This window comes from Aeromonas sp. R6-1, from assembly GCF_040908165.1.
Classification (GTDB): Bacteria; Pseudomonadota; Gammaproteobacteria; order Enterobacterales; family Aeromonadaceae; genus Aeromonas; species Aeromonas caviae.
The window spans coordinates 1-113383 of sequence record NZ_JBFODF010000021.1 but is presented as its reverse complement, the minus strand read 5'-3'; the positions used below and the strand labels follow the sequence as shown (position 1 = coordinate 113383).

Below are 113383 nucleotides of genomic sequence, written 5' to 3'. Positions count from 1 at the left end.
CCGTCAGCCTGATTTACAACAAGGATCTGTTGCCCAACCCGCCGAAGACCTTCGAAGAGATCGCCAAGATCGACGAAGACCTGAAGAAAAATGGCAAGCGCGCCATCATGTGGGCCTATGACACCCCCTACTTCAGCTACCCCCTGGTGGCTGCCAACGGTGGTTATGCCTTCAAGAAGACCGCCACCGGCTATGACGTCAAAGACACCGGCGTGAACAACGCAGGTGCCAAGGCCGGCGTCGGCTACATCTCCGAGATGATCAAATCCGGTCACCTGGAGAAGGGCATCGACTACGGTGTGATGGACGCCAAGTTCAACAAGGGCGAAGTGGCCATGATGATCAACGGTCCCTGGGCCTGGAGCAACCTGGACAAGAGCGGCATCAAGTATGGCGTAGCTCAGCTGCCGACCCTGAAAGGCAAGCCGGCCAAGGCCTTCGTTGGCGTACTGGGTGCCACCATCAACGCCGCCAGCCCGAACAAGGATCTGGCCATCGAGTTCCTCGAGAACTACCTGCTGACCGATGCCGGTCTGGCGCCGATGAACGCCGACAAGCCGCTGGGTGCCGTGGCCCTGAAGTCCTTCCAGAAGACCCTGGAAGCCGACCCCAACATCAAGGCCACCATGCTGAACGCCCAGAACGGCGAACCGATGCCGTCCGTGCCCGAGATGAGCCGTTTCTGGTCCTCCTTCGAAACCGCCCTCAAGAACGTCACCTCTGGCCGTCAGGGTGTTGACGAAGCCCTGGATACCGCTGCCAAGCGTATCGTCCAGTAAGCATGCACTACCCGGGAGGCCTTCGGGCCTCCCACTCTCTCAATCTCTCTTGGCGCAATAAAGGTTAATTGGCATGGAAGTAGTACCTTCTATCGAATCCTATGCCGGTCCGAAGAAAGACAAGTACGTCTGGCTGAAATGGACCATGGCGGCACTGATCGCAGTGCTTAATGGTTATGCGGCCGTGATGATGTATGCCAGCGGCGAGTGGGTATTTGCCCTGCTCGATCTGGTGGTCGTATCCGTCGGTCTCTATGTCTTCATGAACAAGAAGACCTATGCCCACCGTTATATTTTCCCCGGTGTGGCAGGCATGGTTGTTTTTATCATCTTCCCTCTTGCCTACACGATCGGCATCGCCTTCACCAACTATTCGGGATCCAACTTGCTCTCCCTTGAGCAGGCACGGGATTACCATCTGAAAAAAACCTACAAGGTGACCGGCGGTGAATTCGATTTCACCCTCCTGGGTGGTGAGAACAATCAGTTTCAGCTGCTGCTGAAACAGGACGACCAATCCTTTATCAGTCAACCCCTTACCTTGCTGAACAACAAGGCGCGTACCCTGGCCGTCCGTGAAGGACGGGTCCGTGACGAGCCCCAGGTTGTTCAGTTGCAGCCTCTGGACGGGGCCACGGTCGGCGAGGCGGCACCCATTCGTGCCATCGTCGATCACCGCACCCACCTGAGTGCCCTGGATGTGGTACTGCCGGAAGGCAATATCCATCTGACCCTGAGCAGCCTGCGCAAGTTCGCCGCCCAGAAACAGCTCTATACCCAGCTGGTCGACGGCGCCGTGCTCAAGTCCGGCGTCATGATCAAGGACAGCAACCTGCTGCGTGACAACCAGAGCGGCGAGCTGATGCTGCCCAACGGTGACACCGGCTTCTACCAGTACATCGATGCGGAAGGTCACTTCGTCGGCAAGGGCGTTGCCCCCGGTTTCGTGGTGAGCGTGGGTTGGAAAAACTTCATGCGCATCATGACGGACCCGGGTATCCAGAGTCCCTTCATGCAGATCTTCGTCTGGACCGTGATCTTCTCCGCCTGTTCGGTGGCGTTCACCCTGGCGATCGGCATGGTGCTGGCGTGTCTGGTGCAGTGGGAGCAGCTCAGGGGGCGTGGTTTCTACCGGGTCATGCTGATCCTGCCCTATGCGATACCGGCGTTCATCTCCATCCTGGTGTTCAAAGGCTTGTTCAACCAGAACTTCGGTGAAATCAACCTGTTCCTGGAAGCGGCCTTCGGCATCAAGCCGGACTGGTACACCAATCCCTTCCTGGCCAAGGTGATGATCCTCATCGTCAACACCTGGCTCGGTTACCCCTACATGATGATCCTCTGCATGGGCCTGCTCAAGGCCATTCCGGAAGATCTCTACGAGGCGTCTGCCATGGATGGGGCGGGGCCGGTACAGAACTTCTTCAAGATCACCGTACCGCTCTTGATGAAGCCGCTGACACCGCTGTTGATTGCATCCTTTGCCTTCAACTTCAACAACTTCGTGCTTATCCAGTTGTTGACGAACGGGGCGCCGGACATCATCGGGGCCACCACGCCGGCCGGGACCACCGACTTGCTGGTGAGCTACACCTACCGGATCGCGTTCCAGGGCTCGGGTGGTCAGGACTACGGTCTGGCCAGTGCCATCGCCACCGCCATCTTCCTCATCGTGGGTGCGCTGGCCTTGCTCAACCTGAAATTGTCCAAAGCCGACAAGCAACTGTAAGGAGGCTTCAACATGGCAATCGTACAACCCAAATCAGTCAAATATCGGGTGTGGGCAACCCACCTGGTGATGTGGGGCTTCCTGGCACTGATCATCTTCCCGCTGATCATGGTCATCGCCATCTCGTTCCGTAACGGCAACTTCTCGGTGGGGGAGATCATCCCCACCAATCCGACCCTGGATCACTGGAAGCTGGCGCTCGGCATGTCCATCACCAACGCCGACGGCAGCATCACGCCGCCGCCGTTCCCGGTGCTGACCTGGCTGTGGAACTCCATCAAGGTGGCGGGCATTACCGCCCTGATGATAGTGGTGCTCTCCACCACCTGTGCCTACGCCTTCGCCCGTCTGCGGTTCCGTGGCAAGTCCACCATCCTGCAGGGCATGCTGATCTTCCAGATGTTCCCGGCGGTGCTGGCACTGGTGGCCATCTACGCGCTCTTCAACAAGATCGGTGACTACATCCCCTGGCTGGGTCTCAACACCCACGGCGGCCTGATCCTGGCCTACATGGGGGGCATCGCCCTGCACGTCTGGACCATCAAGGGCTACTTCGAGACCATCGACTCTTCCCTGGAGGAGGCGGCGGCCATCGATGGCGCTACTCCGTGGCAGGCGTTCCGCCTGATCCTGCTGCCCCTGTCGGTGCCCATTCTGGCGGTGGTGTTCATCCTGGCCTTCATCGGCTCCATCACCGAGGTGCCCATGGCCTCCATCCTGTTGCAGGATGTGAACAATCTGACCCTGGCGGTCGGGGCCCAGCAGTACCTCTATCCGCAGAACTACCTGTGGGGTGACTTCGCCGCAGCCGCCGTGCTGTCAGGCTTCCCCATCACGGTCGTCTTCCTGCTCGCCCAGCGCTGGCTGGTGGGCGGTCTGACCGCAGGCGGCGTGAAAGGTTAACGGTTCATGGCCGGGGGAGCTGGCTCCCCCCGTCATCACGATTTGCAAAGATTCAAGAGCGGAGCTCGACATGGCTGAAGTAGTACTCAACAACGTTCGCAAAAATTACGACCCGGCTGTCCACAAGGACACCCTGCGCAGCATCAACCTCGACATCAAGGAAGGGGAGTTCATCGTCTTCGTCGGCCCGTCCGGCTGCGGCAAGTCCACCCTGCTTCGGATGATCGCGGGTCTGGAAGACATCACCAGCGGCGAGCTGACCATCGGCGGGCGCTACATGAACGACGTGCCACCGGTGGAGCGCAACGTCGGCATGGTGTTCCAGTCCTACGCCCTCTACCCGCACATGAACATCTACGAGAACATGGCTTTTGGCCTCAAGCTCAAGAAGATGGACAAGGAGAACATCCACAAGCGGGTGATGCGCGCCGCCGAGATCCTGGGTCTCGAGCCGCTGCTGGACCGCAAGCCCAAGGCCCTTTCTGGCGGTCAGCGTCAGCGGGTGGCCATCGGCCGCTCCATCGTGCAGCAGCCGCAGGTGTTCCTGTTTGACGAACCGCTGTCGAACCTCGACGCCGCTCTGCGGGTCAAGATGCGCATCGAGATCGCCAAGCTGCACAAGGAGCTCAACTCCACCATCATCTACGTGACCCACGACCAGGTGGAGGCCATGACGCTGGCCAACCGCATCGTGGTGCTGAGCCCGCTCAAGGGCGAGGCGGCCACCAACCTGGAGCAGTTCGGCACCCCCCTCGAGCTCTACCACAACCCGGACAACAAGTTCGTGGCAGGCTTCATCGGCTCCCCCAAGATGAACTTCCTGGCGGGCGAGCTGGTGGAGATCGGCGAGCAGGAGTGCTTGGTCAAGCTCACCTCCGGCGATACCGTGCGTGCCCGGGTGGATGCCCGTCGCGGCGCGGTGGGCGACAAGGTGGAGCTGGGCATTCGCCCCGAGCACCTGGTGCCGCTGGGTCATGCCCATGCCGACAGCCGCGTGAGCGGCGTGGTGCAGGTTGCCGAACACCTGGGGGCCGAGTCCTTCGTCTACATGGACGTGGATGGTCATGACTTCACCGTCAAGGCGAGCTCCGACATCGACGTGGCCACCGGCCAGGAGTACAGCGTCGGCATCCCGGCCGAAGCCTGCTACCTGTTCGATGCCAAAGAGCAGGCGTTCCCGCGCACGGCCAAATATATCCGCGCCTGAGAGGGCGAGAGTGCCAGGTTTTCCTTTCTATACGTTCAATGCCTTTTGCCGGTCGCAAGACCGGCTTTTTATTGCTCGTCATCCGAAGCCCGGGCCCGGCCAGCAGGGGCGGCTGGCCGGGGCCGTCACTGCCCGTGCTTGTCTGACTCGAGGGCGGCGGTGACGTCCGGCACGAAGTGCTGGCTGGTGAGCGGAGGGCGCTCATACCCTTCGGTCTTGATGGGAGGCAGGGTGATGGGCTCGTAGTGGATCGCCTCGTAGGGCACCTTGCCAAGGAGGTGGGAGATGCAGTTGAGGCGGGCGCGGCGCTTGTCGTCTGCGTCCACCACGAACCAGGGGCAATCCTCGGTATCCGTGTAGGTGAACATGTCATCCTTGGCGCGGGAATACTCGACCCAGCGGGAACGGGATTGCAGATCCATGGGGCTGAATTTCCAGCGCTTGATGGGGGTGTTGATGCGCTCCTTGAAGCGTTTCTCCTGCTCTTCGTCGCTGACCGAGAACCAGTATTTGATGAGGGTGATGCCGGAGCGGATCAGCATCCGCTCGAATTCGGGGCAGGCGCGCAGGAATTCGCGATACTCGTCGTCGCTGCAAAAGCCCATCACCCGTTCGACCCCGGCCCGGTTGTACCAGGAGCGATCAAACAGCACCATCTCGCCCGCCGAGGGCAGGTGCGCCACGTAGCGCTGGAAGTACCACTGGGTACGCTCCCGATCCGAGGGGGCGGGCAGGGCGGTGACCCGGCAGACCCGGGGGTTGAGGGGTTCGGTGATCGCCTTGATGACGCCCCCCTTGCCCGCGGCGTCGCGCCCCTCGAACAGCACCACCACTTTGAGCCCCTCCTGCTTGACCCACTCCTGCAACTTGACCAGCTCCTCCTGCAGGTGGGCCAGGTGATGTTCGTAGGTCTTCTTGTCCAGACGGGGGCGTTTCTTGCTCTTTTCCTTGGCCATCATCCTCTCCTTGGTGACTCCTCGATGTGAGTCTCTCCAGACTGCACCAGGCGGGCACCCCTGCCAAGGGTGGCGTGTTACACTGCCGCCTCATCAGCCGCTGGCAACAGAAAAACAGGAAAGCCAGTTTCATCGCCGCTGGCAACAGGAGAAAACATGAAGCAGTTTATGGAGATAGCGGGCCGCCGCATGGCCTATCTGGACGAGGGGCAGGGTCCGGCACTGCTCTTTGGCCACAGCTACCTGTGGGACAGTGCCATGTGGGCACCGCAAATCGAGGCCCTCAAGGAGCAGTATCGCTGCATCGTGCCCGAGCTTTGGGGGCACGGGGATTCCGATGTGCTGCCCGAGGGGCCCTGCACCCTGGCGACCCTGGCCCGGGATCACCTGGCGCTGCTCGATGCCCTCGGCATCGACGAGTGCGTGCTGGTGGGGCTCTCCATCGGTGGCATGTGGGGCGTGGAGCTGGCGCGCATGGCGCCTGCTCGCCTCAAGGGCCTGGTGCTGATGGACAGCTTCGTCGGCCTTGAACCCCAGATCACCTGCGAGCGCTATCTCGGCATGCTGGCGATGATCGAACAGGTCGGCGCTGTGCCTGCGCCCATCGTCGATCAGGTGGCGCCGCTCTTCTTCGCCCATCAACCGGACGCGGCCCTGATGGCCGGTTTCAAGGCCCGGCTGGCCCAATGGCCCGCCGACAAGGTGGCGAGCCTGGTGGCGGTGGGGCGCAGCTTCGTGACCCGGGAGGACCGCATCGACTGGCTCGAAGAGATGAGGCTGCCCGCACTGGTGATGACGGGGTGCGAGGACAAGGTTCGCCCTGTGCTGGAGGGGTATCTGATGGCCGAGGTGCTGGGGTGCCCGTTCAGGGAGATCCCGGGGGCCGGTCACATCTCGACCTTGGAGAACCCCGCGTTCATCAACCGGGCGCTCGCCGAATTTCTCGCCGAAGTGGCAGGGTGACGCTGCGCCGGATAGCCGTAAAAAAGGAGCCATGGGCTCCTTTTTTGTTGTCGAGCCCGGATGGGGCTACCAGATGTAGCCCACCCCGAAGCCTGCATAGAGTTCTCCCTGATGCTGGACGATGGGGCTGTCCGCGATGTCGTCGTCGTAGCGCTCGTAGTTGATGCCAAAGCCGCCAATCCAGTTGGCGCTGAAGCGATAGCTGCCGATGAGGGAGACCATGGGGGAGAGGGTGGTGCCCGTGTTCCACGCCGGCCTGTCCGCCCTCGCTTCGTCTTGCGAGACACCGCCGAAGTAGTAGTTGGCGAGGTTGTGGCTGCGCAGCATGACGCCGGCTCCCGGCATCAGCAGCAGGGGACCGCGGATGATGGGGAAGTTGGCCCACAGCATCAGCTCCTGACCGTTGCTGGTGCCGGTCACATCCGTGGTGGCCCGCACGCTCCAGAGGGCGTAGGGAGTGATGAGATCGGCCCCGAACCCCGCTTCGAACTGCCCCTTGCGCTTCTCCATGCCATGGAGGAAGGGATCGTCGTCCGGGTCCAGGTTGCCAAAGCGCATCCGGCCGAAGGCATAGGTCGAGAGGTTGCCATCCCGGCTCAGGTAGTAGCGGGCCCGATCCCCCAGATACATCAGGTTGTCACCAAAATAGAGGGCCCCCGGGATGGGCATCAGGGTGTCGTCCTGGTGCTGGTAACGGGCCTGACCGCCGATGACGGCCCCGCCCAGCACCAACCCCTTGGGAATGGGGCTGTCGGGGCTGTCGCTGGAGAAGGTGCTGAGGGCCCCGATGTCGAGGTCTGCCCGGACGGGTGAGCAGAGCAGCAGTGCCAGAAAGGCACCCAGAGAGGCATGGCGCAGGGCAGGGAGTGGGGACATGATAGATCCTTGTCGGTGGGTAGGCAGTGGTAACGAACCAGACCAGCGTAGCAAGTCAAACGGATGTCGGCTTTCAATTAAACCCGACAAGGCAAGCATGAGCCAGCGTCACGGAGGTGCTGCTGATGGCCGGTATCTGGAAGGGGCGAGACCCGGCCTCGCCCCTTGCCAGGGTCAGGGGGCGGGGCGGGGGAGATCTTCCCGCTTGGGCCAGGCGTTGAGCACCGCTTTGACCAGGGTGGCGAGGGGAATGGCGAAGAAGACACCCCAAAAGCCCCACAGACCGCCAAACACCAGCACGGCGATGATGATGGCCACCGGGTGCAGGTTGACCGCCTCGGAGAAGAGCAGGGGGACCAGCAGGTTGCCGTCGAGGGCCTGGATCACGAGATAGGCCACCATCAGCCAGGCGAAGTCGGGGGTCAGCCCCCACTGGAACAGGGCCACCATGGCCACCGGCACGGTCACGGCGGCGGCGCCGATATAGGGGATGAGCACGGAGAAGCCCACCGCGACCGCCAGCAGGGCGGAGTAGCGCAATCCCATCAGGGCGAAGGGCACATAGGTGGCGATGCCGACGATGACGATCTCGATCACTTTGCCGCGGATGTAGTTGATGATCTGGTCGTTCATCTCCACCCAGACCCGGTTCACCAGGGTGCGGTTGCGGGGCAGGAAGCGGCGCAGGCCCCCCATCAGCACCTGTTTGTCCTTGAGCATGAAGAAGACCATCAGGGGCACCAGGATGGCGTAGATGAGGATGGCCACCACGTTGATGAGGGAGCTCAAAGAGGCGCTCACCAGTTGTTCACCGCCGGTCAGGATGCGCTGGCGAATGTTGTCGATGATGGTCTCCACCAGGCTGACGTCGATGATCTCGGGGTATTTTTCCGGCAGGGTGCGGACATAGTCCTGGGCATGGGCCAGCATGGCGGGCGCCTCCTTGGCCAGGTTGACCCCCTGGCTCACCAGTGTCGGGATGAGGCCCAGCAGCATCAGGGTCGTTACCGTGATGAACAGCAGCAGGACCAGGCTGGTGGCGACGGTGCGAGAAAGGCCGCCTCGTTGCAGGCGACTCACCGGCCACTCCAGCAGATAGGCCATCACCAGGGCCACCAGCAGCGGTGCCAGCAGATCCCCAAACAGCCAGAGCACGGCAAAGCAGAAGACCAGCAGCAGGAAGAGGGTGACGGCATCGGGGTCGGAAAAACGGGTCTGATACCAGCGCTTCAATACATCTAACATCGAGGCTTCCTTGAATGGCGGCTCACGGGGTGGGTGGCATGGGCTCGGGGGCGAGCAGGGCGTCCCGGGGGGGACAGGCAACGACGAGCAGCAGGGAGAGGCGGGCAGCTGACTCTTCCCGGGTCTGGACATGGTGACCCTGACGGCGCAGATAGGCGGGAATGTCCTGCCGGGAGCCTGCATCACCGAGCTGGATGCACACGGATTGACCGGGCCGGGCCTGGCGCAACCAGAGCTTGAGCCGGATGAGGGGCTCGGGACAACGCCAGGGGGTCAGGTCGAGCTGTTCCATGAGAACTCCATCGCGTGCGTGGCGGTCATTATGGCCGTGATGAGAGGATGAAACAACGCTTGTGGGCCTTGAATGGCAAGGGTATTCTGCCGATGCCCGCTGGGGTCTGATTGGAGATAGAGATAACGTGGCACGTTTTTCCCCCCTGATAGCATCGCTTCCCCTGTTGGTCACCCTGATGGGGGCGACCTTCCACGCCCAGGGGAGCAACCAGTTGCCCGACATCGGTACCGCCGGGGTCGCCGCACTGCCCATCGAGCAGGAGGTGCGCTACGGCAACGCCTTCATGCGTTTTGCCCGGGCGGGCCTGCCCATCATCGATGACCCCGTGCTCAACGAATACATCGACGATCTGGGCCAGCGGCTGCTAACCAATGCCGACGGGGTGCGCTTCCCGTTCACCTTCTTCCTCATCAACGATCCCAGCATCAACGCGGCGGCCTTCCTCGGTGGCCGGGTCAAGGTGCACACCGGCCTCTTCCTCTACGCCGAGAGCGAGAGCGAGCTGGCCTCGGTACTGGCCCACGAAATCACCCACGTGACCCAGCGTCACATCGCCCGTTACATGGAGGCACAGGCGAGCAGCTCCGCCATGACCCTGGCCGGCCTGGTGGGCTCCATTGCACTCGCGGTGATCAACCCCACCGCCGGCATCGCGGCCTTGCAGACCACGCTTGGTTTGTCGATGCAGTCGGCCATCAACTACACCCGGGACAACGAATACGAGGCGGATCGCATCGGCATGAAGACGCTGTATGACGCCGGGTTCGATCCCATGGGCATGGCCAACTTCTTCCAGAAGCTGGCGGCGGAGTACCGCTATGCCAGCAAGCCGCCGGAGATGCTGCTGACTCACCCCCTGCCGGAGACCCGGATCAGCGAAGCCCGTGCCCGGGCCGGGAGCTATGGCGCGCGCGCCCTGCCGCCGAGCCTGGACTTCTGGCTGGCCAAGGTGCGCATCCAGGTGCGCTATGGCACCGAGACGCCCCAGGCGCTGCTCACCTACTTCGACAGCCGCCTGCAGAAGGGGGATTACCCCCTCAAGGATGCCGCCATCTATGGCAAGGCGCTGGCCCTGTTGCAGCTCAAGCGCACCGACGAGGCTGACACCCTGATGCAGGAGCTGGCGACCCGTCACCCGGAGGATCTCTTCGTGGTGGATGCCCTGACCGACATCGATCTCGCCAAGGGGCGCAGCGCCCAGGCCATCGCCAGACTGGAGCGCTTCCGCACCCGGATGCCGGACAACGAGGTGGTGGTGGTGAACCTCGGCAACGCCTATCTGGAGGGGGGCAACTACAAGAAGTCCATCGCCATCCTGGACCCTTATGCCCGGGAGCACGACGAGAACAGCCTGGCCTGGAGCCTGCTGTCGGACGCCTACCGCAAGGCGGGCAGAATGACGGACCTGCACATGGCGCGGGCGGAGACCCTTTCCCTGCGCGGGGACTATCAGGCGGCCATCGACGAACTGATCGTGGCGCGGGGCACCACCAGCGACAAGCTGACCCTGGCCCGCATCGAGGCGCGCATCACCCAGCTGGAGCGGGCCAAGAAGGATCTGGACAGCCTCAAGGGCTGAGTCCGGAGCGGGTTGATGGCAGGCGGGGTGCTCCTTTGGGGGCACCCCGCCTTGTTTTGCAGGCTAAAATAGGGCCTTTCATCGGTTTCAACGCATCTTGATGATGAAGAAATGAGAGTGATGGATGGCTCTGCTATGGGGCGCTCGCCACGCGGCGTTTTATCTCGCTTATCTTCTGCTCGTCCAGCTCCCCCACCAGGGTCTCCAGCAGCGTGCCCCTGGCATCGAGCAGATAACTGGTGGGCAGCGCCCCGGGCCTTGGGAACGGGAGGCGGGCGTCGTCATCCGGGATCATCAGGGGAACCCTGATGGCGTGGCGCCGTGCCAGCTCGGTCAGTTCGGCGGGGGAGGCGGGGTCATAGTTGATGGCGATCACCCGGATCCGGCCTTCCTGGTGCAATGTTGCCAGCAAGGGTATCTCCCGCAGGCAGGGGGCGCACCAGGGGGCGAAGTAGTTGACCAGCAGCGGCTTGCCACCGAGATCCGCGAGGCTGACCTTCTTTCCCGCGCCGTCGGTGAAGTCGGGTGCCGGGCTGCAGGCCCCCAGCAGGGTTGCCACAATCAGCCAACAGATCCGTTTCATTTCCATAGCCTTCCCGCTTACCCTGACCATCCGTTTCCCCTACAATAGCGCCATTTCTTGTCCCATCTTGCGATTAGTCAGGGAGTTATCATGAGCGAGACCCAAATCTACCACAATCCGCGCTGCTCCAAGAGCCGTGAAACCCTGGCCTTGCTGGAACAGCACGGGGTCGCCCCCGAGGTGGTGCTCTATCTGGAGCAGGCCCCGAGCGAGGCACAGATCCGCACCCTCCTGAGTCAGCTTGGCTTCACGGATCCCCGACAGCTGATGCGCACCAAGGAAGATCTCTACAAGGAGCTGGGGCTCGGCGAGGCGAGCGGCGATGACCTCATTCGTGCCATGCACGAGCACCCCAAGCTCATCGAGCGCCCCATCGTCATCAAGAACGGGCAGGCCCGCATCGGCCGTCCGCCCGAGCAGGTGCTGGAGATCCTCAAGTGAGCACCCGCTTCGCTCGCCTGCTGACCCTGGCCGGTTTTTTCGGCCTGCTGGGTTGGGTCATCCTCTGGCATCTGTGGCTCTCGCCTCACCCGGACCTCAATCCCTGGCTGTTGCCGGTGATCTGGACGGTGCCGCTGCTCTTCCCCCTCAAGGGCATAGTGCAGGGCAATCCCTACACCCACGCCTGGGGCAATTTCGTGCTGATGCCCTACTTCCTGCACGCCCTGACCCTGATCACCACGGATGAGGGGGAGCGGTGGCTGGCGGTGGTGGAGCTGGTGCTCACCACCCTGGCGTTTGTGGGCACCATCTATTATGCCCGCCTGCGCGGCCGCGAGCTGGGGCTGAGTATCCGCAAGAAGGAAGGCTGAGCCCCTCCCTGTCCGCCTGCTGGCGGGCAGGGTATGTGTCTGAAACCGACGCAAGCCAGCGAATGGCATCTTGCGGTATCGCCCCGAAGTGACTTGCTTATCTCTTTGATTAATTTATGAATATTGATCGCTGATTGGCAGGGAAGTACCTCTGTTGACAGATCTGCCACCTGGTTTGCCAGCCTCAGTCAGCCCCTGTTATGCAAAAAGGGGTATGCTTGTGTTTTCACCAGACTCGAGTGATCCATATGACAATCCTGCGTTCCCCCCTGTTGCACAAGACCCTGCTGGCCCTGACCGTCTCCCTCTCCGTCAGCTCCCTCGCCGATGCCTGTACCCGCGCCGTCTATCAGGGGGAGGGAGCGCTGGTGGTGACCGGTCGTACCATGGACTGGCGCAGCGCCATGCCGACCAATCTCTGGGCGCTGCCCCGTGGCATCGCGCGGGAAGGGGAGGCCGGTGCGCACTCCATGACGTGGACGTCGCGTTACGGCTCCGTGGTGGCGGCAGGCTTCGATGCGGGCACCGCCGACGGCATGAACGAGAAGGGGCTGGTGGCCAACCTCCTCTATCTGACCGAGTCCGAGTATGTGACCCCGAGCGACAAGGATCCGCGCAAGACTCTCTCCATCTCGCTCTGGGCCCAGTACGCGCTGGACAACTTCGCCACCGTGGCTGAGGCGGTCGCCGCCCTGTCGAAGGACGAGTTCTATGTGGTGACCACCCTGACCCCGGATGGCAAGCCGGGCCAGCTGCACCTCTCCCTCTCCGATGCGAGCGGCGATTCCGCCATCTTCCAGTACGTGGGAGGCAAGCTGCAGATCTACCACGACCGCAGCTATCAGGTGATGACCAACTCGCCGACCTTTGACAAGCAACTGGCCCTCAACGACTACTGGGAGGAGATTGGCGGTCTCACCATGCTGCCCGGCACCAACCGCTCGGCGGACCGTTTTGCCCGCGCCTCCTTCTACATCAAGACCCTGCCAAAGACCGACCAGGCCAACGAGGCGGTGGCCGGGGTGATGAGCGTGATGCGCAACGTCTCGGTGCCCATGGGGATCAGCACCCCGGATCAGCCCAACATCTCCACCACCCTGTGGCGCAGCGTGGCAGATCAGCAGCATCGCCGCTATTTCTTCGAGCTGACCCATCTGCCCAACACCTTCTGGGTGAGCATGGACAAGCTGGATCTCACCGCGGGGGCCCCGGTACGCAAGTTGCCCCTGACCGAGCAGCAGCTCTATGCGGGGGAGACGGCGGAGAAATTCGTCCCGGCCAAGGCGTTTCGCTTCCTGCCGGCCAGCCCCAAGGCCTGAGCGTTCCGTTGATGACAACGCCCCGCTCGGGGCGTTTTTTATGGTGGGGATGAGGTGGCAGTGCGGTGGGCGGCGATCTGCGCCTCGCAAAAGCGCATCAGCTCCGGGTAGAAGTGCAGGAAGGCGTGCTCGGCCTCGGTCCAGCGAGCCTGATCCAGGGCGTGGAGCGCCTCCCCGAGCGGCACGGGGCGGCGCAGCCGACGACCGATGCCGTTGAGGGCCGCCCCCACCCCTTCCCGGTACTGGTAGGAGGCCAGCCAGTCCTGCTCGGCCATGCGCCGCAGGGCCATCGGCAGGCCCTGTGGCAGGCTGTGATGATCCAGGAGAAGTTGACCATAGCTCTGCGCCAGAAAGCGGGGCAGGGGGGCTGCGTTGAACCTCTGCCAGTGCTGGCTGAGCCAGTGATCGTAGAGCATGTCCACCACAATGCCCCCGAAGCGGCGCCAGGGGGGGGCGAAGCTCGCCACGGCGGCCCGATGGGCCGGGTGGGCATCGGTGAAGGCGTCTATCTTGCGGTGCAGCCAGATCCCCTCGTCGAAGCGGTCAGCCAGACCCGTCGGCAGCGGGCCCTTGATGAAGTCCCCCAGCAGGTTGCCGGTGAGGGAGCTGCCGGTATGGGCCGCCAGATGGAGATGGGCGAGAAAATTCATGGAATGGGGCTCGCGTGCCTGGGCGTGAACGGGTGATCCGAGCCTAACGAATCGTGGCCGGATTGACCATGGGCAGAATGTTTCATCCCCAAGTCCCCTTGCCGGGCAAATTTGAGGCGTGGTAAGGTGCTTGCCATCTTTGTCACAGGACGCGACAAATCACCATGATGCGCAAAGCCAGAGGCTTCTTTCTGGCCTTCTATTTCAAGCCTTTCTATCTCTCCGAGTGGTTCGACGAATAGGTCGAGGCCCCGGAGCAGTTCATTGACGCCCATGGCGGCGTAATCCCGCTCATCTGCAATTTGCCGTTTGTTGGCCATCGCTTGCCTCTGCCTGCGATGCCTTGACCGCGCCTGTGCGCTTTTTATGTAATGGAGTACTCACGATGAAGACCACACTGACCCTGTCAGCCCTTGTTGCTGCCTGTCTGCTCGCCGCCCCCGTCACCGCCAAGGAGTGGAAGACGGTACGCTTTGGCGTGGAGGGGGCCTATCCCCCCTTCTCATGGACCGATGCGTCCGGAGAGATCAAGGGATTTGACATCGATCTTGCCAACGCCCTGTGCCAGCAGATGGCCGTCAGGTGCGAACTGGTGGCCCAGGATTGGGACGGCATGATCCCGGCCCTGCTGTCGCGCAAGTACGACGCCATCATCGCTGCCATGTCGATCACCGACGAGCGGCGCAAGAAGGTCGACTTCACCGAGAAATATGCCCACATTCCCAACCGCTTCGTGGCGGCCAGGGGCACCGAACTGACGCTGACGCCGGAAGGGATGGCGGGCAAGCGCATCGGCGTGCAGCGGGCCACCACCCACGACAAGTACCTGACCGACAACTTCGGCTCCAGCGTCACCATAGTGCGTTACGGCAGTGCCGATGAAGCCTACCTCGACCTGAAGGCGGGACGGGTGCAGGCCCTGCTGGCCGACGCCTCGGCCATCGAACAGGGGTTGCTTGGCAAGGAAGGGGGCGACAAGTACGACTATGTGGGGCCGGCCCTGACCGACCGTCAATGGTTTGGCGACGGCATGGGGATCGCGGTGCGCAAGGGGGATCAGGATCTCAGGGCCAGGCTGAACGACGCCATCAAAGCCCTGCGCGCCAACGGCAAGTATCAGGAGATCAACCGGAAGTACTTCAAGTACGATATCTATGGCGGTTGATGGGTAACAGTCGGAGGGAGCCTGCTCCCTCCTTTTTCATGCAGCAAGGAGAGATCCCATGTTGACCCTGATCGAGGGTGCGCAGATCCATAGTCCGGCCCCGCTCGGCCAGCAGGATCTGCTGGTGGCGGATGGCCGCATCGCCTGGATGGGCAAGGGACTGACGGTTCCGGCCGACTGGCCACTGACGCGGGTGGACGCTGGCGGCCGCTATCTGGTGCCCGGACTGGTGGACCCGCTCGCCCATATCACCGGAGGCGGCGGCGAGGGAGGCTTCGGCTTTCGCACGCCGGAGCTCTCGGCAAGGGAAGCTCTGGCTGCGGGGGTTACCACGCTCGTGGCGGCCCTCGGCACCGACAGCCTGACCCGCAGCCCGGCCCAGGTGCTGGGGAAGGTGCGCGAGTTTCGCGCCGCCGGGGTGAGCGCCTTCATGTACACCGGCTCCTACCACCTGCCGGTCAAGACCCTCACCGGCACGGTGGAGTCGGACATCATGCTGATCCCCGAGGTGCTGGGGGTGGGGGAGGTGGCGATCAGCGATCACAGGTCCAGCGCCCCCACCCACGACGAGCTGGCGCGGCTGGCGAGCGAGGCGCGGGTGGCCGGGCTGTTGTCGGGCAAAAGTGGCGTCAGCTTCTTTCACCTGGGGGATGGCCGGGGGGCGCTGGCGCCCCTGCGGGCGTTGCGAGACGGCACCGACATCCCGCTTCGCCAGCTCTACCCCACCCACTGCAACCGCAATCCCTGGCTCTTTGCCGAGGCCATCGAGTGGGGTCGGGCAGGTGGCTGGGTCGACCTCACCACGTCGAGCTTCCCGGATCTGCTGGATGATGGGGAGCGGCTCGCGGCCGACGCCCTGGTGGCGTTGCTGGCGGCCGGCGTGCCCGTGGATCGCATCAGCTTCAGCTCGGACGCCAACGCCAGTCTGCCGCGCTTTGACGGTGAGGGGCGTCTCATCGAGCTGCGCTGCGGCCTGATAGGGAGCCTGTGGCAGGAGGTGGTGGCGGCCTGCGGCAAGGGGGTGGCGCTGGAGACGGCACTGGCGGTAGTGACGGCCAATCCGGCCAGGGCGCTGGGGCTTGCGAGCAAGGGTACTCTGGGGGTAGGGCAGGATGCGGATCTGCTGCTGATCGATCCTGATACGTTCGCCATCGAGCGGGTGATGAGTGGGGGCCGGTGGCGCACCTGAATACCGGCGTCTGTCATCCAGCCCGCTCAGTTCATCAACAAAAAGCCCGGCAGCAGTGCCGGGCTTTGTCGTGCCATGGGGTTCAGATGGCCAGGAACCCCAGGATCAGAATGGGGCCGAGCAGACTCAGGATAAAGCCGGAGACGATGGCCACCGGCACCACCTGGATGCCGCCGGATTTCTGGATGACAGGCAGGGTGAAGTCCAGCGCCGTGGCGCCGCCGTAGCCGATGGCGGCGCTGGGGTGGCGGCGCATCAGCACCGGGATGATGAGGATGGCGATAAGCTCGCGCCCCAGATCGTTGATGAAGGCGGCGGAGCCCAGCACCGGGCCCAGCTTGTCCGCTACCAGGATGCCGGAGAGCGAATACCAGCCAAAACTGGAGCTCATCGCGAGGCCATGGGCAAAGGGCATGCCGAGCAGCTGGGCGGCCAGCAGGCTGCCGAGCCAGCTGCTGAGGATGACGGTGAGCGCGATCTTCATGCCCCAGGGATTGAGCAGGATCTGGCGCAGGTGCATGCCGGAGTTGCGCATCTGGATGCCGATGAGCAAGAGCAGCAGCATCAGGGCCCACTCGCTCAACTTGTCGATGGGCAGGGCGCGCAGGTCCACCACCAGCCCCAGCAAGACGCCCCCCAGCACCACGAAACAGAGCTGGAGGGATTCCCACAACAGGTGCAGCTTGCTCGGCATCTTGCCGTCACTGGCCTCGTGGGTGGGGGGGCTGCGCTTGTCCAGCCACCACAGGGCCAGCAGGTTGCAGAGGGTAATGGCTGCGAGCATCACCCCTGCCACCTTGAAGATCACTGCCAGGTTGCTGCCCAGGTTCTCCACATAGGCCAGCCCCAGACCCATCAGGAACAGGATGAGGTAGACCATCTTGCCCAGGGACTGGTTGACCAGTTTGATCAGACGGGCGGAAGAGAGGGGAACCAGATAGCCGATCACGAGCGGCAGCAGGATCAGCAACACATTGAGCAACATCGGGGCCTCGATCACAAAACGTGGAAAAACGGCACCTTATCACGACTTGTTGCACCTGTGTCACGGATCTGTGCGTCAGCATGGCCCATACGGGACTTTTTTATCATATTGTTGTGTTTTTTGATGACAGTCGGCTCTGTACGCAAACGGGGAAAGAGGGCCACATCACCTGAAAAATCAATTTCATCCCCATGAAATGACGAGAGAAGGGGAATCTGCCCGGGTGAATAAAGTCCTTTGGGGTGACATCTGGCGGATATGGTGAAATATGCTTGCTACCAGTGCGCTGCGGGTATAAAAGAGCGGTAGGGAAGGTGCGACAAAAAATGGATTTTATGCAGACAAAGTGCTGAAAAATACTCAATAGGCCAATAAAAATACAGATAAAACACCAAATACCTCGGTTCTGTATTGTTTTTTCACTACCTCAATGATATTTTCGCTGAAGGTTGCCATCGGTTAACGTTTTGTTAAATGGACGATGGTGGAGTCACGCCGAAGCGGCGTCTAGGGACAGACAAGGTTGTAATGGATGAGCGACGTTGCCGCACTGGAAGTTCGTGATCTGCACAAGTATTTTGGCACCCACGAAGTGCTCAAGGGCATCGATATGACGGCCCACAAGGGGGATGTGATCTCCCTCATCGGCTCCTCGGGTTCGGGGAAGTCGACCTTTCTACGCTGTATCAATCTGCTTGAAACCCCCTCATCGGGTAGCGTCTCTCTCCACGGGGAGCTGATCCGGATGAAAACCAGCCGTTCCGGCGAACGCCTGCCGGAAGACATGCGCCAGGTGGAGCGTATCCGCAGCCGGTTGGCCATGGTGTTTCAAAGCTTCAATCTCTGGTCCCACATGACCATCATGCAGAACATCATCGAAGTGCCCATCCAGGTGCTCAAGGTGCCCCGTGCCGAGGCCATCGCCAAGGCGGAGCATCTGCTCAACCGGGTGGGGCTGTGGGAGCGTCGCGACTATTATCCCGGTCACCTCTCCGGCGGTCAGCAGCAGCGGGCCGCCATCGCCCGGGCGCTGGCGGTGGAGCCCGAGGTGATGCTGTTTGACGAGCCTACCTCGGCCCTCGACCCTGAACTGGTGGGGGAGGTCCTTGGCCTGATGCGCGAGCTGGCGGAAGAGGGGCGTACCATGATGGTGGTGACCCACGAGATGTCCTTCGCCCGCGACGTGTCGAACAAGGTGATGTTCCTGCACCAGGGGCGCGTGGAGGAGGAGGGCAATCCCAAGGAGATCTTCGCCCATCCCAAGTCGGAGCGATTCAAGCAATTCATCTCGTCCATCTATTGATGGACGGGATTCAATTTCAACCATCCGTACTTTCAACGATCGACGTGTTTATCAAGGAGAGATACATGAACAAGCTGATGCTGGCGACTGCCGTGATGACGGCCCTGTGTTCCGGTAGCCTGATGGCCAAGGAGTGGAAAGAGGTGCGGATCGGGGTGGAAGGGGCCTATCCCCCCTTCTCCTGGACCGAGCCGAGCGGCGAGGTGAAAGGCTTCGACATCGACATCGCCAACGCCCTGTGCGAAGAGATGAAGGTGAAGTGCACCCTGATCAAGCAGGACTGGGACGGCATCATTCCGGCGCTGCTGTCGCGCAAGTATGACGCCATCATCGCCACCATGGACATCACCGAAGAGCGCAAGAAGAAGGTGGACTTCACCCAGAAGTACCAGCACATCCCGGCGCGCTTCGCCGCCAAGAAAGGGACAGAGATCCAGCTCGACAAGGCCTTCATGGACGGCAAGACCATCGCCGTGCAGCGTGCCACCTCCATGGATACCTACATCACCGACAACTTCCCCAATGCCACCATCAAGCGCTACGGCACTGCGGATGAAGCCTACCTCGATCTGAAATCCGGCCGTGTCGATTACGTGATGGCCGACTCCGCCGCCATCAGCGACGGCCTGCTGAAGAAGGAAGGGGGCGATGCCTTCGAGTTCATCGGCCCGAAACTGACCGATCCCAAGTGGTTTGGCGAGGGTGCCGGCATCGCGGTGCGCAAGGCTGACAAGGATCTGAAAGAGAAATTCAATGCTGCCATCCTGGCCCTGCGTGCCAATGGCAAGTACAAGGAAATCAACGACAAGTACTTCGACTTCGACGTGTACGGCGAGTAAGCCGACGTCAGGCGAACAACGACAGGTTGATCCCGTCAGTAGTCATCGGGCCCGTTGCCTTCCGCTGGGAGTGACGGGCCCGATTGCGATGGAGCTGCATTGCATATGTTTGATTTGAAAGGATACGAAACCTCTCTGCTGGAGGGGGCCTGGATCACCCTGGAGGTGGCGCTCGCCTCCCTGCTGCTGGCCCTGGTGCTCGGCATGCTGGGGGCCCTGGCCAAGCTCTCTCCCTACAAGTGGGCGCGCGGCATCGCGGCGGCCTACACCACCGTCATTCGCGGCATCCCGGATCTGGTGCTGATGATGCTGCTCTTCTTCGGCGGCCAGGTGCTCATCAACGGGATCTGCACCTGGGTCAACGAGGCCTACAACAACCACCTGCTGGCGAGCAACCCGAACCAGGAGTGGGTCTCCTTGCTGCCCGATTACATCGACATCAGCCCGTTTGCGGCCGGGGTCGCCACCATCGGCTTCATCTTCGGCGCCTACATGACCGAGACCTTCCGCGGCGCCATCCTGGCGGTGGACAAGGGGGAGCTCGAGGCGGCCCGAGCCTTCGGCATGCGGGCAAGCCAGGTCTTTGTGCGGATCCTCTTTCCCCAGATGATGCGCCACGCCCTGCCCGGGTTTGGCAACAACTGGCTGGTGCTGCTGAAAACCACGGCCCTGGTCTCCATCATCGGGCTCGATGACATGGTGCGAAAGGCGTCGCTCGCGGCGGGCTCGACCCAGCAGCCTTTCACCTTCTACATGGCGGTGGCGCTGATCTTCCTGGTCTTCACCGCAGTCTCTACCTCGGCGCTCAAGTGGGCCGAGCGTCACTACGCCATCAAGACGAGGTAAGCCATGGATTTCTCGATCATTCTCAAGGAGTGGCCCACCTACTGGGAGGGGCTCTATACCACCATCTGGCTGGTGGCCGCCTCGCTCATGCTGGGGCTCATGCTGGCAGTGCCCATGGGCATACTGCGCAACAGCCGCAACTGGTTGATAAAGGGGCCAATCTGGGCCTATATCTACTTCTTCCGTGGCACCCCGCTCCTGGTGCAGCTTTTCATCATCTACTACGGCGCTGCCCAGTGGGAGTGGCTCAAGAACAGTGCGGCCTGGTCCCTCTTCTCGGAAGCCTGGTTCTGTGCCCTGCTGGCGTTCACTCTCAACACCGGTGCCTACACCGCCGAGATAGTGCGTGGCGCCGTGATGAACATGCCCAAGGGGCAGATAGAAGCGGCAAGCGCCTTCGGCATGACCCGCTGGCAGACCCTCACCCGCATCATCCTGCCCAACTCGTTTCGCCGTGCGCTGCCGGCCTACAGCAACGAGGTGATCTTCATGCTGCAGGGGTCGGCGGTGGCGGGCATCATCACCATCGTCGATCTGACGGGGGCGGCGCGGATCATCAACTCCCGCTACTACAGCCCGTTCGAGGCATTCCTGACCGCAGGTCTGCTCTACATGCTGCTCACCTTCGTCATCGTCTGGTTGTTCAAGAAGTGGGAAGCCCGCTGGCATGCCCACCTGCGCCCGCGCAGCGTCTGACTGCCCGCAGAGAAAAAGCCCGCAACTGCGGGCTTTTTTTATGGACCACGGGCAGGCTCAGCGCCCCAGGTACTCCCTGTCGAAGAAGGTGTTGACCCAGTGGGGGCGATAGACGGCGAGCAGGGTCATGGTCATGCCGTTGAGGAGCGCCTCGGGGAAGAGCAGCAGCGGCCAGATGGAGAGGTAGTCGGCGCTGATGGTGTGCCAGGAGTAGGTGCCGCTCACCCCCATCAGCAAGGCGCTGGCGATCACCTTGGCCGAGATGCTCAGCGCCCCCCCGAGAAATGCTGCCACGAACAGATAGACGAAGAGGTGGCGAGGCAGCCAGGCCCAGCTCCCCAGAAACAGCAGCCAGCTGGTGGCCACCGGCAGGGCAACGCCGATGAGGGCTTGCCAGCCAATGTCGGCCAGGGGGATGACCCCGAAGTAAGCGAGGATCAGCAGGGTGAGGCAGGGGGCAAGCAGGGCGAGGCGCCAGCCCAGCAACAGGGTCAGGCTGGTGAGGCCGAGAAAGTGGATCTCGAGCCCCTCGTGCAACCCGGCCCGCAAGGTCCACAGCGGTACCAGCACGATGGCGCCGCCGAGGCAAAGATGCTGATAGAGCGGGTGGGCGCCAAGGGTGCGCAGCAGGGAGGCGTTCAGACTGAAGGCGAGCAGCACCAGCCAGAGCAGGAGGGCGGCAACTTGTCCTTCACTCATGAGCGGTTCCCCCGGATGCGGCTGTCGGTGATGGCGCCGTGGCGAACGCCAGCGCAATGAAAAGAGGCCGCCCTCTGCCGGGCGGCCTCCTGTCTCAATACTTCACGTTGGGGTGATACTTGCCAAGGATGCCCTGGACCCTGTCCATGGTCTCCTTGCTGGGGGGCTTGATGCCGACCAGATCATAGGTATCTCCCAGCACGTCCCACTTGTGCTTGCCAAGTTCGTGGTAGGGCAGCAGCTCCACCTTCTCGACGCAGTCCCCCAGCTCGGCGATGAACTGGCCGAGTCCTTCTGCGCTCTCGTCATCGTCGGACCAGGTGGGTACCACCACGTAGCGGATCCACATGGTCTGACCGCGGGAGGCCAGGTAGCGGGCGAACTCCAGGGTGTATTTGTTGCTGACGTGGGTGAGGGGAATGTGCTTCTCGTCGTTGATCTGCTTGATGTCGAGCAGCACCAGATCGGTGTTGTCCAGCACCCGGTCGAGCAGTTCGTCGTAGTGACGCACGAAACCGTTGGTGTCGAGGCAGGTGTGGATCCCCTGGGCCTTGCAGGCGGTGAACAGTTCGGCGATGAACTCCTGCTGCAGCATGGCCTCGCCGCCGGAGGCGGTCACGCCACCGCCGGAGGCATTCATGAAGTGGCGATAGCTGGTGAGATCCTTCATCAGCTCGGGCACGGTGACCTCGCGGCCGCCCTGGGTGTCCCAGGTGTCCCGGTTGTGACAATACTTGCAGCGCATCAGGCAGCCCTGCATGAACACGATGAAGCGGATGCCGGGGCCGTCGACGGTCCCGCAGGTCTCGACGGAGTGGATCCGGCCAATGATGTCGGTAGTGCCGGTGTCGCTGGCTTCAACGGTCGGGATCCGCTGCGTGCCGGGGGTGGCAGGTCCCTGGGATTCAACGGCGGGGATCCGGTTAATGACTGACATAGACGACTCCAATGGTGCGGACAAGGTTCGAGCGGTCGTTATTTTATGACAGAAAGCCCTATAAATCCTACCAGTTTAGCCCACAGGGGTGGCACCCAGCAGGCTCTCCAGTGCCTTGACGGGGAGCGGCCGGCTGGTGAGGAAGCCTTGATAATGCTGGCATCCCAGGGCCTTGAGCACGGCGAGCTGCTCCTCTTCTTCCACCCCTTCGGCGGTGACGGTGAAGCGAAACACCCGGGCGAGATCCAGGATGGCCTTGACGATGGCCTTGTCCTGTTCGCTGTGGACCAGGGTCTGGATGAAGCTCCTATCCAGTTTGACCTCATCGGCGGGCAGATCCCGCAGATAGGCCAGGGACGAGTAGCCCGTGCCGAAGTCGTCGATGGAGATGAGCAGGCCAAGGGCCTTGAGCTGGCGGATCCTGGCGATGCTCTCCAGCCGGTTTTCCAGCACCACGGACTCGGTGATCTCCAGCAGCAGGCGCGACGGTGGCACCCCGGTGTCCCGCAGAATGTACTCCACCTGCTGCACGAAACCGGCGGTGTGGAACTGGCGGGCGCTGACGTTGACCGACAGATGGGGGATGGCGAGACCGTTGTTGAGCCAGAAGCTGTACTGGGCACAGGCGGTCTTCATCACCCAGTAGCCGATCTCCTGGATCAGGGTGGTCTCCTCGGCGATGGGGATGAACTCCCCGGGTGGCACCATGGTGCCGTCGGCCTTCTGCCAGCGCAGCAGCGCCTCTATGCCCGAGAGCGTGCCGTTGTCGACCCGGTATTGGGGCTGGTAGTGCAGCACAAGCTCGTTGTTGCGCAGGGCATCGCGCAGCTGGTTGTTGAGAGAAAGCTTGCTCTTCTCTTTTTCCGCCATGGCTTCACTGAAGAAGATATGGTTGCCCTGGCCCGCGCGCTTGGCCATGTGGACGGCGGTATCGGCCTGCTGCATCAGGACAAGGTGATCCTTGTCGTCATCGCTGAACAGGCTGATCCCCACGGAGGCGCTGCAGTGCAGCTTGTGATCGCCGATGTCAAAGGGGGCACGGAAGATCCCCATCAGCTCCCGGGCAAAGTGCTCCGCCAGGATCTTGGCGGTGATATAGCCCTGGCCCAGTGCCGTGAAGAGCAGGGCAAACTCGTCACCCGAGGTGCGGGCGAGCACCAGGTTCTCCTGGGGCAGGGACTTGAGTCGCACCACCACGGCCTGGAGCAGCAGATCGCCGCAGGCGTGACCGAGGGAGTCGTTGATGGATTTGAAGTTGTCCAGATCCAGCAGCAGCAGGGCCCCCCACTGGCCGCTCGGGGTCTGCAGGGTGCGCTGCATGATGTCGGTCAGGCTGCGCCTGTTGTAGAGATCGCACAGGTCGTCGTAGTAGGCGAGGCGCTCGATGTGGCGGGCGGTCTCCTTCTCCTGGGTGATGTCGTGGAAGCTGCAGACGAAGTGGCTGATCTCCTCCTCCTCGTCCTTGACCCCGCTCACCATGAGCCGCACCGGGAAGAGGTGTCCCTCCCTGTGCAGACATTGTTCCTCCCCGAGCCAGTATCCCTGCCGGTTGACCGCCGCGATCACCTCCTCCTTGAGGGTGTCGCCATAGTAGGTGGGCCTCAGGGCGTCGATGTGCAGGCCCAGCATCTCCTCGCTGGCAAAGCCGGTGATGCGGCTGAAGGAGGCATTGACCTTGAGGATGATGCCCCCGTGATCCATCACCAGCAGGCCGTCGTGGGTGTTGAAGGCCACTTCGGCCAGGCGCAGGGCATCGTCATTGGCCAGGCGTTGCAACTCGCTGGCGGCCCGCTCGCGCTGTTCGTAGAGGACGTCCAGCAGGGACGCGGGATCGGCCAGAGGGGTGGCGAGCAGCAGGGTGAGCTGTCCCAGGGGGAGACCGTTTGGCCCCGGGAAGGGGATGCCGACATAGGCCTTGGCGTCGAGAGCCAGCAGCTGGCTGGACTGGGGATAGCGCAGGGCCAGATCTTCCACGTAGAGGCTCTGCCCGTGCTGGAAGATCTCCCGGCCCGGGCCGATGTCCATGGGCATGGGTTTGACGACGGCGAAGGTCTCCCCCTCCACCACGCAGCGGGGAATGAGCCAGAGATCCTGGCCGCGAGGCTGAAATTCGCCGATCCAGCCCATGTGGGCACCGCTCAGGCCCATGGCCCAGCGCAGCAGGGCGCGGCAGTAGTCGTTGCCGGTCAGGTTGGCAAGCCCCGGGGGGGGCGCGAGGTCCGTGGTGTCGGTCGCCACGGGGTCCGGCTGCCAGTGGCCGAGCAAGCGGGCGCAATGACGTACCAGTTGCAGGGTGTCATCGCTGATGAGGGTGCTCTCGGCATACTCCAGGCTGAGCACGCCGATGAGCTTCTCCTGTTCCAGCAAGGCGCCGTCCAGGCGGGAGCAGACATTGGCATCGGCCAGATAGTAGTGCTGGCTCAACATGGGCTGGTGGGCTGCCTCCGAGAAGCTCAGGGCGCCCCGGGCGCGCAGGGCCCGGATGTAACGGCTGTCTCCGCGAATGGCACCGAGCGCGTCCACCCCCAGGGTGAACACCGGGGTCAGCTGCTCGCCGCCCAGAGCGCCATGGGCCTGGTAGTGCCAGAGGATCAGGCGATCGGCCCCAAGGCACTCCTTGAGGCTCTCCAGCATGGCGTCATACTGCTGCTGGCTGGCCATCTGGCTCAGGCGCGGCAGTTGCAGGGACAGGCTGGCGGCGCTCTCCTGGGACTGGGTCTGCAGGCAGATGAGCCAGAAGGCGTCCTGCTCGTGGGAGAGGGAAATGTGCCAGAGGAGGGCGTCAAAGCGCAGCACCAGCTTGCCCCCCTTGCCGCTGGCCAGCCGCTGCTCGATGGGCTGGCGCAGGGCGTCCGGCAATTGGGCCGGCCAGGCACTGCGGGGCTCATCGAGCCAGTGGAGCGGCGTCTGCATCACATCGGTCAGGGCGACCAGCCGTTGACTACGGGTATCCAGGCGGAAAAACAGGGGCGCCTGGCTGGCGGTCGGAAGATGGCTGAGCGCGGTAGACGACATGAACTGACACTATCCTGTTGAGCAATTGTCGGAGGGCAAGAATACTGCAAATCCGTGGCAAACAAAATTTCATTGAATTCTAAATTAGATAAGCCTAATTTATTGGTCATTTCCTGTTGAGTGGAGTCTTGCAGATGAAACGGATCCTGATTGTGGGTGGTGTGGCGGGGGGGGCGTCCGCCGCCGCCCGTGCCCGCCGTTTGAGCGAAGAGGCGGAGATCGTGATGTTCGAGCGGGGCGAGTTCGTGAGCTTCGCCAACTGCGGTCTGCCTTATCACATCGGGGGGGATATCCCGGATCGGGATGCCCTGCTGCTGCAGACACCGCAAAGCTTCAAGCGCCGTTTCAACGTGGATGTGCGGGTGTTTCACGACGTCATCGAGATAGACAGGGCCGGCAAGAGCTTGCTGGTGCGCAACCTGCTCACCGGCGAAGAGCGGCGCGAAGCCTACGACGTGCTGCTGCTGAGCCCGGGCGCTGCCCCCATCCGGCCTCCCTTCCCCGGCATCGACAGCCCGGGGGTACACACCCTGCGGAGCATTCCCGACATGGATCGCATCCTGGCGGCGCTGGCGCACGACAAGCCCCGCCACGTCACCGTGGTGGGGGGCGGTTTCATCGGGCTGGAGATGATGGAGGCGCTGCACCAGCGCAAGCTGGATGTCACCCTGCTGGAGCTCTCCGATCAGGTGATGGCGCCGGTGGACAAGGAGATGGCCAACCTGCTCCACGCCCGCATCCGGGAGGAGGGGGTCGATCTTCGCCTGCGTACCGGCCTCGCTGCCATCGAAAGCCTGGAGGTGCCTGCCGAGAAGACCGCCGCCGTGGCGACCGCCCAGCGGGGTGGACTGCGCCTGACCCTGAGCGACGGCTCTCATCTCGACACCGGCCTTCTGATCCTCGCCATCGGCGTCAAGCCCGAGACTCTGCTCGCCGCCAAGGCGGGGCTGGTGCTGGGACCGCGGGGCGGCATCAAGGTGGATGCGGGCATGCGCACCTCGGATCCCTGCATCTTCGCGGTGGGGGACGCGGTGGAGGAGACCGACTTCGTCACCGGCGAGTCCGTGCTGATCCCGCTGGCGGGCCCCGCCAACCGCCAGGGGCGCATCGCCGCCGACAACATGCTGGGGCGAAGCGAAACCTACAAGAAGACGCAAGGGACCGCCATCTGCAAGCTGTTCGATCTGGCGGTGGCGAGCACCGGCCTGAGCGAGAAGCGGCTGGTGCAGTTGGGATTGCCGTTCGAGAAGGTCTATGTCCACCCGGGCAGCCACGCCGGCTATTATCCCGGCGCCCACCCGGTCAGCCTCAAGCTGCTGTTTGCCCCCGATGGCAAGATTTACGGCGCCCAGGCCATCGGCAAGGATGGCATCGACAAGCGCATCGACGTGCTGGCGGTGGCCCAGCGCGCCGGTCTCACCGTATTTGATCTGCAGGATCTGGAGCTCACCTATGCGCCGCCCTATGGCTCGGCCAAGGATGTGATCAACATGGCCGGGTTCGTGGCGAGCAACCATCTGAAGGGGGACACCCTGCTCTGCCACGCAGCCGAGGTGCAGGCTCGCCACCCCCATCAGCAGGTGGTGGATGTGCGAAACGGCCCCGAACTCGACAAGCTGGGGCGCATTCCGGGGGCGCTGCACATCCCCCTGGACGAGCTGCGCAGCCGTCTTGATGAGTTGCCCAGGGATAAAGAGCTGCTCATCAGCTGCCAGGTGGGACTGCGGGGTCACGTGGCCTGCCGCCTGCTGAGCCAGCACGGTTTTCGGGTCAAGAACCTCTCCGGTGGTTTCAAGACCTGGCAGATGGTGATCGCCGAGTAGATCCTCCAGGCTGACATGGCCCGATTGATCACTCTGTATGCAAACGGGCCACTCCAAAGAGTGGCCCGTTTTGTTGCCGCAGGGGTTTGCCGCAGGTGGCCCCTCGCTGTCAGGGGGTCACGTCATCGAACTGCTTGCGAATGTGGTGCTGCAAGACCGCGAGCATGGAGGCGCCGGAGAGGCCTATCATCAGGGCACCGTTGACTGCCTCCAGGGGGCCGAGCAGCTTCCACTGCGGGCTCATGACGATGTCGCCATAGCCCAGAGTGGCGAAGTTGACCCCGGAGTGATAGACGGCCTCCTGCAGGGTATCGAACTCCCCGAGCCACAGGAAGAGCCCGCCCCAGACGCCGATCTGGGCCAGGTTGCCCAGCATCACCAGGGTGATGATGCCAAACAGGGCCAGCATGCCGGCCAGGGCCCCCTCGCGTTCATTGAATCTCTTGACGTAGAAACGGATGCACCAGACGGATACCAGGGATTGCAGCAGCATGTTGACCAGGATCACCGGGATGCCGACCAAAAAAATCGTTAACATATCAATCTCCTAGCTTGGCTTCTGCCAGTGGGCGGCCGGCCGGCCACCACTGCTCGAGCAGCAAGATACAGAGCCAGCCATAGCCGGCCACCACCAGATAGAGGCCGCAACGCATGGCGGCCGCCAACCACACATCCTTGCCGGTGGCGCTGTCCTCGATGGCCGGGCCAAACAGGATGAGCGCCGTGATCCAGGCGTTGCTCCAGAAGGATGGCGGGAAACGCCCCGCCACCAGCCGCACCAGGCGCCGCGCCAGCCAGAGGGTCATCAGGGCCAGCATCAGCACCAGCATCAGGAGCGAGGGCCAGAGGCTGAGCCCGAGCCAGAGTGCGAACGCCAGCAGGGCGCCCGCCAGGGTCGAGAGCACCAGCTCCTGGCCCGCCTGTCTGGCGTTGAGGGAGGTACTCTGCTGGGCCAGGGTCACCGTCTTCATCACCGCCGGAATGTAGAACGCCGGATTGCCGAGGGCCAGCAGCCACACCGGCAGCACCATGGCGACGGCGCGCAGCGCCAGCCGCTCGGGATGTTCGGGGGGCAATGGCACCGGTCTTGCCGCCGCTCCCGCCACCTGCAGGGGAGGGAAGAGTGCGTGGGCGAGGCGGTTGACCAGGGTGCCTATCAGGATCCCCAGTCCCATCATCTGGGCGATGGCAATGGCAAGGGACTGCTCGATGAGACCGGCCACCGGGATCACCGTGATGGCCATGATGAGCAGCATGGCGGCGGCCCCCTTGCCGGCCATCGCCTGCTGCATCAGCAGGTAGAGCAGCAGGGCGACGAGCAGCACGGCCGCCAGGGCATAGTGGGTCAGCAGGGGGACCAGCAGCACCCCGGCGGTCATGATCCCCAGCAGCAGCAACCCCCCTGCCAGCCCCTTCTTCAGGCCGAGGGCCTCTCCGGGTCGGCACAGCACCACCCAGGCCATGATGACCCCGAGGTGGGGCATGGGCAGCGCCAGGCCGTAACAGATCCCCGTCGCGAGCCCGATGCCAGTGCCAATGCGCAGTACAGCCCTGTCGGCGTTATGCATCTGGCGCCTCAATAGAGGAAGGAGAAGAGGCTCATCAGCCGGATATAGAGCGCTCCCAGGAAGTGCATCACCCCGCTCTCACCGGTGTAGACCAGCACATCGGCCTGGCCACCGACCCGCAGCGCCTCGACCGGCGGAAAGTCATCATTCTGGAAGGCTACCTTGACCGGGAAACGCTGGGCCTGGCGCAGCCAGTCGCGGTTGTTGTCCACCGTGGGCAGGGCGCCGGCGGGCTGGCTCTTGCCGTCGCCCACCCCGTAGCCGACGCTGCGGACTTTCCCCTTGAACAGCTGTCCGGGCAGGCTGTCGAGCAGGATGGCGACCCTGTCTCCCGGCCGAATGTTGCCGAGGTTGTTCTCCGTCAGATCCGCCGACACCCAGACGTCGTGGATGGCGATCAGGGTCATGGCCGGTGCGCCGGCCCCGATAAACTGGCCTGCATCCGTGCTGAGGTCGGTGATGAGCCCCCGACCCGGCGCCACCACGCGGGTGTTCTGGCGATCCAGCTCGGCCTTGTGCACTGCCGAGCGGGCACTGAGCAACTGGGAGTTGTCATCGCCGCTCGCCCCGGCGGCCTCGATGGCGCGGCGAACGTCGGCTTCGGCTGCCGCCACCTGGCTCTTGGCCGTCTCGCGGCTGGCTTGGGCCACCTCCAGGCGACGCACCGAGATGGCCCCCGGATCTTCCCGATAGAGCCGCTCCTGGCGCTCCGCATCCTTGGCGGCGTTGTCATAGGCGGCGCGCATGGCCATCAGGGAGGCTTCGGCCGCCTTGACCCCTTCGGTGTTCGCCTTGACGCCGCTCAGCACCGTCTGGTAGTCGGATCTGGCCTTGGCCAGGGCGATGTCATAGGGCTCGGGATCGATCTCGAACAGGGGAGTGCCGGCCTCCACGTCCTGATTGTCGTGGACATAGACCCGCTTGATCTGGCCGGACACCTCGGCGGCGACGGGGACCACGAAGGCCTGCACCCGGGCCTGGGAGCTGTAGGGGGTCAGCCGGTCCGCCAGCAGATACCAGCTGAGCAGGAGGAGGATCGCGGCCAGCAGCCCGAGGGTGGCGCGGCGGCTGGCCTGACCGGGAGAGGCTGTGTCAGTCATGGGAGTTTGCCTTCTGTGTCATGGGGGAGTGGGCTGCGTCGAGCAGGGGGGCCCAGTCGGCGCGCGTGCGCAGTTGAGCCTCCACCTTGGGGGTCACCAGGGGACGTTCGCGCCCCTGTTCCCAACCGCCACCCAGTGCCTTGTAGAGGGTGATGAGGTCGCGCATCCGCGCACCACGGCTGTTGACCAGGCGCTCCTGCTGGTTGAACAGGGCACGCTGGGAGTCGAGCACCCGCTGGAAGTCCGCCATCCCCTCGCGGTACTGGGTGTTGGCGATTTCGAGGGAGCGGCGGGCGGCTTCGCCGGTCTGGGTCAGCAGGGCGATCTCCTCCTGGCCGTTGGCATAGGCCACGGCCGCGTCATCCACCTCGCGCGCCGCCTTGAACACGCTGTCGCGATAGCGTTCGTGCAGCTGCTGGAAGCGGGCGTCCTGCACCAGGATCTGGTTGCCGAGCCGGCCCTGATCCAGCAGGTTCCAGCTCAGCGACGGCCCGACGGCCCAGGAGAAGGTGCCGCTCTCCCCATTGGTGGCGTTGACCCCCAGGGTGCCGAGCAGGGTGATGGAGGGGTAGAGCTCGCTCTCGGCCACCCCGATCAGGGCCGACTGGGCGGCCAGTTGGCGCTCCGCCACCCGCACATCGGGACGGCGGCGCAGCAGATCCGCGGGCATCTCGGTGACCAGGGCCAGCTCGCCCTGGGGGATCCTGCCGGTGTTGGTGGTCATCTCGGGCAGGGGACCCGGGGCGCGGGCGAGCAGGGTGGAGAGGGCGTTCTGGCTTTGGCGCAGGCTGGTCTCGAGCTGGGGAATGCCGGACAGGGTGCCCAGGTACTGGGTCCTGGCTTGCTGCACGTCCAGCTCGGCGCTGTTGCCGCTCTTGAACAGTCGCTCGGTGATCTCCAGGCTGCGCCGCTGGATGCGGGCATTCTCCCGGGCGATCTGGAGCCTGGCCTCCAGGGTACGGATGCTCACATAGAGCTGGGCCACCTGGGCGGCCATCAACACCTGGATGTCGTCATACTGGGCCAGGGTCGCGAAATAGCTGGCATCCGCCGCCTCGACTCCGCGCTGGAACTTGCCCCAGAAGTCGAGTTCCCAGCCGAGGTTGAAGCCGGCGCCGTAGCTGCTGCCCGCGCTGCTGTGGCCGCCCCGGGTCTGACCTGCCTGGAGGAATTCTGCCGTTCCCACCGTCGCCTGGGGGCCGAGCAGGCTCTCGGCGATGCCAAGCTGGGCCTGGGCCTCGAGGATCCGCAGGCCGGCGATCCGCACGTCCGGATTCTTGAGGAAGGCCTCCTCCACCAGGGCGCTCAGCACGGGGTCGTGCAAGTTGTCCCACCATCGTCGGTAGTCGGTCACCGTCACCGCCTGCTGACCCTCGCTGGCGCTGTGCCAGTTGGCCATCTCCTCGACACCGGGGGCCTGATAATCGGGCCCGAGCAGAGTACAGGCACCGAGCAGCAGGCAGGTGCCCCCTGCAAACAGGGGGCGAAGGAGAGAAAGTGCGTCGGCCATGGGGTTATTTTTCCGCGTTGGCCAGACCGTCGTTGACCCAGGCCATGAAGATGCGATAGCCGATGGAGAGCAGGGTGGCACCGATGAACATGCCGAGGATGCCATTGGTGGCCATGCCGCCGAGGGCCCCCAGCAGCACTACCGGCATGGGCGCATCGACGCCACGCCCCAGCAGCAGCGGCTTGAGCACGTTGTCGGCCATGCCGGCCACGACCAGCAGCACTGAGTAGATGACGTTGAGCAGGGTGCCGTGATCCCCCGCCATCCACATGAAGGCGATGGCCGGTCCCGTGACCAGGATGACGGGGACCTGGGCGATGCCCAGGATCAGCGCCAGGACGAAGAAGATGCCGACCGCCGGGATCCCGGCGAGGGACATGATGACGCCAGCCAGCAGGGCCTGGATGAAGGCGACCCCGATGACCCCCATGGCCACGGCCCGGATGGTGCTGGTGCACAGCTTGGTCAGGGCGAGGCCCTTGCGCTCATCGGTGATGCGCATGGCGATGCGCTCGGCGCTGATGGCACCCGGCGCCCCCCAGGCCATGATGATGCCAGCCACGATGAAAGAGGCGACGAAGCCCAGCAGGCCGCCCCCCATGCTGGCGAGCATGGTGACAGTCTGCTTGGCCATGTCGCCGAGCTGCGGCTTGTAGCTGATGAGGAGGCTCGGCAGATCCACGGATGCCTTGGTCCATAAGGCGTGCAGCTTGGCACCGATCAGCGGGATGCTGGCGATGTCGGCGGAAGGCGCCGGAATCACTAGAGTGTTGTTGTTCACCTTGTCTATCAGGGCGCTGACGCTGTCTCCCAGGGAGCCGAGCATGGCAACGGTGGGGGCCACGATGAGCAGGATGCCCAGCAGGACCAGCAGGGTGGACGACTGGCCCTGTTTTCCCCCGAGTCGGGCGGCAAAGCGCTGATGGAGGGGGTAAAGGGTGACCGCCAGGATCAGGGCCCACAGCATCATGTTCATGAAGGGGGAGAACACGGTGAAGCAGAACGAGCCTAGCGCCAGAATAAGGCCAAATTTGATGAACATGTCCAGGAATCTGGCAACCAATCTTTTTTCGACGAGGGACAGATCGTTATTTTCCATGCTGATATGACTCCAGAGAGGGATGGATGCATGACCCCGCTGACCCTGTGTGAACTCAAGGTCGGCATTCTGGTCGATGGACAATTAATAAGTTTGTTTTCAATGGTTGAGGCATACATCGAGCGCACCTGCACGTTATGTATGGCACAGGTGTTCAAGGCTTAAAAAATATTTATCTGCTTGATATGTCGTTGATTGGAAGGCCTGCATTGAGCAGGGCCGAGCATAATGAATGGCCCGATCACGCACAAGTGAACAGTGGTGCCCGGTTTAGCCTGGGTTCAGAAAATCACGACAATCCTCTTTCATGGAACAGGAGATCGCATGCAGGGTCTCGAATAAACCTCGCGGTTCACGGAGCGTCGCGCTCCCGTTCGAGGCGATGCGCCCATCTCTGTTGGCCGATGCCGCCCGATATGGCAGTTGGTGTTCCCGGGAGTGACGCTTTATTCTATTGGCTCCTGCGCTGCGGCGATCCAACCCGGGATGAACACCATGCACCTCTCTCTCTCCTGCCCCGTGACTCGTCTTCCCCGTGTGGCCTGGCTGGCGGCGCTGCTGCTGGCTGGTTGCGGCCCCGACAAGCCTGTCAGCCAGGAGCCGACGACTGACCCGATGGCCCGGCAGGAGGCGGGGGCGCCCGCCTCCGTGGTGCAGGCCAATGCCCGCCAGTATCGGGATGCCCCGGCGCTGGCGCTGGTCTTCTCCGGCCCATTGGCGCCCAAGGCAAACTGGCAGAGCTGGCTTTCTGTGAGTGAAGGGGGCAAGCAGGTGCAGGGGGAGTGGATCCTCGCCGACGATGGCCGCACCCTCTATTTCCCGAACGTGCAACCCGACAAACGCTACGAGGTGAGCCTCAAGGCTGGGCTGGGCCCATCCCCCCAGCGCTGGACCCTCAAGACCCGGCCGCTGGAGGCGGGGGCTTCGTTTACCGCGAGCGGTATGGTATTGCCGCTGCGCGACGAGCTGCGCTTGCCCATCAGTGCGGTCAATGTGGATGAGGTCAATATCGACTTCTTCCGGGTCGATGCCGAGTATTTGCCCCGTTTCCTGGCCGAGTATCGCCCCGGTGCCGGCATGGGCAACTGGGAGCTTGAGCAGATCACTCAGCGGGCCAAGCGGGTGTTCAGCGGCCGCTATGCGCTGGAGCTCGATGCCAACCGGCGCGAGACCCGCCTCATCAATGTGAAGGAGCCGCAGCTGGCGGAGGCCGGCGTCTACTTTGCGGTGATGTCGCCCCTTGGCAACTACGACTGGCGCAAGGAGACCACCTATTTTGCGGTGAGCGACATGGGGCTCAGTGCCCGCCGCTACCGCGATCAGCTGGAGGTGTTCGTCAGCTCCCTGGCCAGCGCCGACCCCCTCAAGGATGTGCAGCTCTCCCTGCTCGACGAGAAGGGCAACCGGCTGCAGGTGCAAACCACTGATCCGCAGGGCCATCGTCGCTTCGATCAGGTGCAGGGGGCTCGCTTGCTGCTGGCCGAACAGGGCAACCATCTGGCGGTGCTGCGCCTCGATGGGGCGGCGCTCGATCTCTCCACCTTCGATCTCGGCACCCAGCCCTGGCAGGCCCAGCAGTTGTATCTCTTTAGCGGGCGCGATCTCTATCTCCCCGGCGAGCGGCTCGACAGCGAAATCCTGCTCAAGGGGCAGGATGGCCAACTGCTGCCGGGCATGGCGGTGGATCTGGAGGTGAAGCAGCCGGACGGCCAGCTGCTCGAACAGAAACGGCTGTTGCCGGACAATTTGGGCGCCGCCCACTACGGCCTGCGTTTGCCTGACGATGCGCCGCTCGGGCGCTGGACCATCAACCTCAAGACTGCCGCTGGCAGCCGCTTCGAGTGGCCTTTTCTGGTGGAGGAGTTTCTGCCGGAACGGTTGAAACTGCAGCTTGGCAAGGGGCCGGATGGGGAAGTGACGAGTCTGGACGCCGCCCTCACTCTGCCGCTGCAGGGGGACTATCTCTACGGCGCGCCGGCCAGTGCAACCAAGGCCAAGGCGGAGGTAAAAATCAGCCGCGCCACCATGCCCTTTACCCAGTGGCAGGAGTTCACGCTGGGTGACGTGCTGCTCGCCGAGCAGGCCAAGGATCTCGAGGCGCAGAGTCTCACCCTCGATGCGCAGGGGCAGGGGACTTTTTCGTTAGCTGATGAGCTCGATGGGGTGCGCGCCCTCGGGCCGCTGGAGGTGGCCTATCGGGTGTCGCTCGCCGAGCCTGGGGGCCGCGCCGTCAATCGCAGTCGCACCCAGTATGGCTGGCCCGCGGGCAGCCAGTGGCCGGCGCTCAAGGCCGATTTTGTGGCTGATCGGGTAGAGGGGGGCAAGCCGCTCCCCTTCCAGATCCTCAACCTCGATGAGCAAGGCCAGCCGGTGGCGGGGGCGGTGAAGGTGCGCCTCATCAACGAATACCGCGACTACTACTGGCACTACGCCGATGGCGAGGGGTGGAAGTACGAGTTCAACAGTCAGCCCTATCTGGAGCAGGAGCAGGCCCTGCAGCTGGATGGCAAGGGGCCGACCCCGCTCACGCTGCAACTGGCGGCGGGCTGGTATCGGTTGGAGGTTGAGAACAGTCAGGGCCATCAATCCAGCCTGCGGGTGGAGATAGGCAGTTACGCCTGGGGCGGTGGTGGCGAGCAGGCACGGCCTGACAAGATTGCCATCACTCTCGACAAACGCGCCTATCAGGCGGGCGACAAGGCCAAAGTGACTCTGGTAGCCCCGCGCCCCGGCAAGGGCTTGCTGCTGGTGGAAGATGGCGACGGCCTGCGCTGGTGGCAGCGTATCGAGCTCAAGGGGGCCGGTGGCGATGCCAAGGATGCCCGCGGCGAGTTCGAGATCCCGGTCAGTCCCGAGTGGCAGCGCCACGATCTGCATATCTCGGCCCAGATCGCCGCGCCAGACAGTGACTCAAAGCCGGTGAGCCAAAAGAGTGTGCAGAGCCTGCGCTCGGTCGGGCTGGTGCCGCTCACCCTGGATCGGGAAGCGCGCCGTCTGCCGCTCACCCTGAGCGCGCCTGATAAAGCGGTGCCGCTTACCCGGCTGGAAGTGACCGCAACCTCCACCCCCAATAGCCAAGGCCGTGTGGTGCTGGCGGCGGTGGATCGGGGCGTGCTCAATATCAGCGACTACCAGCCTCTCGACCCGTTCGAGATCTTCTTTGGTCGCAAGCGCTTCGCCCAGGATTTGTTCGACAACTACGGCCAGGTGATCCCGCCACAGGATGGCAAGCTGGCCCGCCTCAACTATGGGGGTGACCGGGCGCCGCTGAAAAAGGGCGGTGCGCTGGAGAGCCGGGTCGAAATAGCCGCGCTCTGGAGCGGCGAGGTGAGTTTTGATGAGAGCGGCAAGGCGGTGATCCCGCTCGATTTGCCCAACTTCAACGGCGAGTTGGCGCTGATGGCGCTGGCCTGGAACGAACAGCAGGTCGGGGAGGCAGAGCGCGCCGTCAAGGTGGTCGCCCCCTTGGTGGCCGAGATTGGCTGGCCGCGCTTTGGCGCCAGAGGGGATGAGACCCGGGCGCTGGTACAGCTGCGCAACATGAGCGGTGAGGATCAGACCCTCTCCTTTGTCTGGACCCTCAATGGCGGGCTCAAGGCAAATGGCGAGCTGCCCGGCACCCTGGCTCTTAAAAATGGCGAGGAGCAGTGGCTGACCCTGCCGCTCACCGTGACCGGGGCGAGCGGTGTGGCGAGCCTGCAGTTGGCGGCCAGCGGCAAGGATTTTGCGATAAGCCGCGACTGGACTTTGCCGCTGCGCTCCCCCTGGCCTGCCGAGACTCGCCAGCGCTACCAGATGCTGGCCCCCGGCCAGCAGATGAGCTTTGCGCCAGCTGAGCTGACCGGGCTGGATCGCGCCAACCTGCAGGGGCTGCTCAGCCTCTCCGGCACTCCCCCCTGGGATCCGGCAGCCCAGTGGCAGGCGCTGGCCGATTACCCCTATGCCTGTCTGGAGCAGACCCTGTCCCGTGCCTGGCCTTACTTGCTGACCACGGCGGATGAGCGGGCCGCCTGGCGCAAACCCGCACAGGGCAAGAAAGCGGCGAGTGAGGCGGATGTGCAACGCGCCCTGCTGCAACGGTTGCAGCGGTTGCAACTACCCAGCGGCGGCTTTGGCCTGTGGGATGGTCGCTCCGACGAGGAGCAGTGGCTCACCGCCTATGCCGCCGACTATCTGCTGGCGCGCAAGGAGGCGGGCGATGCCGTGCCGGAGGCGATGCTCAATCAGGCGCTGAACCGGCTGCAGAGCTATCTCACCGACAGCCAGTATGGCGAGCGCTGGAGCAGTGCCCCCGAGCACAGCCGGCTGGCCTATCAGTCCTACAGCGCCTATGTGTTGGCCCGGGTGGGCAAGGCGCCGCTCGCTACCCTGCGCCTTATCTGGGAGCAGCAGGCTGATCACGCCCGCTCCGGTTTGCCGCTTTTGCACCTCTCCCTGGCCCTCTCGGCCATGGGGGATGAGCAGAGCGCCGCCAAGGCCCTCAGCCAAGCATTGGCGACCGAGCGTGGTGATGACTATCTGGGTGATTACGGCTCGCCGCTGCGCGATCAGGCCCTTGAGCTTTCCCTGCTGCGCCAGCACAAGCTGGCTGCGGAGATCTGGCCGGCCCTCAGTGCCAAGGTGGCCGATACGCTGGCTCACCGTCAGTGGCTCAGCACCCAGGAGCGGCTCGCCCTGCTGCGACTCGCCCGTTTCGATCCGGCCGCCGACTGGCAGGCCAAGGTAACTTCCTCTCTTGGCAGTGGACCCCTGAGCGGTTCGGCACCGCTGCAGCAGGGCGCCCCCGAGGCGCTGGCGGCGAGCGCCGTCACCAACGAGGGCAAGGGCTCGCTCTATGTGCAGCGCACCCTGGTCGGTTACCCCGAGCAGGCGCCAGCACGGATCAGCAAAGGGATGAGCGTGACCCGCAGCTGGTTCAACAGCGACGGTCAGCGTTTTGACCCGACCAAGGTGAAGGTGGGCGATCTGGTGGTGGTGCGGCTCAATATCAGCAGTGAATCGGCGGTGCCCGATGCCCTGCTGGTGGAGATGGTGCCCGCTGGCTTTGAGCTGGAGAATCCGGCCCTTGGCAACAGCATCAAGCTCGAAGAGCTCTCCATCGAGGGGAAACCGGCGTGGCAGAGCGAGTGGAACGATTATCTCAAGCATCAGGAGTTTCGCGATGACCGCTACACGGCGGCGCTGGATCTGAGCGCCGGGAGTAACCAGCAACTGGTCTACCTGATGCGGGCGGTGACGCCGGGTCGCTATCAGGTGCCGCCGACCCAGGTGGAGGATATGTACCGCCCCGAGATGCGGGCTGTGGGTGAGGATATCCACGAGGTGATCATCTCTGAGTAACAAACCCTCCCTTGAGCGGGTTCGCCCGCTCACTTTCTGGCAGCGTGGCTGGTTGAAATTGGGTCGCACTGGCCACGCTTGCTTGCGTTGGCTTGGTGGCCTGCCACGTTGGCTGCGCTTTTCGGTGCTGGGCGTTGTAGCACTGCTCCTGTCATTGCTGGCGCTGGATCGGATTTTCCCGCCGCCGCCACTCGACCCGGCCTATGCGCGGGTGGTGCTCGACATGAAGGGGCGGCCGCTGCGCGCCTTTGCCGATACCAGCGGCGTGTGGCGTTACCCCGTGACCCTGGAGCAGGTTTCCCCCCGCTATATCGAGGCGCTGCTCGGCTACGAGGATCGCCATTTCTGGCGCCATCCCGGGGTCAATCCGGTGGCCATGGTGCGCGGGGTCTGGCAGTGGTTGCGCCATGGGCGGGCCGTGTCGGGGGGCTCGACCCTCACCATGCAGGTGGCCCGCCTTATCGAGCCTTACCACAGGAGCGTGCCCGGCAAGCTGCGCCAGATGGCGCGCGCGCTGCAGCTGGAGTGGCACTATGACAAGCGCACCCTGCTCACCGTCTACCTCAACCGGGCGCCCTTTGGCGGCAATCTGGAGGGGGTACAGGCGGCAAGTTTTGCCTATCTCGGCAAGAGCGCGGCCAAGCTGACCCATGCCGAGGCGGCGCTCTTGGCGGTGCTGCCTCAGGCCCCCAGCCGCAACCGGCCGGACCGGCATCCCGAACGGGCTCGCGCGGCTCGCGACAAGGTGATGCAGCGGCTGGTGGCGCAGGGGGTCTGGCCAGAACAGGTTTGGCTGGAGGGACGCATCGAGCCTGTGCTGGCCCGCGGTCACTTCACGCCGATGGAGGCGCCGCTCTTTGCCCGTCTCGCCGCCGACCATCAGGCCGGGGCCCTGGTGCATACCACCATCGACGGCGATCTGCAGCGTTGGCTGGAAGGGCGGGTGGCGAGCTATATCCGCCGCTTCCCCGAGCAGACCTCAGCGGCGTTGCTCCTGGTCGACAACAAAACCATGGCGGTGCGCGCCTATGTGGGCAGCGCCGAGTATGGCAATCTGCGCCGCCACGGTTACCTCGACATGGTGCAGGCGATCCGCTCTCCCGGCTCCACCCTCAAGCCCTTCATCTACGGTCTGGCCATGGACGAGGGGTTGGTGCACTCGGCCTCCCTGCTCTCCGATGCGCCAAGGCTGGGCTCGGACTATAGACCCGCCAACTTCTCCGGCGCCTTTCAGGGGCCGGTGACGCTGGCCCAGGCGCTACAGCAATCCCTCAACGTGCCGGCGGTGCAGGTGCTGGAGGCGCTCGGGGCCGACAAACTGGTCAGCCGCCTCGACAACGCCGGGGTGAGGCTGGCGCTTTCCGACAAGCCCAATCCGGCCATTGCGCTCGGGGCAGCGGGCATTCGGCTCGAGCAGTTGGTGGCGCTCTACAGCGCACTGACCCGGCAGGGGCAGGTGGCGATGCCGGTCTGGCTGGCGGGGCAGCAGGCGGTGTCGCGCCCCTTGCTGAGCCCGGGAGCGGCCTGGATCATCTGGCAAATATTGAGCGCGCAGGGACGGGCGGACCAACCCTTTGCCAGCGAGGCGACAGGCCGGGTCAACCGGCTGGCTTGGAAGACCGGCACCAGCTATGGCTATCGCGACAGCTGGGCGATGGGGGTCTCCGGTCGCTGGACCATCGGCGTCTGGCTGGGGCGCCCCGATGGCACCCCCATGCCCGGTTTTTACGGCCAGAGCGCGGCAGTGCCGCTGCTGCTCTCGGTCTATTCGCGGCTGGCCGACAACAGCTCCCTGCCAGCACAACCCAACACGGTGAGCGAAGCGGAGATCTGCTGGCCCCTGGGGCGCAAGACGAGCAGGACCCTGCCTGAGGCCTGTTTGCAGCATCAGAGCGCCTGGCTGCTGGAAGGGCGCGACCCTCCCACCTTGCCGGATCCCATGGATTGGCCCTCGCCGCTGCGCCAGATTGCGCTCACTGTCGACGGCAAGCCGACGCTGACCCGCTGCCACGATGCGGCACAATCCGCTTTTAGAGCGCTCTGGCCGCTGTCGCTGGAGCCATGGCGCTCACCGGGCGAGCGGCGTCAGGCGCTGCTTGCCAGGGGCTGTGCGGGGGAGGGGCAGAGCGCCGAGCAGCAGGCCCCCATCCGCATCCTGGCACTGGGGGAGGGCAACCTTATCCGCAGTCAGCGCTATCGGTTGCAGCCCAGGGTGCTGGGCGGTGTCGGCAAGCCGGCCTGGTTTCTCAACGGCCAGCGGCTGCGCTGGGACGGGGATCAAGTAGTGAGCAAGGCGGGCCGCTATCAACTGGTGGTGGTGGATGAGGCGGGAAACAGCGATCGCATCGAGTTTCGGCTGGAAAACCCTTCCTGAGGGCGTGGTGAGCGCCAGAATATTGACGGCATCGGTGATGGTCCCGATGCCGTCAGTTGATTGTCGATTCCCCGGCAGAGGCGGGGAGTCAGGGCTTGACCTGCCCCAGCCGGGTGAAGAAATGCCGGCTCTTGCGCTGGTGGAAGTGGCTCTTCTTGATGGGATGAAACACCAGGTCGCTCTGTGGGTGACTCCCCTTGAGGTGGTGGATCATCGCCATGGCCGGTAAGCCAGTACTGACGAGCGTGGTGAGCGGCAGGGTGACGGTCTCGGGTCCCAGCAAGGGTGTGAACCCCTGCTGGGCCTGCTCGAAGCGGGTCAACACGGCGGGTTCGGCGTAGCCGCTGCCCAGCATGGCGAGCAGGGCATCGAGGGCCTGATGGAACTCGGCGAGCTGCTGACGAAAGCCGCTTCGCCCCCGCAGGGCAATGAGCTCTGCCAACGGGATGTCGGCCAGGTGAGTGGGCACTTGCAGCGGGATCTCGAGGTGGAAGCAATCCTGACCGCCGCGATTGTGGTAGCGAGATTCGAGCAGGTGGAGCAGGCGGTCGAGATAGTCGTGATCGGTAATCAGCGCCCCGTCATTGGCGAGTGCCCACTCACGGGCGAGGCGCATGGAGAGCAGGTTGGCAAAGCGGCGCGCCATTCTGATCCCCCCTTCATCCTGCGTCGCAAAGCCGTGGGTCAGACAAAACCCGTGTAGCCGCTCCAGTCCCGCCTGGGCCGGGCAGAAGCAGTCGTGGTTGGGGGCTGAACGCCAGCGGGCGATGAGCTCCCTGTTGCCAAACACCTTGTGGCGGACAAAATCGGGGGCGACCAGGCCGGCAATCTGGCTCTCCACCTGGGGCGTGATATGGGCGAAGAAGGCGGGTTGTGGCGGCTCGGCCAGCAGGTCGGTTTGCTGGCGCAGGGTCTCCAGCAGGGCGGTGAGACCGCTCTTTTCACTGACGGTGAAGACGAAGGCGAGCCGCTCCAGATAGAGCAGGGCAAACTTGAGCCAGAGCTCGTCGCGTACCTCCATGCCGGGGTAGTAGATATGGGTTTTCATGGATGCTGTGTTGCCAGGATGCAGGGGTGGGAATATACGCATGATTGCCCGGATGCGGCAAACTTTGCGTGGGGGAATGTGAGCGGCCGCTCATGCAGTAGGCGCTGGTCACAAAGTTCTGATATAATTCGCGCCCTTAAATCAAGGCCACCCGAGTCATTACCATGAAGTTCATTATCAAGCTGTTCCCTGAAATCACCATCAAGAGCAAGTCGGTTCGCCAGCGCTTCATCAAGATCCTGCAGGGCAATATCCGCAATGTCCTGCGCCGCTTCGACGACGATGCCCGGGTACGGATGGATTGGGACAAGCTGATCGTGAGCTCCCGCAATGACCAGTTCCGCGAGCAGGCCATCGAAGCCCTGGCCTGCATCCCCGGCATTCAGGCCTTCCTCGAGGTGCAGGCCAGCAAGTTTACGGACCTGCACGACATCTTCGAGCAGGTGAAAGCCGTCTGGGGTGATCAGCTCGAGGGCAAGACCTTCTGCGTGCGTGCCAAGCGCCACGGCAAGCACGAATTCTCCTCGTTGGAGATTGAACGCTACGTGGGCGGCGGTCTGAACCAGCACTGCGTGAGCAACGGCGTGCGCCTCAAGAACCCGGATGTGAAGATAAACCTCGAGATCGATGGCGAGGAGCTCTTCATCGTCAGCGCCATCCACCAGGGGTTGAGTGGCATGCCCATCGCCACCCAGGAAGATGTGCTGAGCTTGCTCTCCGGCGGGTTTGACTCGGGTGTCGCCTCCTTCCAGTTCATCAAGCGCGGCTGCCGGGTGCACTACTGCTTCTTCAATCTGGGTGGGGCGGCTCACGAGATCGGCGTCAAGCAGGTGGCCTATCACCTGTGGAACCGTTTCGGCTCCTCCCACCGGGTGCGCTTCACCGCGGTGGACTTCGAGCCCGTGGTGGCCGAGATCCTCGAGAAGATCGACAACGGCCAGATGGGGGTGGTGCTCAAGCGGATGATGATGCGTGCCGCTGCCAAGGTGGCCGACGAGTTCCAGATCCCGGCCCTGGTAACCGGCGAGTGCGTGGGCCAGGTTTCCAGCCAGACCCTCACCAACCTGAACGTCATCGACCGGGTGACCGACAAGGTGATCCTGCGCCCGCTCATCACCTGGGACAAGCCGGACATCATCAGCGAAGCCCGCCGCATCGGTACCCTGGAGTTCGCGGAGACCATGCCGGAGTATTGCGGCGTGATTTCCAAGAAGCCGACCGTGAAGGCCGAGCTCTCCCGCATCGAGGCGGAAGAGGAGAACTTCGACTTTGCCATTCTGGACAAGGTGGTGGCCGAGGCCCGTTACCTCGACATTCGTCGCATCGGTGAAGAGACCGCCGCCGAGGTGCAGGAGGTGGAGACCACCGCCGAGAGCGGTGACGACGAGGTGATCCTGGACATTCGCTCCATGGAGGAGCATGACGACAAGCCGCTGGTGGTGGAAGGGCGCGAGATCATGCATATCCCCTTCTTCAAGCTGGCCACCGCCTTTGGTGACCTGCCGAAAGAGAAGACCTACCTGCTCTATTGCGATCGTGGCGTGATGAGCAAACTGCAGGCGCTTTACCTGAAAGAGAAGGGCTTTGCCAACGTCAAGGTCTACCGTCCGTGATGTGACGGCAAGACGCGTATAAAAAATCCGGCCAAGGCGCCGGATTTTTTATTTCACTCGGATGAAGGTAGACGCTCAGGGGCAGGGGACCGGGGTGAAGGTTTCCTGACCCTGACAGCGCCAGCCCATCTCGGCCTGACGCATCTGCCACAGGTTGTTGCTGCGAAACAGGGTCAGGATGTAGAGCATGTCGCTACGCTGGCCATCAAGGGCCACCGAGAGCACCAGATCGTTGTCCAGCTGTTGAGCATGGATACGGGTGGGTACATCTTTATGGCCGACGAAGCGGCGAGCCACTTCGCGATAGTCGTTGACCCAGCCTTGCTGACTGCTGCTCGCCTGACGGATCTGCTGGTTGAACTGCTGCACCGGGGTGGATGCCAGACGCCCGAACAGGGCCTGCGCCCCCGCATGAGCCGCTGCCACCATCATCAGAACAAGCGTGGTAATGAGCCCAAGTTTTTGCATGAGGTTTTCCGGCTTGAAACGACCCCTGTATGACAACAGAAAAGCCGACTTGGTTCAATCTTGTCCCTGCCGGGATGGGATCTCGCCCACTCTGAGGCTTCTCAGTTGCGCTGCAGCGAGAAGGTGGGCAGGGAGAGGTGCCAGTAGATGGCCGCCACCCGCAGACCAAACACCCCGAGCATGCTGATGAGCATGGCGCTGACCCTGTCTACCCCGACCTCCAGCGACAAGGTATAGAGGATGCCGCCCAGAATGCAGGCGGTGGCGTAGATCTCCTTTTGCAGCACCATGGGCACCTCCCGGGCCAGCACGTCACGGATCATGCCGCCCGCAACCCCCGTCATGGTGCCCATGATCACCGCAATGAGCCCGGGTGTGCCGAAATTGAGGGCCTTCTGGGCACCGATCACGGTAAAGAGCGCCAACCCGAAGGCGTCTGCCACCGGCAGCACGTACCAGGGCATGCGACGGGGCAGTTTGACCATCCACATGCCGATGAGCGCCGTGGCAATGACCACCCAGATATAGAGGGGGTCGCGCACCCAGAAGACGGGGGTTGCTCCCAGGATCATGTCGCGGATGGTGCCACCCCCGATGGCGGTGACCGCCGCCAGCACCATGACACCGAAACCGTCCATCCTGAGACGGCCGGCCACCAGTACGCCCGAAAACGCGAATACCGCAGTACCAAACATGTCGCTGATGTAAACAATCTGCTCAACCAGTGTCTGCATGGAGAACAACTCACGTCCAATAGATGATGGGGCGGCGATTTTAGGGGCAAGGTGTGGGGATGAGCAATGCTGGCGTGCAAAAGTGGGAGCCAGCGCCGGTTTCTGAAGGCTGGGTGCAGATCACGCTCCCGCCTTGTCTGATGCGGGCTGTGGCCACTATGGCCCGGGGGGTGGGCTGTCAGGTGACAAAAAATCCCGATTTTTTTCTCAAGGGTGAGGAATAGAGGCCGATATATAGGTTAGGCGGCGATTACTGCCATAAAGGCAGAAAAAAGAAATTAAAGTCTTGTGAAAAGGCGCCGTTAACTAAACATATCAGGCACAAAACACAATAAAGCCTGAGTGAATTAAAGTTAAATTTTAATAGCTTAGGAGAAAAATCATGAGTCTGTATATCAATACCAACGTTTCATCGCTCAACGCTCAGCGTAACATGATGAACAGCACCAAATCTCTGGATACCTCCTACACTCGTCTGGCCTCCGGCCTGCGCATCAACAGCGCCAAGGACGATGCGGCGGGTCTGCAGATCTCCAACCGTCTGACCTCCCAGATCAACGGTCTGGACCAGGGCAACCGCAATGCCAACGACGGCATCTCCCTTGCTCAGACTGCTGAAGGGGCGATGGATGAAGTGACCGGTATGCTGCAACGCATGCGTACCCTGGCTCAACAATCCGCCAACGGTTCCAACTCTGACAAAGACCGTGTGGCTCTGCAGAAAGAGGTGAATCAGCTGGGGGCAGAGATCAACCGTATCTCTACTTCCACTACCTTCGCAGGTACCAAGCTGCTCGATGGCTCTTTTAGCGGCACTTTCCAAGTTGGGGCGGATGCAAATCAAACGATTGGTTTTAGTCTCAATCAGGCGGGCGGTTTTAGTATTTCGGGGATAGCGGCAGCAGCTACAACGATCAATATGGGAACAGTTATAGGTACGGCCATTGCTGCCAACACCATTTTTACTGGTGGTGGGGCGGGTGGTATCGATATTAGTAGCCAGACTAAGGCTCAAGATGTATTAGCTGCAACTGATGCCATGCTGGAAGTCGTGGATGGCAAGCGCGCCGAACTGGGTGCGGTGCAAAACCGTCTGGATTCCACCATTCGCAACCAGGCCAATATTTCGGAAAATGTCAGCGCCGCCCGCTCCCGTATCCGTGACGCGGACTTCGCGACCGAGACTGCGAACATGACCAAGCAGAACATTCTGCAACAGGCGGCTTCCAGCATCCTGGCCCAGGCCAATCAGCGTCCGCAGTCTGCGCTCTCCCTGCTGCAGAACTAAGGTTCTGAAGCCGAGAAAAAGAAAAGGGCGGTTGTTCAGGCCGCCCTGGTAAACAAGATGGAACAATGGGGTGTTCGGATTTACGCCTTGTTCTATCGAAAGAGAAGTTCTCTTATTGGTATACCCCTCGAGTGTTGCGCAGATCGTTCACTCTGTCACCCTCGAGGTTGTTCTCCTGAGCGTAAGCTCTTCTTTGGCCGACATTGTCGGCCTTTTTTATGGGCGTCAGAGAAGCGACGTCACTTCATACTTAGCACAGGTTGTGCCAACTTTCTGCAGTTTTGGTATTTCACACATAGCTACGGCACTAAACAGTGTCATAAAGGAGGCTATGCTCTTTCGTTCTATAGCAACTTTCTTGTAAGCGGAGAGCTCTTGCCTCTTTATCTATGAAGGCGGCAATAAATTTCCTAAAGCTTCTGGTGGGAATGCCGTTACAGAGTATGAAGCAAATTGAGGGGTGTTCGGAAATCCAGCATTTGCGCAACTGCGGGTCCTGTGTCTGTTCAAACAGAGGGCCCGCCAGATGAGGCAGACTCGTTCAAGCTGTCCATCTGAACGGTGGGAACCTAGTTGTCTATGACATCTGCAGGGCCCGCAGTTTCTTGTTCATCAGGAGAAATTTTTTATGGCCATGTATATCAATACCAATACTTCATCACTGAACGCTCAGCGTAATTTGATGAATACCAGCAAGTCGATGGATACTTCCTACACTCGTCTGGCTTCTGGCCTGCGTATCAATAGCGCTAAAGATGATGCCGCGGGTTTGCAGATCTCCAACCGTCTGACCTCCCAAATCAACGGTCTGGACCAGGGCAACCGCAACGCCAACGACGGTATCTCCCTGGCGCAGACTGCAGAAGGGGCTATGGATGAAGTGACCGGTATGCTGCAGCGTATGCGAACCCTGGCCCAGCAGTCCGCCAACGGATCAAACTCTGATAAAGATCGCGCCGCCTTGCAAAAAGAAGTAAACCAACTGGGTTCTGAGATCAACCGTATCTCGAAAGATACAACTTTTGCTGGTACCAAGCTGTTGGATGGCAACTACAGCGGTAGTTTCCAGGTGGGGGCTGATGCCAACCAAACGATTAGCTTTAGCCTCAATCAGACGGATGGTTTCAGTATTTCTGGCATTGCGGCAGCAGCTACAACGATCAATATGGGAACAGTAATAGGTACTGCTATTGCTGCCAATACCATTTTCACTGGTGGTGGGGCGGGCGGTATTGATATTAGCAGTCAGACTAAGGCTCAAGATGTATTAGCTGCTACTGATGCCATGCTGGAAGTGGTGGATGGCAAGCGCGCCGAACTGGGTGCGGTGCAAAACCGTCTGGATTCCACCATTCGCAACCAGGCCAATATCTCCGAGAATGTTTCGGCTGCCCGTTCCCGTATTCGCGATGCGGATTTTGCCACCGAGACTGCGAACATGACCAAGCAGAATATTCTGCAGCAGGCTGCCTCCAGCATCCTGGCCCAGGCCAATCAGCGTCCGCAGTCAGCCCTGCAGTTGCTGGGCTAAGTGGAAACCTCCATCAACTACTGATAGAAGGAACAGCTGATGGCCAATGAATCGATAGCCATGCCCTCTGTTACTTCGACGCTAACTCAACATGGCGGCCCTCAGGCCGCCATGTCTGTTTCTCCCCCCCCTTCTGGCGGGGATGATGTGGTCGAACAGGCGGGTGTCGAGCCGACAGCCAAGGTATCGCAGGTACCACCAGCGCATGTAAAGGCGTCAGCTCCGCGCATGGATAAGGCGCAATTAGAGAAGCAGGCCCAAGAATTGCAAGAAAGATTGGACAGCTTGAGCAGAGTGAAGGGATGGACCATCAACTTCAGCCTGGTGCCTGAGCTCGATCAACCCGTGATCAAGGTGCTAGATGCCGATACCAGGCAGGTGATACGCCAGATCCCGAGTGAAGAAATTCTCTTGATGAAAAAGAGATTGCAGGCCATGGAACAGGGTGGGAGCGATAGTGTCAACCTCTCGGGTCTGTTGTTTGATGGCCAGGTATGAACGTATTTTTAAGCTGATTGACAGGAGCATGTTATGGCGATTACCTCCGCCGGTGCAGGATCGGGCATCGATCTTGAAAGTGTGATCTCGGCGAGCGTCGCCGCCAAAAAGGCCCAGTTGCAGCAGCCGATCATCACCAAGCAAAACAGTACCCAGATCACCTTGTCTGGCATCGGTCAGCTCAAGTCCTCGATCTCTGCCTTCACCGACATCCTTGACAAGTTGAGTGCCCCGGGAGCGTTCAACAAACGGGCCATCAATATCACGCAGAATAAAGATGATCCTGTGCTGAAGATGGAGAGCAAAAGCGGCGGCTCCAACGGGCAATACAATATTACCGTCAATAAGTTGGCACAGACGAGTCGGCAGGAAGGGATCTTTGACAGTTCGACCACGCCGCTTATCACCCAGGATGGTCAGCTGACCTTCAAGGCGGGTGACAAGGAATTCAAGGTGGATGTGAAAGCGGGGGATACCCTGCAAGATATCCGCAAGAGCATCAACAGCAATGGCGACAACTTCGGCCTTAGCGTCAATATCGTCAACACCGCGGATGGCAAGGCAAAACTCATCATCGACTCGGGTGTGTCGGGTGATGGCAAGGATCTGACCATCACGGGCGATAACGCCGAGCTGGATATCTTTTCGACCGGCGCCGCCGGTAGTGCCATGAGTCAGACTCAGCCGGCGAGCAGCGCCGAGATCGTAGTTGATGGCAACGTCCTCAAGAGTGATACCAATGTCTTCGATGACACCATTCAGGATCTGAAGCTGACGGTGCTGCGGGTATCGGACAAGGACAGCAATGGCGATCTCAAGTCCAACAAGGTGGATATCACGACGGACAAGACCTCCATCCAGGCTCTGGTGCAGCAGTTCGTCGATGGCTACAACGCCTTGCAGGACAAGATAGGGACGCTCGGCAAGCGCAGCAGCTTCGTCGGGGGCGTGAAACAGGATGACGGTGGTGCCTTGGCCGGTGATTCCACGACGCGGGCCATCAACACCTTTATGAGCAATCTGGTGGTTAGCCCTTCGGAGAGCAGCTCGACCTATTCGACCATCTTCGAGATCGGCATCAAGATGGATAACAAGGGCAAGTTGTCTCTAGACAAAGAAAAATTCGGGGAAGCGGTCGACAAGAACTTCGATCAGGTCGTCGCTCTGTTTGGCAACGAGAAGGGCCTTGCCGGCTCTCTGAGCAAGGGACTCAAAGAATATACCAAATCAGGGGGCATGCTGGCGCAACGTACCGATACCCTGAATGCGGATCTGCGTAGCCTGAGTCAGAAAGAAGTGACCAGCAACGCGCAATTGGTGAAATATGAAGCGGCGCTGCGTGCCCAATACGGCAGCCTGGATGCCCTGCTGGTTAAAATGAACAACTCGGCATCCGCCCTGTCTGCATTGCAAATAAAAGATAATTGAGTGTGATATTTCGAGGTTTCATCTTATGTACCACCGTAATCTGAAAGCATATAAGGCAACCAGCATAGCGGCTGATTTGGCAGTTGCCGATCCGCACCGTGTCATTCAGCTGATGATGCAGGGATTTCTCGAGCGCCTGGCACAGGCCAAGGGCGCCATAGAACGGCAAGACATGGAGGCAAAGTCCCTCGCCGTCTCCAAGGCACAAGGATTGCTTCACGGGTTGCAGGATGCGCTGGACATGAGCCAGGGCGCCATCTCCGAAGACCTGCACGGCCTTTATGCCTATATGGATGAGCGGATCTGGGATGCCAGCCTGGCACGAGATGTTGCTCCCCTCGATGAGGTCATGAACCTGATGGTGACGATAAAATCCGCCTGGGATCAGCTGCCCGAGGCAGAAAAACAGCAAGGTTTTCAGATGCGCCAGCAGCTGGGTGAGCTGTGAGCGCCGCGCTCGCCGCCCTCGAAGCGGCGCTGCAGGACAATGTCAGCCTGATGGAAACGCTGCTGGAACAAAAAGAATATGACGAGGCCCTTCTGTGCATGGATGAGCGGCTGGCTCTGATAGGCAGTTTGGTACAGCTGGTTAGGGTGGAGCCGATGCAGCGACAGCTCGCCGTCACCCTGGCGGCCTCCATTGCCATTGAGGACGCGCGTCAGCAAGCCCTGGCTGCCAGTCATCATCAGGTCATATTCAAACAGCTAGCTCAAGTCGGTAAAGCCAACAAGGCTGGGCAAGCTTATCGCGTGAACAGTAAGGAGTTCTGATGTCAGTCAATTTGGATGTGGCCTTGGCAAAAGCCGAACAGGAGGCACTGCGACTACAGCAGCAAGCCGAACAGGAAGCGGCCATGGCGGTCGCACTGCCGTTGCGTTTTGCACAGAATATGGCGGCATTTCGTCGATATATTCCCCATATCGCCGACATGTATGAGGCATATCAACCGGCCCGCCCGTTCAAATTATTCTGCACTGAAAATGGTCAACCCAATCTGGCGTGGCTCGATGATGATGTTGCCGTTTACGGGGCCGAGCCCTACCTCATATGCGAGACCCTGGTGACCGAGTTCATGGAGAAGGGGACTTTGTCCAAGTTCTCCTTTAGTCAAGAGGCCAATCCCCTGGGCTTTATGCATGTCGAGTACCTCAACAAGCTGAATACCTATCTTGACGACATTTCTGCGAAGGAAACCTTGCTTGGTCATGTGCCCAGCGAGGTGCCCAGTGCCCTGATATTCGGCGTCGGTCTCGGGTACCACCTTGGTTATCTCTATGAAAGGTGCAAGATTGGCACCCTCTTCTTGTTTGAGCCGGATCTGGATCTCTTTTACGCCTCTCTGTACTGCTTTGACTGGGCACCCTTGCTCGATTACCTGCATCAGGAGAATCTGGGACTGCAGATCTTGTTGGGACAGGATGAAGAGACCATCGTCAAGGACTTCGCCTCGGCCATTCACAGCCGCGGTTCCTTCTTAGTCGCCAATGCTTTTGTTATGTGGGGTTATCAGAACGAAAAGATAAGAAAGCTGATAGAAAAAGTACAACAGGAATATTATTTGTTGGTAATGGGATGGGGTTTTTTTGATGACAATATAATTTCCTTATCTCACACAGTAACTAATATTGAGCGCTCTGTACCATTTATACAGAAGGGAAAGAAGTTATCAAACAGATTTAAGCACACTCCAGTATTCATTATTGGGAATGGCCCTTCTTTAGATGAATCAATAGATATAATTAAAGAAAATAAGGATGGAGCTATTCTTGTTGCTTGTGGTAGTGCCATTTCCGCATTACACAAAGTGGGGATTAAACCAGACATTTACGTTGCGATTGAACGAACGAAAATCGTCTATGATTTTCTAGTTAATTTAAACGATCCTGATTATCTCCAAGATATTCTTTTTTTGAGTGCAGATGTAATTCATCCTGATTGCGCTACTTTGTTTAATATGTCTGCGTTTCTATTCAAACCAAGCGAGCCGGGAGTGAGACTCTACCATAATTACTTTCCCCATGTGGGTTCTTACGTATCCCTTGGTGGAATTAATCCCTTGGTGGGGAATATTGGTATTGCTGCTCCTATCCATCTTGGTTTTAAAACGCTGTATCTGTTCGGTTTGGATAATGGCTATAAGCACAAGGGTCACCACCATTCCAAACTCAGCTCATATTATAATAATAAAGATCATGCTGAGGTATTAGGTGATTTGATGTATAGTGGTAATCAGTGGCTGCGAGAGGGGAATTTTGGTGGAGCTATTATCAGCAATGCCATGTTTGACACCTCGCGTCGGGTGATTGAACAGGTGCTGGCTGCCAATGAAGACGTAAGTTGTTTTAATTGCAGTGATGGCGCCAAGATAGAGAGGGCGAAGGCCTTTCCAAGTGCAGATATAAGCCTCTCTATACCGGTTGATAAGTCTGCTCTGCTTGGGGAAATCGGCACCTTTTGTGCACCTATCCCCTTGTCAAAGAAAAATTTCGAGCCATTGCTGGATATCGAGTTCTTCAATATTTTCATTGACAAAATGGTGGTCGAATGGCAACAGGAATTTACGTCTCGTAATGAGATAAATCAGCTGATGCTGCGCAATTTTGGCTATCTTTCTCAGATCGCCGCTACCCGGCAGCAGCATATCGCAGAAGTTATGATTGGTTCGATGAATTATGTATTTACCTTGCTGAGCTCCATTCTCTATTCTTTTGAAGGTGAAAAAGAAACACTCGTGCTGATGCAGCCAGCTATTGGTGTCTGGCTTGATTTTTTGGCAAAGGCAAAGGAGATGTATCCACAAGCGCTCGATAGCGTAGACATGATTGACGATCACCAGACAATGAGATTGTTTAGAAAATGAGCTATTGTAGGTTGATATGTTGAAAGTTTTATATGCTAAATTAGAAGAATTTATATCACCATAAAGTTGGTTGCCATATTTTATTTACGTAATTATTATACGGCATGTATTCAGAGTAAGAGATAAGTTATGGAACATCAGGGTGCCCTAAATAATATAACAACATAGAAAACAGTATGCATGATAATAATATTCACCAGACATCGGTCTCAAACCGGTGTCTGGTGATAACTAAAAATGTATACAACAAACCAAAACAAGCGATCGTCGCATTAAATTTATGTTATTAATAGCCCAATAAAATTCAGTCGGGCTATTAAATTAATTTATAGTGGTTTGTATGCAATAATATCCCAGCTTGCAAAAAGGTGGTTATTGTCTGGCAATATGGATACTCTTTCCTTATGTTCCAGTCGTTCAATAATGAAGCCGGCATCTGTAAATAATTCAATTATATGTTCTTTGTCACTAAAATGTACTTGACCTACCCCTGAAAATTGACTTTTGTGAGGAAGGTTGGTTTTTGTGTAGCTATCGATAGCATGACCCTTTTCAAAGTCACTATGTTGTGTGGAGAACCAGTCTATGCCAATGAATTTTCCTCCGGGTTTGAGATATATAATGACAGATTCAAGAATTCGTTTTATAGCGAAGGTGTCGTTATGGGTAATAGATGCTCTGTCGATTACAAGATCAAAATAGTTATCAAATTCGGAGTGATGTACTTTTGAAAAATCGCTCGTTATAATTTTTCCCTTCAGCTGTGGGTAGGTTTCAAGGAGTTTGGCTGTAATAATCTGACTACCATCAACGCCATAATAACTACAATCTAGTGCAAGAAATAATGGAATATTAGCGCCGGCACCACAGCCTAGTTCCAGTACACGTTGATAGCCATCTTTAGGATTTGCATATCGATATACGCACGATACAAGGTCACTCCATGGCCAGATGCTCATATGAGAGTTGTTTTTGTATGCTTCATTCCATTCATTAGAATATGCCATTGAGCAAGCCTTTATTTAACGTTGAACCAGTAATCAACAATGCCCATGAAAGGGATAAATGAACCAAACAATTGCGGGTAGGGCGTTGGCTCAAAGTAATGATAATCCAATCTTATCCCATTCGAGATGAAATCATTTTCCTCCAGATAGTTCTTTCCCATAGGGCCAGAGAGATAGGTCGTTGCACCTACTTCTTGGCAGATATCTAAGATAAGATCTGACTTTTTTGATGAGATATTCAGTGATGAAGACCTGATGATTTTGGTTTTAATATTTAGCTCATCTAGCCAAAATAACAGATGGTTAAAACACAGATCGGCCAGGCGTGTCTCATTATTGTCATAGAGTTTATATATCTTTTCATATTTTTCATGAAATGAAGCACTTTTTGAGTAGCTGCTTTTGATGGACATCAAATGACTTTTTCGCCAGTCTACATCTCTTACAATTTCAGTATCGAACAGACTCTTGTTTAAGTGTCCCTTTTTTTTGACGGGGATTGTTAGCCAGTATGGGCCATTGGCACCTTTAATTAAATTTCGATTGGTAAAACTATTCTTTTCAAATTGCACAGTGTCGAGAAATATAAATAAGTCGCTTTTCTTGATACGTTCTATGTAGCCTAGCCAGGGTAGGTATGCGGGTTGATGGATGCTGATGATCATAGTTTTAGTGCCCTCGTACAGACAGAAATTATTTTATTGACGTCATTATCTGAAAGGGAAGGGTAGATCGGTATCGAGAGTGTTTTTTTGCTTAAATCGGCTGCATTAGGTACCAATGTATTTGTAGTAAGCAGTTCATCCTCTGTTACTGGTACTATGGATCTGATACCACTTTCAAGCAAAGCATTTTGACAGGATATGACCTTTTTACTATCAGTGAAAATCACGGCTCTAAACCTAACCGGTTTCACATCTTGTCTTATACTGTCAATAACAGGTAGACCTGCTTCCTGATATTTTTTAAATATATTGGCGCGACGAAAAATAAACTCAGGCAATTTTTTTAATTGCTCTCTGGCAATGGCAGCCTGAATATCTGTCATCTGAAAATTAAATCTTGGTATGGCATCGACAATTGAGTCATAATCTCTCATTTTTCTTGCCATATTGGAGATATCTCTATTCCTTGATATTATAATACCACCTTGCCCACCACTCGTTATCATTTTAGTTGCACCTAGAGAAAACACACCGATATCTCCGAAAAGACCCACCTGTATATTTTTTATCTTGGCTCCAAGGGCTTGCGCAGCATCTTCAATTAAAAAATAGTTTCTTTTTTTATCCACGCTCAAGTCTGGGAGGCCAAACATATGGGCGATGACATAAATGTCTGCATTGCTTTTTTTTAATGAGGCGTTTACTACTACTTCTTCAATATCCAAAAAATTTGGTATACCACCAGATAACTGTATCGCATTTAATATGGATCGGCATGAGTAGGCAGAGGAAGATATATATCTATTTTTGGCATTTGCTATCGTTAATGCCATATAAAGTGCGGCAGAGCCACTACTGACGGCGACAATATTTTCTGCTGGCAAGTTTATATATTCACCAAACTCTTCTTCTAAGGCTAAGACCTCTTCTCCTTGTGCAATCCACCCGGATGCTAATACTCTAGCGGCTGCTTCAGATTCCTCATGACCAAGTGTCGGCCGATTATGTGGGATCATTTTTTTCGATCTCTTTAAAATAGTAGCCTTCCTTTACTATCATAGGGTTACCAATTACTAATGAGTATGGAGGAATATGGCCAGCATCAACGATAGTACCGGCAGCAATTACAGAATGATGCCCTATGTAGGCACCACCTTTTATTACACAATGGGATCCTACAAAAACATTATTTTCCAGGATAATATCTTTTCTATCAATATCATTCGCTAGTTCAATACACTTTAAGTGAGAATCTGCACAGTTAATGGTAACAAAGGATGCAATATCACATTGAGCACCAATGACAACGTTAGCACCTGTAGCATTAACTTCGCTAAAGGCACCAATATAAACATTTTCTCCAATGACAGGAGTGCCTAGTATCCATACTAATGGATGGTAAGGATTTTCTTTGAAAGTAGTCAAATCATAAAAATGCTGCTTGTATTCATCTTGCTTCATCATGACATGTCTTCCCAAGAAAGTAATGTGCCCTTCTTAAGGTTGTGTTTTGCCACTCTCCCCAGTACATCGTCGAGGTGAATTGGTGGTAGCCCATTACCAGGTCTGCGCAATCCGATGTTTATATTACTGAGTATCTCACCTGGCGTAATATCTTTTAATGCAGTGATACTTCTGCGAGCCAATACTTTCATATCTTGCTCTGCAATTGTAGGTCTTATAAGAGGAGAGCCAAGCATCAGGTAGGCGTCTCTGATCGCAGATATCCATTCTCGAGCACCGTTGGGATCTTCTGAAAACCAATGGTCTGGGCCTGGTAATTGATGATCGAGTGTGAAGTGCTTTTCGAATACTACAGCGCCTAAACCATATGCAATTGCTGCAGCCAAGGGTCCTTGGGTATGATCTGAAAATCCCAATACTAAATTTGGGAACGCTGCCGCAAGAGTTTTTAATTTACTCAGATTTACATCAGCTACTGGTGTCGGGTATTGAGAAGTACATAGCATCAATACGACAGGTTTGCCTTCCATTGCACCTGTAACATCAAGAGCCTGATAAACCTCCCCAAGATTAGCCATTCCACAAGAGATGAGAAGTGGTAATCCGGTGGCACTATACTGCTTAAGCAAGGGGATATTGGTAAAATCATCGGATCCAACTTTCAGCGCAGAAACACCTAGTTGAAGTAGCAACTCCATATCAGTAACATTTTGCGGTGTAGATAAAAATGTTATCTCTTTCTCATCACAGAAATTCTTTATGCTATGCCATTCTGCTACTGAAAACTCATAGCGACGAAACATATCCAGCATCGACTCAGTGACTTTTTTACCTTGCGAGCTGTAGGTAAAGAGCAACTCCGGATCGCCGACAAATTCATCAGCTTTGAATGTTTGAAATTTAATAGCACTAGCCCCCGCCGCTTTAGCGACAGAGATCATTTTTTTTGCGATATTGACATCGCCATTATGATTAATACCTGCCTCAAGTATGATATACGGTTCTCTATTCTCAATTGGTTTGTTAGAAAATAGAGTGTTGATATCAACTGTCATTTCATCTTCTCCAGAGTAGATATAATAGATGACGCTACATAGCTTGCTCCATTACCATCGGTAATTAACATAGCCGCTGCGGACATATTATTTATTAGGTTGGGGTCAAGGCGCTCAACTGCAGTACGATAATCTGTGGCAGTAAGGTTATCTACCATACCTAAATTAATTACTGCACCCAATTCATGTAGTGTTGCTGCAATAGGGACCTGATTATCCGCCTGAGTGCTGATTAATGCAGGCAGCCCCATACAGCAACGTTCCCAGGACGCACTTCCTCCTGCTCCAATGGCAAGGTCTGCATCGAGCATCAGCCTAGCCATATGTGGGGTCTGTATATGCAGTGTAGTATGTGTTGAACTACATAACTCCAATAACCGGCTTCGATGCGGGTTATTGCCACCAATAACGACATCTATTTTAAAGTCTTTATTTGCAGCCAACACCCCTAGCAGAGCTTTTTCCGTTTCATTATCTGGATCTGTGCCACCAAAGAAAATAATTATTTTTTCCAGCTTGCTTCTTGTTTTTACACGATGTCGAAGATGTTGGAAGGGTTTAGACAATAGGGCATAGCGAGGGCCTAAGAAGTAGACACACTCTTTTGATATATTATCCACATAGAAGTTTTCATTTTTAATGACATTCTGGTCTAGAAGGAACTGGCTGCAATGGGGGCGGAAAATATCATCTATTGCCAGTAACGAAATTTCGGATTCAGTAATTACCTCTTCCCAACCCATGCTCAGTTGGTAATGATCGACTACCATGAGTTTCGTGGAGGTCGATAGCTTAGATAACGTAGCATAGGCATCAGCTTGCTCGCTTTCACCAAGAGAATGCAGAGGTGAAGAGGTCAATATTCTATATTCATGCCCCTTCTTAACCACCTCTTCACAGAGTGCATCTCCATTTTTGGAAAAAATAAAGACAGATTTTTCCCCTAATTGCTTAAATGCGTCAGCAAGTGCAAGGCAGCGCATGACATGCCCATATCCTAAGCTCATTGATGCGTCGGTACGAAATACAATCATTAGGCACCTAATATGTGACGGCCAAGCATGAAGGCCTCAGCATAATGATATCCAACAGAGGCCCCTCGCCATTTTGCTAAGTATTCTACCGCTTCAAGCGAACGAGGGTGTGGATAGGAGCGCATTTCTGAAGCATATGCCTCGAGTGCTAGCTTTTTTTTCTGCCAGTGTGGCGTAATGTCGACGAACCAATTGGGTGAGAAGGGATAAGCAGATGCTGCTGGGCGCCATTCTGTACTTGATGCAATCTCAAAAAAGAGAACTGTTTGGAGTTTTCTTTCGGGCAAGGGGCGGGTTGCTGCGATAACGGCATCATGTATGACCCTATGATCTATATTCACATCACCAACATGATGGGTATAAACAATATCTGGTTGCCATTCATTTATCTCGGTTTCGATAACTTTAATAACATCAAGCAGGTCGACACTATCCATCCGGTTATCTGGGAAGTCTAGTAAGTGGAGTCTCTTTACACCTAGAATGCTATTTGCTATCTGTGCAGCGCTATTCAGCTCAGTTAACTCCGTCATTACCACCGAGCGTTCCCGTTTGGAGAGTCTAGAGGTTGCACCTTCAGCCATAATAAGAACCGATACTTGGTCACCTCGCTCGCTATGGCTAGCAATTGTTGCTCCGCATCCCAAAACCTCATCATCAGGGTGTGCGGCAACGACTAGCACTTTTCGAGATAATGTCGTCATACGATAAGACCTTGCTGTTTTTGAAGATGCCACATAAGTTCAGCCTGATGCCAATCCTCTAGTGTATCGATATCGATAACCAGATGACGTGGTAATATCAGTGGTGTAGCCAGATGGCTGAACAATATATTACTCTCGAGCCAAGCATCTTGGGTACCCCAATAAAATTGTCCAGCGTCATGTAAAACCAAGGGGAGGTCCTGAGAGCGGGTGGGAAAGTGTTCGGGGAAAAGCATTTCGACACCATCACCAGATCGTACAAATCCTCTGTAAGGAGAGTAATCAAATGTACCGGCACTAAAAACAAAATGCTGATGGCTCCCCTCAAGCATCTTTAGGCCAGTGCGTAGGTCATCTGCGCGTACAAAAGGTGCTGTTGCATAAAGGCAGCACACCGAACCGAGTTGCCATCCTTGTGAGATGGCCCAGTTAATGGCGTGTGCGATCACTTCTTGGGTTCCGGCATGGTCATCTGCCAATTCCGGAGGGCGGATAAATGGCACACTGGCCCCATGTTTGTGGGAAACGTCTGCGATCTGTTCATCATCGGTTGAGACAATGATTTGATCAAAACAGCCCGCTTCCTGCGCAGCTCTAATTGAATGCACAATCATAGGAACACCAGCAAAAGGACGGATATTCTTACCCGGTATGCGTTTGCTGCCTCCCCGCGCAGGGATGATGGCCAGGGTCTGTGATATGGTCATAGGAGGTTCCATGTCATCGAGGTCGGGCTGTCAGGAGTGACAATCATCATTATCTGACTAGCGGGTCAAGCGTTGCATAGCTTGGATCACGTGGCGCTGCTCTTCGTCACTCAGAGTGAAATAGAGAGGCAAAGAGAGACAATGCTGATAATAACGCTCTGCTACCGGACATGATCCTGTTTTGTCTCCATATTGCTCACGATACCAAGGATGATGATAAACAGGAATATAGTGAACCTGAGTGCCAATGCCGTCAGCCATCAATGAATCCATGACCTGGCTGCGATTCCTACCAATAGCCGCATAATCTATTTCTACTACATAGAGATGGAAACAAGAGGAGAGTCCCTCCATTTCCTGAGGGGTCTTAAGCCAGGGAAGTTCTGCCAGCGCCTGGTTATATTGCGCCACTAGGGTACGGCGGCGCGCCTTGAACAGATCTAGGCGTTGCAACTGGCTCAAGCCAAGAGTCGCCTGCATGTCAGTCATGCGGTAATGCCAGCCAAGCGTCTGCATCTCGTGATACCAAGGCCCGGGCTGTTGGCTGAGTAGAGCAGGATCCTTGGTAATGCCATGACTGCGTAGCAGCAACATGCGCTGATACAACACTGGATCATTGGTCATCACCGCCCCTCCCTCACCACTGGTGATCGTTTTGACGGGATGGAATGAGAACACTGTGGCATCCGAATACAGGCAATTTCCCACTGGACTGCCGTCGGCGTAGCAGGAACCAATTGCATGGGCCGCATCCTCGATGATTTTTAGACCATGTTGTTTGGCGATGAGGGAAAGAGCCGGCATGTCCGCAGGTTGGCCTGCAAAATGAACAGGGCTGAGTAACCGAGTGGCTGGAGTTATACGGGCCGATACTGAGCTGGGGGATAGGTTATAGCTGATGGGGTCTATATCGGCGAATACAGGCTTGATACCACAGTAAGCCATGCTATTGGCCGTAGCGGCAAAGGTATTGGGTGTAGTTATGCCTTCACTACCCTCGGGCAATTCCATTGCTGCGACCGCCAGATGCAAGGCCGCTGTACCGCTTGCGACCACCAGACAATACCTGGCCCCTGTGTAGGCACAGAGTGCCTGTTCGAATTCGGCGACTTTCGGGCCTTGAGTCAAGAAGTCGGAGCTTAGTACTGCATTGACTGCGGCAATATCTGCCGTCGAAATGTCCTGTTTACCATAGGGGATCATTCCGCCAATACCTCCTTGTTGAGCTGCTGCAACTCACTCTGGGACATGAAGACGGGATTATTGAGAGAGTTGTATTCAAATCCTATAGGCACGCTGCAACCTTGTTCTCCTATGGCATTGACAGAGAAGTCATCGCTACGGTGATTGAAGGTAATGCTGGGGGCGATGACGTAATAGTCCTTGAACTCATAGGTATGGTAGGAGTCGTCGGCCGGGCACATTACCTCGTGCAGCTTCTCCCCCGGGCGGATGCCGATGACTTCCTGGGGCAGCTCGGGGGCCATGGCGCTGGCGAGATCCGTGATGCGCACGGACGGGATCTTGGGAACGAACACTTCCCCCCCCCTTCATGCGGGCGAAGTTGGTCAGCACGAACTCCACCCCCTGTTGCAGGGTGAGCCAGAAGCGGGTCATCTCCCCATGGGTGATGGGCAGACTGCTGGCCCCTTCCTTGATCAGGCGATCGAAGAAGGGCACCACAGAGCCGCGCGACCCCACCACGTTGCCGTAGCGCACCACGGAGAAGATGGTCGGGTTCTTGCCCGCCATATTGTTGGCAGCGACAAAGAGCTTGTCAGAACAGAGCTTGGTTGCCCCGTAAAGGTTGATCGGGTTGGCAGCCTTGTCGGTCGAGAGTGCAATGACCTTCTGCACGCCATTGTTGAGAGCGGCCTTGATAACGTTTTCGGCTCCTCCAACGTTGGTCTTGATGCACTCCATCGGGTTGTATTCGGCTGCCGGCACTTGCTTGAGCGCAGCGGCATGTACCACAAAGTCGACATCGCGCATCGCCATATCGAGGCGTTCGCCATCGCGCACATCGCCGATAAAGTAACGCATGCAGGGATCATTGAAACGCTGCTGCATTTCAAACTGCTTGAGTTCATCACGGGAGTAGACGATCAGTCGTGCAGGCTGGTAACGGGATAGCACGGTTGCAATAAATTTTTTGCCAAATGACCCAGTGCCACCGGTAACCAGAATTGTTTTTCCATTGAACATGATGGTGCCCCATGATGAGGTTGGTATTTGAAAAATTCTAAAGCACTTTCTGTGCCATTTGCAGACGCTGATTGGTTGATGTGATCTGAATGGCTTTTTTGGGTTAATTGTCACCACGCCTGGTGCTAGCGCTGGCGAGCGTGCGGCATATATCCTCCACCGCATTGAGGGCTCTTGGGGTGAATCGGTGCAGCTCATCGGAGCTGACCAGCATCAGTCGGTGATGTTTCACCGCATCAAGGTTTGGCCACTGCTGCCAGTGATGCAGGGCGTCAGGATCTTGACTCCCGGCCAGGATCAGCGCGGGGTTGGCCCTGATGACCTGTTCCATATTCACCTGAGGATAGGGTGTTCTGGCATTGCTCATGACGTTGACTCCGCCGCAGAGTTCGATGGCCTGCGCAGGCCAGGCGTTACCGCTCACGCTGGTGAGCGGCGGGTACCAGAGCTGGTAGAACACCTTGACGCCGGTTGGTTGGCCATAGCGCTGTTGCAGGGAATGCAGGCGTGCCAGATAGCGATCGGCGGCTTCGTCGGCGCTCTTTTCCACCCCCAGCAATTTGCCCAGCGCCCGCATCTCTACGGCCAGCGAGGCAAAATCGGTAGGCTCAGAGTAGAAAACCGGGATACCCAGCTGCTCCAACGGGGCCAGCATCCGTGATTGAGCCGAGCGCCAGCCGAGAATGAGATCCGGCTTCTGGGCCAGCAGCGCCTCGAGGTTGATGCTGCGATAGTTGGCCACCCGGGGGAGGTTGGTCACCTCGGCGGGGTAATCGGAGGCATCGTCGGTGGCGACCACGCGATCCCCGGCGCCGATATCGAACAGCAGTTCCGTCAGATGGGGAGTGAGGCTCACGATGCGCAGCGGCGGGGTGGCCATGGCGCACAGTGAGGTGCCCAGCAGGCAGACAAACAGGCCCAGGGCACGAAGGGAAACGCGATCAGCCATGATTGAGCGCCATCCATGTCAGGAGCAGCGAGAGCCCGAGCCAGCCCCAGCCGGTCAGTTGCAGACGCTGCAGCAGGCGCAGGGGCAGGTTGGCATCGGGTTCGCGCCCCTCATCAAATACCGGAAAGCGCACCAGCTGGCCCTGATAGTAGCGGGGGCCGCCGAGTCGGCTGCCCGTCGCCCGGGCCAGCAGCGCGAGCAGGACCCCCATGGCGGGATGGGGCCAATGCAACGCAGGTCGCACTCTGTTGCCCAGCCCGCGCACCTGGGTCAGGCACAGGGGAAGCGCCAGCAGCAGGATGGCGGGGGCGCAGAAACCCTGATAGAGCGCCGCAGCCGGGCGGCCGAAGTGGACGAACGCGTTCTGCTTGGGGTTCCACGCCAGATGGGTCAACTGGGCGAGCCGCACCAGCAGGGCACCCTGTACCCCGGCCAGGGCGAAGCCCAGCAGGGGGGCGGCCCACTGACCCACGAGGCGCAGTACGCAGGTCTCGCTCACCGCCTTGTTCAACCCCATCACCGAGAGCTTGCCGGTCTCCCGCTTGAGCCAGGGGGCGACCTGCAGCCTCGCCACGACCAGCGTCTCCTGGGTCGCCAGGGCGCGGCTCCCCCGGGCAAGTTCCCGCAAGGGGCGGGATTCGAGCATCAGCAGCAGGAACAGGAGGTCGAACAGGGGCTCGGACAGGGAGAGATTGCGCACCGCCCAGAGACCGGCAGCGCAGGGCACCCAGACCACCAGCAGGGCAAGGAGCCCGGCCTGGCTCTGCTGGCGCGGTGTGCCGTCGGGGCGATAGACCTTCTGGCCGAGGCGGGTGAGCAGAGGCACGGCTGCGCCGGGTCTAAAGCGTACGGGCCAGGGCAGCAGGGCCTCCAGCAGGGCGGCCCCCACCATGATGGCCGCCGTCGTGGAGGCGAGGGCAGTCATCAGAGCATCCCAGGAGGGGGCGTCGATCACAGCTTGCCGAGCAGCGCGATGATCACTTCGGCGGAGTGTTGACCCGCCACCTCGATGAAGGCATCGAAGGATTCCACCTGCTCCTTGCCGGCGATGTCCGACATGGCCCGTACCACCAGATAAGGCACCTTGAACATGTGGCACACCTGGCCGATGGCGGCCCCTTCCATCTCCACCGCCAGCATCTGCGGGAAGTCGGCACGGGCTTTCGCGATGGCGTCCGGCTTGCACATGAACTGATCGCCGGTGCAGATGAGCCCGACCTTGGTCTGGTGCTTGCCTTGCTCGGCAATGCAGGCCTGTGCCAGGGCGATGAGTTTTTCGTCGCAGGGGAAGGCGGCGGGCTGCTGGGCCATCTGGCCCATCTCGTAACCGAAGGCGGTCACGTCCACGTCGTGGAAGCGCATCTCGCTCGCGATGACCACGTCACCGATGTGCAGATCCTGGGCGAAGCCGCCGGCGGAACCGGTGTTGATGACGCAATCGGGAGCGAACTTCTCCAGCAGCAGGCTGGTGGCGACGCTGGCGGCGACCTTGCCGATGCCGGAGCGGGTCAGGATCACCTCTTTACCGGCCAGCTTACCCTGATAGAACTCGCAGCCGCCCAGTTGCAGGGTGGTGGGCTCGCTCAGCTGGCTGCGCAGCAGGGCCACTTCCTGCTCCATGGCGCCGATAATACCTACTTTCATCATCTACCTCGTCTCGATGGCCGCTGGGCCGAAAAAGTTGGCGTGGATGATAGCAAAACTTGGCGGTGGCGCCGAGCATTGCGATGGCGCGGATGGGGGGTCAGGGGTAGCGTCTGGCCAGGGCGGCCAGTTCACCACTGTCTGCGAGCCGTTGCAGGGTGTTGGCGAACAGGGTCAGGCGCTCTGGGGCACTGTGGCGATGGAACAGGATGTAGAAGGGAGTCTCTTCCATCACGGTGGGGAGGATGCGGATCTTGTCGGCCAGCCCCTGTTCGCGCAAGTCGGACTCAAACCCCGGGGAGCGGTAGTAGACGAAACGGCCGCGCTTCATCAACAACTTCTCGTAGTTGGCCTGGTTGCTGATCCCGCCGCTGTCGATGATGAGGCCGCCGATGTCCTGGAGCCGGGCGATAGCACCGCTGCCATGGTTGATGAGGATGATGCCCCCCTGGCCGAGGGCCCTGACATCCTGCCAGCTGCGTATCTCGACGGGATCGTCATGGCGCACCGCCAGGTGGTAGCGCACCGTGAAGATGGCGGGGGTCAGGACGATGAAGTGATCCCGCCTGGCCGGGCTCTCTCCCACGCCGCAGATGAAGTCCAGCTGGCCGTGCTGCACCTTCTTTTCCAGCCGTCGCAGCGGCAGGAAGCGCTGATCTCCCTCAATGCGAAGGGCAGGCTCCCTCGCTTCCATGAGCCGGAAGAGATCGACGCAGATCCCGCCGACATGCCCGTCGGGGAGCGTCACGTACTTGGGGGACGACGCCTGCTGCGCGGCCGTATGAAAGACCTCGGTGGCGCCAATGGTCCTGGCGGTGAGGACAAGCAGACACAGCAGCAGGATTATCCTGGGGGTCATCCGGGCAGGCTTCCGATGGGATTCAGGCGCCGTACATCAACCAGTCAAAGGGCGCCGGGTGCTCAACATTAGGCGATTTCCCCCTCTTATTTCAAGGGGTTCGCGCTGTCGTCACCGGGCGCACGGGGCTTGAGGGGGGTGATCAGCCGAGTGCGGTGTCGAGGGTCATCATCAGGGCGAAGCCCGCCATGAGCCCCAGGGTGGCGTGGGTCTGGTGGCCGTTGCGATGGGTTTCCGGGATCACCTCGTGGGAGACAACAAACAGCATGGCACCAGCCGCGAGCCCGAGGCCGATGGGGTAGGCGATGGCCATGCCGCTGGCGAGTCCGACCCCGAGCAGGGCGCCGAGCGGTTCCAGCAGGCCGCTGCCGATGGCGACCAGCACGGCCACCGGCGGGCGAAAACCGGCTGCGCACATGGCCAGCGCCACCGCCAGCCCTTCGGGAATGTCCTGCAGGGCAATGGCGGTCGTGAGGGGCAGTCCCACCGTCATGTCTCCCTGGGAGAAGCTGACCCCGATGGCCATGCCTTCGGGCAGGTTGTGCAGGGCGATGGCGAAGACGAACAGCCAGACCCGTGAGCAGCTCTCATGGCCGGGACCACAGGGGCCGGTCTTGTCGTGTTCGTGAGGGGTGAATTGATCCAGTCCCAGCATCAGCAGCACCCCGAGGGTCATGCCGGCCACCACCACGGCGGCGGCGAGGAAGCCGTCACCCGTGATCCCCTCGGCGGCCTCGAGCCCCGGCAGCAGCAGGGAGAAGGCGCTCGCCGCCAGCATCATGCCGGCGGCGAACCCCAGCATGGCATCTTCCACCCGTTGGGGAACGGCGCGCAGGAACAGGGCAGGCAGGGCGCCCAGCGCCGTGGCGGCAAAACCCGCAGCGCCGCCGATGAGGCCATAGCGTACCCCGGGCGTGATCTCTCCTGCGGCCAGCATGACGAGACTCTGCACCAGGAGCAGCAGCACGGCGACCAGGGCGAGCAGCAGCCCCAGGGCGATGAGGGGGCGATCCGCTATCTGCTCGCGCAGTTGGACAGACCAGGAAGGGGAGAGGGTCGATACGTTGTCCATGGGGCCTCTGAAGACAGGAATGGGGAGAGACGAGCGGCCATTACATAACCTGGCCCCTGCTTTGTCCATGACGGCGGACCGATTGTGGCAATCGGCTCAAGTTTTGCGTCGAGCTGGTCGCTACTGTGCTGGCAGCCTCGTGGCGGGCACAAGGCCCGGCGTGGGGCGAGCGGGAAGCAAGGGATCCCCTCTCTTCGCTCCCATCGTCATTTCCCGTCAGGAGTCTCGGGTCACCGCTTACACGGATGTGATCATTGTGTCACTGCACATCTGCAGTCGAGGATCACCAGCCAACATGTCTTACAAGCATCTCTCCATCGGCAAGAAGATTGCCGCCGTCTTTGCGGTCATTGCCGTCATCAACGCCGTCTTCGGCCTGTTTCTCGCCACCGAACTGCGGGACATTCGGGATCGGGTATTGAACTTCACCGACTCCACCCTGCCAAGCGTGCTCTCGGTGGACAACTTGCTCTATGACGTCTCCTATGTGCGCCGTGCCCAGTTTGCCCTGCTGATGGTGGAAGATGCCGTCGACAGGCAGGTTCGCCGCGCCCGCATCCAGGAGAGCCTGGGCAAGGTGCAGCAGGTCATGGATGCCTACGAGGCAACCGTGGGGGCCGAGCATGAACGCCAGGCCTTCAACCGCGTCAAGCAGCAGTGGCTGCAATATCTGGGGGCCGTCAACCAGGTGGATGCCCTGTTGTTCCAGGGCCGCAGGGATGAGGCCAGGGAGGCGCTGTTTCGCTCGAACGGGCTCTACACCGAGCTGGAGCTGGCGGTGCGTGCACTTGTGAAGGTGAATCTTGGCTTTGTGGAAGAGAACCGTGGCAGCCTGCTTGGCAGCGTCACCATGGTGATGACCTTTGCCGTGGTGAGCATCGCGACCCTGCTGATCTTCATGGGGGTCATGACCTGGTTCCTCACCCGCCAGATCTGCCTGCCCCTGCAAGCCGTGGTGGCCCAGGCCAATGCCATCGCCCTGGGGGATCTGACCCATCGGCTGGATCGCCAGCACATCGGGCAGGACGAACTGGGGATGCTGGCCAGCGCCTCCCTCAAGATGCAGGACAACCTGCGTGGGCTCATCGAGGAGGTGGCCGCCGCCGTGACCCAGCTGGGGGCCGCCATCGAGGAGGTGAGCGCGGTCTCCGAGCAATCATCCCAGGGGATCCAGAGCCAGCAGCAGGAGATAGCCCAGGTCGCCACCGCCATGGCCCAGATGAAGGCGACGGTAGCGGATGTGGCGGGCAACACCGAGGTGGCCTCGGAGTCGGCAAGCTCCGCCAATGCCCTGGCTCGTCGCGGCAGTCAGGATGTGCAGGGGGCACTGGATGCCATCACCCGGGTGGCCGGTGAGATGGAGCAGACGGGTAACCTGGTGAGTGAACTGGAGAAAGAGTCTGCCCAGATCAACCTGGTGGTGGATGTCATTCGCGGCATTGCCGACCAGACCAACCTGCTGGCACTCAATGCCGCCATCGAGGCGGCCCGTGCCGGTGAGCAGGGGCGCGGCTTTGCGGTGGTGGCCGACGAGGTGCGCACCCTGGCGGGGCGTACCCAGGCCTCCACCGGCGAAATCGTCGCCATCATCGAGACCCTGCAGGCTCGTGCCAACCGGGCGAAGTCGGTGACCGGCCAGAGTTGCGAGATGATCCGCCAGTGCGTGAGTCAGAGCGAACGCACCAGCGTGGGCATTCGTCAGATTGAAGAGGCGGTGGCCCAGATAGCCGACATGGCGATCCAGATTGCCAGTGCCTGTGGCGAGCAGGATGCGGTCTCCGATGAACTGGGCCGCAACGTGGCGCGCATCAACGACTCCTCCAACGAGGTCGCGACCGGCGCGGATCACACCGCCAAAGCCTGTCTGGAGCTGAGCCAGCTGGCGGCGGGTCTGCGCCAGAGCATGGGGCGCTTCCGCCTGGCCTGACGGTGGTTGCAGCCAATGAAAACGGGGCCCTGGGCCCCGTTGTTTTTCTCACCGCCAGGCGGCGTGGGCTCAGGCGCCCAGGCCGTTACCGGCGTCTTTCTTGGCAATCAGCTCAATCTTGTAGCCGTCCGGGTCTTCCACGAAGGCGATGACGGTGGTGCCGCCCTTCACCGGGCCCGGTTCGCGGGTGATCTTGGCGCCGGCGGCGCGCAGCGCCTCGCAGGTGGCATAGATGTCGTCCGCTTCCAGGGCGATGTGACCATAGGCGGAACCGAGCTCGTACTCGCTCACCCCCCAGTTGTAGGTGAGCTCGATGACGGCTTCATCCTTCTCGTCGCCGTAGCCGACGAAGGCCAGGGTGTACTTGTATTCGCTGTTCTCGCTCTTGCGCAGCAGTGTCATGCCCAGCACTCGGGTGTAGAAGTCGATGGAACGTTGCAGATCGCCGACGCGCAACATGGTATGCAGAATTCTCATTGCTCAATTCTCCGGGTTGGTGGATTGGTACTGCCTTGAATCCATGGCCCGAGACCGGATCCGCAGAGGCCTGCAGATCAACTCTCGGGATAGACCTTCTCTTTGTATTCGCACAAATCTTCGATGATGCAGGAGCCGCAGCGGGGCTTGCGGGCGAGACAGGTGTAACGCCCGTGCAGGATGAGCCAGTGATGCACGTCCAGCTTGAACTCGGCGGGGACCACCTTGAGCAGCTTCTCCTCCACCTGATCGACGTTCTTGCCCACGGCAAAGCCGGTGCGGTTGGAGACCCGGAAGATATGGGTGTCGACGGCGATGGTGGGCCAGCCGAAGGCGGTGTTGAGCACCACGTTGGCCGTCTTGCGGCCGACGCCGGGCAGGGCCTCGAGGGCCTCGCGATTCTCCGGCACCTCGCCGCCGTGGCGCTCCAGCAGAATGGCGCAGGTCTTGATGACGTTCTCGGCCTTGGTGTTGAAGAGGCCAATGGTCTTGATGTACTCCTTGACCCCGTCCACCCCCAGATCCAGCATGGCCTGGGGGGTGTTGGCCACCGGATAGAGCTTGTCGGTGGCCTTGTTGACGCTCACGTCGGTGGCCTGGGCCGAGAGCAGCACGGCGATGAGCAGCTCGAAGGGCGTGGTGAAGTTGAGCTCTGTGGTGGGATGGGGGTTGTCATCGCGCAACCGCTCCAGGATCAGCCTGCGTTTCTGGTTGTTCATGGCTCTCTCTTGTCTCAGAGCTGGGTCGTGCGGGCGCCCGGCGCCGGCACGGTGCAGTGGGCCTTCTCGGCACTCTGCTTGCGGCCCATCCAGTCGTTGATGGCGTTTTTGCCGGCGATCATCAAACCGAGGCCGATGAAGCCGCCGGGGGGCAGGATCGCCAGCAGCAGGCTGGCGTCGGCGTGGAACAGCTCGACGCGCAATGACTTGGCCCAGTCACCCAGCAGCAGCTCGGCACCGTCAAACAGGGTGCCCATGCCGATGATCTCGCGAAGGCCCCCCAGTACCAGCAGCACCAGGGTAAAGCCCAGCCCCATCATGAAGCCGTCGAGGGCGGCAAGCAGGGGCGGGTTCTTGGAGGCATAGGCTTCGGCGCGGCCGATGATGACGCAGTTGGTGACGATGAGGGCGATAAAGATGCCGAGCGCCTGATAGAGGCCGTAGGTGTAGGCGTTCATCAATAGCTGCACGCTGGTCACCAGGGCCGCGATGATCATCACGTAGACCGGGATGCGGATATCCTTGGGCACCCAGTTGCGCACCAGTGAGACGGCGAGGTTGGAGCAGACCAGGACCACCATGGTGGCAAGGCCGAGCCCCAACGCATTGGTAAAGGTGGAGGAGACCGCCAGGGTGGGGCAGAGTCCCAGCACCTGCACCAGGGAGGGGTTGTTCTTCCACAGTCCCTGCAGCATCAGCTCCTTGAGCTCTTCGCGGCGGCCACTTTCCCCGGCGGGTTGGCTGGCCGTGTCAATCACGTCGACTTGTTCCATAGCGTGTGCTCCGGCGTTAGGGGTTGGCATGGCAGGAGGGGGCATCGTGCAGCAGTTCGGGGTGCTCCTGTTGCAGCCTCAGCAAATTTTTCACCGCCTTGACCACGGCCCGCGGGGTGATGGTGGCTCCGGTGAAGGCGTCGAATTCGCCGCCATCCTTCTTCACCGCCCAGGTGGCGTCGTTGTCGGCCGTGAGGGACTTGCCGGTGAAGCTGTCGATCCAGCTGGATTTCTTCAGTTCTATCTTGTCACCAAGCCCCGGGGTTTCCTTGTGGGCCAGCACCCTGACCGCGCTGACGGCCCCCTTGGCATCGGTGCCGACCACCATGCGAATGGCTCCACTGTAACCATCGGGGGCCACGGTTTCCAGCGCGTAGCCGGTATGCACCCCCTTGAGGGTGGCGGTATAGAGGGGCATGGGCTCATCGCTGCCCAGGTATTCCCGGCTGCTGACCAGCTTGCAACTGGCCACCAGATCATTGTCATAACTCCCCTCGGGCAGCAGGGCCTGCAGGGTGCGCAGCTTCTCAAGCTCTTGCTGGTGGGCGATGCGATCCCGGGTCAGTTCGTTGGTCAGCACCACCATGGCGGTGCAGCCGAGGGCAAAGAGGGCCAGGGTCAGGCCATTCTTGCGCATGCTTTTCAACATGGGAGGCTCCCTGTCTCGCGTCTGCGGCAATTCAGATGGGGGTTCATTTGCGACGGGCTCCATAGACCTTGGGGCGGGTCAGACTGTCAATCAGGGGAACGCACAGGTTGGCCAGCAACACGGCGAAGGCGAAGGCATCCGGATAGCCGCCAAAACGGCGGATGACATAGACCAGCACGCCGATGAGCACACCGTAGACGAGGCGCCCCTTTGCGGTGGTGCTGGCACTCACCGGATCGGTGGCGATGAAGAAGGCCCCGAGCATGGTGGCACCGCTGAACAGGTGCAGCATGGGGGTGGCGGTGGCATCCGGGGTGGCCAGATAGCCCAGGGTGGCAGCGAGCAGCAATGCGCCCAGCACGGCAGTCGGAATGCGCCAGTTGATCACTTTCTGCTGGAGCAGGAAGAGGCCTCCCAGCAGGTAGCCGAGGTTGACCCAGCTCCAGCCGATGCCACCCCAGCCCTCGAAGACCTTGTGGGTCATCACTTCGGTGGCGGTCAGCCCCTGGGTCAGCCCGGTCTTTAAGGTATCCAGCGGCGTGGCCATGGTCAGGCCATCCACCCCCTGCTTGAGCTGCAGCATGCTGTAGCCGTCGAGGCTGAAGCCGGTGAAGATCACCGAGGCCGCATCGGCGAAGCCGATGTCGTAGGCGGCGATGCTGGAAGGGGGCAGCCAGCTGGTCATCTGGACCGGGAAGGAGACCAGCAGCAGCACATAAGCCACCATGGCAGGATTGAACAGGTTCTGACCGAGCCCGCCATAGAGATGCTTGGCGATGATGATGGCGAACGCCGTGCCCAGCACCAGCATCCACCAGGGCAGCAGGGGGGGCAGGGAGAGACCGATGAGCACGGCGGTGAGCGCCGCGCTGCCATCCAGCAGGGCCGGTTTGACGGGGCGGCCGCGCAGGCGAAGGACCAGGGCCTCCGAACCCAGGGCCGTGACCAGCGCCAGCAGGATCTGGATCAGGGTCCCCCAGCCGAAGAACCAGGTCTGCGCCAGGAAGCCGGGCAGGCAGGCCAGGATCACCAGCACCATCAGGGTCTGGGTCTGTTTGCGGTTGTGGGCAAAGGGCGCACTCGCGATATTGAACATGGATCAGTGGCTCTTGTCGGTCGAAGGGGAGGAGGCAGCCTCGGCCGCCAGCTTCTTGGCTTTGGCCCGGGCGATGGCGGCGGCGATGGCCGCCTTCTTGGGGTCCACCTCGGCGGCGGGCTCGGATGCGGCGGCAGGGGCCTCAACGGCGTTATCGCTTGTGTTCACGGATGTCTCACTCGCGACCACCGGCCCATCACCTTGCGCCTGAGCAGCCTTCTTGGCCTTGGCCCGGGCGATGGCGACGGCGATGGCCGCCTTCTTGGGGTCCACCTCGGCGGCGGGTCCGGATGCGGCGGCCGGGGCCTCAACGGCGTTATCGGTTGTGTTCACGGATGTCTCACCCGCGACCACAGGCCCGTCACCTTGCGCCTGAGCAGCCTTCTTGGCCTTGGCCCGGGCGATGGCGGCGGCAATGGCCGCCTTCTTGGGGTCCACCTCGGCGGCGGGTCCGGATGCGGCGGCCGAGGCCTCAACGGCGTTATCGGTTGTGTTCACGGATGTCTCACCCGCGACCACCGGCCCATCACCTTGCGCCTGAGCAGCCTTCTTGGCCTTGGCCCGGGCGATGGCGGCGGCGATGGCCGCCTTCTTGGGGTCCACCTCGGCGGCGGGTTCGGATGCGGCGGCCGGGGCTTCAACGGCGTTATCGGTTGTGTTCACGGATGTCTCACCTGCGACCACCGGCCCATCCCCTTGCGCCTGGGCGGCCTTCTTGGCCTTGGCCCGGGCGATGGCGGCGGCAATAGCCGCCTTCTTGGGATCCACCTCGGCGGCGGGTCCGGATGCGGCGGCCGGGGCCTCAACGGCGTGTTCGCTTGTGTTCACGGATGTCTCACCTGCGACCACCGGCCCGTCTCCTTGCGCCTGAGCGGCCTTCTTGGCCTTGGCCCGTGCCAGGGCGGCGGCGATGGCGGCCTTCTTGGGATCCAGCTCTGCCTTGGGATGTTGCTCCCCAGGTGCCGGGGTGTCAGCCAGCCCATTGCCCTCGCCATTGGCGGCCTTGGCGGCACGACGGGCGATGGCCTCCTGCTTGCGCGCCTCACGGGCGGCAATCATGGCCTCGTTGTCCGGTGCGGGTTCACTCACGGCCACCTGGGCCGTCTCCTGTTTGGCCTTGATGCGGGCCAGGGCGGCGGCGACCGGATCTTCGCCCCCGGCCGTCGTCATGGCCTGGCGACGCTGGGCTGCGGCTTCGGCGTGGCGGGCTTCGCGGGCCGCCTTCTCACGCTCGAAGCGAGCCTGCTTGGCCTCGAAGCGCTGCTTGGCACGTTCGGCCTTCTCGGCCTCGGCACGGGCCTCGCGGATGTCATCCTTGGCGATCTTGTAGTACTGCACCAGGGGGATTTCGCTCGGGCAGACCCAGGCACAGGCGCCGCACTCGATACAGTCAAAGAGGTTGAGCTTCTCGGCCTTGTCGTACTCCTTGACCCGGCTGTACCAGTAAAGTTCCTGGGGCAGCAGGGTGGCGGGGCAGGCATCGGCGCAGGCACTGCAACGGATGCAGGCCTGTTCCGGGCCGGGGGGCGGCAGCTCGGCGCGGGTGGGAGAGAGCAGGCAGTTGGTGGCCTTGACCACGGGGACCATGGCGTGGGGCAGGGTGAAGCCCATCATGGGGCCCCCCATGATGACCCGCTGATCCGCCTCCGGTTGCAGCTCGAAACGCTGGAGCAGCCAGCGTACCGGCGTGCCCAGACGCACCCAGGCATTGCCGGGTTTCTTGAAGGCGTCGCCGGTGAGGGTGACGATGCGCTCGATGAGCGGCTCCCCATCGATGATGGCGCGCTTGATGGCAAAGACGGTGGCGACGTTGAGCACCATGATGCCCATGTCGACCGCCCGGCCTCCCTTGGGCACCTGGCGTCCGGTGAGCAGCTCTATGGTCTGTTTGGCGCCGCCGGAGGGGTACTTGGTCGGTACCGACTTGACCAGCACGTCGGCGTCGCTGGCATGGCGGGTCAGGGCCTCGATGGCCGCCGGTTTGTTGTCTTCCACCCCGATCAGGGTGAGCTTGGGCTTGAGCAGGTGCTTGAGTACCCGGATGCCGTCCATGATCTCGTCGGCGTATTCCTGCATCAGACGGTCATCTGTGGTGATGTAGGGTTCGCACTCCAGCCCGTTGACGATGAGGATCTCGGTGAGCTGGCCACGGCCGTCGAGCTTGCTGTGGGTCGGGAAGACGGCGCCGCCGAGCCCGGCGATGCCGGCCTGCTGGATGCGTTCGAGCAACGCCCCCCGCTCCAGGTTCCAGTAGTCAGGCTGGGGTGTGCGCTCGCCCCAGGCATCGTCTCCGTCCGGGGTGAGGAGGATGCAGAGATCGTCAAGACCGGAGGGGTGCGCCACCGTGTGCTGCTCGATGGCGGTGATGGTGCCCGAGGTGGAAGCGTGTACCGGCACGATGCGTCCCTTGTCAAAACGGGTGAGGGGTTGCCCTTTCTTGACCTTGTCCCCCACCCGCACCAGCAGTTCGCCGGCCGGACCCGCGTGCTGGCGCACCGGAATGATGAGCTGTGGGGGAAGGCCCGCGTCAACGACGGGGGTCAGGCTGGACTGGTGCTTGTTCTCGGGGGGATGGATGCCGCCGTGAAAATCCCACAGAGTGCCGGCTTTGATGCGTTCGAGCAGATGCTGCATGGTTACTCCGCTGTTTATTCCACTATCTTGACCGGAATGGCGACCTTGGCCAGATCCCATTTCCAGTTGTCGACTGTGGTCGGCACCGGGATCATTTCGATACAGTCGGTCGGGCAGGGGTCGACGCAGAGGTCGCACCCGGTGCACTCGGCCGCGATGACGGTATGCATCGCCTTGGTGGCACCCAGGATGGCGTCGACCGGACAGGCCTGGATACACTTGGTGCAACCGATGCACATGTCTTCGTGAATGAAGGCCACCTTCTTGACGGGGATTGCCGCGTCTTCACCGCCGTCCAGAGACTGGGGCTCGACCCCCATCAGGTCGGCAATCTTGCGCATGGTGGCGTCGCCACCGGGCACGCACTTGTTGATCTTGTCGCCATTGGCCAGGGCGTCGGCGTAGGGTTTGCAGCCCGGGTAACCGCACTGGCCGCACTGGGTCTGGGGCAACAGAGCATCGAGCTGATCGACGATGGGATCGGCCTGCACATGAAACTTGACGGCGGCAAAGCCGAGAATGATGCCGAAGGCCAGGGCAAGCAGGGCCAGCACCAGAATGGCAAAGAGTATGTGAATCATAGCGTTATATCTTGATGAGGCCGGTAAAGCCCATGAAGGCCAGCGACATCAGGCCAGCGGTGACCATGGCGATGGAGACGCCACGAAACGGTGCCGGCACGTCGGCGGCCACCAGCCGCTCACGCATGGCGGCAAAAAGGATCAGCACCAGGGAGAAGCCGACGGCAGCCCCGAAGCCGTAGATGATGCTCTGGATGAAGTTGTGGCGCTCGTTGATGCTGAGCAGCGCCACGCCGAGCACGGCACAGTTGGTGGTGATGAGCGGCAGGAAGATGCCGAGCAGGCGATAGAGGGTCGGGCTGCTCTTGCGGATCACCATCTCGGTGAACTGGACCACCACGGCGATCACCAGAATGAAGCCCAGGGTGCGCAGGTAGGCGATCTCCAGCGGGATCAGGATATAGTGCTCCATCAGATAGGAGCAGGCGCTGGCCAGCGTCATGACGAAGGTGGTGGCCAGACCCATGCCGATGGCGGTTTCCAGCTTGCCGGAGACACCCATGAAGGGGCAAAGGCCGAGGAACTTCACCAGCACGAAGTTGTTGATCAGCACGGTGCCGACCAGTAAAAGCAGGTACTCAGTCATTGAAGATGGGTTATCCGGTATGAAGGCGGCCGTATTATCTGATGTTAGGTGCCTTTAGACAACCGCAAGGCCGTATGGTTATTATTCGAATGCCCAATTCTTGACATCCTCCCCCACCTTAGCGCTTCGCGTCACAGGAGGGGGATTCCCATTACTGGGTGATAGCTGCTCGCGCAGTACCGGGTTCCTGCTTCATCGGGCGGCCTGATTGCACCACGCCTCCACAGGCTAAAACGGCGTGTCCCGCCGCTAAAATATTGCGAGCGCCGTTCACATCGGCGTTCGCCTCATAACCACACGCAGCGCATTTAAACTGGCTTTGCGTCTGGCGGTTATCCTTCGCAGTATGCCCACAACAGGCGCACTGCTGGCTGGTGTAGGCCGGGTTTATCGCCAACACCTGACCGCCTCGCCATGCCTGCTTATATTCGAGCTGGCGGCGCAGCTCAAACCAGCCCTGATCTAATATCGAACGATTCAGCCCTGATTTTGCCCGGACGTTGCGCCCCGGCTGGCTGGTCGTGCCCGCTGCTGATTTTGACATGCTGGCAACCTTCAAATCCTCAATGACGATCATCGCGTGGTTTTTGCTGATAGTCGTTGTGACCTTGTGAAGGTAATCGCGGCGGCTATTGGCGATATGTGAATGCAGCCGCTGGATCTTGGCTTTTTGTTTCTTCCAGTTGCTGCTGAACTTTACCTTTTTGCTCAACTGGCGTTGGAGCCTTGCCAGCTTGGTCTGATTGGTTTTGAAGCTGTTGACGGGCTCAAACACCGTGCCATCTGACAGGGTTGCGAGCTTGGCGATCCCCGCATCCAGCCCGACCATTGAGCCGGAGGGGTGAATTGGCTCAAGCGTCTCCTGCTCGACCTGAAAGGAGATATACCAGTGCCCGGCTGCTTGGCTGACGGTCGCGTTTTTAATTTTCCCTTCAACTGGCTGGGACTGACGGAACTTGACCCACGCCAGCCCGGCAGGCAGCTTCACGCGACCCTTTTCAAGGCGGCAATACTTGTCGAAGTTGACGAACCGGATAGCGTCGCGGTTGTCGCTTTTTTTCTTGAATACGGGTGCCTTGGCGGCGAGTTTCTTATCAAAGCAGCGCATCCACGCGCCATGCAAATCCTTGAGCTTCTGCTGGAGGTTGTCGGTATATGCCTCGGCCAGAAAGGCCATTTCTGGGTCTTTCTTCCAACTGGTGAGCATCCTGTTCAGCTCAAAGGCAGAAGGCAGTTTTTCGCCAGCATCCAGAATGCGTTTGGTTTCTGCCAGCCCGTGATTCCAGACATAACGAGCACAACCGCCCAACTGGCGCAGGCGTTGCGCTTGTTGGGCTGTCGGTTCGAGTCGGAACTTGTAGGCTTTCAGAATTTGCATTTAGCGCTCAGTGTGTAGCATTATCGCCATATCTATTAAGCCCGATTGAGTGACAGAATGCAATTCACTAAAATTAATAAATCACGCCATGCGGCCTACGTTTTGCACGTACATTTGGTGTTTATTACCAAGTATCGGAAGCCGATACTGGGGGATCTGCATCACGCTTCCTTCGGTCAGTGTGCGGCAGAGGTTTGCAGAGATTTTGGTGCGGAACTGAAAGAGTGTGACGGAGAGGCTGATCATGTTCACATGCTGATAGAGTACGCGCCAACGGTACAGCTATCGGTACTGGTGAACTCGTTAAAGGCGGTCACATCAAGGCGACTGCGTAATGAATTTCTGGACTTGAGAGGTGCTTACAGCAAACCCGTACTCTGGTCACGCTCTTACTTTGCGGGCTCTTGCGGCGGAGCACCGTTGGAGGTGATCAAGCAATACATTCAAAACCAGCGGGGCTGACGCCCCGGCGAAATTCCCCTCCCACCTACGTCGGAGGGAGTCCCCTTTCGCATTTAAGATGGAGGCATTGTGCGCCCTTTACCCGTCCTGACGCTGACCCTGGCCATGCTGCTCTGGTCCAGCTCCTTCATCGCCCTCAAACATGTGCTGGAAATCTGGTCCTTCGGTCAGGTGCTCTTCATGCGGATGGGGGTGGCGTCCTGTTGCTGGCTGCTCTGCTACCGCCAGCTTGGCCGCGTCACTTACCAGAAGGGGGATTGGCGCTGGTTGGCTCTGATGGGGGCGCTTGAGCCCTGCCTCTACTTTCTTCTTGAAGTCAACGCCCTGCGTTACACCAGTGCCGGCCAGGCCGGTATGGTCTGTACCCTGCTTCCCCTGATGGTGGCTCTGGTGGCCTTCGTGCTGCTTGGAGAGCGGGTGAGTCGCCGCCAGCTGCTGGGCTTTGCCATCGCCATCGTTGGCATCGCCCTGCTGGGGTTGGGGGAGGGCGCCGACGAGTTCGCCCCCAACGCCCTGCTCGGCAACAGCCTGGAGATGGGCGCCATGCTCTGCGCCGCCACCTATTCCGTGGTATTCAAGAAGCTCTCCAGCCGCTACGGCGTGATGACACTGACAGCGTTGCAGGCCTTCGTCGGCATGCTCTTCTTCGCGCCCTTTGCCTTCAGTGCGCCCTGGCCCGCGAGCTGGGCCTGGCAGGACATGGGGGTCATCCTCTTCCTCGGCGCCTTCGTGACACTTGGTGCCTACCTGCTCTACAACTGGTCGGTGACCCAGGTGAAGGTGACCCTGGCGGCTGCCTATGTGAACCTCATACCGGTCTTTACCCTGCTGCTCGCCTATCTGCTGCTGGGAGAGACGCTCACTGCCCTGCAATGGGTGGCCTGTGCCGCCGTGCTGGCCGGCATCGGGGTGGGCCAACTGCCGTCCGGCAGGAAGCGTGCGCAGGCAGTCGCCACCGGGGGATGAGTCGCCGTCATTAGGCTACAGTCTGGGCAGGGAAACACGCTGTCTAAGAAGGAGCCGACCGATGAGCGACATGCACTTGCTGGCCGCGGCCAAAAGCCTGTTGAGCCATCCCCCCTTTACCCTGGCCGATGCCAGAGCCCTGGAGGCGCTGGAAGAGGAGGCCGTGGGGGAGGAGGGGCTCTGCATCGCCGCGCTATGGGACATCGCCCTCGCGCTGGCGGACGAGGAAGCCAGACACTATCTCCTGGGAGATGGCTGAGCGGGTGTCGGGTGGGCGGATAGCAATGACAACGGGGGGCCTGGGCCCCCCGTTGTCATTGGCAGCTGTCGCTCAGATGGAGAGGCTCTTGACGGTGTCCGACACCGAGTTGGCGTCCTCGATGATCTCCTTGATGACGTCGGCGATGATGGTGGCCTGCTCCTGACCTGCCACCGCCTTGTCGGAGACGACGGAGACGGTCTGGGTGATCTGGGAGGTGATCTCCGAGTTGTGCTTGATGACGGTGACGATCTCGCTGGTGGAGCTGGAAGTGCGCGCCGCCAGCTGCCTCACCTCGTCGGCCACGACCGCGAATCCCCGTCCCTGTTCCCCGGCGCGGGCCGCCTCGATGGCGGCGTTGAGGGCCAGCAGGTTGGTCTGATCCGCGATGCCGCTGATGGTGGAGATGATGGATTCGATGCTCCTGGATTGCTGGTTGAGCTGCTCTATCTGCTTGCTGACCGCATTGACCGAGGTGTTGATGTGGGAGGAGGTGTCGAGCACCCTGTCGATGACCTCCCGCCCCCTGGCGGCGCTCGCGACGGTTTCGCTGGCGATGGCACACGCCTTCTGGGCCGCTTCCCGGGTGGAGATGGATTTCTCCACCCGCTCGGTGATGTCGCTCGCCAGCTTGATGATTTTGACCACCTTGCCCTCGTGGTTGAAGATGGGGTTGTAGGTGGCCTCCAGCCAGATCTTCTCCCCCCGGTGACCCAGACGCATGAAAAGCCCTGACTTGATGTCACCCGATCCGAGATCCTGCCAGAAATGGGGGTTGTTCTGGTAGAAATCGCTGTCACAGAAGAGGCGATGATGCTTGCCGACCACCTCTTCCAGCCGGTAGCCAAAGCAGTTGAGGAAATTCTGGTTGGCGGTGATGACGGTGCCATCGGGTTGGAAATCAATGACCGCCAGGGACTTGTCCAGCGCTGCCAGCAGGGCCTGGGTGCGCTCCAGAGTGGATTGCTGCTGGGTCACGTCGGAGGCGACCTTGGCGATCCGCACCACCTTGCCGTCGATCACGATGGGGAAATAGGTCGCCTCCAGCCACACGGCCTTGCCGGATTTCGACTGGCGAATAAAGCGGCCGCTGCGGGAGACGCCGTGGCGCAGATCCTGCCACAAGGTCTCGTAATCCCGGGTATTGACGTCGTCGGGGAAGCAGAGGGTGCTGTGATGCTTGCCGATCACCTCGTCACGCTCAAATCCCACGATCTTGAGAAACAGCTCGTTGGCGAAGGTGACCACTCCCGCCGGGGTGAACTGGACGAAGGGGACCTGCAACTGGATAGCCTGTTCAAATGCCCCCAGCTCCACCACCCTTGCCGCTTGCTCACTGGCTTCCTTGCTTGCTTTTTGATTCCAGAACATGACAGTGCTCCTCCATGAGACCCTTGAATGGGATAACGACCAAATCTGAGTAAATTAACAATAGCATTGCGTCCTGATGAGTCGTCATCGAACTCAAATTAACTTTTTATTTTTCAATGTTGATAAATGGCTTTTTAATTGTGGGGTCTCGTACAAGGGTTATTTATCTCCTGGGCCGCCCTGGCCCCAGGGAATATTGGCATGAAGGCGCCTCTTTTGGCACTGACTATTCTATATATCGCCTTCATATGAACCCAGTGGCGCGCCATGTGGCCTATGTGGGGATTCAATGAGTCTTATATGGGCACAGTGAAATAGGTGGAGGCGGGGATCTGGAAATAGCCGCTATCTGACTCTCTGGTGTGAGAAATAAACGGCCAAGGGTGTGAGCTTTTGGATATGCGGCATGTGTGAACCCGTGACGACATTGCCGCTTCGGTATATTTTTTGTCCCGAAACAGGGAGTGTTTATTTTGCCTGCAAGGTAGAGAGTTTCTGGTTCAGGGACTCAATCTCTTTCTGATATCGGGTAGTGACCGACTGCATCTCTGCCGAGACATTGCGGGATCTTGCCTTGTTCTCCGTGATCTGGGTCATCTCGTTGTTCATCTTCTGCTTTTTGGCCTCGATCTCGGTGCGCAGCGCCTCGGCCTGGCGTTGTTTCTGGCCGTTCGCCAGGCTCTGCTCTATCTCCCGGGTCTGGTTGGCCGCCTGCTCCACCGCCTCGGGGGAGGGGGTATAGACATTGAGTGCCATGGGTTTGGCGTCGCTGCTGCAGGGGATGTCGCTGAAGGTGATCTGCCCATCGCGGGCGCATTGATAGACAGCCGCCTGGACAACGGGGACGGTGGCAAGCCCCAGGCAGGCGAGAGAGATGACCAGCATGCGTGACATAGACTCCTCCTTGAATCCTCTTCCTTGCACACTAGTACATGGCGCAAGGTCAGACAACGGCCTCGTTCCGGGTGTGACATTCCGGTCCTCACGTTGCCTCTCTCTGGTCCATGGCGGGGAAATCTCCTGCGCAATGGGTGTGCTATGGCTGCATAAAGCGACGGATCCCTGCCTGTTTCCCCGCAGTTCAACACATCAGAGCACCATAACGGGCCGCAATGAGGTATCTTATGCCCCGATTTCATCCATCAAACGGATAAGAGACAACACATGATCATCAAACCCAAGGTTCGCGGCTTTATCTGCACCACCACCCACCCGGTCGGTTGTGAAGCCAATGTTCGTCGCCAGATCGCTTACACCCAAGCCAAGGGCGCCATCGAGAATGGCCCCAAGAAGGTGCTGGTGATCGGCGCTTCCACCGGCTATGGTCTGGCCTCTCGCATTGCCGCAGCCTTCGGCAGCGGAGCTGCCACCATCGGTGTCTTCTTCGAAAAGCCGAGCTCCGAGACCAAGACGGGCTCCGCCGGCTGGTACAACTCCGCCGCCTTCGACAAGGCCGCCAAAGAGGCCGGCCTCTACGCCAAGAGCATCAATGGCGATGCCTTCTCCCACGAGTGCCGTGCCAAGGTGATCGAGCTCATCAAGCAGGATCTGGGTCAAATCGATCTGGTGGTCTACTCCCTGGCCTCTCCGGTGCGCAAGCTGCCGGACACCGGCGAAGTGGTGCGCTCCGCCCTCAAACCTATCGGCGAGGTCTACACCTCCACCGCCATCGACACCAACAAGGATCAGATCATCACCGCCACCGTCGAGCCGGCGAATGAGGAAGAGATCCAGAGCACCATCACCGTCATGGGCGGCCAGGACTGGGAGCTGTGGATGGCGGCTCTGCGCGATGCGGGTGTGCTGGCTGACGGCGCCAAGTCCGTGGCCTACTCCTACATCGGTACCGACCTGACCTGGCCCATCTACTGGCATGGTACCCTGGGGCGCGCCAAGGAAGATCTGGACCGCGCCGCCACCGCCATCCGTGGCGATCTGGCCGCCAAGGGGGGGACCGCCCACGTGGCCGTGCTCAAATCCGTGGTGACCCAGGCCTCCTCTGCCATTCCCGTGATGCCGCTCTACATCTCCATGGCCTTCAAGATCATGAAGGAGAAGGGCATCCACGAGGGTTGCATGGAGCAGGTGGACCGCATGATGCGCACCCGCCTGTACGGCGCCGACATGGCGCTGGACGAGCAGGCCCGCATCCGCATGGATGACTGGGAACTGCGTGAAGACGTGCAGCAGACCTGCCGTGATCTCTGGCCCTCCATCACCACCGAGAACCTCAGTGAACTGACCGACTACACCGGCTACAAGCAGGAGTTCCTGCGCCTGTTCGGTTTCGGTCTGGACGAGGTGGACTACGATGCGGACGTGAATCCGGACGTGCAATTCGACGTGGTCGAGCTGTAAGTCGGTCACCAGCACAGACAGGGCCCTGCGGGGCCCTGTTTTTTTGCAGCAGGCTCAACCTGTTGCCTCAGGTTTATTATCCGCGATCACCTTTTTCCCCGAACAAACCCGCTAGGCTTGCGCTGTCCGGATCACAGACGGCACCGCCGAGGTACGAAAGTCATGACCACAACCCATGAGGCGCCCAAGAAGCGCCAGCTCCCCACGGTTTATACCCTGCTTTTCATCATCATCGCCCTGATGGCGGCCCTCACCTGGGTGCTGCCGGCGGGCAAATACAACTATGTGACGGCCAAGACCCAGCAGCCGGTTGCGGCGGCGGCCGTGGCCGACTACAGCGGTGACGAGCGATTGCTGCCGGTACCCGGCAGTTACACCGAGCTCCCCTCCCAACCCCAGGGGGTATTCGATGTGCTCAAGGCGCCCATCCAGGGCTTTCACAAGGCGGCGGACGTGGCACTGTTCGTGCTCATCATCGGCGGCTTTCTGGCGGTGACCATGCAGAGCGGGGCGCTGGATGCCGGGGTCGGGGCCATAGTGCGTACCTTTGCCGGGCGCGAGCGGCTGCTCATCCCGGTGCTGATCGCCCTGTTCGCCCTGGGTGGCTCCACCTTCGGCATGGCGGAGGAGACGGTGGCCTTCTGGGCACTCATCGTGCCGGTGATGATGGCGGCGGGCTTCGATCGCATGGTGGCGGCCGGGATCATCCTGCTCGGCTCCGGGGTTGGGGTGCTCGCCTCCACCGTCAATCCGTTTGCCACCGGCATCGCCTCCGGCTTTGCGGGTATCCCCATCGGTGAGGGGATAGGGCTGCGGGTCATCCAGTGGCTGCTGCTGGTGATCTTCGCCTCCTGGTTCGTGATGCGCTACGCCAGGCAGGTGCAGCAGGACAAGTCCCGCTCCGTGCTGGCCGACATCGTCTATGACGACGAGTTCTCCCAGATGAAGAGCGGCAACCTCGCCTTCAGCGGCAAGCAGAAGCTCACCATGCTGGTCTTCTTCGGCACCTTCCTGCTGATGATCTATGCGGTGGTGCCCTGGTCCGATCTGGGCATCGATCTGTTGCCCACCCTGGGCTGGTGGTTCGACGATCTCTCCACCCTCTTCTTCAGCGCCTCCATCCTGATTGCCCTCATCAACCGGATACCGGAGTCCAACTACGTGGCGACCTTCCTCAACGGGGCGCGGGATCTCATCGGGGTGGCCCTGGTGGTGGCGGTGGCGCGCGGCATCTATGTGGTGATGGAGCACGGCGTCATCATCGACACCATACTGCACTGGGCCGAGGGACTGGTGAGCGGGCTGTCGTCGTCGGTCTTCATCCTGATGGCCTATCTGGTGCATATCATCCTGAGCTTCTTCATTCCCTCCACCTCGGGGCTCGCGACCGTCTCCATGCCGTTGATGGGGCCGCTGGCGGACTTCTCCGGCATCTCGCGGGATCTGGTGATCACCGCCTATCAGTCCGCCTCCGGCTGGATCAACCTGTTCGCCCCCACCGCCGCTCACCTGGTGGCGGGGCTGGCGCTCGCCAGGATCCCCTACGATCGCTTCGTGCGCTGGGTGCTGCCCTTCATCATCGGGGTGGCCCTCATCACCATGGCGGTGCTGGTGGCCGGGGCCTTGCTCCACGGCTGATGGCGCGAATAGAAAACGACAGACAACAAAAAGGCTCCCGCAGGAGCCTTTTTCATGAGCCTTGCTTACTGCTTGTAGCCCTTGAGGAAGCGGGCGAGGCGACCGATGGCCTCTTCCAGCTCCTCTTCCCGGGGCAGGAACACCAGGCGGAAGTGATCCGGTGCCGGCCAGTTGAAGCCGGTGCCTTGCACCAGCAGGAGCTTCTCCTGCTGCAGCAGGTCGAACACCATCTTCTGGTCATCGCGAATGTCATACACCTTGGGGTCGAGGCGCGGGAACATGTAGAGCGCCCCCTTGGGCTTGACGCAGGAGACACCCGGGATCTCGTTCAAAAGCTCCCAGGCTTTGTCCCGCTGGCGACGCAGGCGGCCCCCCGGCAGGATCAGCTCGTTGATGCTCTGGTAGCCCCCAAGGGCGGTCTGGATGGCGTGCTGCATGGGCACGTTGGCACACAGCCGCATGGAGGCCAGCATCTCCAGCCCCTCGATATAACCCTTGGCACGACCCTTGGGACCGGTGATGACCATCCAGCCCTGGCGGAAGCCACAGGCGCGGTAGGCCTTGGAGAGGCCGTTGAAGGTCACCACCATCACATCGTCGCACAGGGTGCAGACGCTGGTGTGGGAGATGTCGTCGTAGAGGATCTTGTCGTAAATTTCGTCGGCGAAGATGATGAGGTTGTGCTGACGGGCGATCTCGATCACTTCAAGCAAAAACTCGCTGCCGTAGACGGCACCGGTCGGGTTGTTGGGGTTGATCAGCACCAGGCCGCGGGTACGCGGGGTGATGCGGGCGCGGATGTCGTCGAGATCCGGATACCAGTCAGCCCCTTCGTCACAGCGGTAGTGCACCGCATGGCCGCCGGAGAGGGTGACGGCCGCGGTCCAGAGCGGGTAGTCGGGGGAGGGCACCAGCATCTCGTCGCCGTTGTTGAGCAGCGCCTGCATCGCCATCACGATGAGCTCGCTCGCACCGTTGCCGATGTAGATGTCGTCGATGTCGACCTTGCGCATCCCTTTTTGCTGGTAATACTGCATCACCGCCTTGCGGGCGGAGAAGAGCCCCTTGGAGTCGCAGTAGCCCTGGCTCTGGGGCATGTTGAGGATCACATCCTTGATGATCTCCTCCGGTGCTTCGAAGCCAAACGGGGCCGGATTGCCGATGTTGAGCTTGATGATGCGGTGACCTTCGTCTTCGAGACGGCGAGCTTCTTTGTGCACCGGGCCGCGGATGTCATAGCAGACATCGTCGAGCTTGTGCGACTTGTCGATAGTGAACATGGTGAGCGTGATTCCTTCCCCGTGGGGCGCGTTGGCAGAAAAGCTGTTTTTAGTATCAAATTTCTCTGCCCCTATTCTTCACAGAATTGAATGCTAGAACAATCTAATTTATGGAATAAATCCCTGATATTTACCCCTGAAACAGGGTTGTTGAAATGTTAAATTCAGCATGATCGTTTGCCTCTCTTTGGTAGATTAGTGAAAGATGAGGGGCAGATTCATAAAGCAACATGAGTGTATTGAAATATCTCCCCCATCTGGCACGATTGGCTGGGGTAAAAAAGGCCCCGACCCGTCGGTCTGCCAGGGGAGCACGCAGGCACGGGGGCTCATCTTCCCGCTCTCGAGGTTCACTCATGCAGGCACCCGCCACCGGTCGCTACCGCCATTTCAAGGGGGGCTATTACCAGGTTCTGGCCCTGGCTTTGCACACCGAAACCCAGGAGCAGCTGGTGATCTATCAATCCGAACAGGATGGTCAGGTCTATGCCCGCCCCGTCGCCATGTTCATGGAGTGGATTGAACATCAGGGGCAGGTGGTGAGCCGCTTCACGCCGGTGGCCTGAGGCAGGCTTGGCGCCTTTTTTCATGGTGTCGGGGCTTACAGACCCAGATTGGCTCTGGCATAGGCCTCAAAATCGGTGCAGCCGCCGATGTGCTGCTCATCCAGGAAGATCTGCGGCACAGTGGTGACCGGCTTGCCCGCCTTGGCGGCGAGATCGTCCTTGGTCAGCCCGGCCACGTTGATATCCACGTAGCGGAACTCGAAGTCATCGCGCTCCTCGGTCAGTTGCTCGGCAATCTGCTTGGCACGCACGCAATAGGGGCAACCGGGACGACCAAAAATCTCTACAAACATCTTTTCTCTCCATTAAACAAGCCGTTGAAGAAGGCCACTGAGATGAGGCTGGGCACAGCATAGCCGTGGCGCCCTGTCAGTCAAAGCTGAAAATAGCGATGCTTACGTTCGCCATCTCCGATTGCGCCCACTGCTGATGACGGCGCCAGCGTCCCTGTTTCGCCCCAAGGTCGGGGAGTGGAGCCGCCTTGCCGGCAAGGCAGCCCGTCTGTCTCACTGCTCGACGATCTGGATGGGTTGCTGCTGGTAGATGCTCTCCAGCACGCCTTTTTCGAAGACGGTCCAGGGCCAGGGCGCCTTGCTGGCGCGGTAGCGCTCGTGGGTCGCCGGATCCTGGGAGAGACCGCGCTGGAACATCACGAAGGCCTTGCGCTGGCCACCGGCGGTGTCGATGAAGCCGGCGAGGTTCGACGTACCTGTGATGGTACCGGTCTTGGCGTGCACCTTGTTCTTCATCATGGGCGCGGTGACGCTGCGTCGCCAGGCCAGGGTGCCGTCCACCTGGGAGCTTGGCAGCAGCTTGATGAAGTCGAGCTCGGCATCGTTCTTCTGGATGAAGTTCAGCACCGACAACATCTGGCGCGCGCTGATGAGATTGTGGGCGGAGAGGCCGGAGCCGTCGGCCAGGGTGGCGTTGCCAAGGTCAATGCCGTGCTTGGTCAGGATGGCGCGCACCGCCATGGTGCCGCTGCGATAGCTGCCCGGCTTGTTGTAGTAGTGACGCCCCACGGTTTTGAGGAAGGTATCGGCGTAGAGGTTGTCGGACTTTTTCAACATCTTGGCGAGCATCACCGGCAGGGAGACAGAGTAGTGGGTCGCCAGGGTCTGGGCACCGACAGGGGCCTGATGGGTGACCCGCAGCAGGCCGTCGTGGCTGATCCCGGCGCGGTTCATGGCCCAGCGGATGTTGTCCCAGCCCCAGGCCTCCACGTCATGGATGGCAAAGCGCAGCCCTTGTGGCTCCTTGTTCGGGGTGATGCAGCCCTTGAGCTCGTAGAAGTTGCCCTTGGCCATGTCCACTTCCAGAGCGCAGAACTGGCGTGCCATGTCGCCATAGCTCATCACCTCCACGTTGTCGGCGCCGATGCCGATGGGCACACCGGTGGCCACGTTGCCCACCGCAGGCTTGCCAATCTGGGTGGCGGTGATGGTGCCGTAGGCGCAGTTCTTGTCGATGATGACCGAGGAGACGGGAGCGGCGAAACAGAGGGTCTGATCCCCCCAGGACCAACCGTTGCCACGCTCATAGCCGTTGTAGGCACCGGTGTTGACATAGACGTTGCCCTGAATGCGGGTGACGCCCAACTGTTTGAACAGGGCGACCAGATCCATGCGCGACAGGGTCGGGTCGCCCACGAAGTTGATCCAGATGTCGCCGTTGATGGTGGTGCCCTGTTTGGCGCCGGGCTGGGCCTGGATGTCGGTGGCGAAGCGGAAGTCGGCACCGAGTTCGAGGCGGGCGGCGAGCGCGGTGAGCACCTTCATGGTGGAGGCGGGGGCTATCATGTCATCGGCGTGACGGGCAAATTCCACCCCGTTGTTGCCCTGTACGATGACGGCGTACTGGCCCCCCTTGGGCGGGGTCAGCGGGGCGGCCTGGACCGCCAGAGAAAAGAGAGCACAAAAACCAATCAACAGCCGCTGCATAGGATCCTCTAACTGAACGAAAGGGCGGCATCAGAAACCGCCCCGATAATCAAACCGGGTGACTGCCGGGTATCGCCTGCCATGGGGTCAGGCCGGGGCGTTGGCAGTCCGGTAACGCCCCTCGTAATCGAATATTTTTTCCTTCACCTGCCAGAAGCGTCCCGACTTGCGGGCGATGACGAAATCCGGGTGACGGAACTGGTTTGCCGCGAGCATCACGCTCGCCAGGGTCGTGAATTCGGGCTCCAGGCCCGGGGCGGGCCAATGATGACGCACAAAGCGTTGTTGAAACAAGCGCTGTGCACCCCGGGAGTGAAAGGGGAAGTACTCCGTCAGGGTCAGGCCATCCTCGTCGTGGTAGGTCACCTCCAGCCGCTCCCCCTGCTTGCCTCGCCCAGGGCTCAGGGTCAAACCGGCGCAGCGGATCACCATGCAGTCCTTGAGATTGAGGGCCTCCTTGAGCTTGTCGTCAGGGTCCACCAGCAGCTGGTCACAGCGTTGGCAGCGACGGGCGGCGATGTCGTTTTCAGCGCCGCAACCGGGGCAGATCTTGGCGCGAAAGCGGTAGTCGCACTCCTCGCGGTTGCCCTCGTCATCTTCAAACAGTCCCTGACAGCGGCGGCCATAGTGCTCGATCACCTTGCCATCCTCGTCGGTCTTGCCCCAGAAGGTGTTGGCAAAGCCGCAGGCGGGGCAGGGCACCTGAACCGGCTCGGTGCCGGCGTGGGGCCTGGGCTCCCCCACTTCGGGGGCAAACAGGTTGAAGTTGTTGCCTGCGTAGTCGAGCACCAGGCAATCGCTCTTGCCGGGTGAGAGGCGCAGGCCCCGTCCCACAATCTGCTGGTAGAGCGACACCGACTCGGTGGGACGCAGCATCACGATAAGGTCGACGTGGGGGGCATCGAAGCCGGTGGTGAGCACCGCCACGTTGACCAGAAACTTGAGCTCGCGCGCCTTGAAGGCACTGATTAGAGCGTCGCGCTCCGGTCCCGGCGTCTCGCCGGTGACGAGGGCGGCCTGCTGGCCTCTGGCATCGAGCAGGCCATGAATTTCCCGGGCATGCTCGACGGTGGCGGCGAAGATCATCACCCCCTGCCGGTCGGCGGCATACTCCAGCACCTGGCTCAGGATATGGGGGGTGACCCGCTCCTGGCGCCTGATCTCGCCGTTGAGCTGCGCCTCGCTGAACAGGCCGTTCTCCCGCGGCACCAGCTTGCTGAAGTCGTAGTGGACGATGGGGGCGTCCACCAGGCGCGGCGGGGTCAGGTAGCCGTTTTTCACCATGAAGCGCAGGGGCAGTTCGAATACGCAGTCACCAAAGAGCCGCTCGCCGTGGCTCTTGACCATGCCGTGGTAGTGGCGCCGGTAGATCCAGCCCAGCCCCAGCCGATAGGGGGTGGCGGTGAGCCCGAGGATCTTGAGGGCAGGGTTGGCGGCCTTGAGATGCTCGATCACCTGGTGGTATTGGCTGTCGTCATCGAGCGAGACCCGGTGGCACTCGTCGATGATGAGCAGCGAAAACGCCCCGTCGAAGGCATCCAGATTGCGTGCCACCGACTGCACCGAGCCAAACACCACCTGGGCGCTCGCCTCCTTGCGATCCAGCCCGGCGGCGAAGATGTCGGCCTTGAGCCCCCACGCCTCGTACTTGGCGTGGTTCTGCTCCACCAGCTCCTTGACGTGGGCCAGCACCAGCACCCGGCCACGGGCCTTGCGCGCCAGCTCGGCGATCACCAGGCTCTTGCCGGCCCCGGTGGGCAGCACCACCACGGCGGGATCCGGGTGTTTGCGAAAGTGGTTGATGACGGCGTTGACCGCGTCGGTTTGATAGGGTCTGAGAACGAACATGGGGAACGGTTGTGGCGCAAGGTGGCGCCATTATAGGGATCTTGCGGGGAAAATGCAGCGAGGGGGGCGTGCTGACAGGAAGCGGGCCGGCAAGATGCCGGCCCGTGCAGGTCAGGGACCTCAGTGGAAGGGGAACAGGTAGTTGAGCCAGCTACCCATGCGCATCAGGATCTTGCGCATGATGGCCACGTGGTGGAAGTGCTCGGTATAGATGGCGGCCTGACCGCTGGAGCCCGCGATCACCTGGTAGTTTGCCCACTCGGGATCGGTGATCTCGAGCACGATGGGCAGGCGACCCGGTACCTGGGCCGAAGTCTGATCGATAAGACCCGCCTGTGCCTGGATGTTGCCCGGAGCCATGGCCGGGATAACGGACTGCACCTTGGCCTTGAAGATGCGACCCGGGATGCCGTCGAGCACGACTTCGGCCTCGTCACCCGCCTTGAGCCGCTGCATGCTGTTCTGCCAGAACCAGCCGACATAGGCATTGGCATCTTCATGAATGAAGGTCATCACGGGGCGGAACATGAAGGGGGCGGCAATCATGCCCGGGCGCAATGCCAGTTGCACGACATGACCGTCACTCGGGGCGTAGACCACGGTCTGCTCCAGATCGTACTTGGCGATGTTGAGCTGGGCACTCAGGTCATTGAGGGTCGCTTTCTGCTGATCTATCTGGGCGACGATGTCATCCACGTTGGCCTGGGTGACGTCGAGGTCGCGCTGTTTGCCGATGCCCCGTCGCATCAGCTCCTGGGCGCGATCCCTGTCCAGGCTGGCGGAGCGCAGGCGGGCGTCCAGAGCCTTCAGAAAATCGGTGTTGGAGGCGAGGCGCGCCGTTAGGCTGGCGACCTTCTCCTGGAAGGGCTCAGCGTCGATGCGAAACAGCACATCCCCTTTTTTGACCGGCTGGTTGGGCTTGACCGGGACGTCGGTGACACGCCCCTTGACCAGGGGCACGACCGGGGTGGAGACATAATAGTTGCGAGCCAGCTCGGAATAGGGGTGGTTGTAGTTCATCAGCATGATGAGTGTGCCGATGATGATGACGCCACCCAGCACGGCGGTCGGCACGGTCCACTTGTTGAGCGGGATCTTGAAGATCTTGAAAATACCTATGCAGAGGGCTGTATAGGTGAGAATAAGTAGCAGGTCCATTGGGCGTTACCTATTTGTCGGTCTGTTCGAGCGTGGTCATGCGAGCCTGCAGTGCGGCCAGCTCCTCTTTGAGTGCGCTGATCTCGGTTTCGTCATGTTGTAGGCGTTGCGAGAAGCCCCAGCCGCGATCGGGGCGATAAATCGTGGCCCAGATCCAGAGGAAGGGCCAGAGCACGTGCAAGGTGAACAGGCTGACCCAGCCTGCTACGTGAATGGCGTCCTGGTGGGGGTGATTACGGTGCTTGGCAATTTCATATGGAATATCGTGAATGACGATAATGCCATAGAACATGACCAAGACGACAAACACCAGGATCCCCAGGGCAATGTAGTCAAGTACCATCGATTTCTCCCGTCTGAGTCGCTAACAATGCTTCGATTGTCGAGTCGAGGCTTCGGCAATAATGACAGCATATGCCGTCGGTGCAAGTCTGCAATCGGAGAGTTGGTGTGGCGGTACAGGCATGGTTCATCGGTTGCTCATTTAACACACAAAATTGATTTGGTTAGATAAAATCAAACAGCAATGGATGCCCGGGTAAGGTGAGAGGTGAACCTGATGAACGAATGGTGCAGTGGCAAAGGATGGCGGCTTGGCCTGTTGCTGATCTGCCTGTTGTGGTCCCGCCTCGGCTGGACCGCCGAACCCAGAATGGAGCCCAATGAGCAGGAGCGGGCACAGACCCTGGTCCTGCTTCATGAACCCATCGTCATGCTGACGGCTAAATATGGCAACCTGGATGGGGCGGCCAGGGTACGGCTGGCCCATGAGCGAGTTCAGCGGATGGAGCCAAGCGACCTCATGACGCCTGTGGCCGTGACGAAAGGCAGCCGATACGGCCAGGAGAGCCGGGAGTTTCTGGTCAATGGCAAGCGCATTCTGGTGCTGCTGGAAGGGGACCTTGATGAATTCGACGAGCTGACCCTGGATCAGGCGGCCGAACGTGTCCTGCATCGGCTCGACGGCGTGCGCATCAAGTATCTCGAGCTGCACTCGACCCCCTATTTGCTCAGAGCCGTTGGCTTGGCGGTGGTGGTCAGCCTGATCTTCTTCGGCCTCATCTGGCTGTTGCAGCGGGGGCATCGGCGAGTCAGAAAGTGGCTGGCCAACCGCCTGTTGCTGCAGAAGGGGCTGGTCCCCCACTCCTGGCGCCAGGTCACCGGGAATGTCGAGGTCCGCTTGCTCGGCCTCATCACGCTGCTGCTCATCTTCATGCTCACCTATGGCTGGCTGACCTATGTGCTCGGCCTGTTCCCCCAGACCCGGGCCTGGAGCGATCGGCTTGGGGAATCCCTGTTTGCCCTGTGTGGCGACATGCTGGAGGGCATGATTGCCGCCATGCCCGGTCTGGTGACCGTGCTGCTTATCGTGGTCATCGCCCGTTTCTTCATCAAGATGCTGGCCATCCTCTTCGACCGTATCGAGCGTGGCCAGTTCCGGGTGCAGGGGTTGCACGCCGAAACCATAGGCGCCACCCGGCGGCTGCTGTCAGTGGTGATCTGGCTGTTTGCCCTGACCGTGGCCTACCCCTATCTGCCGGGGGCGGATTCCGATGCCTTCAAGGGGATCAGCGTCTTCTTCGGTCTGATGGTGACACTGGGATCGGCCGGTATCATGAACCATGCCATGAGCGGCCTGGTGCTCATCTACTCCCGCGCACTGCGGCCAGGGGATCTGGTGCAGATCGGCGAGGTTGAGGGGATGGTGAGCGAGCTCAACGCCCTCTCGACCAAGCTGGTGACGCGCCAGGATCACGAGGTCACGCTGCCCAATGCGGTGGTGGTGGGTGGCAAGGTGGTGAACCTGACACGGCTGGCGGGCGAGAAGGGGGTGGCCCTGCTGACCAAGGTGACCATCGGTTATGACACCCCCTGGCGTCAGGTACATGCCATGCTGGAGCTGGCCGCGCGGCGTTGCACCCGGCTCAATCAGGATGAAGCTCCCCTGGTGCGGCAGTTGAATCTGCAGGATTGGTATGTGGAGTACGAGTTGCAGGTAAGAATGAAGGCGAACGAACTCCCTGCAGTGGTCAAGACGGAGCTCCATGGCCATATTCAGGATGTCTTCAACGAGTTCGGGGTGCAGATCATGTCCCCCAACTTCATTGCCCAGCCGGAACAGGCTGTGCTGGTGGCCAGGGAGCAGTGGTATCAGGCGCCGGCCCGGGCGCCCGATTCCGCCGAGCCCCCCGTCAGGGAGTGACCACAAAAAGCAGAGGCCCGGCAGCAATGCCGGGCCTATTGTCATGAAGAGAAGCTGATGCCTCAGCTCTCCTTGGCCTCTCTCAGTTGGGAGGGCCTGAATTTCACCAGGAAGGCGAGGGTGATGAGGGCGGTGCTCACCAGACCGATGATGGTGGAAACATTCATCTCGAGGCCGAAACCGATGGGGGCGTTGGCCAGGTAGGTGATGACCACTGCGGTCATGAAGATGGCGGGAATGGTGCATACCCAGTGCAGCTTGCCTTCCTTGATGAGGTAGGCGGCCGCAGCCCACAGCATGATGACGGCGGTGGTCTGGTTGGCCCAGCCGAAGTAGCGCCAGATCACCCCGAACTCGGCCTTGGAGATGATGAAACCAAGGATGAACATGGGGATGGCGATGAGCAGACGCTTGGCCATGGGCTTCTGGGTCAGGTTCAGGAAGTCCGCCACGATGAGGCGGGCGCTGCGAAACGCGGTGTCACCGGAGGTGATGGGCAGGATCACCACGCCGAGGATGGCCAGGATGCCGCCCACGGTACCTAGCAGGCTGGTGGAGACTTCGTGCACCACGGCAGAGGGGCCGCCGCTGGCCAGGGTGGCGTTGAGCGCCTCGGTGCTGTCGTAGAAGGAGAGACCCAGGGTGCACCAGATGAGGGCGATGATCCCTTCCCCTATCATGGCGCCGTAGAAGATGAAGCGACCGGAGCTCTCGTTCTGCATGCAGCGCGCCATCAGCGGAGACTGGGTGGCGTGGAAACCGGAGACGGCACCACAGGCGATGGTGATAAACAGCAGCGGCCAGAGCGGCAGGTCCGTCGGGTGCAGGTTGGAGAAGTCCATCCCGGTGTTGTAGAAGCCCTTGCCGGAGACGATGAGGCCGATGATGAGGCCGACCGACATGAAGACCAGCAGCGCGCCGAAGATGGGGTAGAAGCGGCCGATGATCTTGTCGATGGGGACGATGGTCGCGAGGATGTAGTAGGCGAAGATGGCCGCAATCCAGTAGACCAGATCGGTGGAGGTGAGGTTGGCGAGCAGGCCCGCCGGGCTCAGGACGAAGACCACGCCCACCAGCATCAGGAGCACCACGGCAAAGAGGTTCATGAAGTGCTTGGCGGCGGTGCCCAGGTGCTCACCGACCACGGTCGGCACCGAGGCGCCCCTGGCGCGTACCGACAGCATGCCGGAGAAGTAGTCGTGGACCGCACCGGCGAAGATGCAGCCAAAGACGATCCAGAGCATGGCGACCGGACCATAGAGGGCACCCAGGATGGGGCCGAAGATGGGGCCGACGCCGGCGATGTTGAGCAGTTGAACCAGGTAGACCTTCTTGTCCGACATGGGGACATAGTCCACTCCGTCCGCCATGGTGATGGCGGGGGTCTTCAACTCGGGTTTGGGCCCGAATATCCGTTCGATGAATTTGCCGTATACGAAGTAGCCGGCTATCAACAAGCCGACACAGAGGAAGAACCAGATCATTGCTACGCTCCTGCTTTGTTATTTTTTGGTGTGCGCAGCCAGTGTAGGGGGGGATTTCTGTTAACGGCAGGTGAAAGAGGGTGAGCGGCGACATGGCGACCCGAGCGGTTGTCCGCTGTGATCCGGCGCACACCGCGCCCCGCTTTATTCCAGTCCCAGCTCGTCTTTGAGCTCCTTGAGGTAGCGGCGGCTGACCGGTACCCGGGCCCCGCTTGGGGTCACGATCTCCGCCAGTTGATTCTCCAGCAGCCGGATTTCGAAGATGGCGGTCGGGGCTACCAGATACTGGCGGTGACAGCGCAGCAACGGGGTCTTCTCCTCCAGGGATTTGAGGGTGAGCTGGGTGTGAAACAGCTCGCCCTGGCAGGCGACATGGACGCCGCCGAGATCGGAGAAGGCGTACTCCACCTGGGAGGTTGGGAGCAGCCGTACCCGGTTGTGCAGGTATCCGGGGATATGGTGGATGGTCGGGGCCAGGGTCCCGACCGGTTGCGGGGTGATGTCCTGCCTGAGCCGCGCCAGGGTCTTGGCGAGGCGCGCCGGCTCCACCGGCTTGAGCAGGTAGTCGAAGGCGTTCTCCTCGAAGGCCTGGATGGCGTAGTCGTCGAACGCGGTGACAAAGACGATGCGGGGCAGGGGATCGAGCATGGCCACCAGCTCCATGCCGCTGAGCTTGGGCATCTGGATATCGAGAAACACCACATCCGGCTTGAGTTGCTGGATGAGGCCGAGCGCCTCGATGGCGTTGCCCGCCATGCCCAGGATCTCGATGTCGGGATCGCTGGCCAGCAGCTCTGCCAGCTCCTCGCGGGCATAGGGCTCGTCATCGACGATCAGGGTGCGGATCATGTCATCTCCTTGGCGGTGGTGCGGGGTTGTCGTGGGAGCGTCAGGGAGACCCGGGTCCATTGCTCTGGCTCCCACTGGACGTCAATGCCATAGCGCTCGCCAAAGGCGCTCTTGAGGCGCTTGTCCACCAGGCTCATCCCCAGACCATCCCCCTGGCCGGATGGTTGCCAGGCCCCGGCGTTGTCTTCGACGCAAAGGGTGATCGCCTCGGGGGTCTCCCTCGCGAAGAGGCGAAGTCGCCCCTCTCCCAGCAGGGAGCAGATGCCGTGCTTGATGGCATTCTCGATGAGGGGCTGCAGGGTGAAGCTCGGCAGTTGCACCTCGGCAAGGTGGGGCGGGATCTCGTTGATGACGGTGAGCCGCTCGCCAAAGCGGGCCTGCTCTATCTCCAGGTAGGAGAGGCAGTGCTCCTGCTCCTCCCGCAGCGTGGTCAGGCCGCTCTGGCGCTTGAGGTTGTTGCGAAAGAAACGGGAGAGGTGCAGCAGCAGCTCCCGTGCCCGTCCCGGATCGCGGCGGGTAATGGCGCTGATGGTGTTGAGGGTGTTGAACAGGAAGTGGGGGTTTATCTGTGCCTGCACCAGCTTGAGCTCGGATTGCACCAGCAGGCGCTGCTGCTGCTCCAGGCGGCCTGCCAGCAGCTGCTGGGACAACAGGTTGGCGATCCCTTCTCCCAGGGTGTGATTGATCTTGAGGAAGAGCCGCTTCTTGGGCTCATAGAGTTTGATGGTGCCGATCACCCCCTCGTCACCCTGCAGGGGGATCACCAGCACGGAGCCGAGCTGGCACTGGGGGGAGATGCTGCAACGATAGGGCTGGCTGTTGCCATCGGCGAACAGCACCTTGTTCTGGGCGATGGCTTGCAGGGTGATCGCCGAGGTGATGGGGGTGCCCGGCTTGTGGTGATCTTCTCCGGTGCCGATGAAAGCGAGGATCTTGTCGGTGTCCGTGATGGCGACGGCGCCGACGCCGGTCTCTTCCTGAACGATATGGGCTATCTTGCCGCTGGCCTCTGGAGTGAACCCCTGGCTCATGATGCCGACGGTGCGATTGGCGATGGTGAGCGCCTTGGCGGAGAAAACCCGGGAGAACTTTTCGTACATCCGCTGCTGATCGCGGATCATGCTGATGAAGAGCGCCGCCCCGCAGGAGTTGGCGAGGATCATGGGGGTGGCGATGGTGCGCACCAGCAGCAGGGATTTGTCGAAGGGGGTGGCGACCAGCAGGATGATCACCATCTGCATGATCTCGGCCACGAAGGTGGTGAAGAAGGCGACCCTGGGCGCAAAGAGGTCATTGACCCTGCCTACCCGCATCAGCCGCCAGTGAACCAGCCCCCCCAGCAAGCCTTCGCAGGTGGTGGAGATGGCGCAGGCGAGATCGGTGAACCCCCCCAGGGTATAGCGGTGCAGGCCGCCGGTCAGCCCCACCAGGCATCCCACCAGGGGGCCGCCCAGCAGTCCCCCCAGTACGGCACCGACCGCCCGGGTGTTGGCGATGGCATCATCGATGTCGAGGCCTACATAGGTTCCCAGGATGCAAAAGCAGGAGAAGATGACATAGATGAGCACCTTGTGGGGCAGCCTGACGGAGTAGTTGGCCAGGGGACGCAGCAGGGGGCTTTTGGAAAAAAGGTAGGCGATGACCAGGCTGACGCTCATCTGCTGGAGCAGAGAGAGGACTAGTTGCATAAAAAAGCTTCCTCAAACACCACGCCGGAGCCGGGCGTTGTCATGACGCAGGGTGAGCCTGAGCCCGTCTTGATGCGGGCTGCGGGCTGAACGCTGCGGCAGTTTGCCAGAATGGAAAAATAAAACCATATAAAATCAGCACGTTAAATTGATATTTGTGTAACCTGCGCCCGCTTGATATTGCTGATGCGAGCATGAAGGTATCCACCGGATACGCCACACGGAGGTGGCATGCTCCGCCCGGCCATCGGCTGGGCGTTTTTTATCCAGCTCCAATGGTGGACGATTTAGAGGGGACCTGAGCAATTATTCAGGTTTGTCCAATGAGTTATCCCCAGCTTCTGGGGATAACTCAGAAGGCGAAATAGTAACAGACCCGCCGACCCAGACCGAAAAAGGCGCGTTGCGCGTCGTCCAGCTCTTCCTGTCTGAGGGTGGCGACGATGCTTCGCGCATCTTCCCGCAGATCGATCATGGCCACCCCTTCCGGTCGCTGCCCCTTGAGGTAGGGCAGCACCTTGGGTCTGAGGGGCATGCTGGGCTCGGTGGAGAGCACCAGGGCCAGGGCATCGTCATCCAGGCGCACCAGGGAACCCGGCGGATAGACCCCCAGCACCTTTATCAGCAACCTGACCTGGGTTTGCTCGAACTTCTTCTGGGAGAGCTTGTAGAGCTGGCCGATCACCTGGCTGGGTCCCGGCGGGTTGAGGCCGCTGCGCGGGTGAAGCAGCTCGTCATAGTGGTCCACCAGCCCGATGAGGCGGGCGAGGGGGGGGATCTTGTCGCCCTTGATCCCGAGGGGAAAACCGCTGCCATCGAGGCGTTCGTGATGCAGGTAGGCGACCTCGCGGATCCTGGGTTCGAAAGCCTGCAACTGGTTGAGCATCTCCAGTCCGTACTGGGGGTGCATGTTGAGGAAATTCTGCTCCGCCTTGCTGAGCTCCCCCCGCTTCTGGATGATCTGGCTCGGGATCCTGAGCTCGCCGATGTCGTGGAGCAGGCCCGCCAGACCGGTCTCCTCGATCTCGACGGGATTCATGCCAAGCTCCCGTGCCATCAGCATGGCGATGAAGGCCACGCTCAGGCTGTGTTGCAGCAGGGTATCCGTGTTCTGGCTGCGGATGAGGTGCAGACCGAGCGGCCCCTGGTGTTCTGCCAGACGGGCGGCGGTGCTGCGCACTATCTGCGCGGTATTGGCCAGGCCTTCGTCCGGTTTGAGGTTGAGGGCGCCAAGGGCGTCGCGAAGATCTGACAGGGATTGACCGAACGCCTTGTCCGCGATGCGAAGGGAGCGCCTGAACGCCTTTTCGTCGAAGGTGGGGCCCTCAGAAGAGGAGGTGGTATCCCCGGTGTCGCTCATCTCAAGAGAGGGGACGGGTTCGGCCCGCAGCAGGGGCTCGACCGGCAGATCGCTCTTGTCGGGATCCACCATCAGCAGGGTCAGGTCGAGGTGGCGGATGATGTCGAGCTGTTGCTGGTCCTTGATTTTGAAGGCGTTGAACATGAAAGGGTGGCTCGTCCATCCCGTGGGAAGATGGATGTAGTGGCCGACTCTCAACTGCTCGATGGAGGCCTGTATCAGCGCCATGGACTAGCTCTTCTGTCGAATTTGCCTATCAACAAGCTAGCAAAATTAAACAGATAGACAAACAAAAAAGCCCGCGCATGTGCGCGGGCTCTTGTCATCCGTGGCGTTTATCAGGCCTTGGATTTTTTCTTGTTGTCCACCTTGGTGTCGACCTTGGCTGCAACCGGGGCGGCAGCAGGGGCTTCCTCGATGAAGGGACGGCCGTAGTAGGTGTCCATCAGGATGGCTTTCAGCTCGGTGATCAGCGGGTAGCGCGGGTTGGCGCCGGTGCACTGATCATCGAAGGCTTCCAGCGCCAGCTGGTCTACCTTGGCCAGGAAGTCCGCTTCGTTCACGCCGGCTTCGCGGATGGAGGCCGGGATCCCCAGGGTGGCCTTCAGCTCGTCCAGCCAGGTCAGCAGCTTCTCGATCTTGGCGGCGGTACGGTCACCGGCAGCGGTCAGGCCCAGGTGGTCAGCCACTTCGGCGTAGCGACGGCGAGCCTGCGGACGGTCGTACTGGGAGAACGCGGTCTGCTTGGTCGGGTTGTCGTTCGCGTTGTAGCGGATGACGTTGCTGATCAGCAGGGCGTTGGCCAGACCGTGGGGGATGTGGAACTCCGCACCCAGTTTGTGGGCCATGGAGTGGCACACACCCAGGAAGGCGTTGGCAAACGCGATACCGGCGATGGTGGCGGCGTTGTGCACCTTCTCGCGGGCAACCGGGTCGTTGGCGCCGTTGATGTAGCTGGAGGGCAGGTAGTCCTTCAGCAGTTTCAGGGCTTGCAGCGCCTGACCGTCGGAGTATTCGTTGGCCAGCACGGAGACATAGGCTTCCATGGCGTGGGTCACGGCGTCGATACCACCGAAGGCGCACAGGGACTTGGGCATGCCCATCACCAGGTTGGCATCCACGATGGCCATGTTCGGGGTCAGCTCGTAGTCGGCCAGCGGGTACTTCATGCCGGTGGCGTCGTCGGTCACGACCGCAAACGGGGTCACTTCAGAACCGGTACCGGACGTGGTGGTGATACAGACCAGTTCGGCCTTCACGCCCATTTTCGGGAACTTGTAGATACGCTTGCGGATGTCCATGAAGCGCATGGCCAGGTCTTCGAACGCGGTGTCCGGGTGCTCGTACATGACCCACATGATCTTGGCGGCATCCATGGGTGAACCACCACCCAGGGCGACGATCACGTCCGGCTTGAAGGAGTTGGCCATCTCGGCGCCCTTGCGGACCACGGACAGGGTGGGGTCGGCTTCCACTTCGTAGAAGATCTCCACTTCCATGTTCAGCTTCTTGAGCAGGCGCACCACTTCATCTGCATAGCCGTTGTTGAACAGGAAGCGGTCGGTCACCACCATGGCGCGCTTTTTACCTTCCAGGTCGCCCAGGGCGATCGGCAGGGAACCACGACGGAAGTAGATGGATTTCGGAAGTTTGTGCCACAGCATATTTTCTGCCCGTTTTGCGACTGTCTTCTTGTTGATCAAGTGCTTGGGACCGACGTTCTCGGAGATGGAGTTACCGCTCCAGGAGCCGCAACCCAGGGTCAGGGACGGGGCCAGCGCGAAGTTGTACAGGTCACCGATACCACCCTGGGTGGAGGGGGTGTTGATGAGGATACGGGCGGTCTTCATCTTGTCGCCGAAGTACTTGATGCGGTCGGCATTGCGATCCTGGTCGGTATAGAGACCGGAGGTGTGGCCGATACCACCGATGTTGACCATGTCGCAGGCCATTTCGACGGCTTCTTCGAAGTTCTTGGCACGGAACATACCCAGGGTCGGGGAGAGTTTTTCGTGAGCGAACTCGTCTTCTGCGCAGAGTTCCAGACCTTCACCGATGAGGATCTTGGTGGTGGCAGGCACGGTCACACCGGCCATGGCGGCGATCTTGGTAGCAGGCTGGCCCACGATGTCGGCGTTCAGGGCGCCGTTGATCAGCAGCACTTTACGCACCTTGTCCGCTTCGTCCTTGGAGAGGATGTAGCCGGCGTGGGTCGCGAAACGCTCCTTGACCTGGTTGTAGATGGAGTCGACCACGATGACAGCCTGCTCGGAGGCACAGACCACGCCGTTGTCGAAGGTCTTGGACATCAGGATGGAGGCGACGGCACGCTTCACGTCGGCGGTTTCGTCGATGACGATGGGCACGTTGCCCGCACCCACGCCGATGGCGGGTTTGCCGGAGGAGTAGGCGGCCTTCACCATGCCCGGGCCACCGGTGGCCAGGATCAGGTTGATGTCGTCGTGACGCATCAGGGCATTGGAGAGTTCGACGGAGGGTTGATCAATCCAGCCGATGATGTCTTTCGGCGCACCGGCAGCCACGGCAGCATCCAGTACCAGCTTGGCAGCGGTATTGGTGGAGTTCTTGGCGCGGGGGTGCGGGGAGAAGATGATGGCGTTGCGGGTCTTCAGGGAGATGAGGGCCTTGAAGATCGCGGTGGAAGTCGGGTTGGTGGTCGGTACGATACCGCAGATGATGCCTACCGGCTCGGCGATGGTGATGGTGCCCATCTCGTCATCTTCACTGAGGATGCCGCAGGTCTTCTCATCTTTGTAGGCGTTGTAGATGTATTCGGAGGCGAAGTGGTTCTTGATAACCTTGTCTTCGATGATACCCATGCCGGATTCAGCCACGGCCATCTGGGCCAGGGGGATACGGGCGTTGCTGGCGGCCAGAGCGGCGGCGCGGAAGACCTTGTCTACCTGCTCTTGCGAGAAGCTGGCGAATTGACGCTGTGCTTCTTTGACGCGGGCAACCAGTGCATCCAGTTCAGCCAAATTGGTTACTGCCATGTTTATCTCCTGATGATTTGAAAACTGTTTAGTAAGACCTTGGCAATGCCCGGCAATTATAGCCACCTTGTCAAGGCGAGAATCACCATAACGGGGTATTTACATGCCTTAGTAAACTGTTTTCTGACTCGATTATAGGGTCGGGATGTGTCAGAAAAGATTGATCTGGATCATATGTAACAAAAGAACAAAAGAAATTCTGTTTCACCCCTTGTCGCACCACTATGTTACGGGAGTGTGTCATCCTTTCTTGGCATCACGAGCTGCTGTCACGCGCCCTTTGAATATCTGCTCAGGGAAGGGGATCCGATGAATTCTCGCCTTGACCGGTATGGGGGAGGCGGTATCGCCGTGTTGGTGGTAGAACGTCCACTCCCTTGACGTTTCATTTATGTTGAGAAAGGGGTTGTTGTTTTCATCCAGTCGCCCTGGCGAAACAGCACATCTGGCGGTGGCAGGGAGCGCGTCACCTCTTCACCGCCGGCCCCACTGGCGCCGCACCAGGGTGAGAAAGGCCAAGAATCGGGGTCACAGGAGCGGGTGGGGGCGGCAAGCAGGTGTGGTGAGAAGCAAGGGTGCCATTTGCCGAAAATATCGTTTCTTGGCTGAGGGTTGATATAACGCGCTGCCATGGCACCCGGCGATGTTAATGGCGGCCTCTCTCCCTTAACAACCCGATATGTTGAATTTTGTCGATACATTAGCGGAACTAACTAAAAAGCCCCGGTAAGGGTGAGATTATTTGATTGGAGAAGGGAAAAGCCATGGTGTAAATTTACGCGCAGTTTGGGGGCTGGCCCCTTGTGGCTCGTATTGGTTCTGGATGGCGCCTATGGCAGCAATAGACTTCTCTTTATACCTGAAATTTTTCGTCGGCCTGTTTGCGATCATCAACCCGCTGGGTCTGTTGCCGGTCTTTGTGAGCCTGACGGGCCACATGTCGCCGGAGGAGCGACGCAAGACCAACACCACCGCCCACATTGCCGTGATGATCATCCTGATGGTCTCCATGTGCATGGGACAGCTCATCCTCGACAGTTTCGGCATCTCCCTGGCGTCGTTTCGTATTGCCGGTGGCTCGCTGATCACCCTGATCGCCTGGTCCATGCTGCAGGGCAAGCTGGGGGAGGTGAAGCACAACAAGCAGGAGAAGGGTGAACTGGCTGCGCGTGAATCCATTGCCGTGGTGCCCCTGGCACTGCCGCTGATGGCCGGACCCGGTGCCATCTCCTCTTCCATCGTCTATGCCAGCCAGAAGACCCTGCCCCAGATGGCCGGCATGTTCGTGGTGGTGGTGGCGTTTGCCTGCTGCTCCTGGCTCATCTTCCGCGCCGCTCCCCTGCTGTTCAAGCTGATGGGCAACACCGGCATCAACGTGGTGACCCGTATCATGGGTCTCATCATGATGTCCCTTGGCATCGAGATCATCGTGGCGGGCATCAAGGGAGTCTTCCCCGGTCTGGTGTGAGCCAGGTCCGTTTTTGTCGGAGCCGGTCCTTGTGACCGGCTTTTTATTGTTTCTTTTTTGTTGGTCATTTCCTAGAATCGAGCGGCCTTGTACGAAAAACGACCGCTACGGGATATTTAAATGCTGAATAAATGGTTTTAAGTTGTTTTTTTGACCATGAAAGCGGCCTGTTCCTGATGATATCTATTGCATTATCAGAATTGTCAGGGAATTATGCGGGCAGCGAGGTGTTTGTCTCGTGGATAACAAATGCATGGAATGTTCTTGTTGGAGTATGGAAATGACTCATAGAAAAACAATTATTAATACCCTTTTATTGACTGCACTTTTCGGTGGCGCCACCCTGGCTCACGCCGCCGATGTCCCCGCCGGTACCAAGCTTGCTCCCGAGCAAACCCTGGTGAAGGGCAATGGTTCCGAACCCGCCACCCTGGATCCGCACAAGACCGAGGGAACGGTAGAATCCAATATCCTGCGCGACCTGTTCGAGGGGCTGGTCACCTCCGGCCCCAAGGGTGAGACCCTGCCCGGCGTCGCCGAGTCTTGGGAAACCAAGGACAACAAACATTACGTGTTCCACCTGCGCAAGGATGCCAAGTGGTCCAACGGGGATCCCGTCACCGCGCATGACTTCGTCTTTGCCTTCCAGCGCGCGGTGGATCCCAAGACGGCCTCTCCTTACTCCTGGTACATGGAGATCCCGACCATCGTCAACGCCACTGACATCATCGCGGGCAAGAAGCCGTCCGACACCCTGGGCGTGAAGGCGGTGGACGATCACACCTTCGAGGTGCAGCTGGAGAAGGCGGTGCCTTACTTCGTCAGCATGCTCTCCCACACCACCACCTATCCGGTCCCGAAGAAGGTGATCGAGAAGTTCGGTGATAAGTGGACCCAGCCCGGCAACATGGTATCCAACGGCGCCTACGTGCTGAAGGACTGGGTGGTCAACGAGCGCGTCGACGTCGAGCGCAACCCGAACTACTGGAACAATGGCAAGACCGTCATCAACAAGGTGACCTACCTGCCCATCCAGTCCACCAACGCCGAGCTGAACCGCTATCTGGCTGGCGAAGTGGATCTGACCTACAACATGCCCATCGAACGCTTCAAGCAGATGAAGAAAGAGCTGCCGGACGAAGTGAAGGTGAGCGGCTATGTGGGCACCTACTACTACACCTTCAACACCAAGCGCAAACCTTATGACGACGTGCGGGTGCGTACTGCACTCACCTACGCCATCGATCGCGACGTGATCGCCGACAAGGTGATGGGCAAGGGTGAGACCCCGGGTTATGCCCTGGTGCCCGACTTCGTGGACGGCTTCAAGCCGGTGGCACCATCCTGGTCCAAGCTGACCCAGGCAGAGCGCGATGCCAAGGCGAAAGAGCTGCTGACCGAAGCCGGTTACGGCCCGGGCAACCCGCTCAAGTTCGAGCTGCTCTACAACACCGACGACAACCACAAAAAGGTGGCCGTGGCCGTCGCCTCCATGTGGAAGAAGCTCGGCGTGCAGGTGAGCCTGGTGAACCAGGAGTGGAAGACCTATCTGGAGACGCTCAAGCAAGGTCAGTTTGATGTGGCCCGTCGTGGCTGGATTGCCGACTACAACGAAGCCTCCTCCATGCTGGATCTGATGCAGACCACTCACGGCAACAACGACGGCAAATACTCCAACCCGACGTTCGACAAGCTGATGAGCGAGTCCCGCAACCAGGTGGATGCCGAGGCGCGCAACAAGCTCTATGTCCAGGCCGAAGAGATCCTGGCCAAGGACATGCCGATCGCCCCCATCTATCAGTACGTGACCTCCCGCATGGTCAAGCCCTACGTGGGCGGCTACCCGGCCAACCCGCTGGACAACATCTACAGCAAAGACATGTACATCGTTGCTCACTGAGTAAAGAAACAAGTCGCATAACAAGCAGGGCCCGCCAGACGGCGGGCCTTTATTACAACCGCGACCCTTTGGAAGCAGTACAGGACAGGAAATGTCTATGTTGAAATTCATCCTTAAACGTCTACTGGAAGCGATCCCGACTCTGCTGGTCTTGATCACCGTCTCCTTCTTCATGATGCGCTTCGCCCCGGGTAACCCCTTCACCAGCGAACGCGCCCTGCCGCCGGAAGTCCTGGCCAACATCGAAGCCAAATATGGCCTGGACAAGCCCATCGGCATGCAATACCTCACTTACCTCGGCAACCTGGTCCAGGGGGATCTGGGGCCCTCCTTCAAATACAAGGACTTCACCGTCAATGATCTGGTGAGCCAGGCCCTGCCTGTCTCCGCCAAGATAGGCTCGGTCGCCTTCCTGCTGGCGGTGACCCTGGGGGTCACCTTCGGCACCATTGCGGCCTTGAAACAGAACACCCTCATCGACTACCTGTTGATGTCGTCGGCCATGGCCGGGGTGGTGATACCCGGCTTCGTGCTGGCACCGCTGCTGGTGCTCTTCTTCAGTATCTATCTGGGCTGGTTCCCGGCGGGGGGCTGGCAGGGGGGCGGCGCCCAGTTCATGGTACTGCCGGTGTTCGGCATGATGATGTACTACATCTCGGCCATCTCCCGCATCATGCGCGGCAGCATGATCGAGACCATGAACTCCAACTTCATCCGTACCGCCCGCGCCAAGGGGCTGCCCCTGCGTCACATCATCCTCAAGCACGCGCTGCGCCCGGCCATGCTGCCGGTGGTCTCCTATCTGGGACCGGCCTTCGTGGGCATCATCACCGGCTCCGTGGTCATCGAGACCATCTTCGGCCTGCCGGGGATTGGCCAGCTGTTCGTCAACGGTGCCCTCAACCGTGATTACTCCATGGTGCTCGGTCTGACCATTCTGGTCGGCGCCCTCACCATCACCTTTAACGCCGTGGTCGATATTCTCTATGCCGTCATCGATCCCAAGATCCGTTACTAAGCCGGGAGTACATCATGGTAGTCACAACTGAAAAGCGCGAAGCCGTCGAGGCGTTCGCCCAGAAAGTGGAAGTGGTGGAAGGACGCTCCCTGTGGAAGGATGCCCGTCGCCGTTTCCTGCGCAACAAGGCGGCCCTGACCAGCCTCATCATCCTGACCATCATCGGTCTGGCGGTGATCGTGGGGCCCCACCTGTCCCAGTACACGTTCGATGACCCGGACTGGGGGGCCATGCAGAGTGCCCCGGACATGGAGACCGGCCACTGGTTCGGCACCGACAGCCTGGGGCGCGACCTGTTCGTGCGTACCCTGCTGGGCGGACGCATCTCCCTGATGGTCGGCATCATGGGGGCCCTGGTGGCCGTCATCATCGGCACCCTCTACGGCGCCGCGTCCGGCTTCATCGGCGGTCGCGTCGACAGCCTGATGATGCGGGTGCTGGAGATCCTCAACGCCTTCCCCTTCATGTTCTTCGTGATCATGCTGGTGACCTTCTTCGGTCGCAATCTGGCCCTCATCTTCCTCGCCATCGGCGCGGTGAGCTGGCTCGACATGGCGCGGATCGTGCGTGGCCAGACCCTGAGTCTCAAGAGCAAGGAGTTCATCGAGGCGGCCCACGTCTGCGGCGTCTCCAAGTGGAAGATCATCACCCGTCATATTGTGCCCAACGTGCTCGGCATAGTGGCGGTTTACGCCACCCTGCTGGTGCCGGGGATGATCATGTTCGAATCCTTCCTGAGCTTCCTGGGTCTGGGCGTGCAAGAGCCCATGACCAGCTGGGGCGCCCTGCTGGATGAAGGCTCCAAGTCGATGGAAGTGGCCATCTGGCAACTCCTGTTCCCCGCCGGTTTCATGGTGGTGACCCTGTTCTGCTTCAACTTCCTCGGGGATGGTCTGCGTGATGCCCTCGATCCCAAGGATCGGTAAGACGCAAGCAATGCCGTAGGACCCGTCCGCTGGTCACATAGCGCCAGCGGGATGGGCAGGCCTGCCTCATGACAGATCGATAAGGAGTGTTTATATGAAATTACTGGATGTGAAAGATCTGCGGGTCGAGTTCAAGACCCCGGACGGCAATGTGGTGGCCGTCAACGACCTCAACTTTTCTCTTTCTGCCGGCGAAACCCTCGGGATCGTCGGGGAGTCCGGCTCCGGCAAGTCCCAGACCGCCTTTGCCATCATGGGGCTGCTGGCCAAGAACGGTGTCATCACCGGCTCGGCCAAATTTCAGGGGGACGAGATCCTGAATCTGCCGGAGCACAAGCTCAACAAGATCCGCTCCGAGAAGATCGCCATGATCTTCCAGGACCCCATGACCTCGCTCAACCCCTACATGAAGGTCAAGGATCAGCTGATGGAAGTGCTGATGCTGCACAAGGGGATGACCAAGGCTGCCGCCTTTGAGGAGTCGGTGCGCATGCTGGACGCGGTGAAGATCCCCGAGTCGCGCAAGCGGATGAACATGTACCCCCACGAGTTCTCCGGCGGCATGCGCCAGCGGGTGATGATCGCCATGGCGCTCCTGTGCCGCCCGCAGCTGCTCATCGCCGACGAGCCGACCACGGCGCTGGACGTGACGGTGCAGGCCCAGATCATGACCCTGATGAACGAGCTCAAGCGCGAGTTCAACACCGCCATCATCATGATCACCCACGACTTGGGCGTGGTGGCTGGCATCTGCGACAAGGTGCTGGTGATGTACGCAGGCCGGACCATGGAGTACGGCCGGGTCAACGATATCTTCTATCGCCCGAGCCACCCCTATACCGAAGGCTTGCTGCGCGCCATTCCCCGCCTCGACACCGAAGGGGAAGAGCTGCCCACCATTCCGGGCAATCCGCCCAACCTGCTGCGTTTGCCCACCGGCTGCCCCTTCCAGGAGCGTTGCCACCGGGTGAGCGAGATTTGTGGCCAGCAGTCCCCCATCCTCACCCCGTTCAATGACGGGCGGGAGCGGGCCTGCCACTGGGTATCGGATGCCATGATCAAGGGAGTGAACTAAATGGGTACTGACAAGAAACTGCTGCTGGAAGTGTCCGACCTCAAGGTTCACTTCCATATCAAGAGTGACAAGGCCTGGCCCTGGGCCAAGCCCTCCGCCCTGAAGGCGGTGGACGGGGTGACCCTGCGCCTCTACGAAGGGGAGACCCTGGGCGTAGTGGGGGAGTCCGGTTGCGGCAAATCCACCTTCGCCCGTGCCCTCATCGGTCTGGTACCGGCCACCGACGGCAAGGTGGTGTGGCTTGGGCAGGACTTGACCAAGCTCGAGCAGAACGCCCTGCGGGAGAAGCGCAAGGAGATCCAGATGATCTTCCAGGACCCGCTGGCCTCCCTGAACCCCCGCATGACCATAGGCGACATTATCGCCGAGCCCCTCATCACCTTCTACCCGACCCTGGCAAGGGAAGAGGTGAAGGAGAAGGTGCGCGCCATGATGACCAAGGTGGGTCTGTTGCCGAACCTGGTGAACCGTTACCCCCATGAGTTCTCCGGCGGCCAGTGCCAGCGCATCGGCATCGCCCGGGCGCTCATCCTCGAGCCCAAGATGATCATCTGTGACGAGCCGGTCTCGGCGCTGGATGTCTCCATCCAGGCTCAGGTGGTGAACCTGCTCAAATCCCTGCAAAAGGAGATGGGGCTCTCCCTCATCTTCATCGCCCACGACCTCTCCGTGGTCAAACACATCTCCGATCGGGTGCTGGTGATGTACCTGGGCAACGCGGTGGAGCTCGGGACCGGCAAGGAGATCTTCGCCAATCCCCTGCACCCCTATACCAAGGCGCTGATGTCGGCGGTCCCCATCCCGGATCCGGATCTGGAGCGCAGCAAGGTCATCCAGATCCTGGAAGGGGACTTGCCATCCCCCATGAATCCGCCCTCCGGTTGCGTGTTCCGCACCCGCTGCCCGGTGGCAGGCCCGGAGTGCGCCAAGACCCGGCCCCAGCTCGAGGGCAACTTCGACCACGCGGTTTCCTGTCTCAAGGTGGATCCGCTCTGAGAACCTGTTAACGATCTTGCTGTGAGGCCGTGATCAAGGCTCATGCGCTGCTCGCTTGTTTGTAACAAAGAGTGCTCATGTATTCATATACATTCCGGTTCCTGCGCTGCTCTTTACCTTGTTGACGACCTCTCGCGACAGCTCGTAAACAGGTTTTAAGGAGAACCGTATCGAGAAGGGCGCGTGCTGGCGCCCTTTTTATTGCATGGGGGATAAGATGCCTCTTGGCGCCAGCGGTTGTCGCTGCTACTATCCGCCGCACAAGGGGAGTAACTTCTCGCCGGTTTGTCGTCATTACGGTGCACCCATATCCTGCAGTGCACCCGGCAGCCGGGCAGTTGACGCAAGTCGGCTGTAAGTGAGACCTTGCCGAGAGGCAAGGTGTATCTGCTCCAAACGCGAACCCACTGCCTCCCGGCCGTGGGTTTTGTCGTTTTGGGAGACGTGAAAATGGGTGAATGGTGGATGTGGACCGGTTTCTTCAGCATAGTGCTGGTCCTGTTGTGGATTGATATCCGCTTTGTCGGTGGCGGCAAGGCGCACAAGGTGTCGCTGAAAGAGGCGGGCATCTGGTCTCTCATCTGGGTCAGCGTGGCGCTCCTGTTCAACCTGGCCATCTGGCTCTGGCTGGATCACAGTGCCGGGCGCGAAATCGCGAACCAGAAGGGGCTGGAGTTTCTCACCGGCTACCTCATCGAAAAGGCACTGGCGGTGGACAACGTCTTCGTCTGGCTGATGCTGTTCGGCTACTTCGCCATCCCGGCGGAGCTGCAGCGTCGGGTCCTGCTCTACGGAGTGCTGGGGGCCATCGTGATGCGCGCCGGCATGGTGTTCGCGGGCAGCTGGCTCATCGAGCAGTTCCACTGGATCCTCTACCTGTTCGGGGCTTTCCTGCTGCTGACCGGTGCCAAGATGCTGTGGGCGGCCGACAAGGAGCCGGATCTCGAGAACAATGCCCTGATCGGCTGGATGCGTCGTCGCTTCAAGGTGACCGAGACGCTGGAGGGGGAGAAGTTCTTCGTCTGGCGTGACGGTGTGCGCTACGCGACCCCGTTGCTGCTCATCCTGGTGCTGGTGGAGGTGAGCGACCTCATCTTCGCGGTGGACAGTATCCCGGCCATCTTCGCGGTGACCACGGATCCCTTCATCGTGCTCACCTCCAACATCTTCGCCATCATGGGGCTGCGCGCCATGTACTTCCTGCTGGCCGGGGTGGCCGATCGCTTCGCCCTGCTCAAATACGGCCTGGCGCTGATCCTGATGTTCATCGGGGTCAAGATGTTGCTGCTCGATATCTTCAAGATACCGACCGGCATCGCCCTTGGCGTGGTGGCGCTGATCCTGCTGGCCTCCATGGGGCTGAGTCTGCTGATGACCCGCAAAAAGGCGGCGTGAACGGCGCAGTAAAAAGGGCTCCCTCGGGAGCCCTTTTTCATGTCAGCAATTTGCTTAGCGCTTGATCTTCTTGGGGTTGGTGTAGCCCCAGACGGTGTACATGTCCGCCAAGAGGGCACCGTTGTACTCCTCCAGATCAGATTGTTTCACTTCGGCATCACCCTGGCGTCCGAACAGGACCACCTCGTCACCGGGTTTGATCCCCTTGATGTCGGTGACGTCCACCATGGTGGTGTTCATGGAGGTCTTGCCCACGACGGGGGCCTTCTGGCCATGGATCAGCACATAGGCCTTGTTGCTCATGGCGCGGCGGTAGCCGTCGGAGTAGCCCATCGGCAGGTTGGCCAGCAGGGAGTCGCGCTTGAGGGTGAAGGTGCGGTCATAGCCGACGGTGTTGCCCGCCGGGTAGTGGTTGACGGAGGCGACCTGGGTCTTGAACGCCATCACCTTCTTGTACTCGGTGTAGGAGGGAATGGTGTCGCCATAGATGATGCCGCCCGGGCGCACCATGTCAAAGTAGGCTTCCGGCACTTCCAGGGTGGCGAAGGAGTTGGCGGCGTGGATGGTGAGCTTGCTGCGATCCAGCTTGCCGGCGTCGATGAGCCACTGGTAGTCCAGCTTGAACTGGGCCAGCCCCAGCTTGACGTCCTCTTTCTCCTCCACCGGGAAGTGGGTCATGATGCCGACCGGGGTGATCCCCTTGAGCTTGAGCATGGCCAGGGCATCGGCCTTGGCATCGTCCTGGCGCAGATCGATGCCGTTGCGGCTCATGCCGGCGGAGTTCAGGCCGATGTGCACCGGGATGTTGGTGTGATGGCGCTGGGCGATGTCGGCGATCCCCTTGGCGCTCTCCAGGCTGCCGATGAGCTCTTCCAGCTTGTAGGGCAGGGCCTGCTCCACTTCATCCGGGGTGGCGGCACGCACCCGCATCAGGCGACCTTCGAAGCCCTTCTCGCGGGCCACGCGGGCCTCTTCGTTGCTGGCGATGCCGATGCAGGGGATGCCTGCCTTGACCACCGAGGGGACCAGCAGGTCGATGCCGTGACCGTAGGCGTCCGCCTTCATGATGGCGCAGATCTGCGGGCCCTTGTCACCGAGGCGATTCTTCAGGGTCTGGATGTTGTGCTCGAAGGCACCGAGATCCACTTCCAGCCAGGCGTTGGCGGCGGTCTGTTCCTGACCGTTGCGGTGGTCGTCGGCGAGCGGCAGATAGGGGGCGGCGACCGCCTGGCCGGCCAGCAGGCCAAAGATCAGGGTCGCGAGCAGTGTTTTCTTGTGCATGGGGCAAGTCCTTTCTTATTGTCTTGAGTTGAGGCTGGGCTCATCGCTGAGGCGAGCTGCGGCAGGGCTGGTCATAGCATGTTGCTATGCTAATGATATATTTCACTTTTTATCCAGATGCCGACTCTGGGAGTGTATCTCAACGGCGTCAATCGTGGCACGTGTTGCAGGAAGAAAATATGAAGCTGACGTTGCGGATTCCACCGCTGCTGCTGTTCGTCGTCATCGTGCTCGCCATGTGGCTGGGGCGGGGCGAGGGGAGGGCTGCGCCCCTGTGGCTGGTGCTGGTCGCCACGCTGTGGCTGGCGGGAGCCCTGCTGGGAGGCGGTGCGCTTCTGCATTTCTGGCAGCAGCGCACCACTGTGCACCCCCAGCGGCTGGAGAGCAGCCGGGTGCTGGTGACTCGGGGCGTCTATCGCATCAGCCGCAATCCCATGTACCTGGGGCTGCTCTGCTGGACCCTGGCGCTGGCGTGCTATCTGGGAGGCATGGCAGTGTGGCTCGGGCCGCTGCTGCTCTGGGGCTGGCTTACCCGCTTCCAGATCCTGGCAGAGGAGCAGGCGCTGCGGCGGCAATTCGGCGATACCTATGACGACTATTGCCGACAGGTCAGGCGCTGGTGCTGAGGCGCGGTGTGCCCCATCAGGCATATGACAACGGCCCGCAGAGGCGGGCCGTTGCCATGGGGGTCAGGGGATCACGCCTTGGCGGTGTCCACCTCGCCGAGGGGGGCGGTCTCACTCAGGCTGTCTTCGCTCTTGGCCACCACGCTCGCGGCGATGGCGTTGCCCAGCACGTTGGTGGCGGAGCGCCCCATGTCGAGGAAGTGGTCGATACCGAGCAGCAGCAGGATGCCCGCTTCCGGGATGTGGAACTGGTTGAGGGTGGCGGCAATCACCACCAGGGAGGCGCGGGGCACCCCGGCCATTCCCTTGGAAGTAACCATCAGCAGCAGCAACATGGTGATCTGCTGGGCCGTTGAGAGCTCGATGCCATAGGCCTGGGCGATGAACATCACCGCGAAGGTGCAGTACATCATGGAGCCGTCCAGGTTGAAGGAGTAGCCCATGGGGAGCACGAAGCTGGCGATGCGCTTGTCACAGCCAAATTTCTCCAGCCTGTCCAGGGTCTTGGGGTAGGCGGCCTCGGAGCTGGCGGTGGAGAAGGCCAGCAGGATGGGCTCGCGGATGAGGGCGAGCAGGGTCAGGATGCGGCGGCGGATGAAGAGGCTGCCCATGGCGATGAGCAGCAGCCAGAGGCAGCCGAGCGCCAGATAGAACTGGGCCATGAAGGTGCCATAGGTGGCGAGGATGCCGAGCCCCTCCTTGGCGACCATGGCGGCGATGGCGCCAAACACCGCGAACGGGGCGAAGTTCATCACGTAGCCGGTCACCTTGAGCATGATCTCGGCGCCGCTGGCCATCAGTTTGACCACGGGCTTGGCGTCGTCCCCCAGGGCGGCGGCGGCCAGCCCGAAGAAGAGGGAGAAGACCACGATCTGCAGGATCTCGTTGGTGGCCATCGCCTCGACCACGCTTTTCGGGATGGCGTGGGTCACGAAATCCTTGAGGGAGATGGCGGTGGCAACCACGCCGGAGCTGGCGCCGTCATCGGGCAGGGAGAGGGAGAGCCCCACCCCAGGTTGCATCAGGTGGACCATGACCAGCCCCAGGGTCAGGGACATCAGGGAGGCGAGCATGAACCAGCCCAGAGTCTTGACGCCGATGCGGCCCACGGTGCGGGTGTCGCCCATCTTGGCGATACCGACCACGAGCGTGGTGAACACCAGGGGGGCGATGATCATCTTGATGAGGCGCAGGAAGATGTCGGTCAGCAGGGTGATGTCATCGGCAAAGCCTGCGGCCTGTGCGGGCGCGAGCAGGCGATAACCCTGCCCGGTCACGATGCCAAGCAACATCGCAATGAGGATGGCAACGGTCAACTTGTTCATTTTCATGGGGGAGTTCCGGTTTCGATAGGTGCAATGCCTGTGCAGGCGGCGAGGGGCCGCCTCAGTCCTTTTTTGTGATCCGGGCGGTGGAATCCAGACAGCCGGTGTGCTGGAGCATGCCTAATCGCGAAGGGGAAATCCAGTGACTTGTTTCGGAGTTTTGCGCTGTTGTTAGCTGCATTTGATATGCATCTTGTGATTTATTTGTATTAATCGCTGTTTATTTTAATTTTTGCGAGATAAACGGCTTCCATGCTCTGTGCGTCCCGGGGGCTGGCCTCCAGGGTGAAGACGAGCAGGGCCGAGGTGCGATGTTCCACCTGCATGTCGTCCATGAAGGTGTCTGGCTCGTACTCGTCGAACCCGAATTGGGGGCGGGTCGGGGTGACCCTGACGGCATCTCGCGACAGGGTCAGCGTCTCGACCTGAATCCAGGGGTATCCCTTTGCCAGTGCCACCTCACCGGCCCGCTTGAGCACGTATTTGCGCGCCGTTTCCCTGTCCACCAGATCGTTGCCCACAAACTCCAGTTGCCAGCGGGCCGGGCCAAGCTGGGTCTGTGAAAAACCGGTCTGGCCATTCCAGAACGATTTTTCACTGTCATAGGCGGTGGCGCAGCCCGCGAGCTGGCCGACCAGCAGGACGCTGAGGGCAAGGGTGCAGAAAGTACGAAGGGAAGGCAACATGATGCGGGCCGCTTGGCAAAGGGGGTTTTACTACAGCACAAAGGGATCGGAGAGACAATCGCGGTGGAAGACCATAAAAGAAAAGGCCTTGTCGTCTGACAAGGCCTTTCTCGGGGAATTTGGTCGGTGTGAGAGGATTCGAACCTCCGACCCTCTACACCCCATGCAGATGCGCTACCTGGCTGCGCTACACACCGACGGAGTC

At 60.2% G+C, this 113383-nt stretch carries 101 protein-coding genes, 1 tRNA gene and 1 pseudogene (1 of these 103 cut by a window edge); 43 read left to right on the top strand and 60 right to left on the bottom strand.

Translation table 11 applies throughout. From position 1 onward, the window contains the following. The 4 genes from malE to AB5Y68_RS05065 form a co-directional block, all read left to right on the top strand. A protein-coding gene (gene malE / locus AB5Y68_RS05080) for a maltose/maltodextrin ABC transporter substrate-binding protein MalE (protein ID WP_010674249.1) crosses the window boundary here: on the top strand, positions 1-779 show its 3' portion. Its footprint begins 403 nt before the window's first position; only the last 779 of its 1182 coding nucleotides appear in the window; its start codon lies off the left edge, out of view; it ends in the stop codon at positions 777-779. 73 nt (positions 780-852) lie between these two features. Then, positions 853-2508 carry a maltose ABC transporter permease MalF gene (malF, locus tag AB5Y68_RS05075; protein WP_041215465.1) on the top strand — a complete coding sequence of 552 codons (1656 nt, stop codon included), beginning with the start codon at positions 853-855 and terminating at the stop codon, positions 2506-2508. Positions 2509-2520: 12 nt separating this feature from the next. Continuing rightward, on the top strand, positions 2521-3411 hold the full coding sequence (malG, locus tag AB5Y68_RS05070; protein WP_010674251.1) for a maltose ABC transporter permease MalG: 891 nt from the start codon (positions 2521-2523) through the stop codon (positions 3409-3411). A 70-nt stretch (positions 3412-3481) separates the two neighbouring features. After that, entirely contained in the window at positions 3482-4618 is a 1137-nt protein-coding gene (locus AB5Y68_RS05065; protein ID WP_039038631.1) for an ABC transporter ATP-binding protein, read from the top strand. Positions 4619-4743: 125 nt separating this feature from the next. Here the strand turns inward: AB5Y68_RS05065 and ppk2 are convergent, their stop codons facing one another. Then, on the bottom strand, positions 4744-5574 hold the full coding sequence (ppk2, locus tag AB5Y68_RS05060) for a polyphosphate kinase 2 (RefSeq protein WP_010674253.1): 831 nt from the start codon (positions 5572-5574) through the stop codon (positions 4744-4746). A gap of 156 nt (positions 5575-5730) precedes the next feature. Between ppk2 and AB5Y68_RS05055 the strand changes: the two genes are divergently transcribed. After that, positions 5731-6537, top strand: a complete 807-nt coding sequence (locus tag AB5Y68_RS05055) for an alpha/beta fold hydrolase (protein ID WP_039038632.1) — start codon at positions 5731-5733, stop codon at positions 6535-6537. Between the two features lie 66 nt (positions 6538-6603). On the opposite strand, the gene AB5Y68_RS05050 is transcribed toward AB5Y68_RS05055, so the two are convergent. From AB5Y68_RS05050 to AB5Y68_RS05040, 3 genes are all read right to left on the bottom strand, one after another. Further along, on the bottom strand, positions 6604-7413 hold the full coding sequence (locus AB5Y68_RS05050) for a MipA/OmpV family protein (protein ID WP_039038633.1): 810 nt from the start codon (positions 7411-7413) through the stop codon (positions 6604-6606). 174 nt (positions 7414-7587) lie between these two features. Further along, positions 7588-8658: an AI-2E family transporter gene (locus tag AB5Y68_RS05045; protein ID WP_039038634.1), complete on the bottom strand. Its 1071-nt coding sequence runs from the start codon at positions 8656-8658 to the stop codon at positions 7588-7590. Between the two features lie 22 nt (positions 8659-8680). Beyond that, positions 8681-8950, bottom strand: a complete 270-nt coding sequence (locus AB5Y68_RS05040; protein WP_039038635.1) for a sulfurtransferase TusA family protein — start codon at positions 8948-8950, stop codon at positions 8681-8683. A 127-nt stretch (positions 8951-9077) separates the two neighbouring features. Here AB5Y68_RS05040 and AB5Y68_RS05035 point away from each other — a divergent pair, with 127 nt between their 5' ends. After that, positions 9078-10532, top strand: a complete 1455-nt coding sequence (locus tag AB5Y68_RS05035; protein WP_223918331.1) for a M48 family metalloprotease — start codon at positions 9078-9080, stop codon at positions 10530-10532. Between the two features lie 133 nt (positions 10533-10665). Here AB5Y68_RS05035 and AB5Y68_RS05030 read toward each other — a convergent pair whose 3' ends face one another. After that, complete coding sequence (locus AB5Y68_RS05030) at positions 10666-11145, bottom strand: TlpA disulfide reductase family protein (protein WP_039038636.1); 480 nt, start codon at positions 11143-11145, stop codon at positions 10666-10668. A 60-nt stretch (positions 11146-11205) separates the two neighbouring features. On the opposite strand from AB5Y68_RS05030, the gene arsC reads away from it, so the two are divergent. From arsC to AB5Y68_RS05015, 3 genes are all read left to right on the top strand, one after another. After that, on the top strand, positions 11206-11556 hold the full coding sequence (gene arsC / locus AB5Y68_RS05025) for an arsenate reductase (glutaredoxin) (RefSeq protein ID WP_039038637.1): 351 nt from the start codon (positions 11206-11208) through the stop codon (positions 11554-11556). After that, positions 11553-11927: a DUF2069 domain-containing protein gene (locus AB5Y68_RS05020; RefSeq protein ID WP_039038638.1), complete on the top strand. Its 375-nt coding sequence runs from the start codon at positions 11553-11555 to the stop codon at positions 11925-11927. The genes arsC and AB5Y68_RS05020 overlap by 4 nt, the downstream gene beginning before the upstream one ends. 248 nt (positions 11928-12175) lie before the next feature. Then, on the top strand, positions 12176-13246 hold the full coding sequence (locus AB5Y68_RS05015) for a linear amide C-N hydrolase (RefSeq protein WP_039038639.1): 1071 nt from the start codon (positions 12176-12178) through the stop codon (positions 13244-13246). A 38-nt stretch (positions 13247-13284) separates the two neighbouring features. Here AB5Y68_RS05015 and AB5Y68_RS05010 read toward each other — a convergent pair whose 3' ends face one another. Together AB5Y68_RS05010 and AB5Y68_RS05005 are read right to left on the bottom strand one after the other, a co-directional pair. Next, entirely contained in the window at positions 13285-13896 is a 612-nt protein-coding gene (locus tag AB5Y68_RS05010; RefSeq protein ID WP_039038640.1) for an ACP phosphodiesterase, read from the bottom strand. Then, positions 13893-14216 (bottom strand): hypothetical protein, encoded by a 324-nt coding sequence (locus tag AB5Y68_RS05005; RefSeq protein WP_039038641.1) that lies wholly within the window; start codon positions 14214-14216, stop codon positions 13893-13895. The genes AB5Y68_RS05010 and AB5Y68_RS05005 overlap by 4 nt, the downstream gene beginning before the upstream one ends. A gap of 65 nt (positions 14217-14281) precedes the next feature. Between AB5Y68_RS05005 and AB5Y68_RS05000 the strand changes: the two genes are divergently transcribed. Both AB5Y68_RS05000 and iadA read left to right on the top strand, forming a co-directional pair. Continuing rightward, positions 14282-15061, top strand: coding sequence for an ABC transporter substrate-binding protein (locus AB5Y68_RS05000; RefSeq protein WP_039038642.1), 780 nt, complete (start codon positions 14282-14284; stop codon positions 15059-15061). A gap of 58 nt (positions 15062-15119) precedes the next feature. Continuing rightward, positions 15120-16250: a beta-aspartyl-peptidase gene (gene iadA / locus AB5Y68_RS04995; RefSeq protein WP_039038643.1), complete on the top strand. Its 1131-nt coding sequence runs from the start codon at positions 15120-15122 to the stop codon at positions 16248-16250. A gap of 82 nt (positions 16251-16332) precedes the next feature. On the opposite strand, the gene AB5Y68_RS04990 is transcribed toward iadA, so the two are convergent. Continuing rightward, positions 16333-17235: a lysine exporter LysO family protein gene (locus AB5Y68_RS04990; protein WP_039038644.1), complete on the bottom strand. Its 903-nt coding sequence runs from the start codon at positions 17233-17235 to the stop codon at positions 16333-16335. A 532-nt stretch (positions 17236-17767) separates the two neighbouring features. On the opposite strand from AB5Y68_RS04990, the gene AB5Y68_RS04985 reads away from it, so the two are divergent. The 4 genes from AB5Y68_RS04985 (at position 17768) to AB5Y68_RS04970 (ending at position 20919) form a co-directional block, all read left to right on the top strand. Next, a complete protein-coding gene (locus AB5Y68_RS04985) occupies positions 17768-18538 on the top strand; it encodes an ABC transporter ATP-binding protein (protein WP_010674267.1) in 771 nt (256 codons plus the stop codon). Positions 18539-18603: 65 nt separating this feature from the next. Further along, entirely contained in the window at positions 18604-19377 is a 774-nt protein-coding gene (locus AB5Y68_RS04980) for an ABC transporter substrate-binding protein (protein WP_010674268.1), read from the top strand. 105 nt (positions 19378-19482) lie between these two features. Then, positions 19483-20223: an ABC transporter permease gene (locus AB5Y68_RS04975; RefSeq protein WP_010674269.1), complete on the top strand. Its 741-nt coding sequence runs from the start codon at positions 19483-19485 to the stop codon at positions 20221-20223. 3 nt (positions 20224-20226) lie between these two features. Further along, positions 20227-20919: an ABC transporter permease gene (locus AB5Y68_RS04970; protein WP_010674270.1), complete on the top strand. Its 693-nt coding sequence runs from the start codon at positions 20227-20229 to the stop codon at positions 20917-20919. A gap of 57 nt (positions 20920-20976) precedes the next feature. Here the strand turns inward: AB5Y68_RS04970 and AB5Y68_RS04965 are convergent, their stop codons facing one another. The 3 genes from AB5Y68_RS04965 to AB5Y68_RS04955 all read right to left on the bottom strand — a co-directional run bounded on the left by AB5Y68_RS04965 (position 20977) and on the right by AB5Y68_RS04955 (position 25570). Then, positions 20977-21618 (bottom strand): energy-coupling factor ABC transporter permease, encoded by a 642-nt coding sequence (locus tag AB5Y68_RS04965; RefSeq protein ID WP_039038645.1) that lies wholly within the window; start codon positions 21616-21618, stop codon positions 20977-20979. Between the two features lie 94 nt (positions 21619-21712). Continuing rightward, entirely contained in the window at positions 21713-22555 is an 843-nt protein-coding gene (gene pflA, locus AB5Y68_RS04960; RefSeq protein ID WP_080769848.1) for a pyruvate formate lyase 1-activating protein, read from the bottom strand. A gap of 75 nt (positions 22556-22630) precedes the next feature. Then, entirely contained in the window at positions 22631-25570 is a 2940-nt protein-coding gene (locus AB5Y68_RS04955) for a GGDEF and EAL domain-containing protein (protein WP_039038646.1), read from the bottom strand. A 134-nt stretch (positions 25571-25704) separates the two neighbouring features. On the opposite strand from AB5Y68_RS04955, the gene AB5Y68_RS04950 reads away from it, so the two are divergent. Beyond that, positions 25705-27393, top strand: a complete 1689-nt coding sequence (locus AB5Y68_RS04950; protein WP_039038647.1) for an FAD-dependent oxidoreductase — start codon at positions 25705-25707, stop codon at positions 27391-27393. A gap of 109 nt (positions 27394-27502) precedes the next feature. On the opposite strand, the gene AB5Y68_RS04945 is transcribed toward AB5Y68_RS04950, so the two are convergent. The 5 genes from AB5Y68_RS04945 to AB5Y68_RS04925 are packed head-to-tail and all read right to left on the bottom strand — an operon-like array spanning position 27503 to position 32613. Further along, complete coding sequence (locus AB5Y68_RS04945; protein ID WP_039038648.1) at positions 27503-27931, bottom strand: ion channel; 429 nt, start codon at positions 27929-27931, stop codon at positions 27503-27505. A 1-nt stretch (position 27932) separates the two neighbouring features. Further along, positions 27933-28961, bottom strand: coding sequence for a DUF2955 domain-containing protein (locus AB5Y68_RS04940; RefSeq protein ID WP_039038649.1), 1029 nt, complete (start codon positions 28959-28961; stop codon positions 27933-27935). A gap of 8 nt (positions 28962-28969) precedes the next feature. Continuing rightward, positions 28970-30061 carry an HlyD family secretion protein gene (locus tag AB5Y68_RS04935; protein WP_039038650.1) on the bottom strand — a complete coding sequence of 364 codons (1092 nt, stop codon included), beginning with the start codon at positions 30059-30061 and terminating at the stop codon, positions 28970-28972. Continuing rightward, the gene (locus tag AB5Y68_RS04930; protein WP_039038651.1) at positions 30054-31571 is read right to left on the bottom strand and encodes an efflux transporter outer membrane subunit; all 1518 of its coding nucleotides are present in this window, start codon (positions 31569-31571) and stop codon (positions 30054-30056) included. The genes AB5Y68_RS04935 and AB5Y68_RS04930 overlap by 8 nt, the downstream gene beginning before the upstream one ends. A 4-nt stretch (positions 31572-31575) precedes the next feature. After that, entirely contained in the window at positions 31576-32613 is a 1038-nt protein-coding gene (locus tag AB5Y68_RS04925; RefSeq protein WP_223955555.1) for an AI-2E family transporter, read from the bottom strand. A gap of 87 nt (positions 32614-32700) precedes the next feature. On the opposite strand from AB5Y68_RS04925, the gene AB5Y68_RS04920 reads away from it, so the two are divergent. From AB5Y68_RS04920 to pbpC, 3 genes are all read left to right on the top strand, one after another. Further along, entirely contained in the window at positions 32701-32835 is a 135-nt protein-coding gene (locus AB5Y68_RS04920) for a hypothetical protein (protein WP_010674281.1), read from the top strand. A gap of 330 nt (positions 32836-33165) precedes the next feature. Continuing rightward, a complete protein-coding gene (locus AB5Y68_RS04915) occupies positions 33166-38010 on the top strand; it encodes an alpha-2-macroglobulin (RefSeq protein ID WP_368206934.1) in 4845 nt (1614 codons plus the stop codon). Positions 38011-38062: 52 nt separating this feature from the next. Then, a complete protein-coding gene (pbpC, locus tag AB5Y68_RS04910) occupies positions 38063-40384 on the top strand; it encodes a penicillin-binding protein 1C (RefSeq protein WP_234703992.1) in 2322 nt (773 codons plus the stop codon). Positions 40385-40472: 88 nt separating this feature from the next. Here the strand turns inward: pbpC and AB5Y68_RS04905 are convergent, their stop codons facing one another. Then, positions 40473-41432, bottom strand: coding sequence for a hypothetical protein (locus AB5Y68_RS04905; protein WP_039038655.1), 960 nt, complete (start codon positions 41430-41432; stop codon positions 40473-40475). Positions 41433-41596: 164 nt separating this feature from the next. Between AB5Y68_RS04905 and thiI the strand changes: the two genes are divergently transcribed. Continuing rightward, positions 41597-43045 carry a tRNA uracil 4-sulfurtransferase ThiI gene (gene thiI, locus AB5Y68_RS04900; protein WP_039038656.1) on the top strand — a complete coding sequence of 483 codons (1449 nt, stop codon included), beginning with the start codon at positions 41597-41599 and terminating at the stop codon, positions 43043-43045. Positions 43046-43120: 75 nt separating this feature from the next. On the opposite strand, the gene AB5Y68_RS04895 is transcribed toward thiI, so the two are convergent. Together AB5Y68_RS04895 and AB5Y68_RS04890 are read right to left on the bottom strand one after the other, a co-directional pair. Continuing rightward, on the bottom strand, positions 43121-43513 hold the full coding sequence (locus tag AB5Y68_RS04895) for a hypothetical protein (protein ID WP_039038657.1): 393 nt from the start codon (positions 43511-43513) through the stop codon (positions 43121-43123). Positions 43514-43614: 101 nt separating this feature from the next. Continuing rightward, on the bottom strand, positions 43615-44247 hold the full coding sequence (locus tag AB5Y68_RS04890) for a trimeric intracellular cation channel family protein (protein ID WP_039038658.1): 633 nt from the start codon (positions 44245-44247) through the stop codon (positions 43615-43617). Between the two features lie 382 nt (positions 44248-44629). On the opposite strand from AB5Y68_RS04890, the gene AB5Y68_RS04885 reads away from it, so the two are divergent. The 7 genes from AB5Y68_RS04885 to AB5Y68_RS04855 all read left to right on the top strand — a co-directional run bounded on the left by AB5Y68_RS04885 (position 44630) and on the right by AB5Y68_RS04855 (position 51853). Then, entirely contained in the window at positions 44630-45535 is a 906-nt protein-coding gene (locus tag AB5Y68_RS04885) for a flagellin (RefSeq protein ID WP_039038659.1), read from the top strand. 628 nt (positions 45536-46163) lie between these two features. Continuing rightward, positions 46164-47066, top strand: a complete 903-nt coding sequence (locus AB5Y68_RS04880; RefSeq protein ID WP_039038660.1) for a flagellin — start codon at positions 46164-46166, stop codon at positions 47064-47066. Between the two features lie 39 nt (positions 47067-47105). Continuing rightward, entirely contained in the window at positions 47106-47564 is a 459-nt protein-coding gene (locus tag AB5Y68_RS04875) for a flagellar protein FlaG (RefSeq protein ID WP_234703993.1), read from the top strand. A gap of 33 nt (positions 47565-47597) precedes the next feature. After that, positions 47598-48992, top strand: coding sequence for a flagellar filament capping protein FliD (fliD, locus tag AB5Y68_RS04870; RefSeq protein ID WP_039038661.1), 1395 nt, complete (start codon positions 47598-47600; stop codon positions 48990-48992). Positions 48993-49017: 25 nt separating this feature from the next. After that, the gene (gene fliS, locus AB5Y68_RS04865; RefSeq protein ID WP_039038662.1) at positions 49018-49440 is read left to right on the top strand and encodes a flagellar export chaperone FliS; all 423 of its coding nucleotides are present in this window, start codon (positions 49018-49020) and stop codon (positions 49438-49440) included. Continuing rightward, the gene (locus AB5Y68_RS04860; RefSeq protein ID WP_234703994.1) at positions 49437-49763 is read left to right on the top strand and encodes a hypothetical protein; all 327 of its coding nucleotides are present in this window, start codon (positions 49437-49439) and stop codon (positions 49761-49763) included. Before fliS ends, AB5Y68_RS04860 begins: the two co-directional genes overlap by 4 nt. Then, positions 49763-51853, top strand: coding sequence for a 6-hydroxymethylpterin diphosphokinase MptE-like protein (locus AB5Y68_RS04855; RefSeq protein ID WP_039038663.1), 2091 nt, complete (start codon positions 49763-49765; stop codon positions 51851-51853). Before AB5Y68_RS04860 ends, AB5Y68_RS04855 begins: the two co-directional genes overlap by 1 nt. 326 nt (positions 51854-52179) lie before the next feature. On the opposite strand, the gene AB5Y68_RS04850 is transcribed toward AB5Y68_RS04855, so the two are convergent. From AB5Y68_RS04850 to AB5Y68_RS04780, 15 genes and pseudogenes are all read right to left on the bottom strand, one after another. Beyond that, positions 52180-52860, bottom strand: a complete 681-nt coding sequence (locus AB5Y68_RS04850) for a class I SAM-dependent methyltransferase (protein WP_080769850.1) — start codon at positions 52858-52860, stop codon at positions 52180-52182. Positions 52861-52871: 11 nt separating this feature from the next. Continuing rightward, positions 52872-53525 carry a WbqC family protein gene (locus tag AB5Y68_RS04845; RefSeq protein WP_039038665.1) on the bottom strand — a complete coding sequence of 218 codons (654 nt, stop codon included), beginning with the start codon at positions 53523-53525 and terminating at the stop codon, positions 52872-52874. After that, positions 53522-54541 (bottom strand): DegT/DnrJ/EryC1/StrS aminotransferase family protein, encoded by a 1020-nt coding sequence (locus AB5Y68_RS04840; RefSeq protein ID WP_080769851.1) that lies wholly within the window; start codon positions 54539-54541, stop codon positions 53522-53524. Before AB5Y68_RS04840 ends, AB5Y68_RS04845 begins: the two co-directional genes overlap by 4 nt. Next, positions 54528-54989 (bottom strand): DapH/DapD/GlmU-related protein, encoded by a 462-nt coding sequence (locus AB5Y68_RS04835; RefSeq protein ID WP_200885999.1) that lies wholly within the window; start codon positions 54987-54989, stop codon positions 54528-54530. The genes AB5Y68_RS04840 and AB5Y68_RS04835 overlap by 14 nt, the downstream gene beginning before the upstream one ends. Beyond that, positions 54986-56044, bottom strand: coding sequence for an N-acetylneuraminate synthase family protein (locus AB5Y68_RS04830; protein ID WP_080769852.1), 1059 nt, complete (start codon positions 56042-56044; stop codon positions 54986-54988). The genes AB5Y68_RS04835 and AB5Y68_RS04830 overlap by 4 nt, the downstream gene beginning before the upstream one ends. Continuing rightward, positions 56041-57078 (bottom strand): UDP-2,4-diacetamido-2,4,6-trideoxy-beta-L-altropyranose hydrolase, encoded by a 1038-nt coding sequence (gene pseG / locus AB5Y68_RS04825; RefSeq protein WP_080769853.1) that lies wholly within the window; start codon positions 57076-57078, stop codon positions 56041-56043. Before pseG ends, AB5Y68_RS04830 begins: the two co-directional genes overlap by 4 nt. Further along, positions 57078-57782, bottom strand: coding sequence for a PIG-L deacetylase family protein (locus tag AB5Y68_RS04820; RefSeq protein ID WP_080769854.1), 705 nt, complete (start codon positions 57780-57782; stop codon positions 57078-57080). The genes pseG and AB5Y68_RS04820 overlap by 1 nt, the downstream gene beginning before the upstream one ends. Then, complete coding sequence (gene pseF, locus AB5Y68_RS04815; RefSeq protein ID WP_080769855.1) at positions 57779-58489, bottom strand: pseudaminic acid cytidylyltransferase; 711 nt, start codon at positions 58487-58489, stop codon at positions 57779-57781. Before pseF ends, AB5Y68_RS04820 begins: the two co-directional genes overlap by 4 nt. Before the next feature lie 57 nt (positions 58490-58546). Beyond that, on the bottom strand, positions 58547-59692 hold the full coding sequence (gene pseC, locus AB5Y68_RS04810) for a UDP-4-amino-4,6-dideoxy-N-acetyl-beta-L-altrosamine transaminase (RefSeq protein WP_039038667.1): 1146 nt from the start codon (positions 59690-59692) through the stop codon (positions 58547-58549). Further along, positions 59689-60694: pseudogene (gene pseB / locus AB5Y68_RS04805) on the bottom strand (UDP-N-acetylglucosamine 4,6-dehydratase (inverting)). Before pseB ends, pseC begins: the two are co-directional and overlap by 4 nt. 103 nt (positions 60695-60797) lie before the next feature. Further along, on the bottom strand, positions 60798-61574 hold the full coding sequence (locus tag AB5Y68_RS04800) for a cobalamin-binding protein (RefSeq protein ID WP_234703995.1): 777 nt from the start codon (positions 61572-61574) through the stop codon (positions 60798-60800). Between the two features lie 61 nt (positions 61575-61635). Next, complete coding sequence (locus AB5Y68_RS04795) at positions 61636-62568, bottom strand: cobalamin biosynthesis protein (RefSeq protein WP_039038685.1); 933 nt, start codon at positions 62566-62568, stop codon at positions 61636-61638. Between the two features lie 26 nt (positions 62569-62594). Beyond that, entirely contained in the window at positions 62595-63287 is a 693-nt protein-coding gene (mtnN, locus tag AB5Y68_RS04790) for a 5'-methylthioadenosine/S-adenosylhomocysteine nucleosidase (protein WP_010674306.1), read from the bottom strand. 100 nt (positions 63288-63387) lie between these two features. Further along, positions 63388-64146: an ABC transporter substrate-binding protein gene (locus AB5Y68_RS04785; RefSeq protein WP_039038670.1), complete on the bottom strand. Its 759-nt coding sequence runs from the start codon at positions 64144-64146 to the stop codon at positions 63388-63390. A 142-nt stretch (positions 64147-64288) separates the two neighbouring features. Further along, a complete protein-coding gene (locus tag AB5Y68_RS04780; RefSeq protein ID WP_039038671.1) occupies positions 64289-65218 on the bottom strand; it encodes a ZIP family metal transporter in 930 nt (309 codons plus the stop codon). A 295-nt stretch (positions 65219-65513) separates the two neighbouring features. Between AB5Y68_RS04780 and AB5Y68_RS04775 the strand changes: the two genes are divergently transcribed. Further along, the gene (locus tag AB5Y68_RS04775; protein WP_039038672.1) at positions 65514-67145 is read left to right on the top strand and encodes a methyl-accepting chemotaxis protein; all 1632 of its coding nucleotides are present in this window, start codon (positions 65514-65516) and stop codon (positions 67143-67145) included. A gap of 69 nt (positions 67146-67214) precedes the next feature. Here AB5Y68_RS04775 and gloA read toward each other — a convergent pair whose 3' ends face one another. From gloA to AB5Y68_RS04730, 9 genes are all read right to left on the bottom strand, one after another. After that, positions 67215-67622, bottom strand: a complete 408-nt coding sequence (gene gloA, locus AB5Y68_RS04770) for a lactoylglutathione lyase (protein WP_039038673.1) — start codon at positions 67620-67622, stop codon at positions 67215-67217. Positions 67623-67699: 77 nt separating this feature from the next. Next, entirely contained in the window at positions 67700-68341 is a 642-nt protein-coding gene (gene nth / locus AB5Y68_RS04765; protein WP_005302279.1) for an endonuclease III, read from the bottom strand. A gap of 14 nt (positions 68342-68355) precedes the next feature. After that, positions 68356-69114: an electron transport complex subunit E gene (locus AB5Y68_RS04760; RefSeq protein ID WP_039038674.1), complete on the bottom strand. Its 759-nt coding sequence runs from the start codon at positions 69112-69114 to the stop codon at positions 68356-68358. 16 nt (positions 69115-69130) lie between these two features. Continuing rightward, positions 69131-69763 (bottom strand): electron transport complex subunit RsxG, encoded by a 633-nt coding sequence (rsxG, locus tag AB5Y68_RS04755; protein ID WP_010674313.1) that lies wholly within the window; start codon positions 69761-69763, stop codon positions 69131-69133. Between the two features lie 43 nt (positions 69764-69806). Next, positions 69807-70859 carry an electron transport complex subunit RsxD gene (rsxD, locus tag AB5Y68_RS04750; RefSeq protein WP_010674314.1) on the bottom strand — a complete coding sequence of 351 codons (1053 nt, stop codon included), beginning with the start codon at positions 70857-70859 and terminating at the stop codon, positions 69807-69809. Between the two features lie 3 nt (positions 70860-70862). Then, complete coding sequence (rsxC, locus tag AB5Y68_RS04745) at positions 70863-73493, bottom strand: electron transport complex subunit RsxC (RefSeq protein ID WP_368206933.1); 2631 nt, start codon at positions 73491-73493, stop codon at positions 70863-70865. Between the two features lie 14 nt (positions 73494-73507). Then, on the bottom strand, positions 73508-74074 hold the full coding sequence (rsxB, locus tag AB5Y68_RS04740) for an electron transport complex subunit RsxB (RefSeq protein ID WP_043156390.1): 567 nt from the start codon (positions 74072-74074) through the stop codon (positions 73508-73510). Positions 74075-74078: 4 nt separating this feature from the next. Then, entirely contained in the window at positions 74079-74660 is a 582-nt protein-coding gene (gene rsxA / locus AB5Y68_RS04735; RefSeq protein WP_039038677.1) for an electron transport complex subunit RsxA, read from the bottom strand. Between the two features lie 151 nt (positions 74661-74811). Then, positions 74812-76038, bottom strand: a complete 1227-nt coding sequence (locus tag AB5Y68_RS04730; protein ID WP_368206932.1) for an RNA-guided endonuclease InsQ/TnpB family protein — start codon at positions 76036-76038, stop codon at positions 74812-74814. Positions 76039-76095: 57 nt separating this feature from the next. Between AB5Y68_RS04730 and tnpA the strand changes: the two genes are divergently transcribed. The 3 genes from tnpA (at position 76096) to AB5Y68_RS04715 (ending at position 77725) form a co-directional block, all read left to right on the top strand. Next, positions 76096-76500 carry an IS200/IS605-like element ISAs26 family transposase gene (gene tnpA, locus AB5Y68_RS04725; protein WP_010674034.1) on the top strand — a complete coding sequence of 135 codons (405 nt, stop codon included), beginning with the start codon at positions 76096-76098 and terminating at the stop codon, positions 76498-76500. A gap of 69 nt (positions 76501-76569) precedes the next feature. After that, the gene (locus tag AB5Y68_RS04720; RefSeq protein ID WP_368206931.1) at positions 76570-77466 is read left to right on the top strand and encodes a DMT family transporter; all 897 of its coding nucleotides are present in this window, start codon (positions 76570-76572) and stop codon (positions 77464-77466) included. Between the two features lie 61 nt (positions 77467-77527). Further along, complete coding sequence (locus AB5Y68_RS04715) at positions 77528-77725, top strand: hypothetical protein (protein ID WP_039038678.1); 198 nt, start codon at positions 77528-77530, stop codon at positions 77723-77725. A 72-nt stretch (positions 77726-77797) separates the two neighbouring features. On the opposite strand, the gene AB5Y68_RS04710 is transcribed toward AB5Y68_RS04715, so the two are convergent. Both AB5Y68_RS04710 and AB5Y68_RS04705 read right to left on the bottom strand, forming a co-directional pair. After that, entirely contained in the window at positions 77798-79096 is a 1299-nt protein-coding gene (locus AB5Y68_RS04710) for a methyl-accepting chemotaxis protein (RefSeq protein ID WP_039038679.1), read from the bottom strand. 468 nt (positions 79097-79564) lie between these two features. Beyond that, positions 79565-79990 carry a DUF4124 domain-containing protein gene (locus tag AB5Y68_RS04705; protein ID WP_039038680.1) on the bottom strand — a complete coding sequence of 142 codons (426 nt, stop codon included), beginning with the start codon at positions 79988-79990 and terminating at the stop codon, positions 79565-79567. A 270-nt stretch (positions 79991-80260) separates the two neighbouring features. Here AB5Y68_RS04705 and fabV point away from each other — a divergent pair, with 270 nt between their 5' ends. Both fabV and AB5Y68_RS04695 read left to right on the top strand, forming a co-directional pair. Further along, complete coding sequence (gene fabV, locus AB5Y68_RS04700) at positions 80261-81454, top strand: enoyl-ACP reductase FabV (protein WP_041212832.1); 1194 nt, start codon at positions 80261-80263, stop codon at positions 81452-81454. 162 nt (positions 81455-81616) lie between these two features. Further along, positions 81617-83092: a YfcC family protein gene (locus AB5Y68_RS04695; RefSeq protein ID WP_368206930.1), complete on the top strand. Its 1476-nt coding sequence runs from the start codon at positions 81617-81619 to the stop codon at positions 83090-83092. Between the two features lie 65 nt (positions 83093-83157). On the opposite strand, the gene AB5Y68_RS04690 is transcribed toward AB5Y68_RS04695, so the two are convergent. Next, complete coding sequence (locus AB5Y68_RS04690) at positions 83158-84372, bottom strand: pyridoxal phosphate-dependent aminotransferase (RefSeq protein WP_005302243.1); 1215 nt, start codon at positions 84370-84372, stop codon at positions 83158-83160. Between the two features lie 356 nt (positions 84373-84728). On the opposite strand from AB5Y68_RS04690, the gene AB5Y68_RS04685 reads away from it, so the two are divergent. Further along, on the top strand, positions 84729-84938 hold the full coding sequence (locus tag AB5Y68_RS04685) for a DUF1653 domain-containing protein (protein ID WP_010674028.1): 210 nt from the start codon (positions 84729-84731) through the stop codon (positions 84936-84938). 35 nt (positions 84939-84973) lie between these two features. On the opposite strand, the gene AB5Y68_RS04680 is transcribed toward AB5Y68_RS04685, so the two are convergent. From AB5Y68_RS04680 to AB5Y68_RS04660, 5 genes are all read right to left on the bottom strand, one after another. Then, positions 84974-85231, bottom strand: a complete 258-nt coding sequence (locus AB5Y68_RS04680) for a GrxA family glutaredoxin (RefSeq protein WP_010674029.1) — start codon at positions 85229-85231, stop codon at positions 84974-84976. A gap of 213 nt (positions 85232-85444) precedes the next feature. Next, complete coding sequence (gene dacB, locus AB5Y68_RS04675) at positions 85445-86878, bottom strand: D-alanyl-D-alanine carboxypeptidase/D-alanyl-D-alanine-endopeptidase (protein ID WP_010674030.1); 1434 nt, start codon at positions 86876-86878, stop codon at positions 85445-85447. Between the two features lie 87 nt (positions 86879-86965). Continuing rightward, a complete protein-coding gene (locus AB5Y68_RS04670) occupies positions 86966-88726 on the bottom strand; it encodes a DEAD/DEAH box helicase (protein ID WP_039038993.1) in 1761 nt (586 codons plus the stop codon). Between the two features lie 120 nt (positions 88727-88846). Further along, positions 88847-89884: an HlyD family secretion protein gene (locus AB5Y68_RS04665; RefSeq protein ID WP_039038992.1), complete on the bottom strand. Its 1038-nt coding sequence runs from the start codon at positions 89882-89884 to the stop codon at positions 88847-88849. Between the two features lie 10 nt (positions 89885-89894). Next, positions 89895-90227, bottom strand: coding sequence for a DUF3302 domain-containing protein (locus tag AB5Y68_RS04660; protein WP_039038991.1), 333 nt, complete (start codon positions 90225-90227; stop codon positions 89895-89897). A gap of 216 nt (positions 90228-90443) precedes the next feature. On the opposite strand from AB5Y68_RS04660, the gene AB5Y68_RS04655 reads away from it, so the two are divergent. After that, positions 90444-92087, top strand: a complete 1644-nt coding sequence (locus tag AB5Y68_RS04655) for a mechanosensitive ion channel family protein (RefSeq protein ID WP_039038990.1) — start codon at positions 90444-90446, stop codon at positions 92085-92087. 62 nt (positions 92088-92149) lie between these two features. Here AB5Y68_RS04655 and AB5Y68_RS04650 read toward each other — a convergent pair whose 3' ends face one another. From AB5Y68_RS04650 to adhE, 5 genes are all read right to left on the bottom strand, one after another. Beyond that, the gene (locus tag AB5Y68_RS04650) at positions 92150-93571 is read right to left on the bottom strand and encodes a carbon starvation protein A (RefSeq protein WP_039038989.1); all 1422 of its coding nucleotides are present in this window, start codon (positions 93569-93571) and stop codon (positions 92150-92152) included. Between the two features lie 144 nt (positions 93572-93715). Continuing rightward, positions 93716-94420, bottom strand: coding sequence for a two-component system response regulator BtsR (btsR, locus tag AB5Y68_RS04645; RefSeq protein ID WP_039038988.1), 705 nt, complete (start codon positions 94418-94420; stop codon positions 93716-93718). Further along, on the bottom strand, positions 94417-96108 hold the full coding sequence (locus AB5Y68_RS04640; RefSeq protein WP_039038987.1) for a sensor histidine kinase: 1692 nt from the start codon (positions 96106-96108) through the stop codon (positions 94417-94419). Before AB5Y68_RS04640 ends, btsR begins: the two co-directional genes overlap by 4 nt. Before the next feature lie 352 nt (positions 96109-96460). Beyond that, a complete protein-coding gene (locus AB5Y68_RS04635) occupies positions 96461-97696 on the bottom strand; it encodes an HD-GYP domain-containing protein (RefSeq protein ID WP_039038986.1) in 1236 nt (411 codons plus the stop codon). Between the two features lie 110 nt (positions 97697-97806). After that, positions 97807-100482: a bifunctional acetaldehyde-CoA/alcohol dehydrogenase gene (gene adhE, locus AB5Y68_RS04630; protein ID WP_039038985.1), complete on the bottom strand. Its 2676-nt coding sequence runs from the start codon at positions 100480-100482 to the stop codon at positions 97807-97809. An 832-nt stretch (positions 100483-101314) separates the two neighbouring features. Between adhE and AB5Y68_RS04625 the strand changes: the two genes are divergently transcribed. The 7 genes from AB5Y68_RS04625 to AB5Y68_RS04595 all read left to right on the top strand — a co-directional run bounded on the left by AB5Y68_RS04625 (position 101315) and on the right by AB5Y68_RS04595 (position 109260). Then, positions 101315-101950, top strand: a complete 636-nt coding sequence (locus tag AB5Y68_RS04625; RefSeq protein ID WP_010674328.1) for a YchE family NAAT transporter — start codon at positions 101315-101317, stop codon at positions 101948-101950. A 280-nt stretch (positions 101951-102230) separates the two neighbouring features. Then, positions 102231-103850: an ABC transporter substrate-binding protein gene (locus tag AB5Y68_RS04620; protein ID WP_039038984.1), complete on the top strand. Its 1620-nt coding sequence runs from the start codon at positions 102231-102233 to the stop codon at positions 103848-103850. A gap of 97 nt (positions 103851-103947) precedes the next feature. Further along, positions 103948-104868, top strand: a complete 921-nt coding sequence (oppB, locus tag AB5Y68_RS04615) for an oligopeptide ABC transporter permease OppB (RefSeq protein ID WP_010674330.1) — start codon at positions 103948-103950, stop codon at positions 104866-104868. 14 nt (positions 104869-104882) lie between these two features. Next, positions 104883-105794 (top strand): oligopeptide ABC transporter permease OppC, encoded by a 912-nt coding sequence (oppC, locus tag AB5Y68_RS04610; RefSeq protein ID WP_010674331.1) that lies wholly within the window; start codon positions 104883-104885, stop codon positions 105792-105794. A gap of 94 nt (positions 105795-105888) precedes the next feature. Further along, on the top strand, positions 105889-106869 hold the full coding sequence (locus AB5Y68_RS04605) for an ABC transporter ATP-binding protein (RefSeq protein WP_039038983.1): 981 nt from the start codon (positions 105889-105891) through the stop codon (positions 106867-106869). Then, a complete protein-coding gene (oppF, locus tag AB5Y68_RS04600; RefSeq protein WP_039038982.1) occupies positions 106870-107865 on the top strand; it encodes a murein tripeptide/oligopeptide ABC transporter ATP binding protein OppF in 996 nt (331 codons plus the stop codon). It abuts the gene before it with no gap. A gap of 450 nt (positions 107866-108315) precedes the next feature. Beyond that, positions 108316-109260, top strand: a complete 945-nt coding sequence (locus AB5Y68_RS04595) for a TerC family protein (RefSeq protein ID WP_039038981.1) — start codon at positions 108316-108318, stop codon at positions 109258-109260. Positions 109261-109314: 54 nt separating this feature from the next. Here AB5Y68_RS04595 and alr read toward each other — a convergent pair whose 3' ends face one another. Beyond that, positions 109315-110541: an alanine racemase gene (gene alr / locus AB5Y68_RS04590; RefSeq protein WP_039038980.1), complete on the bottom strand. Its 1227-nt coding sequence runs from the start codon at positions 110539-110541 to the stop codon at positions 109315-109317. Between the two features lie 179 nt (positions 110542-110720). On the opposite strand from alr, the gene AB5Y68_RS04585 reads away from it, so the two are divergent. Continuing rightward, a complete protein-coding gene (locus tag AB5Y68_RS04585) occupies positions 110721-111167 on the top strand; it encodes an isoprenylcysteine carboxylmethyltransferase family protein (protein WP_039038979.1) in 447 nt (148 codons plus the stop codon). A 71-nt stretch (positions 111168-111238) separates the two neighbouring features. On the opposite strand, the gene AB5Y68_RS04580 is transcribed toward AB5Y68_RS04585, so the two are convergent. From AB5Y68_RS04580 to AB5Y68_RS04570, 3 genes are all read right to left on the bottom strand, one after another. Beyond that, positions 111239-112498, bottom strand: a complete 1260-nt coding sequence (locus AB5Y68_RS04580; protein WP_039038978.1) for a dicarboxylate/amino acid:cation symporter — start codon at positions 112496-112498, stop codon at positions 111239-111241. 203 nt (positions 112499-112701) lie between these two features. Next, the gene (locus AB5Y68_RS04575) at positions 112702-113178 is read right to left on the bottom strand and encodes a hypothetical protein (RefSeq protein WP_039038977.1); all 477 of its coding nucleotides are present in this window, start codon (positions 113176-113178) and stop codon (positions 112702-112704) included. Between the two features lie 120 nt (positions 113179-113298). Beyond that, positions 113299-113375: transfer RNA gene (locus tag AB5Y68_RS04570), tRNA-Pro, on the bottom strand. Positions 113376-113383: the final 8 nt, after the last annotated feature.

Coding starts and splice junctions, on each gene's coding strand:
- AB5Y68_RS04965 (WP_039038645.1), bottom strand. CDS start 21,618: ATGAGTGAAGGACAAGTTGCCGCCCTCCTGCTCTGGCTGGTGCTGCTC.
- AB5Y68_RS04625 (WP_010674328.1), top strand. CDS start 101,315: ATGGCAGCAATAGACTTCTCTTTATACCTGAAATTTTTCGTCGGCCTG.
- AB5Y68_RS04845 (WP_039038665.1), bottom strand. CDS start 53,525: ATGATCATCAGCATCCATCAACCCGCATACCTACCCTGGCTAGGCTAC.
- iadA (WP_039038643.1), top strand. CDS start 15,120: ATGTTGACCCTGATCGAGGGTGCGCAGATCCATAGTCCGGCCCCGCTC.
- rsxG (WP_010674313.1), bottom strand. CDS start 69,763: ATGTTGAAAAGCATGCGCAAGAATGGCCTGACCCTGGCCCTCTTTGCC.
- AB5Y68_RS04690 (WP_005302243.1), bottom strand. CDS start 84,372: ATGTTCACTATCGACAAGTCGCACAAGCTCGACGATGTCTGCTATGAC.
- AB5Y68_RS04775 (WP_039038672.1), top strand. CDS start 65,514: ATGTCTTACAAGCATCTCTCCATCGGCAAGAAGATTGCCGCCGTCTTT.
- AB5Y68_RS04980 (WP_010674268.1), top strand. CDS start 18,604: ATGAACAAGCTGATGCTGGCGACTGCCGTGATGACGGCCCTGTGTTCC.
- AB5Y68_RS04715 (WP_039038678.1), top strand. CDS start 77,528: ATGAGCGACATGCACTTGCTGGCCGCGGCCAAAAGCCTGTTGAGCCAT.
- AB5Y68_RS04950 (WP_039038647.1), top strand. CDS start 25,705: ATGAAACGGATCCTGATTGTGGGTGGTGTGGCGGGGGGGGCGTCCGCC.
- AB5Y68_RS04635 (WP_039038986.1), bottom strand. CDS start 97,696: ATGGCGCTGATACAGGCCTCCATCGAGCAGTTGAGAGTCGGCCACTAC.
- nth (WP_005302279.1), bottom strand. CDS start 68,341: ATGAACAACCAGAAACGCAGGCTGATCCTGGAGCGGTTGCGCGATGAC.
- AB5Y68_RS04580 (WP_039038978.1), bottom strand. CDS start 112,498: ATGAAAATGAACAAGTTGACCGTTGCCATCCTCATTGCGATGTTGCTT.
- AB5Y68_RS04955 (WP_039038646.1), bottom strand. CDS start 25,570: ATGTCGTCTACCGCGCTCAGCCATCTTCCGACCGCCAGCCAGGCGCCC.
- mtnN (WP_010674306.1), bottom strand. CDS start 63,287: ATGAAAGTAGGTATTATCGGCGCCATGGAGCAGGAAGTGGCCCTGCTG.
- adhE (WP_039038985.1), bottom strand. CDS start 100,482: ATGGCAGTAACCAATTTGGCTGAACTGGATGCACTGGTTGCCCGCGTC.
- AB5Y68_RS05000 (WP_039038642.1), top strand. CDS start 14,282: ATGAAGACCACACTGACCCTGTCAGCCCTTGTTGCTGCCTGTCTGCTC.
- AB5Y68_RS04585 (WP_039038979.1), top strand. CDS start 110,721: ATGAAGCTGACGTTGCGGATTCCACCGCTGCTGCTGTTCGTCGTCATC.
- AB5Y68_RS04705 (WP_039038680.1), bottom strand. CDS start 79,990: ATGTCACGCATGCTGGTCATCTCTCTCGCCTGCCTGGGGCTTGCCACC.
- AB5Y68_RS04660 (WP_039038991.1), bottom strand. CDS start 90,227: ATGGTACTTGACTACATTGCCCTGGGGATCCTGGTGTTTGTCGTCTTG.
- AB5Y68_RS04820 (WP_080769854.1), bottom strand. CDS start 57,782: ATGACGACATTATCTCGAAAAGTGCTAGTCGTTGCCGCACACCCTGAT.
- AB5Y68_RS04920 (WP_010674281.1), top strand. CDS start 32,701: ATGACCCCGCTGACCCTGTGTGAACTCAAGGTCGGCATTCTGGTCGAT.
- AB5Y68_RS04895 (WP_039038657.1), bottom strand. CDS start 43,513: ATGCAAAAACTTGGGCTCATTACCACGCTTGTTCTGATGATGGTGGCA.
- AB5Y68_RS04655 (WP_039038990.1), top strand. CDS start 90,444: ATGAACGAATGGTGCAGTGGCAAAGGATGGCGGCTTGGCCTGTTGCTG.
- AB5Y68_RS04575 (WP_039038977.1), bottom strand. CDS start 113,178: ATGTTGCCTTCCCTTCGTACTTTCTGCACCCTTGCCCTCAGCGTCCTG.
- AB5Y68_RS04940 (WP_039038649.1), bottom strand. CDS start 28,961: ATGCATAACGCCGACAGGGCTGTACTGCGCATTGGCACTGGCATCGGG.
- fliS (WP_039038662.1), top strand. CDS start 49,018: ATGTACCACCGTAATCTGAAAGCATATAAGGCAACCAGCATAGCGGCT.
- btsR (WP_039038988.1), bottom strand. CDS start 94,420: ATGATCCGCACCCTGATCGTCGATGACGAGCCCTATGCCCGCGAGGAG.
- AB5Y68_RS04915 (WP_368206934.1), top strand. CDS start 33,166: ATGCACCTCTCTCTCTCCTGCCCCGTGACTCGTCTTCCCCGTGTGGCC.
- alr (WP_039038980.1), bottom strand. CDS start 110,541: ATGCACAAGAAAACACTGCTCGCGACCCTGATCTTTGGCCTGCTGGCC.
- thiI (WP_039038656.1), top strand. CDS start 41,597: ATGAAGTTCATTATCAAGCTGTTCCCTGAAATCACCATCAAGAGCAAG.
- AB5Y68_RS04695 (WP_368206930.1), top strand. CDS start 81,617: ATGACCACAACCCATGAGGCGCCCAAGAAGCGCCAGCTCCCCACGGTT.
- AB5Y68_RS04985 (WP_010674267.1), top strand. CDS start 17,768: ATGAGCGACGTTGCCGCACTGGAAGTTCGTGATCTGCACAAGTATTTT.
- AB5Y68_RS04830 (WP_080769852.1), bottom strand. CDS start 56,044: ATGACAGTTGATATCAACACTCTATTTTCTAACAAACCAATTGAGAAT.
- AB5Y68_RS05055 (WP_039038632.1), top strand. CDS start 5,731: ATGAAGCAGTTTATGGAGATAGCGGGCCGCCGCATGGCCTATCTGGAC.
- oppF (WP_039038982.1), top strand. CDS start 106,870: ATGGGTACTGACAAGAAACTGCTGCTGGAAGTGTCCGACCTCAAGGTT.
- pseC (WP_039038667.1), bottom strand. CDS start 59,692: ATGATCCCCTATGGTAAACAGGACATTTCGACGGCAGATATTGCCGCA.
- AB5Y68_RS04885 (WP_039038659.1), top strand. CDS start 44,630: ATGAGTCTGTATATCAATACCAACGTTTCATCGCTCAACGCTCAGCGT.
- AB5Y68_RS05065 (WP_039038631.1), top strand. CDS start 3,482: ATGGCTGAAGTAGTACTCAACAACGTTCGCAAAAATTACGACCCGGCT.
- tnpA (WP_010674034.1), top strand. CDS start 76,096: ATGCAATTCACTAAAATTAATAAATCACGCCATGCGGCCTACGTTTTG.
- AB5Y68_RS04650 (WP_039038989.1), bottom strand. CDS start 93,571: ATGATCTGGTTCTTCCTCTGTGTCGGCTTGTTGATAGCCGGCTACTTC.
- AB5Y68_RS04970 (WP_010674270.1), top strand. CDS start 20,227: ATGGATTTCTCGATCATTCTCAAGGAGTGGCCCACCTACTGGGAGGGG.
- AB5Y68_RS04840 (WP_080769851.1), bottom strand. CDS start 54,541: ATGATCCCACATAATCGGCCGACACTTGGTCATGAGGAATCTGAAGCA.
- AB5Y68_RS04905 (WP_039038655.1), bottom strand. CDS start 41,432: ATGAAAACCCATATCTACTACCCCGGCATGGAGGTACGCGACGAGCTC.
- AB5Y68_RS04935 (WP_039038650.1), bottom strand. CDS start 30,061: ATGACTGACACAGCCTCTCCCGGTCAGGCCAGCCGCCGCGCCACCCTC.
- AB5Y68_RS04925 (WP_223955555.1), bottom strand. CDS start 32,613: ATGTTCATCAAATTTGGCCTTATTCTGGCGCTAGGCTCGTTCTGCTTC.
- pseF (WP_080769855.1), bottom strand. CDS start 58,489: ATGACCATATCACAGACCCTGGCCATCATCCCTGCGCGGGGAGGCAGC.
- AB5Y68_RS04930 (WP_039038651.1), bottom strand. CDS start 31,571: ATGGCCGACGCACTTTCTCTCCTTCGCCCCCTGTTTGCAGGGGGCACC.
- AB5Y68_RS04800 (WP_234703995.1), bottom strand. CDS start 61,574: ATGGCCACCCCGCCGCTGCGCATCGTGAGCCTCACTCCCCATCTGACG.
- rsxD (WP_010674314.1), bottom strand. CDS start 70,859: ATGTTCAATATCGCGAGTGCGCCCTTTGCCCACAACCGCAAACAGACC.
- AB5Y68_RS04595 (WP_039038981.1), top strand. CDS start 108,316: ATGGGTGAATGGTGGATGTGGACCGGTTTCTTCAGCATAGTGCTGGTC.
- fliD (WP_039038661.1), top strand. CDS start 47,598: ATGGCGATTACCTCCGCCGGTGCAGGATCGGGCATCGATCTTGAAAGT.
- AB5Y68_RS04890 (WP_039038658.1), bottom strand. CDS start 44,247: ATGCAGACACTGGTTGAGCAGATTGTTTACATCAGCGACATGTTTGGT.
- AB5Y68_RS04945 (WP_039038648.1), bottom strand. CDS start 27,931: ATGTTAACGATTTTTTTGGTCGGCATCCCGGTGATCCTGGTCAACATG.
- AB5Y68_RS04670 (WP_039038993.1), bottom strand. CDS start 88,726: ATGTTCGTTCTCAGACCCTATCAAACCGACGCGGTCAACGCCGTCATC.
- AB5Y68_RS04850 (WP_080769850.1), bottom strand. CDS start 52,860: ATGGCATATTCTAATGAATGGAATGAAGCATACAAAAACAACTCTCAT.
- AB5Y68_RS05005 (WP_039038641.1), bottom strand. CDS start 14,216: ATGGCCAACAAACGGCAAATTGCAGATGAGCGGGATTACGCCGCCATG.
- AB5Y68_RS05040 (WP_039038635.1), bottom strand. CDS start 8,950: ATGGAACAGCTCGACCTGACCCCCTGGCGTTGTCCCGAGCCCCTCATC.
- AB5Y68_RS05045 (WP_039038634.1), bottom strand. CDS start 8,658: ATGTTAGATGTATTGAAGCGCTGGTATCAGACCCGTTTTTCCGACCCC.
- pflA (WP_080769848.1), bottom strand. CDS start 22,555: ATGTCAGTCATTAACCGGATCCCCGCCGTTGAATCCCAGGGACCTGCC.
- AB5Y68_RS05015 (WP_039038639.1), top strand. CDS start 12,176: ATGACAATCCTGCGTTCCCCCCTGTTGCACAAGACCCTGCTGGCCCTG.
- AB5Y68_RS04875 (WP_234703993.1), top strand. CDS start 47,106: ATGGCCAATGAATCGATAGCCATGCCCTCTGTTACTTCGACGCTAACT.
- AB5Y68_RS04710 (WP_039038679.1), bottom strand. CDS start 79,096: ATGTTCTGGAATCAAAAAGCAAGCAAGGAAGCCAGTGAGCAAGCGGCA.
- AB5Y68_RS04795 (WP_039038685.1), bottom strand. CDS start 62,568: ATGACTGCCCTCGCCTCCACGACGGCGGCCATCATGGTGGGGGCCGCC.
- AB5Y68_RS04605 (WP_039038983.1), top strand. CDS start 105,889: ATGAAATTACTGGATGTGAAAGATCTGCGGGTCGAGTTCAAGACCCCG.
- AB5Y68_RS04665 (WP_039038992.1), bottom strand. CDS start 89,884: ATGGACCTGCTACTTATTCTCACCTATACAGCCCTCTGCATAGGTATT.
- oppC (WP_010674331.1), top strand. CDS start 104,883: ATGGTAGTCACAACTGAAAAGCGCGAAGCCGTCGAGGCGTTCGCCCAG.
- AB5Y68_RS04880 (WP_039038660.1), top strand. CDS start 46,164: ATGGCCATGTATATCAATACCAATACTTCATCACTGAACGCTCAGCGT.
- rsxB (WP_043156390.1), bottom strand. CDS start 74,074: ATGATTCACATACTCTTTGCCATTCTGGTGCTGGCCCTGCTTGCCCTG.
- AB5Y68_RS04855 (WP_039038663.1), top strand. CDS start 49,763: ATGTCAGTCAATTTGGATGTGGCCTTGGCAAAAGCCGAACAGGAGGCA.
- AB5Y68_RS04640 (WP_039038987.1), bottom strand. CDS start 96,108: ATGCAACTAGTCCTCTCTCTGCTCCAGCAGATGAGCGTCAGCCTGGTC.
- AB5Y68_RS05030 (WP_039038636.1), bottom strand. CDS start 11,145: ATGGTCAGGGTAAGCGGGAAGGCTATGGAAATGAAACGGATCTGTTGG.
- malF (WP_041215465.1), top strand. CDS start 853: ATGGAAGTAGTACCTTCTATCGAATCCTATGCCGGTCCGAAGAAAGAC.
- AB5Y68_RS04730 (WP_368206932.1), bottom strand. CDS start 76,038: ATGCAAATTCTGAAAGCCTACAAGTTCCGACTCGAACCGACAGCCCAA.
- AB5Y68_RS05050 (WP_039038633.1), bottom strand. CDS start 7,413: ATGTCCCCACTCCCTGCCCTGCGCCATGCCTCTCTGGGTGCCTTTCTG.
- arsC (WP_039038637.1), top strand. CDS start 11,206: ATGAGCGAGACCCAAATCTACCACAATCCGCGCTGCTCCAAGAGCCGT.
- rsxA (WP_039038677.1), bottom strand. CDS start 74,660: ATGACTGAGTACCTGCTTTTACTGGTCGGCACCGTGCTGATCAACAAC.
- gloA (WP_039038673.1), bottom strand. CDS start 67,622: ATGAGAATTCTGCATACCATGTTGCGCGTCGGCGATCTGCAACGTTCC.
- AB5Y68_RS04835 (WP_200885999.1), bottom strand. CDS start 54,989: ATGATGAAGCAAGATGAATACAAGCAGCATTTTTATGATTTGACTACT.
- AB5Y68_RS05010 (WP_039038640.1), bottom strand. CDS start 13,896: ATGAATTTTCTCGCCCATCTCCATCTGGCGGCCCATACCGGCAGCTCC.
- AB5Y68_RS04685 (WP_010674028.1), top strand. CDS start 84,729: ATGCAGGCACCCGCCACCGGTCGCTACCGCCATTTCAAGGGGGGCTAT.
- AB5Y68_RS04785 (WP_039038670.1), bottom strand. CDS start 64,146: ATGACCCCCAGGATAATCCTGCTGCTGTGTCTGCTTGTCCTCACCGCC.
- AB5Y68_RS04975 (WP_010674269.1), top strand. CDS start 19,483: ATGTTTGATTTGAAAGGATACGAAACCTCTCTGCTGGAGGGGGCCTGG.
- ppk2 (WP_010674253.1), bottom strand. CDS start 5,574: ATGGCCAAGGAAAAGAGCAAGAAACGCCCCCGTCTGGACAAGAAGACC.
- fabV (WP_041212832.1), top strand. CDS start 80,261: ATGATCATCAAACCCAAGGTTCGCGGCTTTATCTGCACCACCACCCAC.
- oppB (WP_010674330.1), top strand. CDS start 103,948: ATGTTGAAATTCATCCTTAAACGTCTACTGGAAGCGATCCCGACTCTG.
- AB5Y68_RS04620 (WP_039038984.1), top strand. CDS start 102,231: ATGACTCATAGAAAAACAATTATTAATACCCTTTTATTGACTGCACTT.
- dacB (WP_010674030.1), bottom strand. CDS start 86,878: ATGCAGCGGCTGTTGATTGGTTTTTGTGCTCTCTTTTCTCTGGCGGTC.
- AB5Y68_RS04680 (WP_010674029.1), bottom strand. CDS start 85,231: ATGTTTGTAGAGATTTTTGGTCGTCCCGGTTGCCCCTATTGCGTGCGT.
- AB5Y68_RS04780 (WP_039038671.1), bottom strand. CDS start 65,218: ATGGACAACGTATCGACCCTCTCCCCTTCCTGGTCTGTCCAACTGCGC.
- malG (WP_010674251.1), top strand. CDS start 2,521: ATGGCAATCGTACAACCCAAATCAGTCAAATATCGGGTGTGGGCAACC.
- AB5Y68_RS04760 (WP_039038674.1), bottom strand. CDS start 69,114: ATGGAACAAGTCGACGTGATTGACACGGCCAGCCAACCCGCCGGGGAA.
- rsxC (WP_368206933.1), bottom strand. CDS start 73,493: ATGCAGCATCTGCTCGAACGCATCAAAGCCGGCACTCTGTGGGATTTT.
- AB5Y68_RS04990 (WP_039038644.1), bottom strand. CDS start 17,235: ATGTTGCTCAATGTGTTGCTGATCCTGCTGCCGCTCGTGATCGGCTAT.
- pseG (WP_080769853.1), bottom strand. CDS start 57,078: ATGATTGTATTTCGTACCGACGCATCAATGAGCTTAGGATATGGGCAT.